113 protein-coding genes, 4 tRNA genes and 1 pseudogene are annotated in these 112,723 nt (G+C 30.9%); 67 read left to right on the plus strand and 51 right to left on the minus strand.

Annotated features, from left to right (window positions below; genetic code table 11):
• Positions 1 to 2 precede the first annotated feature (2 nt).
• A tRNA-Ser gene (locus H277_RS0115145) sits at positions 3 to 87 on the minus strand.
• A 176-nt stretch (positions 88 to 263) separates the two neighbouring features.
• On the opposite strand from H277_RS0115145, the gene H277_RS0115150 reads away from it, so the two are divergent.
• Both H277_RS0115150 and H277_RS0115155 read left to right on the plus strand, forming a co-directional pair.
• Entirely contained in the window at positions 264 to 686 is a 423-nt protein-coding gene (locus tag H277_RS0115150) for a GNAT family N-acetyltransferase (RefSeq protein ID WP_026357640.1), read from the plus strand.
• A 44-nt stretch (positions 687 to 730) separates the two neighbouring features.
• Positions 731 to 1,900: an MFS transporter gene (locus H277_RS0115155; RefSeq protein ID WP_019976464.1), complete on the plus strand. Its 1,170-nt coding sequence runs from the start codon at positions 731 to 733 to the stop codon at positions 1,898 to 1,900.
• Here the strand turns inward: H277_RS0115155 and H277_RS0115160 are convergent.
• Positions 1,887 to 2,273, minus strand: coding sequence for a hypothetical protein (locus H277_RS0115160; RefSeq protein ID WP_019976465.1), 387 nt, complete (start codon positions 2,271 to 2,273; stop codon positions 1,887 to 1,889). The two genes, H277_RS0115155 and H277_RS0115160, sit on opposite strands and share 14 nt — an antisense overlap.
• Positions 2,274 to 2,496: 223 nt before the next feature.
• Between H277_RS0115160 and H277_RS0115170 the strand changes: the two genes are divergently transcribed.
• Positions 2,497 to 3,120 carry a DoxX family membrane protein gene (locus H277_RS0115170; protein WP_019976467.1) on the plus strand — a complete coding sequence of 208 codons (624 nt, stop codon included), beginning with the start codon at positions 2,497 to 2,499 and terminating at the stop codon, positions 3,118 to 3,120.
• A 6-nt stretch (positions 3,121 to 3,126) separates the two neighbouring features.
• Positions 3,127 to 3,456, plus strand: coding sequence for a hypothetical protein (locus H277_RS0115175; protein ID WP_019976468.1), 330 nt, complete (start codon positions 3,127 to 3,129; stop codon positions 3,454 to 3,456).
• 70 nt (positions 3,457 to 3,526) lie between these two features.
• On the opposite strand, the gene lysA is transcribed toward H277_RS0115175, so the two are convergent.
• Both lysA and H277_RS0115185 read right to left on the minus strand, forming a co-directional pair.
• Positions 3,527 to 4,738, minus strand: coding sequence for a diaminopimelate decarboxylase (lysA, locus tag H277_RS0115180; protein ID WP_019976469.1), 1,212 nt, complete (start codon positions 4,736 to 4,738; stop codon positions 3,527 to 3,529).
• A gap of 163 nt (positions 4,739 to 4,901) precedes the next feature.
• The gene (locus H277_RS0115185; protein ID WP_019976470.1) at positions 4,902 to 6,035 is read right to left on the minus strand and encodes an MBL fold metallo-hydrolase; all 1,134 of its coding nucleotides are present in this window, start codon (positions 6,033 to 6,035) and stop codon (positions 4,902 to 4,904) included.
• Between the two features lie 77 nt (positions 6,036 to 6,112).
• On the opposite strand from H277_RS0115185, the gene H277_RS0115190 reads away from it, so the two are divergent.
• Positions 6,113 to 7,033, plus strand: a complete 921-nt coding sequence (locus H277_RS0115190) for a hypothetical protein (protein ID WP_019976471.1) — start codon at positions 6,113 to 6,115, stop codon at positions 7,031 to 7,033.
• A 572-nt stretch (positions 7,034 to 7,605) separates the two neighbouring features.
• Positions 7,606 to 8,238: a Crp/Fnr family transcriptional regulator gene (locus H277_RS0115195; RefSeq protein ID WP_019976472.1), complete on the plus strand. Its 633-nt coding sequence runs from the start codon at positions 7,606 to 7,608 to the stop codon at positions 8,236 to 8,238.
• A gap of 80 nt (positions 8,239 to 8,318) precedes the next feature.
• Here H277_RS0115195 and H277_RS0115200 read toward each other — a convergent pair whose 3' ends face one another.
• From H277_RS0115200 to H277_RS19255, 6 genes are all read right to left on the minus strand, one after another.
• Positions 8,319 to 8,546 carry a YHS domain-containing protein gene (locus H277_RS0115200; RefSeq protein ID WP_019976473.1) on the minus strand — a complete coding sequence of 76 codons (228 nt, stop codon included), beginning with the start codon at positions 8,544 to 8,546 and terminating at the stop codon, positions 8,319 to 8,321.
• Between the two features lie 20 nt (positions 8,547 to 8,566).
• Entirely contained in the window at positions 8,567 to 9,517 is a 951-nt protein-coding gene (locus H277_RS0115205; protein WP_033422754.1) for a hypothetical protein, read from the minus strand.
• 10 nt (positions 9,518 to 9,527) lie between these two features.
• Positions 9,528 to 10,568 carry a cytochrome-c peroxidase gene (locus H277_RS0115210; RefSeq protein WP_033422750.1) on the minus strand — a complete coding sequence of 347 codons (1,041 nt, stop codon included), beginning with the start codon at positions 10,566 to 10,568 and terminating at the stop codon, positions 9,528 to 9,530.
• A 42-nt stretch (positions 10,569 to 10,610) separates the two neighbouring features.
• Positions 10,611 to 11,453, minus strand: a complete 843-nt coding sequence (locus H277_RS0115215) for an MbnP family protein (RefSeq protein ID WP_051094552.1) — start codon at positions 11,451 to 11,453, stop codon at positions 10,611 to 10,613.
• A gap of 83 nt (positions 11,454 to 11,536) precedes the next feature.
• Positions 11,537 to 11,908: a hypothetical protein gene (locus H277_RS19250; protein ID WP_019976477.1), complete on the minus strand. Its 372-nt coding sequence runs from the start codon at positions 11,906 to 11,908 to the stop codon at positions 11,537 to 11,539.
• A gap of 66 nt (positions 11,909 to 11,974) precedes the next feature.
• Positions 11,975 to 12,286, minus strand: coding sequence for a hypothetical protein (locus tag H277_RS19255; protein WP_146810462.1), 312 nt, complete (start codon positions 12,284 to 12,286; stop codon positions 11,975 to 11,977).
• A 560-nt stretch (positions 12,287 to 12,846) separates the two neighbouring features.
• Between H277_RS19255 and H277_RS0115230 the strand changes: the two genes are divergently transcribed.
• Positions 12,847 to 13,224, plus strand: a complete 378-nt coding sequence (locus H277_RS0115230; RefSeq protein WP_019976479.1) for a GreA/GreB family elongation factor — start codon at positions 12,847 to 12,849, stop codon at positions 13,222 to 13,224.
• A 55-nt stretch (positions 13,225 to 13,279) separates the two neighbouring features.
• On the opposite strand, the gene murI is transcribed toward H277_RS0115230, so the two are convergent.
• The 3 genes from murI to H277_RS0115245 form a co-directional block, all read right to left on the minus strand.
• Positions 13,280 to 14,089: a glutamate racemase gene (gene murI / locus H277_RS0115235; protein WP_019976480.1), complete on the minus strand. Its 810-nt coding sequence runs from the start codon at positions 14,087 to 14,089 to the stop codon at positions 13,280 to 13,282.
• Positions 14,090 to 14,249: 160 nt separating this feature from the next.
• Entirely contained in the window at positions 14,250 to 14,810 is a 561-nt protein-coding gene (locus H277_RS0115240) for a DUF4256 domain-containing protein (protein ID WP_019976481.1), read from the minus strand.
• A 203-nt stretch (positions 14,811 to 15,013) separates the two neighbouring features.
• Positions 15,014 to 15,847, minus strand: coding sequence for an AraC family transcriptional regulator (locus H277_RS0115245; RefSeq protein WP_019976482.1), 834 nt, complete (start codon positions 15,845 to 15,847; stop codon positions 15,014 to 15,016).
• Between the two features lie 161 nt (positions 15,848 to 16,008).
• On the opposite strand from H277_RS0115245, the gene H277_RS0115250 reads away from it, so the two are divergent.
• From H277_RS0115250 to H277_RS0115290, 9 genes are all read left to right on the plus strand, one after another.
• Positions 16,009 to 16,551: a GNAT family N-acetyltransferase gene (locus H277_RS0115250; RefSeq protein ID WP_026357645.1), complete on the plus strand. Its 543-nt coding sequence runs from the start codon at positions 16,009 to 16,011 to the stop codon at positions 16,549 to 16,551.
• Between the two features lie 206 nt (positions 16,552 to 16,757).
• Positions 16,758 to 17,330 carry a helix-turn-helix domain-containing protein gene (locus H277_RS0115255; protein ID WP_019976484.1) on the plus strand — a complete coding sequence of 191 codons (573 nt, stop codon included), beginning with the start codon at positions 16,758 to 16,760 and terminating at the stop codon, positions 17,328 to 17,330.
• A 10-nt stretch (positions 17,331 to 17,340) separates the two neighbouring features.
• Positions 17,341 to 18,168, plus strand: a complete 828-nt coding sequence (locus H277_RS0115260; protein ID WP_019976485.1) for a DUF3347 domain-containing protein — start codon at positions 17,341 to 17,343, stop codon at positions 18,166 to 18,168.
• Positions 18,169 to 18,182: 14 nt separating this feature from the next.
• Positions 18,183 to 18,611: a hypothetical protein gene (locus H277_RS0115265; RefSeq protein WP_026357647.1), complete on the plus strand. Its 429-nt coding sequence runs from the start codon at positions 18,183 to 18,185 to the stop codon at positions 18,609 to 18,611.
• A 9-nt stretch (positions 18,612 to 18,620) separates the two neighbouring features.
• Entirely contained in the window at positions 18,621 to 20,858 is a 2,238-nt protein-coding gene (locus H277_RS0115270) for a multicopper oxidase domain-containing protein (RefSeq protein ID WP_033422752.1), read from the plus strand.
• Positions 20,859 to 21,106: 248 nt separating this feature from the next.
• Positions 21,107 to 23,878: a TonB-dependent receptor gene (locus tag H277_RS0115275; protein ID WP_019976488.1), complete on the plus strand. Its 2,772-nt coding sequence runs from the start codon at positions 21,107 to 21,109 to the stop codon at positions 23,876 to 23,878.
• Positions 23,879 to 23,904: 26 nt separating this feature from the next.
• Complete coding sequence (locus H277_RS0115280; protein ID WP_019976489.1) at positions 23,905 to 25,131, plus strand: DUF4876 domain-containing protein; 1,227 nt, start codon at positions 23,905 to 23,907, stop codon at positions 25,129 to 25,131.
• 13 nt (positions 25,132 to 25,144) lie between these two features.
• A complete protein-coding gene (locus H277_RS0115285; protein ID WP_019976490.1) occupies positions 25,145 to 26,674 on the plus strand; it encodes a DUF6850 family outer membrane beta-barrel protein in 1,530 nt (509 codons plus the stop codon).
• A 4-nt stretch (positions 26,675 to 26,678) separates the two neighbouring features.
• Positions 26,679 to 27,830, plus strand: a complete 1,152-nt coding sequence (locus tag H277_RS0115290; RefSeq protein ID WP_026357650.1) for a cytochrome-c peroxidase — start codon at positions 26,679 to 26,681, stop codon at positions 27,828 to 27,830.
• Positions 27,831 to 27,935: 105 nt separating this feature from the next.
• Here H277_RS0115290 and H277_RS0115295 read toward each other — a convergent pair whose 3' ends face one another.
• From H277_RS0115295 to H277_RS0115305, 3 genes are read right to left on the minus strand one after another with little or no spacing between them, the layout of a single operon-like run.
• Entirely contained in the window at positions 27,936 to 28,514 is a 579-nt protein-coding gene (locus H277_RS0115295; RefSeq protein ID WP_033422755.1) for a TlpA family protein disulfide reductase, read from the minus strand.
• Positions 28,515 to 28,516: 2 nt separating this feature from the next.
• Entirely contained in the window at positions 28,517 to 29,491 is a 975-nt protein-coding gene (locus H277_RS0115300) for a TQO small subunit DoxD (protein WP_146810463.1), read from the minus strand.
• A gap of 51 nt (positions 29,492 to 29,542) precedes the next feature.
• Positions 29,543 to 29,905, minus strand: a complete 363-nt coding sequence (locus H277_RS0115305; protein ID WP_019976494.1) for a hypothetical protein — start codon at positions 29,903 to 29,905, stop codon at positions 29,543 to 29,545.
• Positions 29,906 to 29,990: 85 nt separating this feature from the next.
• Between H277_RS0115305 and H277_RS0115310 the strand changes: the two genes are divergently transcribed.
• The 9 genes from H277_RS0115310 (at position 29,991) to H277_RS0115350 (ending at position 41,285) form a co-directional block, all read left to right on the plus strand.
• Positions 29,991 to 30,995 (plus strand): FecCD family ABC transporter permease, encoded by a 1,005-nt coding sequence (locus tag H277_RS0115310; RefSeq protein ID WP_019976495.1) that lies wholly within the window; start codon positions 29,991 to 29,993, stop codon positions 30,993 to 30,995.
• The gene (locus H277_RS19260) at positions 30,992 to 31,981 is read left to right on the plus strand and encodes an ABC transporter ATP-binding protein (RefSeq protein ID WP_019976496.1); all 990 of its coding nucleotides are present in this window, start codon (positions 30,992 to 30,994) and stop codon (positions 31,979 to 31,981) included. The genes H277_RS0115310 and H277_RS19260 overlap by 4 nt, the downstream gene beginning before the upstream one ends.
• Positions 31,950 to 32,639 (plus strand): SDR family NAD(P)-dependent oxidoreductase, encoded by a 690-nt coding sequence (locus tag H277_RS0115320; protein ID WP_019976497.1) that lies wholly within the window; start codon positions 31,950 to 31,952, stop codon positions 32,637 to 32,639. The genes H277_RS19260 and H277_RS0115320 overlap by 32 nt, the downstream gene beginning before the upstream one ends.
• A 115-nt stretch (positions 32,640 to 32,754) precedes the next feature.
• Entirely contained in the window at positions 32,755 to 33,444 is a 690-nt protein-coding gene (locus H277_RS0115325; RefSeq protein ID WP_019976498.1) for a response regulator transcription factor, read from the plus strand.
• On the plus strand, positions 33,428 to 34,789 hold the full coding sequence (locus H277_RS0115330) for an ATP-binding protein (RefSeq protein ID WP_019976499.1): 1,362 nt from the start codon (positions 33,428 to 33,430) through the stop codon (positions 34,787 to 34,789). The genes H277_RS0115325 and H277_RS0115330 overlap by 17 nt, the downstream gene beginning before the upstream one ends.
• Positions 34,790 to 35,030: 241 nt before the next feature.
• Entirely contained in the window at positions 35,031 to 35,729 is a 699-nt protein-coding gene (locus H277_RS0115335) for an MgtC/SapB family protein (protein WP_019976500.1), read from the plus strand.
• A gap of 30 nt (positions 35,730 to 35,759) precedes the next feature.
• A complete protein-coding gene (locus tag H277_RS0115340; RefSeq protein ID WP_026357652.1) occupies positions 35,760 to 36,890 on the plus strand; it encodes an efflux RND transporter periplasmic adaptor subunit in 1,131 nt (376 codons plus the stop codon).
• Between the two features lie 17 nt (positions 36,891 to 36,907).
• Positions 36,908 to 40,009 (plus strand): efflux RND transporter permease subunit, encoded by a 3,102-nt coding sequence (locus tag H277_RS0115345; RefSeq protein WP_019976502.1) that lies wholly within the window; start codon positions 36,908 to 36,910, stop codon positions 40,007 to 40,009.
• A gap of 7 nt (positions 40,010 to 40,016) precedes the next feature.
• Entirely contained in the window at positions 40,017 to 41,285 is a 1,269-nt protein-coding gene (locus tag H277_RS0115350; protein WP_026357653.1) for a TolC family protein, read from the plus strand.
• 185 nt (positions 41,286 to 41,470) lie between these two features.
• On the opposite strand, the gene H277_RS0115355 is transcribed toward H277_RS0115350, so the two are convergent.
• The 9 genes from H277_RS0115355 to aroB form a co-directional block, all read right to left on the minus strand.
• Positions 41,471 to 42,193 (minus strand): hypothetical protein, encoded by a 723-nt coding sequence (locus tag H277_RS0115355; RefSeq protein ID WP_019976504.1) that lies wholly within the window; start codon positions 42,191 to 42,193, stop codon positions 41,471 to 41,473.
• Positions 42,190 to 42,957 (minus strand): DUF4097 family beta strand repeat-containing protein, encoded by a 768-nt coding sequence (locus H277_RS0115360; protein ID WP_026357654.1) that lies wholly within the window; start codon positions 42,955 to 42,957, stop codon positions 42,190 to 42,192. The genes H277_RS0115355 and H277_RS0115360 overlap by 4 nt, the downstream gene beginning before the upstream one ends.
• Before the next feature lie 2 nt (positions 42,958 to 42,959).
• Positions 42,960 to 43,799: a HEAT repeat domain-containing protein gene (locus H277_RS0115365; RefSeq protein ID WP_019976506.1), complete on the minus strand. Its 840-nt coding sequence runs from the start codon at positions 43,797 to 43,799 to the stop codon at positions 42,960 to 42,962.
• Positions 43,796 to 44,359: an RNA polymerase sigma factor gene (locus H277_RS19265; protein WP_019976507.1), complete on the minus strand. Its 564-nt coding sequence runs from the start codon at positions 44,357 to 44,359 to the stop codon at positions 43,796 to 43,798. The genes H277_RS0115365 and H277_RS19265 overlap by 4 nt, the downstream gene beginning before the upstream one ends.
• A gap of 68 nt (positions 44,360 to 44,427) precedes the next feature.
• Positions 44,428 to 45,840: a serine hydrolase domain-containing protein gene (locus tag H277_RS0115375; protein WP_019976508.1), complete on the minus strand. Its 1,413-nt coding sequence runs from the start codon at positions 45,838 to 45,840 to the stop codon at positions 44,428 to 44,430.
• Between the two features lie 141 nt (positions 45,841 to 45,981).
• Positions 45,982 to 47,313 carry an MATE family efflux transporter gene (locus H277_RS0115380; RefSeq protein WP_019976509.1) on the minus strand — a complete coding sequence of 444 codons (1,332 nt, stop codon included), beginning with the start codon at positions 47,311 to 47,313 and terminating at the stop codon, positions 45,982 to 45,984.
• Between the two features lie 9 nt (positions 47,314 to 47,322).
• Positions 47,323 to 47,709, minus strand: coding sequence for a hypothetical protein (locus H277_RS0115385; RefSeq protein ID WP_026357655.1), 387 nt, complete (start codon positions 47,707 to 47,709; stop codon positions 47,323 to 47,325).
• A 74-nt stretch (positions 47,710 to 47,783) separates the two neighbouring features.
• The gene (msrB, locus tag H277_RS0115390; RefSeq protein ID WP_019976511.1) at positions 47,784 to 48,320 is read right to left on the minus strand and encodes a peptide-methionine (R)-S-oxide reductase MsrB; all 537 of its coding nucleotides are present in this window, start codon (positions 48,318 to 48,320) and stop codon (positions 47,784 to 47,786) included.
• On the minus strand, positions 48,308 to 49,360 hold the full coding sequence (gene aroB, locus H277_RS0115395; RefSeq protein WP_019976512.1) for a 3-dehydroquinate synthase: 1,053 nt from the start codon (positions 49,358 to 49,360) through the stop codon (positions 48,308 to 48,310). The genes msrB and aroB overlap by 13 nt, the downstream gene beginning before the upstream one ends.
• 160 nt (positions 49,361 to 49,520) lie before the next feature.
• Between aroB and H277_RS0115400 the strand changes: the two genes are divergently transcribed.
• The 7 genes from H277_RS0115400 (at position 49,521) to H277_RS0115430 (ending at position 57,395) form a co-directional block, all read left to right on the plus strand.
• Complete coding sequence (locus H277_RS0115400) at positions 49,521 to 50,669, plus strand: GlmU family protein (protein WP_019976513.1); 1,149 nt, start codon at positions 49,521 to 49,523, stop codon at positions 50,667 to 50,669.
• A 132-nt stretch (positions 50,670 to 50,801) separates the two neighbouring features.
• Positions 50,802 to 51,839, plus strand: coding sequence for a PLP-dependent cysteine synthase family protein (locus H277_RS0115405; protein WP_019976514.1), 1,038 nt, complete (start codon positions 50,802 to 50,804; stop codon positions 51,837 to 51,839).
• 92 nt (positions 51,840 to 51,931) lie between these two features.
• Positions 51,932 to 53,191, plus strand: coding sequence for an aminotransferase class I/II-fold pyridoxal phosphate-dependent enzyme (locus H277_RS0115410; RefSeq protein WP_019976515.1), 1,260 nt, complete (start codon positions 51,932 to 51,934; stop codon positions 53,189 to 53,191).
• A 163-nt stretch (positions 53,192 to 53,354) separates the two neighbouring features.
• Positions 53,355 to 54,425: a 3-phosphoserine/phosphohydroxythreonine transaminase gene (gene serC / locus H277_RS0115415; protein WP_019976516.1), complete on the plus strand. Its 1,071-nt coding sequence runs from the start codon at positions 53,355 to 53,357 to the stop codon at positions 54,423 to 54,425.
• Positions 54,426 to 54,497: 72 nt separating this feature from the next.
• Positions 54,498 to 55,448, plus strand: a complete 951-nt coding sequence (locus H277_RS0115420; RefSeq protein WP_019976517.1) for a D-2-hydroxyacid dehydrogenase — start codon at positions 54,498 to 54,500, stop codon at positions 55,446 to 55,448.
• Between the two features lie 33 nt (positions 55,449 to 55,481).
• Positions 55,482 to 56,729: a DUF1015 domain-containing protein gene (locus H277_RS0115425; RefSeq protein WP_019976518.1), complete on the plus strand. Its 1,248-nt coding sequence runs from the start codon at positions 55,482 to 55,484 to the stop codon at positions 56,727 to 56,729.
• Positions 56,730 to 56,735: 6 nt separating this feature from the next.
• Entirely contained in the window at positions 56,736 to 57,395 is a 660-nt protein-coding gene (locus tag H277_RS0115430; RefSeq protein ID WP_019976519.1) for a YggS family pyridoxal phosphate-dependent enzyme, read from the plus strand.
• A gap of 79 nt (positions 57,396 to 57,474) precedes the next feature.
• Here the strand turns inward: H277_RS0115430 and H277_RS0115435 are convergent, their stop codons facing one another.
• Positions 57,475 to 58,413: a pyridoxal-phosphate dependent enzyme gene (locus tag H277_RS0115435; RefSeq protein ID WP_019976520.1), complete on the minus strand. Its 939-nt coding sequence runs from the start codon at positions 58,411 to 58,413 to the stop codon at positions 57,475 to 57,477.
• Positions 58,413 to 58,790, minus strand: a complete 378-nt coding sequence (locus H277_RS0115440) for a RidA family protein (RefSeq protein WP_019976521.1) — start codon at positions 58,788 to 58,790, stop codon at positions 58,413 to 58,415. Before H277_RS0115440 ends, H277_RS0115435 begins: the two co-directional genes overlap by 1 nt.
• 103 nt (positions 58,791 to 58,893) lie before the next feature.
• On the opposite strand from H277_RS0115440, the gene H277_RS0115445 reads away from it, so the two are divergent.
• Entirely contained in the window at positions 58,894 to 59,391 is a 498-nt protein-coding gene (locus H277_RS0115445) for a MarR family winged helix-turn-helix transcriptional regulator (RefSeq protein WP_019976522.1), read from the plus strand.
• Between the two features lie 118 nt (positions 59,392 to 59,509).
• On the opposite strand, the gene H277_RS0115450 is transcribed toward H277_RS0115445, so the two are convergent.
• The 9 genes from H277_RS0115450 to H277_RS0115490 form a co-directional block, all read right to left on the minus strand.
• Positions 59,510 to 60,157 carry a hypothetical protein gene (locus H277_RS0115450; protein WP_146810467.1) on the minus strand — a complete coding sequence of 216 codons (648 nt, stop codon included), beginning with the start codon at positions 60,155 to 60,157 and terminating at the stop codon, positions 59,510 to 59,512.
• Between the two features lie 11 nt (positions 60,158 to 60,168).
• Positions 60,169 to 61,941, minus strand: a complete 1,773-nt coding sequence (locus H277_RS0115455) for a hypothetical protein (RefSeq protein ID WP_019976524.1) — start codon at positions 61,939 to 61,941, stop codon at positions 60,169 to 60,171.
• 155 nt (positions 61,942 to 62,096) lie between these two features.
• On the minus strand, positions 62,097 to 64,481 hold the full coding sequence (locus H277_RS0115460; RefSeq protein ID WP_019976525.1) for an outer membrane beta-barrel family protein: 2,385 nt from the start codon (positions 64,479 to 64,481) through the stop codon (positions 62,097 to 62,099).
• 219 nt (positions 64,482 to 64,700) lie between these two features.
• Positions 64,701 to 65,417, minus strand: coding sequence for an iron-sulfur cluster repair di-iron protein (gene ric / locus H277_RS0115465; protein WP_019976526.1), 717 nt, complete (start codon positions 65,415 to 65,417; stop codon positions 64,701 to 64,703).
• Positions 65,418 to 65,495: 78 nt separating this feature from the next.
• The gene (locus H277_RS0115470; protein WP_019976527.1) at positions 65,496 to 65,906 is read right to left on the minus strand and encodes a c-type cytochrome; all 411 of its coding nucleotides are present in this window, start codon (positions 65,904 to 65,906) and stop codon (positions 65,496 to 65,498) included.
• Positions 65,907 to 65,936: 30 nt separating this feature from the next.
• On the minus strand, positions 65,937 to 66,710 hold the full coding sequence (locus H277_RS0115475) for a class I SAM-dependent methyltransferase (RefSeq protein WP_019976528.1): 774 nt from the start codon (positions 66,708 to 66,710) through the stop codon (positions 65,937 to 65,939).
• Positions 66,691 to 67,143 carry a hypothetical protein gene (locus H277_RS0115480; RefSeq protein WP_244874903.1) on the minus strand — a complete coding sequence of 151 codons (453 nt, stop codon included), beginning with the start codon at positions 67,141 to 67,143 and terminating at the stop codon, positions 66,691 to 66,693. The genes H277_RS0115475 and H277_RS0115480 overlap by 20 nt, the downstream gene beginning before the upstream one ends.
• A 58-nt stretch (positions 67,144 to 67,201) precedes the next feature.
• Positions 67,202 to 67,642, minus strand: a complete 441-nt coding sequence (locus H277_RS0115485) for an RrF2 family transcriptional regulator (RefSeq protein WP_019976530.1) — start codon at positions 67,640 to 67,642, stop codon at positions 67,202 to 67,204.
• Positions 67,643 to 67,730: 88 nt separating this feature from the next.
• Entirely contained in the window at positions 67,731 to 68,186 is a 456-nt protein-coding gene (locus tag H277_RS0115490; protein WP_019976531.1) for a hemerythrin domain-containing protein, read from the minus strand.
• A gap of 225 nt (positions 68,187 to 68,411) precedes the next feature.
• Here H277_RS0115490 and H277_RS0115495 point away from each other — a divergent pair, with 225 nt between their 5' ends.
• The 8 genes from H277_RS0115495 to H277_RS0115530 all read left to right on the plus strand — a co-directional run bounded on the left by H277_RS0115495 (position 68,412) and on the right by H277_RS0115530 (position 75,585).
• Positions 68,412 to 69,449, plus strand: coding sequence for an o-succinylbenzoate synthase (locus H277_RS0115495; RefSeq protein WP_019976532.1), 1,038 nt, complete (start codon positions 68,412 to 68,414; stop codon positions 69,447 to 69,449).
• Positions 69,446 to 70,060: a DUF1684 domain-containing protein gene (locus tag H277_RS0115500; protein WP_019976533.1), complete on the plus strand. Its 615-nt coding sequence runs from the start codon at positions 69,446 to 69,448 to the stop codon at positions 70,058 to 70,060. Before H277_RS0115495 ends, H277_RS0115500 begins: the two co-directional genes overlap by 4 nt.
• A 1-nt stretch (position 70,061) precedes the next feature.
• Entirely contained in the window at positions 70,062 to 71,084 is a 1,023-nt protein-coding gene (locus H277_RS0115505) for an AMP-binding protein (protein WP_019976534.1), read from the plus strand.
• A gap of 142 nt (positions 71,085 to 71,226) precedes the next feature.
• Positions 71,227 to 72,360, plus strand: coding sequence for a DUF4932 domain-containing protein (locus H277_RS0115510; RefSeq protein ID WP_019976535.1), 1,134 nt, complete (start codon positions 71,227 to 71,229; stop codon positions 72,358 to 72,360).
• A 13-nt stretch (positions 72,361 to 72,373) separates the two neighbouring features.
• Positions 72,374 to 73,537 carry a sensor histidine kinase gene (locus H277_RS0115515; protein WP_019976536.1) on the plus strand — a complete coding sequence of 388 codons (1,164 nt, stop codon included), beginning with the start codon at positions 72,374 to 72,376 and terminating at the stop codon, positions 73,535 to 73,537.
• Positions 73,538 to 73,539: 2 nt separating this feature from the next.
• Entirely contained in the window at positions 73,540 to 74,238 is a 699-nt protein-coding gene (locus H277_RS0115520; RefSeq protein ID WP_019976537.1) for a LytR/AlgR family response regulator transcription factor, read from the plus strand.
• A 62-nt stretch (positions 74,239 to 74,300) separates the two neighbouring features.
• Positions 74,301 to 75,173 (plus strand): tetratricopeptide repeat protein, encoded by an 873-nt coding sequence (locus H277_RS0115525; protein ID WP_019976538.1) that lies wholly within the window; start codon positions 74,301 to 74,303, stop codon positions 75,171 to 75,173.
• Positions 75,174 to 75,204: 31 nt separating this feature from the next.
• Positions 75,205 to 75,585, plus strand: coding sequence for a hypothetical protein (locus H277_RS0115530; RefSeq protein WP_019976539.1), 381 nt, complete (start codon positions 75,205 to 75,207; stop codon positions 75,583 to 75,585).
• A gap of 55 nt (positions 75,586 to 75,640) precedes the next feature.
• Here H277_RS0115530 and H277_RS19270 read toward each other — a convergent pair whose 3' ends face one another.
• Both H277_RS19270 and H277_RS19275 read right to left on the minus strand, forming a co-directional pair.
• A complete protein-coding gene (locus H277_RS19270; RefSeq protein WP_019976540.1) occupies positions 75,641 to 75,979 on the minus strand; it encodes a hypothetical protein in 339 nt (112 codons plus the stop codon).
• A gap of 107 nt (positions 75,980 to 76,086) precedes the next feature.
• Complete coding sequence (locus H277_RS19275; RefSeq protein WP_019976541.1) at positions 76,087 to 76,842, minus strand: tetratricopeptide repeat protein; 756 nt, start codon at positions 76,840 to 76,842, stop codon at positions 76,087 to 76,089.
• A 78-nt stretch (positions 76,843 to 76,920) separates the two neighbouring features.
• Here H277_RS19275 and mce point away from each other — a divergent pair, with 78 nt between their 5' ends.
• From mce to H277_RS0115590, 10 genes are all read left to right on the plus strand, one after another.
• Complete coding sequence (mce, locus tag H277_RS0115545) at positions 76,921 to 77,319, plus strand: methylmalonyl-CoA epimerase (protein ID WP_019976542.1); 399 nt, start codon at positions 76,921 to 76,923, stop codon at positions 77,317 to 77,319.
• 89 nt (positions 77,320 to 77,408) lie between these two features.
• Positions 77,409 to 77,482 (plus strand) — tRNA-Ile (locus H277_RS0115550).
• Between the two features lie 171 nt (positions 77,483 to 77,653).
• On the plus strand, positions 77,654 to 78,388 hold the full coding sequence (locus H277_RS0115555) for a hypothetical protein (RefSeq protein ID WP_019976543.1): 735 nt from the start codon (positions 77,654 to 77,656) through the stop codon (positions 78,386 to 78,388).
• 108 nt (positions 78,389 to 78,496) lie between these two features.
• Entirely contained in the window at positions 78,497 to 78,796 is a 300-nt protein-coding gene (locus H277_RS0115560; RefSeq protein WP_019976544.1) for a hypothetical protein, read from the plus strand.
• A gap of 139 nt (positions 78,797 to 78,935) precedes the next feature.
• The gene (locus H277_RS19845) at positions 78,936 to 80,684 is read left to right on the plus strand and encodes an outer membrane protein assembly factor BamB family protein (protein ID WP_019976545.1); all 1,749 of its coding nucleotides are present in this window, start codon (positions 78,936 to 78,938) and stop codon (positions 80,682 to 80,684) included.
• 136 nt (positions 80,685 to 80,820) lie between these two features.
• A complete protein-coding gene (locus H277_RS0115570; protein ID WP_185150063.1) occupies positions 80,821 to 82,713 on the plus strand; it encodes a DUF4365 domain-containing protein in 1,893 nt (630 codons plus the stop codon).
• A gap of 130 nt (positions 82,714 to 82,843) precedes the next feature.
• Positions 82,844 to 84,061 carry a hypothetical protein gene (locus tag H277_RS0115575; protein ID WP_019976547.1) on the plus strand — a complete coding sequence of 406 codons (1,218 nt, stop codon included), beginning with the start codon at positions 82,844 to 82,846 and terminating at the stop codon, positions 84,059 to 84,061.
• Positions 84,062 to 84,067: 6 nt separating this feature from the next.
• Positions 84,068 to 85,159, plus strand: coding sequence for a hypothetical protein (locus H277_RS0115580; RefSeq protein ID WP_019976548.1), 1,092 nt, complete (start codon positions 84,068 to 84,070; stop codon positions 85,157 to 85,159).
• Positions 85,160 to 85,175: 16 nt separating this feature from the next.
• Complete coding sequence (locus H277_RS0115585; RefSeq protein ID WP_146810469.1) at positions 85,176 to 86,975, plus strand: metallophosphoesterase; 1,800 nt, start codon at positions 85,176 to 85,178, stop codon at positions 86,973 to 86,975.
• Between the two features lie 2 nt (positions 86,976 to 86,977).
• Entirely contained in the window at positions 86,978 to 88,060 is a 1,083-nt protein-coding gene (locus tag H277_RS0115590; RefSeq protein WP_019976550.1) for an RES domain-containing protein, read from the plus strand.
• A gap of 89 nt (positions 88,061 to 88,149) precedes the next feature.
• Here the strand turns inward: H277_RS0115590 and H277_RS19505 are convergent, their stop codons facing one another.
• A complete protein-coding gene (locus H277_RS19505) occupies positions 88,150 to 88,722 on the minus strand; it encodes a tyrosine-type recombinase/integrase (RefSeq protein ID WP_307723995.1) in 573 nt (190 codons plus the stop codon).
• Positions 88,723 to 88,862: 140 nt separating this feature from the next.
• On the opposite strand from H277_RS19505, the gene H277_RS0115600 reads away from it, so the two are divergent.
• From H277_RS0115600 to H277_RS20230, 6 genes are all read left to right on the plus strand, one after another.
• Positions 88,863 to 89,852, plus strand: a complete 990-nt coding sequence (locus tag H277_RS0115600) for a helix-turn-helix transcriptional regulator (RefSeq protein WP_019976552.1) — start codon at positions 88,863 to 88,865, stop codon at positions 89,850 to 89,852.
• 349 nt (positions 89,853 to 90,201) lie between these two features.
• A complete protein-coding gene (locus tag H277_RS19290; RefSeq protein ID WP_019976553.1) occupies positions 90,202 to 91,482 on the plus strand; it encodes a reverse transcriptase family protein in 1,281 nt (426 codons plus the stop codon).
• A gap of 37 nt (positions 91,483 to 91,519) precedes the next feature.
• Positions 91,520 to 92,710, plus strand: a complete 1,191-nt coding sequence (locus H277_RS0115610) for a hypothetical protein (protein WP_146810471.1) — start codon at positions 91,520 to 91,522, stop codon at positions 92,708 to 92,710.
• 3 nt (positions 92,711 to 92,713) lie between these two features.
• Positions 92,714 to 93,910 (plus strand): hypothetical protein, encoded by a 1,197-nt coding sequence (locus tag H277_RS0115615; protein WP_019976555.1) that lies wholly within the window; start codon positions 92,714 to 92,716, stop codon positions 93,908 to 93,910.
• The gene (locus H277_RS0115620) at positions 93,907 to 95,007 is read left to right on the plus strand and encodes a response regulator (RefSeq protein WP_019976556.1); all 1,101 of its coding nucleotides are present in this window, start codon (positions 93,907 to 93,909) and stop codon (positions 95,005 to 95,007) included. The genes H277_RS0115615 and H277_RS0115620 overlap by 4 nt, the downstream gene beginning before the upstream one ends.
• Before the next feature lie 505 nt (positions 95,008 to 95,512).
• Positions 95,513 to 95,677, plus strand: coding sequence for a hypothetical protein (locus H277_RS20230; protein WP_019976557.1), 165 nt, complete (start codon positions 95,513 to 95,515; stop codon positions 95,675 to 95,677).
• Positions 95,678 to 95,821: 144 nt separating this feature from the next.
• Here H277_RS20230 and H277_RS0115630 read toward each other — a convergent pair whose 3' ends face one another.
• From H277_RS0115630 to H277_RS20065, 3 genes are all read right to left on the minus strand, one after another.
• Entirely contained in the window at positions 95,822 to 97,084 is a 1,263-nt protein-coding gene (locus tag H277_RS0115630; protein WP_019976558.1) for a type II toxin-antitoxin system HipA family toxin, read from the minus strand.
• Between the two features lie 2 nt (positions 97,085 to 97,086).
• A complete protein-coding gene (locus H277_RS0115635) occupies positions 97,087 to 97,353 on the minus strand; it encodes a helix-turn-helix transcriptional regulator (protein ID WP_019976559.1) in 267 nt (88 codons plus the stop codon).
• An 87-nt stretch (positions 97,354 to 97,440) separates the two neighbouring features.
• Positions 97,441 to 97,605 carry a hypothetical protein gene (locus H277_RS20065; protein WP_185093395.1) on the minus strand — a complete coding sequence of 55 codons (165 nt, stop codon included), beginning with the start codon at positions 97,603 to 97,605 and terminating at the stop codon, positions 97,441 to 97,443.
• A 499-nt stretch (positions 97,606 to 98,104) separates the two neighbouring features.
• On the opposite strand from H277_RS20065, the gene H277_RS0115645 reads away from it, so the two are divergent.
• From H277_RS0115645 to bioA, 5 genes are read left to right on the plus strand one after another with little or no spacing between them, the layout of a single operon-like run.
• Positions 98,105 to 98,722, plus strand: a complete 618-nt coding sequence (locus tag H277_RS0115645; RefSeq protein WP_026357661.1) for a hypothetical protein — start codon at positions 98,105 to 98,107, stop codon at positions 98,720 to 98,722.
• The gene (locus tag H277_RS0115650; protein WP_019976562.1) at positions 98,706 to 99,815 is read left to right on the plus strand and encodes an aminotransferase class I/II-fold pyridoxal phosphate-dependent enzyme; all 1,110 of its coding nucleotides are present in this window, start codon (positions 98,706 to 98,708) and stop codon (positions 99,813 to 99,815) included. The genes H277_RS0115645 and H277_RS0115650 overlap by 17 nt, the downstream gene beginning before the upstream one ends.
• Positions 99,808 to 100,428, plus strand: a complete 621-nt coding sequence (bioD, locus tag H277_RS0115655; protein ID WP_019976563.1) for a dethiobiotin synthase — start codon at positions 99,808 to 99,810, stop codon at positions 100,426 to 100,428. The genes H277_RS0115650 and bioD overlap by 8 nt, the downstream gene beginning before the upstream one ends.
• Before the next feature lie 16 nt (positions 100,429 to 100,444).
• A complete protein-coding gene (bioB, locus tag H277_RS0115660) occupies positions 100,445 to 101,440 on the plus strand; it encodes a biotin synthase BioB (RefSeq protein ID WP_026357662.1) in 996 nt (331 codons plus the stop codon).
• Positions 101,428 to 102,696 carry an adenosylmethionine--8-amino-7-oxononanoate transaminase gene (gene bioA / locus H277_RS0115665; RefSeq protein WP_019976565.1) on the plus strand — a complete coding sequence of 423 codons (1,269 nt, stop codon included), beginning with the start codon at positions 101,428 to 101,430 and terminating at the stop codon, positions 102,694 to 102,696. The genes bioB and bioA overlap by 13 nt, the downstream gene beginning before the upstream one ends.
• Positions 102,697 to 102,704: 8 nt before the next feature.
• Here bioA and H277_RS0115670 read toward each other — a convergent pair whose 3' ends face one another.
• Positions 102,705 to 103,382 carry a LytR/AlgR family response regulator transcription factor gene (locus H277_RS0115670; protein WP_019976566.1) on the minus strand — a complete coding sequence of 226 codons (678 nt, stop codon included), beginning with the start codon at positions 103,380 to 103,382 and terminating at the stop codon, positions 102,705 to 102,707.
• Positions 103,369 to 104,436 carry a sensor histidine kinase gene (locus H277_RS0115675; protein WP_019976567.1) on the minus strand — a complete coding sequence of 356 codons (1,068 nt, stop codon included), beginning with the start codon at positions 104,434 to 104,436 and terminating at the stop codon, positions 103,369 to 103,371. Before H277_RS0115675 ends, H277_RS0115670 begins: the two co-directional genes overlap by 14 nt.
• A 144-nt stretch (positions 104,437 to 104,580) precedes the next feature.
• Between H277_RS0115675 and H277_RS0115680 the strand changes: the two genes are divergently transcribed.
• Positions 104,581 to 105,405, plus strand: coding sequence for a DUF5694 domain-containing protein (locus tag H277_RS0115680; protein ID WP_019976568.1), 825 nt, complete (start codon positions 104,581 to 104,583; stop codon positions 105,403 to 105,405).
• Between the two features lie 208 nt (positions 105,406 to 105,613).
• On the opposite strand, the pseudogene rplI reads toward H277_RS0115680, so the two are convergent.
• From rplI to rpsF, 3 genes and pseudogenes are all read right to left on the minus strand, one after another.
• Positions 105,614 to 106,111: pseudogene (gene rplI, locus H277_RS0115685) on the minus strand (50S ribosomal protein L9); the annotation flags it as partial.
• Positions 106,112 to 106,133: 22 nt separating this feature from the next.
• Positions 106,134 to 106,436 carry a 30S ribosomal protein S18 gene (gene rpsR / locus H277_RS0115690; protein ID WP_019976570.1) on the minus strand — a complete coding sequence of 101 codons (303 nt, stop codon included), beginning with the start codon at positions 106,434 to 106,436 and terminating at the stop codon, positions 106,134 to 106,136.
• Between the two features lie 6 nt (positions 106,437 to 106,442).
• Positions 106,443 to 106,790 carry a 30S ribosomal protein S6 gene (rpsF, locus tag H277_RS0115695; protein WP_019976571.1) on the minus strand — a complete coding sequence of 116 codons (348 nt, stop codon included), beginning with the start codon at positions 106,788 to 106,790 and terminating at the stop codon, positions 106,443 to 106,445.
• Positions 106,791 to 107,127: 337 nt separating this feature from the next.
• Between rpsF and H277_RS0115700 the strand changes: the two genes are divergently transcribed.
• Positions 107,128 to 108,432 carry an aminopeptidase P family protein gene (locus H277_RS0115700; protein ID WP_033422764.1) on the plus strand — a complete coding sequence of 435 codons (1,305 nt, stop codon included), beginning with the start codon at positions 107,128 to 107,130 and terminating at the stop codon, positions 108,430 to 108,432.
• A 72-nt stretch (positions 108,433 to 108,504) separates the two neighbouring features.
• Here the strand turns inward: H277_RS0115700 and pncB are convergent, their stop codons facing one another.
• Together pncB and H277_RS0115710 are read right to left on the minus strand one after the other, a co-directional pair.
• Positions 108,505 to 109,707 carry a nicotinate phosphoribosyltransferase gene (pncB, locus tag H277_RS0115705; protein WP_019976573.1) on the minus strand — a complete coding sequence of 401 codons (1,203 nt, stop codon included), beginning with the start codon at positions 109,705 to 109,707 and terminating at the stop codon, positions 108,505 to 108,507.
• 94 nt (positions 109,708 to 109,801) lie between these two features.
• Entirely contained in the window at positions 109,802 to 110,575 is a 774-nt protein-coding gene (locus tag H277_RS0115710) for a hypothetical protein (RefSeq protein WP_019976574.1), read from the minus strand.
• Positions 110,576 to 110,642: 67 nt separating this feature from the next.
• Between H277_RS0115710 and H277_RS0115715 the strand changes: the two genes are divergently transcribed.
• On the plus strand, positions 110,643 to 111,047 hold the full coding sequence (locus H277_RS0115715; protein ID WP_019976575.1) for an RNA-binding S4 domain-containing protein: 405 nt from the start codon (positions 110,643 to 110,645) through the stop codon (positions 111,045 to 111,047).
• Between the two features lies 1 nt (position 111,048).
• Here the strand turns inward: H277_RS0115715 and H277_RS0115720 are convergent, their stop codons facing one another.
• A complete protein-coding gene (locus tag H277_RS0115720; RefSeq protein ID WP_019976576.1) occupies positions 111,049 to 111,570 on the minus strand; it encodes a shikimate kinase in 522 nt (173 codons plus the stop codon).
• 2 nt (positions 111,571 to 111,572) lie between these two features.
• Positions 111,573 to 112,178 (minus strand): hypothetical protein, encoded by a 606-nt coding sequence (locus H277_RS0115725; protein ID WP_019976577.1) that lies wholly within the window; start codon positions 112,176 to 112,178, stop codon positions 111,573 to 111,575.
• 296 nt (positions 112,179 to 112,474) lie between these two features.
• On the opposite strand from H277_RS0115725, the gene H277_RS0115730 reads away from it, so the two are divergent.
• Positions 112,475 to 112,547 (plus strand) — tRNA-Lys (locus H277_RS0115730).
• Between the two features lie 95 nt (positions 112,548 to 112,642).
• A tRNA-Lys gene (locus H277_RS0115735) sits at positions 112,643 to 112,715 on the plus strand.
• Positions 112,716 to 112,723 lie beyond the last annotated feature (8 nt).

Consider the following 112,723-nt stretch of genomic DNA (forward strand, 5'->3'; position numbering starts at 1 on the left):
AGCGGAGAGTGAGGGATTCGAACCCCCGGAGGTGTGACCCTCAACAGTTTTCAAGACTGCCGCATTCGACCACTCTGCCAACTCTCCAATAACGCTGTATATTGCGGTATTGCGAGTGCAAATATAGAACGCTTTTTTATTTTTCCAAACTCTGAAAACAATTATTTTGAAAATATTTTTTAACAAAATGATTATCAGTATAGTATTTTTTATTATTTTTTTAAATGAGGTAGCTTTATCTTTGTTGTAATATATATTTAATGATGATTAGAAGGATAGAAGAGAAAGATTTCATGCAATTGAAAGAAATTTGGGAAAGTGCAGTACTCAATACACATGATTTTTTAACAAAAGAAGATTTTGAATTTTATAAAATAAACTTACCTAATTATTTCCCTCACGTATTATTATATGGATTTGAAAACGAGGATAAATTAGTTGGATTTGTTGGGGTAGCAGAACAAAATCTGGAGATGCTATTTATTCATAATGATTTTCGTAGAAAAGGAATAGGAAGAACGTTGTTAAATTTTTCTATAGATAAGTTAGAAGTGAAATCTGTGGATGTGAATGAGCAAAATAAACAAGCTGTTGATTTTTATTTGAACCAGGGTTTTAAAATAATTTCTCGTTCAGAAAAGGACAGTGAAGGAAAAGACTATCCGATTTTGCATTTAAGTTTATAATGTGAGATTAGCGCCTTAAATTTGCCAATCATTACATTTTAGCCATGCATACAGCTACAGAACTATCATCATCTCAAAAAAAACGTATTCGTTTAGCGGTTTCGTTATTCTTCTTTTCACAGGGCTTAGCATTCTCTTCTTGGGCGAGTAGGATACCTACTATTAAATCAGATTTAGGAATTTCAGAAGGACAATTAGGAACATTATTGTTGTTAATGCCAATAGGACAGTTATGTACAATGGCACTTTCAGGAAAACTGGTTGCTAAATTTGGAAGTAAAAATGTTTTGAAGATTGTTGTTTTGATTTATCCTTTCATTCTTTGTTGTATTGGTTTAGCTCAGAACTTTTATCAATTGGGAGCTGTATTGTTCTTATTTGGGGTGGTCGGAAATATGTGTAATATTTCAGTGAATACGCAAGGGGTTGAAGTGGAAAAAATATACGGTAAATCAATTATGTCATCTTTTCATGGAGCATGGAGTATTGCAGGTTTTACAGGCGCTTTGATTGGTTTATTGATGATGAATTTACAAGTGAACACATTGTATCATTTTGTAATTATTTATGGATTAATTGTATTGAATTGGTTAATCAATAAGAATTATTTGGTAAATTCTTCACCAGCTCTAACAAAAGAAAAGAAATCTATTTTCTCGAAACCGGATACGGTTTTAGTTCAATTAGGAATTATAGGTTTTTTGAGTATGGCAACAGAAGGAGCAATGTTTGATTGGAGCGGAGTTTATTTTCAGGATATTGTAAAAGCACCTCAGAATCTGGTAGTTGTGGGCTATGCTTCTTTTATGATTATGATGGCCACAGGACGATTTGTAGGCGATTATTTTATCAGTAAATTTGGAAAACAACGAATCATGCAAATGAGTGGGATATTTATGTTTTCTGGTCTCATGCTTTCTGTGTTTTTACCTCAATTTATTGTGTGTACACTTGCTTTTATGATGGTGGGTTTAGGTGTAGCATGTAATGTTCCGATGGTTTATAGCGTTGCAGGAAAAAATAAAAATGTAAATCCGGGGGTTGCTTTAGCTATGGTTTCGAGTATTTCGTTTTTAGGATTTTTAATGGGCCCTCCTTTGATTGGGTACATTGCGGAAGTATTTGACTTGAGATATTCTTATGCGTTATTCGCTTGTTTTGGATTGATTATGGTTTTTATGGTAGGAAGAATGAAAATCTTTAAGGGTGAGTAAGTTTGGAGGCAACGTATTGCTTAATCAAATAAGGTTTATGTACTTTTAAATAAAAAAGGATTCCAATAAAATAGCAGCCAACATCAACAATATCGGCAGTGTATTTTGACGAAAATTTTGGCATAATAAATTCTAACAAAACACTTAAAACGAATGCCGTGATGACTAAATATGTTGTTGGATAAATGTATAATTGATTGTTGTATTTTACTTTTGAAATGAGAAAGCTCCCAAAGTGAGTCATGGCAGGAACAGCAAAAATATCTGTTAAGTAATGATTTAGATAGTCAATTTCGATGGAATAAATTCGAGTAAGTTTGATGAAAAGCCAACTCAGCAGGTAAAAACAAAAATAAGTGTCAAATAGTTTCATAATTATACCACTAAGAGAATAATTAATAGACAGAAAGCACCAAGAATCATCAGAAATAAAAAGAAAGCATCATCTATTAACTTTTGTGTGCGACTTCGTTTATCTTTATTTTCCTCCATTTTCACAAAAAATTTGAACAAAAATAGAAGTATTAGTTAAATAAAACCGAGACTTAAATCATTTTAAATCAACTTATTTATTATATTAGAATTTTATTAACTAAATGAATAAGTTTTTTAATTCTAAATTATTCGATTTTATTGTAATCTCTGCAAGATTCCTTTCATGTATTACATTTCTAAGCTATGGTTGGGGAAAATTGAATGGCGGACAATTTGGATTGAATTCTGACGAATTAAATACTCCAATAAAAGACTTGTCTTTATTTAAGATTGATTGGTATTTATTTGATCATCAGCCTTTCAAGTTTTTTATAGGGGGGGCACAAATCCTATGTTCTTTCTTATTATTGTTTAATCGTACAGTTATTATTGGAGCATTATTTTTTCTAGTTATTATTAGTAATATCATAATCATTGATGAGACGATAATGCCAGAGACTTTAAAACTTGCATTTAGATACAGATTACTTTTTTATATATTTTTATGTTTATTGATATTGTATCATCATAGAAATAGATTTTTACCTGCATTGAATATTCTAAAAGCGAAATATCAACCTATATTTAAACACAAAATTTGGATTTATTTATTAATTCCCATTGGAGCAATTTGTTTAGAATTATTTATACCTTGTGTTAAAATTATATATTTTTTAATAACTGATTTTCAGGGAACAGTTGAAGCGCTTAGTGATTTTTCAAAAAAAATATTAAGTAATATGTAAAATGTTATGAAAATAATTTTATTGTTTTTGTGTTCTACTTTTCTTCTTGCTCAAGTTGAAGTTCAAAATGATGAGTTAAAGAATAAGTTGATGATGAATTTTAATCAACAATCTGGTTATTTTGATTTTAAGTATAAACAAGATTTATCGTTAGCAAAAAATAACGAGCTAATGAAAGTTGATTTGACGAATTATACGGCTCAGGCAGAGATTCCATCTTTGAATAAACAAGAAGAACGTATTCCGTACGAATATGACCCGTTAAAATCGAATGGACAAAATTTCGTACAAAGTGTCATTCATGAATTATTTTTAAGTAAACCGATAAGGCTATAATAAAGAAAAGCTCAATCTTAAAGACTGAGCTTTTTACTACCTATAAAATACTATATAAAAAATTCTGAGCTTAGAACTTGATATCTTCTGTTGTGGCAATTAAATCTTGAATGGTTTCACGACGGCGGATCAAATAGTCTTTGTCGTCTATTAACAAAACTTCTGCAGGTCTGAAACGAGAGTTGTAATTAGAAGCCATAGAAAAACAATAGGCACCGGCATTGTGAAAACATAAAACATCACCTTCGCTGATTTCATTTATTTTACGATTCGAACCAAATGTGTCTGTCTCACAAATGTATCCAACAACTGTGTAGTAACGGCTACGTCCTTCCGGATTCGAAATATTTTCAATTTCATGATGAGCGCTATAAAACATTGGGCGAATTAAATGATTGAAACCTGTATCAATTCCGGCAAATACGGTAGACGTTGTTTGTTTTACGACGTTTACAGAAGCTAAGAACATTCCGGCTTCAGAAACCATATATTTTCCGGGTTCAAACATTAAGGTTAAAGGTTTTCCATAAGCCTTTTCAAATTCGTTGAAGCGCTCAGATAAACGTTCTCCTAAATAGTCGATATCTGTTTCATCTGCACCTGGATAATATGGAACTTTGAACCCTGATCCAAAATCGATGTAAGATAAATTTTTAAATTCTGCCGCAACCTCGAATAAAATTTCAGCTCCTTGTAAGAAAACGTCAATATCCAAAATATCAGAACCTGTATGCATATGAACACCATCCAAGTGCAATCCTGTATTTTTAACAACACGTTTGATATGGGGCAATTGATGAATAGAAATTCCAAATTTAGAATCAATATGTCCTACCGAAATATTTGCATTTCCACCAGCCATTATATGTGGGTTGATGCGAACACAAACCGGATATTTAGGAAAATCTTGCCCAAATGTCTCTAAAACAGAAAGATTATCAATGTTAATACGAACACCCAATTCTATTGCTCTTTTTATTTCTGCGTACGAAACTCCATTTGGTGTATAAATAATTTCTTTTGGTTTGAAACCAGCCATTAATCCTAATTCTACCTCTTGAATAGAAACAGTATCCAATCCTGAACCAAGTGACTTGAAATACTTTAATATGTTAAGATTCGTATTTGCCTTGCATGCATAATTTAACTTTAAACGTTTGACTGTAGAAAATGCAGTTGTCATCTTTTCATATTGCGATTTTATTTTATTCGCATCATAGACATATAAAGGTGCACCATATTTTTGCACCAGTTCCAATAGACGTTCTCTATTTAGTTCCATTTTCTTTTAATTTTTTGTTTAAAGTTAAATTTCAGTTGGCAAAAATACGGAATACAAATGGTATTCTGAAGAAAATTCAAAACAAACTTATTATAAATCATTATTTTAGAATATTATTAAAAAATATAGAGTGTATTTTGAATATTATTCAAGAATAAGCCTTTTAATCTTTCCACCATTCTTTGAAGTTGAACACCGAATCATTCAAATTAACAGGTTCTCCAATCATTGGTGTTAAAATATTGAAATGATTCCGTTTACCATTCTCTATAATTTTTTCCAAAGGTTCATCCCAGGCATGCTTTGCTAAAGCAAATTTAGCAGCATGGACTGGAATTATATGTTTCGCTTTCAGATCCCTGATAATTGCAGGTAGATCTGTTGGTAATGCATGGATATATTTCCAAGCATCGTTGTATTGACCATTTTCAAGAATTGCATAATCAAAGGGACCATATTGCGCTCCGATTTCTTTGAAATGTGTATCGTAACCACTATCACCACCTAAAAATATTTTTTGTTTAGATGTTTCTAAAACATAAGACGTCCAAAGTGTAGTGTTTCGTTTGAACTTTCTACCGGAGAAATGACGAGCCGGAGTAAAAGTAATTTTTAAATTATTCTTTAATTCTACACTTGTATTCCATTCTTCCTCAATAATTTGTTTCGGTGTATATCCCCATTTTTCAAAATGAGCACCAACCCCCAATGGCAAAATAACTTTATCCACTTTTGGATGTAATGTTTTTACCGTTTCATAATCCAAGTGATCATAATGATCATGTGAAATAATCAAATAATCAATTTTTGGAAAATCTTTAGAATGATAGGTGTTAGCTCCTTTAAAAGCTTTATTGAAAATAGGAAGAGGCGAGCCATGTTGGCTGAATACCGGATCAATTAAGAAATTAACTCCATCAATCTGGATATAATAAGAGGAATGTCCCAACCAAATAAAAACATTGTCAGATTTCTCTATTGATTTGATATCAGTTTGAATATGTGGAATAGAATCTTTCGGATTTAGTTTCGGGTCTTTTTTACCAAATAAAAATGACAACATTTCTTTTTTCATATCATAACCTTCTGCCAAAGCTGGAGTGTGATGTATATTATGAAATTGTCCATTTTTGTAATGTTTCGATTGTTTCATTCGTTCCAACCGTTCTCCGGTAGGCTCTGCACCGAAAGTATTCATTTGTAGAACAGCAAAAGTTATTATTCCAATAATAACAATCAGACTTAAAAGGAAGTAAAGCATGCGTTTAAAAACTTTTCGTTTATTGTTTTTTTTCATTCAGAATCAAAATTAACTAAAAATGTGTTTGTTTTGAGAGAGAATTTTGTTTTAAATTGCTGAAAACCTATATAAAAATGCTTAGAGGACTGACCAATCTAAAAATGTATTATTTAATTCTATTTTTTTTGATGCTAGCAAGTTGTTATACACCAAAAGAAAAAATTGAAGGTGATAAATACCCCGAAATAAAATCATTTGATCAGGTTTTTGAAAAACAAAAAATCCTAAACTTAAATTCAGACAAGTTGGAAATGTTTTATCAAATAGGAGATTATAATTTTATTAATTATCAAATTGCGAATGAAAGATATAAGTTGTCAATTCTTAAAAATGGTGAAGAAATAATGAGATTAGACTATTCTACACCATTTTTAGCCACTGATATTATAGACAATAAATTAATTGGGCTCGCGAATGAAAAAGTTATTTCTATGGATTTAAATAATTTGAAAAATCAAAACAACTTTTCGATTATAAAAAGTAGAGAAAATGACTCCTTGTTTAATGATTCTATTGCCAAAAAAATAAAAACCATTTACTATACGGATACGATTGTGAGTCATACAAATGCAGATCTTATGAAGGGAGATCGGATGCAATGGTATTTTTTGGTAAAAGATAGTTTGTCAAATAAATTTTACATAGAACGAAACATGTTTAGAGACTCAATCTATTTTAATCCAAATAATTTTGAGTGGATAAAGCAAACTTCAGAAAATATATATGGGAATTATGCGTCTTATGAAAACAATAATTTTACACCATATGATAAGGCTGTAGTTGATAATAAGTGGTGTTCTTCCGGGAATCATTTTGTTGGCAGCTTTGGCTATTGTCCGGTTTTTATAAAGTATTATACAACGAGTTTCAATAAGAGAAATTATAAATTCAAAAATGATGAACGCGATGAAACTCCATTGCAATTCATGAATTTTGATGACGGATTGTATATCCTTTATGATAAAAATCTTTACTTTTTTCCAACTCAAAAATAACCGTTGTGTAACAATTGTAACGTTCAGCGTGTATTAATTTTATCAACTTTGTAAAAAAGAAAAAATAATCAAATTTATTTTAGAGCCTTGATCTTGTTATATTAGAGGCTATATAATCGCAATAGGTATGCTTTTGTTGATTTTAAAATCCCAGAGATGGAATTTGTTATTTTTATCAGACCATCAAATTCCGGTAATTAAGGAGGTCACCCTTTCAAAATAGTATTTAATGGAGTTTGAAAGTGCAGAAAAAACTATTTACAAATAGAAATTTTTTAAATGGTTAATTTCTATTGTTCAACATGTACGGATTTATAGGCTTTTGCGATTGGTTTGTTTAGAATACAAGTAATAAATAAAAGATAGTGATGATCAGAAAATTGTGATTCAACCCAAAACAAAATTTAATTAGAGGAATACTTCTGGGTTTAAGTAGATATTGGTAGGAGCATATCTAGGTTCGTTATTTGTTTTATAAAGAGTATTATTTTTCCTGCACTAATTGCAATTTTAGGACGATTAATCGGTACCTTTATATACGAAAAAATTAGAAATAAAATCCCATATTAATCATGATAAAAGAGAAAATAAAAGCAACTTATCCGGATCAATTTGAAGAAGAATTATTAAATGAAATTGATGAGTTAGGTTCTTTGATTGAATTTAAAGCAAATGATGTGATGATTGATTTGAATCAATTCATCAAAGGAATGCCAATTCTTTTGAGTGGTGCAATTAAAATTATGCGCGAAGATTTTGATGAAGGTGAATTGTTGTTATATTTTCTTGAAAAAGGAGATACCTGTGCGATGACGATGTCGTGCTGTTTGGGAGATAAACAAAGTAAAATTCGTGCCGTTGCAGAAACAGACGGAGAATTGGTGATGATTCCTGTTGTAAAAATGGACGAATGGTTAGCAAGATATGCTTCCTGGCGACGGTTTATTTTTGATAGTTATCACAACCGTTTGGATGAAATGTTAGTTGCTATAGACAATTTAGCTTTTAATAACATGAATGAACGGCTGAAGAAGTATCTTTTGGATGTTGCGAGTATCAATAAAGGAAAAGTTGTGATGAAAACACATCAGGAAATTGCTTATGAATTGAATACTTCCCGTGTAGTGATTTCTCGCCTTTTGAAAGCGTTGGAAAAAGAAGGTTTTCTTCAACTGAACCGAAATGAAATTACGATTCATTCTTAACAATTGTTGCAAAAAGATAAAAGGAACCTAAAGAGGTTCCTTTTTTAGTTCATATATGTTTTGAAAAATCTTCTTAAAAATTACTTTTTCGTTCTATACTTTTTCGGATTTTTTTTAAATTCTGTTTTGCAGTTACTGCTACAGAAACCGTAAATCTTCTTCTGGTAAACGGCAGTGTCTTTTAGAAACTGAGCTGTATTCATACCACAAACAGGATCTTTTTCATTAACGACTTTTACCTTTGATTTTTGTTGAGCAAATGTTGTCAATGAAATGATTATCATGATTAAGGAGATTATTTTTTTCATTGTTGTTGATTTTTTTAGTTTTAAAATAAGCTATAATTTACGAAAAATCCAATTCGGTTTTTCACTTCAATTTCACCGGAGTTCAAATTCGAATGCAGAGGTTGAAAATATTCTACACCAAAATTAAATCGTTTGGCAGCGGCTTCCAATCCGATTTTAGCAAATTGGGCATCACCTTTTGATTTTGGAATTGCTTCTCCAAACTGTTCATTTTCGAAGTAAAGTTCGTTTTGAAAACCAACTTTTCCAACCAATTTGAATTCATTGTTTATAAAAAGTTGCTGCAATTGAATCAATTGGTTCCATTGATCCCCAAACTTATATTTCTTTTTATTCTCTCCTTTCAGATTATAGTCTGTGACCACTTGTAAGGCCGTATTTTTATAAGCCAATTGATAATTTAGAGCAAATTGTGTGTCCCAGCTTCCTGTTCCTAGCTGAAAACTTGGATTGGTGGTTTCAGCATTTGTTTGATCAAATTTAGCGATAGGAATTTTTAAACCAACTGCCGCGCTTAATCCATGTTTAAATTTATTTGTATCTTGAGTAGGTTTGACAAGCTTGACAACACCCATTACATTTAAATCTCCAATTCCCGAAATAGAAGTTGAGTTTTTGCCATCTTTTTGATGGAAATGATACGGAATGCTGGCATTGACGTCTATTCTGTTATGTACAGGGATTCTTGCCCACAATTGAATTGTATTGAATTGCTGCTTTTGTGTTCTTTTATTGGAAAAAGCATCTTCTTTTGCTTTATAATATTGATGCAGATAGCGAACACCAATAAAGTTCGAGTTTAAAAGATTTTCAATTCCATTAGAAGCAGATGTAGCTGAACAGCCACAAGCATCGCAGTCTAATTCTACTTCCTGAAAATAAGGAGAGCTAATAGAATCGTGATCAGTATGTGCCAAAAGTAGAATGGGACTAAAAAATAGGACTAAAAATAATGTTTGATATAATTTCATTAGAATAGATTTAAAACTCTGCATAAGCAGGGTTATGAATAAATGTATAATCGGTCAGTGTTTTCAGAAAAGCTATAATGGCCTTTTTTTCTTGATCGGTCATAGGAATTCCTCTTTGTCCATTTTGTTTCAAGAGAGGATCCAGTCGTTTATCATTTTGTACATTGTCCGAATAAAAATTCAAGACAGCTTCTAAACTGTAGAAGCGTCCATCATGCATATAAGGTTTAGTCATCTCAATATTTCGTAAACTAGGAACCCGAAATTTCATGAAATCAGCTGAATCCAGGGTCACACGATATAGCCCACCATCTTTGTATTGCTTGTCGTAATACATTCCGGTATTTCGAAAAGATTCGTCAGTAAAAAGTGCTCCCTGATGACAGCTAGAACATTTTTGCTGGAAAAGTTGCATTCCTGTTTTTTCAAGTGTAGTCAAATCAGCTTCTTTTCGAACATATTGATCGTACTTGGCATCTTTTGAAACGACAGAAGCCATAAATTGTCCCAATGCACTGAGGATCCGATTGGCATTAATCGATTCGTCACCGAATGCATTTTTAAACATTTTTCGATAATTAGAATCGCCTGAAAGTTTTTTGATGATTTCAGGAAAGGTGGTGTCCATTTCCTCTTCTGCTGTAATAGGCGAAATAGGCTGTTGAGCTAAATCGTGTATCACGCCATCCCACATATATCGATTTAAGAAAGCCAGATTTTGAATCGGAGGTGCATTTCGAATTCCTATTCTGTCCTCAATTCCATGACTCACAGTATGGCCATGATGCGTAAAAGCATTTTCCTGAATGTGACAAAACGCACACGAAATGGTATTGTTACGGGACAATCGGCCTTCGTAAAACAGTTTTCTACCTAGCTCTACTCCATTTTTTGTAAGCGGATATTTTTCGGTATCAAATGTCATTTTCGGAAAGTAAGAGGGTATGTCTAATTGATAAGGTTCATCAATGATTTTTCCATAATCAATCTCATCATCATTGCAACTTGACAAGATGAATAAACTGAATAGAATGAGTATGATTTTGTTCATTTTGCATGGAATTAAGCGGTGTTTGGATAAACACCGCTAAGATTAGTTTATGGTTTCATTATTATGTACATGATCGACACGAAACATTTTTTGCATATTGTCTGTTACCAATTGAGCAAAACCTGAAGATCCCATTACATTGTTGGTCGACTTATCCAGTGTTAATTTATTGACTCCGCTTAAATAAGTGTTCAAGTTTGCCATGATATGAATTGAAGGTTTGATTTTAGAAGTAACTCGTGCAGATGTTGGTAAATCAAGGGTAACTTCTCTGTAAAGATCCGGTACTTCGTTTTTACTGATATCTCCCATATTACCTGTATGAGTCAAGAAAAAATTATCGGTTGTATTTGTTACATAGAAACCTTCAAGTTTTATAAAAACATAACCGGCAGCCCATGACCAGGTTAATCCACTTCTTTTCGCCTTTTCCCAAAATGTAGCTTGTCCGGTATGGCCTAATAAATAGGCTTTTTGCGATACACCAATCCCAAACCTCACTTTGGTATATTTATTTTGAGGAATATTTTCCAAATCTAAGTAGACAACATTGGCTACTGCAGAATCCTGATCAACAACAAAAGCTCCTTTATCAGGATCGTTTTTGTGATAATCAAATTCATTTCCTTTTTCGTCTATTAGTGTAATGTTAGAAATAATATATTTTAACGTTGTGAATTTATGCTTTTGTCCGTTTGATGAGGTCTGAGTGGTTTGGTCTAATACAATACCTCCCAAATTATCGAATCCATTCTCAAATTTTAACTGAATTTTTCCTGGTTCAGAAGTATTGATTTCTGAAAAGTCGTCATCATTGTTACATGAAGTAAGTAAAGTGAACAGTGCAATAAATGAGAAATTGATAAAATATTTAATTGTTTTCATTGTGATAAATTGTTTAATTTTTTTGAATAAAAATGCTGTTGAAAAACATTCATTGTTTTTCAATACAAGTACTGTCGTTAAGATTAAACAATTGGAGGTTTCAATTGTTTGAAGACCCAATTGATGGAATAGGTCGAATGCCAAAAGAATCTATGTTTGATTTGTACAGTAAAATCCAGGATAAATGGTATGCTAAAACATTCGAAATACAGACAATTTTCTGCAAACCGGATATTTTTTATTAAAAGCTGATGAGATTGTTGTTCAGTTTCTTTTAATTGTTTAGATAAATAACATTTTCCATTACATTGCATTTCAGGACGTTCTTTATTGATACAGTATTCATCAACGATTCTCTCTTGTGTACTGATAAACACAGTAAAAGGAATCAATGAGCGAAAACCAATTAAAAGCACGAACAATGCAATCAACAAACAATTGATACTTTTGAGCATTCGTATATAGAATGTCAAATCGATTATATGTTAGTGATACATGATAGTTTGATAAAAAAGAATTGTTTATCCGATTGGAGGTTGTAGTTGTTGTTTCAACTGATATTGAGGATTGAGGTTTAACTGGAATGTAGAAACCTTTTTAATAAATGATAAAAATACAGGTTCATTAATTTCAAGAGAAGATTGATAAATGAAGTAATCAATTGAACGCAGTGTAATAGGAATTTGATCGTTTCGATTGTCGTCCACCGTTTTTGAAACTTGTTCTGTTAAATAGCAGAAACCATTACACATCAATTCAGGACGCTCTAGATTGATACAATATTCATTTGAAATCCGATCATAATTTACCAAATAGTCGACTACCGGTAGCAAAGGTCTACATGTAATTAGTACGACGGTTAATATGAATAGGAAAGATTTCAAGTCTTGAAAATTTTTTATAAAATTAAAACGTTTCAGTCAATTTGAAAATGAAGATTGTCAGTTTTGTGAATTATTTATATTGAAAAAAGAGAACGAAATATTTCAATTCGTTGTTTAATTTCTATATGAAACGTTTTGAGTAAAAATCTTCAAGGGATATATTTTTTATAAACAGAAAGATGTTGTAGCTTTGATTCATCATTTTTAACATGAATTATGGCAAATTATATCGACATATACAGAAGAAACAACCAATCGTGGTTGCTTTTGTCGTTAGCCTATTTACATGATGATACTTTCTTAAGAAGCTCGAAAGAGTTTATCAAGTAGTCCCTGTTACGATCCAAGACAGGGAACCTCCGTTTTATTTCAATTATCAATTATTTTCAACTTTCTGGAAGGAGATTTGTATCAAATTGTAGCGTTTTAAACTTCGCTATCATTTGATATTTGGGTCTTTAAAAATCTATTCCAGAAAATAGTATACAACAAACGAAGAGTTTATCAGAATGACAACAACTATAATTTTAACAACCGGTTTATACGATTTAATTAAAGATCATTTAAGAAGAAAAAAAGTAACGATAGAACAAGAAGAAATTTTAACAAAAGAATTGAGGCATGCCGAACAAATTCTTCGCCGTGATTTAGCAGATGATATTGTGACAGTTGGTAAAAAGGTAACGATTAAAGAATTGAATTCGAACCAGGAATATCAATTGAATTTTGTAAGTCCGGAAAAAGCTAAACCTAAAAAGAACCGCCATTCTATTTTAATGGACGAAGGTTTAGCGACAATTGGCTATAAAAAAGGTGATGTTATAGAATGGCCGACGAAAGAAGGTGCAAAAAAATATGAAATTTTGAAGGTAGAAACTGTCGCTTAGCTTCTGAAAACAGATAAAAACCGGGGAATTTCCCCGGTTTTTATCTGTTTTTATATTACAAACTTATATGTGAAGCTGTAATCTGTTTTCCATAAAATATAGTTGTGTTGGCTTCGAAATTCTTGGCATCATCTGTTGTGTAAAATATTAAGGTACCGTTTTTCGAACATTGTGTTTCCACTTCGGGATGACGTTCTAAATAATGAATTAATTTATTTGCGACTAATTCACCTTGAGAAAGGATGGTTACATAATCCGGAACATATTCTTTTATCACAGGTAATAATAACGGATAATGTGTACAAGCTAATACAATTGTATCAATTTCAGAAGATTGAGAAAATAACCGTTGAATATCTTTCTCAATAATATCGTGTGCTGCTTTGCTGTCAATCTCGTTATTTTCGACCAAAGGAACCCAAAGCGGACAAGGATGTTGAAAAACCTCTATAGCAGGATGAAATTTATTGATTTCAATTTTATATGATTCAGACAAAACAGTTCCCTGTGTGGCTAAGATTCCTACTTTACCATTGACAGTGTATTCGTTGATTGATTCTGTGGTAGGACGAATGACTCCTAAAACTTTTTTACCTTCAGGTAAATCATGTTGCTGTATGCTTCTCAAGGCTTTTGCAGAAGCTGTATTACAAGCAAGAATGACCAAATTGCATCCTAAGTCGAATAATTTGAAAACACATTCTTTTGTGTATTCATATACCGTTTCGAACGAACGAATGCCGTACGGAACACGTGCATTGTCACCTAAATAAATATAATCGTATTTCGGAAGTTGCTTCTGAATTTCTTTGAAAACGGTTAACCCTCCATAACCAGAGTCAAAAACACCAATTGGTCCTTGCATTTTTTGTGTTCTTATTTGTTGGCAAAATTACGAAATGTATTGGAAGTACATTTAAAATTACGCATTCAGAAAATCATTTTTTGACAGTTTTAAGAAATTTAAACAATATGAAAAATGATTGATTCAATGGTAAAAATAACAATTGTATATTTTCATACAATTAAACTTTCAAAATTCCTCTAAAACCTCGTGAAGCATAGTATGATTGTGCACCGTTGTGGTAAATAAAAACTGTTCCATAGCGATAATCGCCAAAAATGGCTCCGCCTAATTGTCGGATACTTTCAGAAGTTTTTAACCAACTTGATGTTTTTTGATCCACAATTTCTATACTTTGTAACAAGCGATATTCTTCTTCATTTAACAATTCAATTTTCATACTTTTAGCTACATCAACAGTATTGTCTTTAGGTTGATGTTCCTTACGTGAAGTTTGCCCATCGTAATCATAAGCCAAACTTCTACGACCTTTCGGACTTTCGGCAGCGCAATCTACAAAATAGTAACCATCTGATTTTGATTCATAAAAAATTACATCAGGTTCACCTTCTGAGAGTTCCATTTCATTCAACGACCATATTTTTTCAGGCTGATGAATTAACCTTTCTTCTATTTTTTGCCAATCAAGTCCCGGATGCCGGTGCATATTTTTCTCAAAACGCTGTTTTAAAATGGCTAAACAGTTTTGTTGTTCAGTGGAAGATAATTTATTTTTTTGCATGAGTTTTTATACTATTTGATGAAAATTGTTATCTCTAATTTAATTAAATTTTTAGAAAATAAATATCTCTCATTATAATTGGAATAATAAAAATGATAGAAACTGGTGACAATATGGAGTTTTATATTTAAGAAAGAGTAACCGATGTAATAGGATTCTGACAGTAATTATATTACAAATAGTGGAATAGATTCAATGTTGGATTAACGTTTCTCATTTTTTCTAAATTCTAAAGGATTCATTTTGGTTTCTCTTTTAAAAAATCGTCCCATATACGATGGATCTGAAAAATGAAGTTTTATTGCAATTTCATTTATAGTAGTATCAGTATAAATCAAGAGGTTTTTAATTTCTAAAATGACTTGTCTGTTAATTAATTCTTTTGGGCTGTAGTTCAAAAATTTATGACAAATCTGAGCTAAATAATAAGGTGTGATATGCAATGTGTCTGCATAAAAAGAAACATCTCTTCTGCTTTTAGCATTTTTACCAATTAAATCCCAAAAATCCCAGCACAGTTGTTCTTGTCGGCTGTATAATTTATTTCCGGCTAGTGTATTAAGATTTATTTTTTCGGATAACAATAAAAAAATATTTTGAAAATGGTTGCAAAGTATCCGTTCTGTATAGATAGAAGATTCTTTCATGATGGATATGACAGAATCCAACCAATGGTTGAAAAAAGAAGAGTTCCCGAAGTTTAAACGTACTATTGGAGAATAATGCAGATGAGTAAAAAGGTCGTTGGATAAAACATACGCAATACTACTCGCAAGATGTTTTTCTATAAAAAAACAATGTATTTGTATGTCCTCACTAAAATTTTTAAATAGTAAAATATTGTCCTCACTTAAAACGACAAAATCATTTTTTTTCAAATGCTCTTCTTTAAAATCTAACTGAATTTTAGCAGAACCTTTTTCTATATAAAATATAGAAAGGTAAGCTAATTTTATAGGATAGTTTTGTAATAGGTGACGACTATTTTGTTCATAAACATACCCAAAATCAAAAGAGATGTAGCGTTCTAATTTCAACTAATAATTTTAATAAATACATAAAATTACTTTTTTTGGTTGGATAAATGATGATTTAGTTTCTAAAATGACATATTCTTCTAAAATAATCATACAATCTTTTATACGATTCGATTCTAATTTTGTCTTGTTATAACTTATAGACAAGAAAAATGGATAAAATGAAATTAGAAACAGAACGATTAATCTTACGTTCATGGAACGTATCAGATGCAGAAAATTTATTTCAATATGCAAAAGACGAAAGAGTAGGACCTGTAGCAGGTTGGCCGCCTCATAAAAGTATTGAAGAAAGTAAAGAAATTATAGAAACTGTATTTTCCTATCCGGAGATTTATGCTGTTACGTTAAAGGAGACAGGTGAAGCAATAGGGTGTATAGGTTTGCTAATAGGAGAAAACAGCAATTTTGATCTGCCGGAAAATGAAGGCGAAGTTGCCTATTGGGTCGGTGTCCCGCATTGGGGAAAAGGATATATACCGGAAGCGTTAAATGAATTGATAAAACATGCGTTTGTAAATCTCGAATTAACAGATTTATGGTGCGGTTTTTATGAAGAGAATATCAAATCGTTACGGGCACAATCAAAATGCGGGTTTACTTTTTCTCATAAAACAGAGAATAAATTTGACAGGTATTTTAAAGATGAAAGAATTGAAGTGATAACAAGATTGCGTTATCAAGATTGGAAAAAGAATCAATAATTGTAAACTTACTTCTTAACGAGAAGTAAGTTTTTTTTATGGAGTAAGTTTTATTTAACAGAATAAAAAGAAATCAATTCATTTTTTGGTAAATTATATATATTATCACGTAAATTATATAAACTTTTATACCAATTATACACGAAATTTGTATAAAATTAATTTCTGTAGGAAAAGATATTAAATGACTTAATCTCAAAAATAAAATGGAAAATATTTCAAAATTATTTATTAAAAATATGGTTTGTCATCGCTGTAAAGTGGTTGTAGGTCGAATTTTGAAGATGAATAACATCGAAGCAAATCATATCGAATTAGGAGAAGTTGAGTTGAAAAATCCAATCGATTCGAAGCAGTTAGAAATGGTTAGAAATGAATTGGAAGAGGTTGGTTTCGAGCTGATTGATGATAAGCGTAGTAAGTTAATTGAACAAATAAAGACATTAATTATCCAATTGGTTCACCAGGAAAATAATGAACTGAAGGTGAATTTATCCGATTATTTAAGTGAGCAAACGAAATTGGATTATAAATACATTTCGAATCTTTTTTCGGAAATGGAAGCACAAACAATTGAAAAATATTTTATCCAGCAAAAAATAGAAAAGGTAAAAGAGTTGATGATTTATGATGAGTTATCATTGAGTGAAATTGCTTTTCAATTGAATTATTCGAGTGTGGCACATCTTAGTGCACAATTCAAAAAAGTAACAGGTTTGACGCCTTCTGTTTTCAAACAATTGAGCAAACATACGCGTAGGGCTATTGATAAAATTTAAATTTTAAGTCATGAAAAAATACAGTCTTTTATTTATCGGAAGTTTTCTTGCATTTTCGGTAAATGCACAGTTTAAGAACCAGGAAACACAACAATTTCTGATCAAAGGAAATTGCAGTAATGCCAAAGAATTGATTGAAAAAGCAGGGAATCAATCTAAAATATCCAAAGTTGATTATAATGCTGCGACACAAACAGCGTCAATTTCGTACAATAAAACAAAAACTAACTCGAGTGAAATTTTAAAAAAAATCGCTTTAGCAGGATTTGATAATTCAGAATATATGGCACCTGATGAGGCTTATGCTAAATTAACAAAGGACTGTCAATATAAACGTGATAAAAAAATGACAATGAATCATCAAGAAATGGATCATTCGAATCATAATCATCAAGTAGAATCTGCTCAAAATAAGAATCAATTGTCTCAAGTTTTCGATACTTATTTCTTGTTGAAAGACGCATTTGTAAAAGCGAATGAAAGTGAAATTTCAAAACAAATTGCAACATTCTCGAGAACTGTTTCTGCTGTGGAAATGGGAAAATTATCGCAAGAATCTCATCTTGTTTGGATGGAAGTCCTGAAGGATTTAGAAACAACTTCGAACCAATTGATACAAGAAAAAAATATCGACAAGCAGCGCGGAATATTTGCAAAATTAACTGAACCCATATACAAATTAGCGAAAAAATCAGCTTTGGGATATCCCGTTTATTATCAAAATTGTCCGATGTTTAATGGAGGTTCAAACTGGTTGAGTAAAGAAGAGACGATTAAAAATCCATTTTACGGAAATATAATGCTGACATGTGGAAGTACAGTTGAACAATTGAAATAAGAAATTGAATGAAAATGAAGAAATTAAAAATAGTACTAAGTGTTTCGATTTTGAGTGTTTTTGTTTTAACATCTTGTCAAAATAAAGAGGAATCAAAAGAAGTTACTCATGCAGAGCATGCAACTGAAAAGAGTCAAGAACCACAAGTTTTGGCTTATAATGTTGGGGATAAAGTACCCAATAATCAGGTTTGTATGGTGAATAATGCATACATGGGAAAAGACCAATTTGAAGTTCCTTATGATGGTAAAACATACTATGGGTGTTGTAATATGTGTGTGGAACGAATTCCAAATGACGAAACTGCCCGAAAAGCAACAGACCCTTTCACAGGAAAACAGATAGACAAGGCGAATGCGTATATCGTGTTGAAAGATCAGATAGGAAATGTTGATTATTTTGAAAATGAAGATAATTACAAAAAGTTCAGTCAACTAAAATAATCATTGGATATGAGAAAATTACTTTGCCTACTTTTTGTTTCTTCGGTTATTATTTTGCAAGCTCAGAAACGCGTTGAATATGATTTGTATGTCCGTGATACAATTGTTAATTTTTCAGGAAAAGAAAAAAGAGCGATTGCAGTAAACGGGCAAATTCCGATGCCTACGCTAGAGTTTACAGAAGGAGATAATGCTGTAATTAGAGTACATAATGAGTTGAAAGAGGAAACGTCATTGCATTGGCATGGTGTATGGTTGCCGAATAAGGAAGATGGTGTACCCATGTTAACGCAAATGGGCATTAAACCTGGAGAAACGTATACTTATTCTTTTCCGATTATTCAAAATGGAACACATTGGTATCACAGCCATTCAGGATATCAGGAACAAATCGGGATGTATGGATCGATGATTTTAAAGAAACGAGAAAACGACCCCACTTTTCGAAAAGGAATTGATGATTTACCAACGATTCCGGTAATGTTAAGTGAATGGACAGATCTTAATCCAAAAAATATTCAACGAATGTTGCATAATGCAAACGATTGGGCCGGAATAAAAAAAGGTTCAACGCAAAGTTATGCTGAAGCAATTAGAGAAGGTCATTTCAAAACAAAGTTAACCAACGAATGGAAGCGAATGTTGGCAATGGATGTGAGTGACGTTTACTACGAGAAATTTCTGATAAATGCTGAAAATGAAAGTCAGTTAAAGCAATTTAAAGCCGGCGATAAAGTTCGTTTACGAATTTCAAACGGAGGAGCATCTACGTATTTCTGGCTGCGTTATGCAGGAGGAAAAATTACGGTTGTTGCAAACGACGGAAACGATGTAGAACCATTGGAGGTTGACAGGTTGATAATTGGTGTTTCTGAAACATATGATGTTGTGGTAACAGTTCCGGAAGGAGGATTGTCATACGAATTTCAGGCGACTTCTGAGGATAGAACAGGTTCGGCTTCGTTATTCATCGGAGAAGGAAAGAAACAATTGATGGAGCCACTTCCTAAATTGAAATATTTCGAAGGAATGAAAATGATGAACGACATGATGAACATGGATGGAACGATGAATGAAATGGGAATGAAAATGAGTTTGCAGCAGATGGATATGAATACGGTTATGTATCCTGAAATTACGGGAGAGGCAAAGAAGAAATCCAAAAAATCTCCAAAGCAATCATCAGAAATGACCGAAATGGATCATTCTACACATGGAAATTCGTCTTCAACGATTACGACTTTAAATTATGGAATGTTAAAAGCTCCGGAAAATACAGAACTTCCGAAAGATGCTCCGGTTAGAGAATTGCGATTTGAATTAACGGGAAATATGAACCGTTATGTATGGAGTATGGACAATAAAGTATTTTCTGAAACAGATAAAATTCCGGTTAAAAAGGGTGAAATTTTACGCATTACCTTGTATAATAATTCGATGATGCGCCATCCAATGCATTTACATGGCTTCGATTTTCGTGTCATCAATAAAAATGGGGAATATTCACCATTAAAAAATGTATTGGACATTATGCCAATGGAGACAAATGTAATCGAATTTGAAGCAAACACAGAAGGAGACTGGTTCTTCCATTGTCACATTTTATACCATATGATGGCAGGAATGAACCGTGTTTTTGAGGTAGGAGATTACAAAAATCCGAATTTACCGAATAAAAAACACGCCTATAAAATGTTGCAAATGGAAAGTAATATGAAACATATGATGGCTGAAAATGATTTTGCTACAAATGGTTTGGATGGGACATTTATGGTACAAGATGCACGTTGGGCACTAACTTCGGAATGGAGTATTGGCTATAAACCTGAACATGGGTATGAGGTTGAAACACATTTGGGAAGATTCTTAGATAGAAATCAATGGTTTCAGGTTTTTGTTGGATTTGATTGGAATCAACACACAAAATTGGCAGAACATGGAAATATAGAGAAAAATATTTTTGGACAGCAAACGGATCGAAACAAAGGTTTATTCAGTGCGGGATTTGTGTATAAATTACCCATGTTGATTGATTTCCAGGCCGAAGTATATCATACAGGAAAATTTAGATTGCAGTTTATGCGAGAAGATATTCCAATTTCTAAACGAGTTCGGGCAGGTTTTATGTGGAATACAGATAAAGAATATATGGGGGAATTGAGTTATATCCTCAATAGAAATATGCATATCCGGACACATTATGACAGTGATATGGGATTTGGTGTAGGACTGAGACTAGTTTATTAATAACAAAGAATAAGGGAATGATAGATTGTATGTAAAACAACGTTCAACTATATTACAAATGTCGAGGTTGACTTAATTTTTAAGTCAATCTCGATTTTTTTATGAAAGAAAGTTTATAATTGGTTTATTTTGTGCGACTTAATATTTTTATAAAATATGATTTATATCTTATTTATATAGATTTAGTCTAAATAAATTATTATTTTATTTAGAATTATTCTACATTTGCCATCTTCAAAAATAGGTGGATGTCGTTTTATTTTATAAAAAATAAATTATTAGTGGTTGTATTTGGTTGTTTATCAGCTGGTTTGTGTGCGCAGGAAACAGATAAACAATTGACAATTCATGTAATGGATACAGATAGTATTTCTTTACAACAAGTAACTATTTTATTGGACAATAAAAAAATAATCACGACTGATGAAAAGGGGTATGCAAAAGTTAATTTGCCGGAAGGGAAGTACACTTTGCAGCTTTCACATGCAGCCTATGAAAATAAAGAGATTCCTGTAGATCTTTCCAAAGATCTTTTTTTAACACCAGTACTTGTTTCCAATAATATAGCGTTACAAGAAGTGGTTTTTACAGCAAAAGAAGACAAAGGACTAACTTCAAAATCTGTTATAACGAGAAAAGCAATGGAGCATTTGCAGCCATCTAGTTTTTCTGATTTGATGGAATTATTACCTGGAGGATTGGCTAAAACGCCAAACCTGACTTTGAGAAATAGAGCGTTAATAAGGGAAAGTGGTGGAGTACCGACTAATTATGGCTCTTCTTCATTAGGAATTCAATTTATGGTAGATGATAATATTCTCAATACCAATTCGGATATGCAACGTTCGTTAAATGAAGGGCATATGTCTTATGCAGATAAAGATCGTACCAATATTTCTACAGGTATTGACATGAGAAGTATTTCTACCAATGATATTGAAAAAGTTGAAATAATAAGGGGAATACCTTCTGCAGAATATGGTGATTTAACAACCGGATTAATAAAAATAGAACGAAAAATAGGACAATCTCCTTTACAAGCTAGGTTAAAAGTAGATGGCTATAGTAAACAATATTATATTGGAAAAGGTTTTAAGGTAAAAGATAATTGGAGTGTGATGACTTCTTTTGATTTGATGAATGCAAAATCAGATCCAAGTGATGAAACTCAAAATTATCAACGTATATCGGCTTCTGTTCGTTCAGATGTAAAATTAAAACTGTTTGATTATCCACTAAGATGGAAGACCAATCTTGATTTTTGGGGAAACTTAGATAATGTAAAATTGGATCCGGATAATGCAAATGCAGCAACAGATTCGTATAAATCCTATAGAAGAAGAATAAGTATTGCAAATAATTTTGTTTACACTTTGCCAAAAAGTTTTTTCTTCCAAGATGTAACATTCAATACTTCTTTGCAACAAGGGTTAGATCGAATAGAACAAACCCAGTTTATACAATATTCAGGTCCTCGGGCACTGTCAATCTCAACACAAGAAGGTGAAAATGTTGGTATTTATGCCAAACCAAGTTTTATTGCAAATTATATGACTGATGGTAAACCATTGGACATGAATGCGAGATTTCGTGCAAGTGGAAAACGCGCTTTGTTTGGAATAATGCAACATACCTACGAATTTGGAGGGGATTGGCGATACAGTAAGAATAATGGTAAAGGAGATGTATATGATGTCACCCAACCACCAAGCCCAAGTATGTCCACTCGTCCAAGAGCATTCAAAGATATTCCGGCAACACAAAATTTAGCACTTTTTCTAGGAGATAGAATTGATTATAAGTTAGATCAACATAAGTTTACGTTATACGGAGGTTTGAGGGTTAGTAAATTACTTGGTGTAGATCGTTCTTACGCAATAAGTGACCAAGTGTTTGTAGAACCACGTATTAATCTTCAATACGGATTACCGCAATTTATGATTGCCGGGAAACCTCTTCAAATAGATGTTACGATGGGATATGGACAATTTTATAAACAACCAACAACGTATTATTTGTATCCTAATCGACAATTTAAAGATTATGTACAATTGAATTATTATCATAACGATGAGCAATATCGTTATGTTAACTACATGACATATGTACAAGATTTGGAAAATAAAGAATTGACAGCAGTTAAAAATATCAAGAAAGAAATTCGAGTAGATTTTAGTTATAACCATCATAATTTCTTTGTCTCATATTACAATGAAACGATTCGAAATGGTTTTAGATCAACGAAGGATTATATTGTTAATTCATACAAACGATATGATGCGACAAAAGTTGATATCAATAATTGGACACCTAATGGACCAGATTTATCCAATGTACCTTACTCTGTTGTGAGAGAGCATTCTGCTTTTGCACAGACAGAAAATGGTTCTGTGACAGATAAACAAGGAATAGAATTTCAGTACAGTACCCCTCGGTTTAAAGGGATTAATACACGTTTTACATTGAGTGGTGCTTGGTTTGAAACAAAATATTACAACGATTATCCAATTTATGAGAAACCTGATGTTTCCATTGGAGGAGTAATAGGTTCGTTCCCTTATGTAGGAATTTATGAAAATGATGACAGTTATAAAAATTCCAACCTTAACTATAACTTGATGATGGATACGTATGTTCCGAGTTTAGATTTAACTTTTTCGGCATCAATACAAGGGTCAATTTTTACGCATCAAATTCGTAAAAAAATAATTGATACTCCAATAGCCTATATTGATTTAGACGGACAAAGTCATCCATTTTTGGATGCAGATAGATCAGATCTTTATAAACAATGGTTAATTAGAAGTGTAGCAAAATCGAATCCTTTGTCTCGTAAAGCCAGCTATGATATAAATGTTAATTTCAAAGTGACAAAAAGTATTTACAAAGATTTGAGAGCTTCTATGTTTGTGACACGTATTTATAGTTACGATCATCCATACTATTTTAACAATATTAAGGTTGACACAGCACAAAAATTAGCGCCCTATTTTGGAATGGAAATCAATTATAATTTTTAAAAATAAATGAATCAAATTAATATAACATGAAAAAAAGATTTTTAATACTAAGCATCTTAGCTCTATCCTCTACTTATACGTTCGTCTCTTGTTCTAATGACGATAATTTTGGAACAGAAGTAGTTCAGAATAGTACATTGACAATTTCTTTTAAAGGAGATAACATCAAAACATTTAAGAAATTAGAAATTGAAGTACTTGAATTAAACACAGGTGCAAAAACAACAAAAACTGTTGAAGATGCAAATGCGTATACATTGGAACTTCCTCAAGGATCATATAAACTGACAGTAAACGGAACAGTTGTTACAACGGCGAATGAAGAAGTGAAAATAGGAGGATCTGCTGCAGTAGATGTGAAGAGCGCTGCAGAAAATGTAACAATTTCATTGTTCATTAAACAGTTTAATGAAGATTTTATCATTGAAGAGGCATTCTATACAGGTGTTAAAACGCCTGAAGGAAAGCCTTATAATTCAGGTCGTTATTTCAAAATTACAAATAATACAGATAAAGTATTGTATGCAGATAAATTGATTTTAGCCCAGTCAGAGTTTGTTTCTCAAGTAAATAATAATGTAACGCCTTATCACCCGAATACAGCATTTGCAGTAAAAGGAGTAATGGTTTTACCAGGAAACGGAACTGATTATCCTGTGCAACCGGGTGACTTTTTTGTCATTGCAGATAATGCAATTAATCATAACGCCATTACAAGTACAGCATTTGATTTAAGTGCAGCTAATTTTGAGTTCCCTTCAGAAAATCCTGCATTGGGACAAGTAGATAATCCTGCTGTACCTAATGTTTCTGTTATATATTCTCAGATGAACTTTAATATGTTTTTCTTGCATAGTAGTGGGGTAGAATCTTATGCTCTTGCCCGTTTTCCGGAAGGGGAAACATCTACGACTTTCTTAGAAAAATACAAATACGATTACCAATATGTAAATTCAGCAGGTAATATTACAAAGAAAAGTACATACGAGATTCCAAATACGTGGATTGTAGACGGAATGAATAATAGTGTACCAGATCGTTTTGCTCAATTATTATTAGGAGCTTCTATTGACGCAGGTTGGACAGGTGTTGGTGAATTCTGGAATGACGCAAGTCGTTTAGGAAAATCGGTTCGTAGACATATTTTAGGTAAAATGGAAAACGGAAAAAACGTGTACAAAGACACCAATAATTCTACTGTCGATTTTATCAAAAATGCTGAACCAAGTTTAAAAAACGGAATTGTTCACTAATCAAAATCAATTAATGTTGAAAACGCGGAATATCTATCAGATTTTATTGATTATGCTTTGCTTGTGTCAGATTTCAAAAGCACAAGATAGTGTGTCATTTTTTCAAGACTTTAAGAATCAATACAATACTGAAAGAGGGTTTAAACAACAATATTACTATAATCCGGCGAATATGCTGGATTATAGTTTTTCTTCTTTTTCAGAATTACGTTTAGACTATTTCGAGCAAAAAGATAAAATTTATCGCCAACAAAAAGGTTCCGGAGAACAAGGAATAGGAGTTTCTACACGTTCTTTCCAGAAGCTAAACGATCGAAAAGTTCTTTGGGGATCCGCATCTTATCAAAATTTAAAACAAAATAAGATAAAATGGAATGAAAACTTAGATTATGATCGAGTTGCACCTTATATTTCTTCAGATTCAGTTGGTGGAGATATAGAGATAGAGCGTTATAACTTTTTGGGTGGTTACGGACAAAAATTTAATCAGTTTTCGATTGGGGCTCAACTAAGTTATCAGGCTCAATTAGGTTCTCGTGCTCGTGACCCGAGGTTAAATAATACGACCTCAGAATTAGGAATAAAAATAGGAGCCGGGTACAATTTTTATAGAAATTTATCTGTTGATGTTTTTGTAGAAGGAAACAAGTACCAACAGAATAGTACGGTTCGTTTTGTGAATAGTTTAGGGCAGCCCCTGGTGTATCAAATGACAGGTTTAGGAATTTACAATAGTTTCTTTACAGGAGGAGCATCTGTTCAAAGTTCCGTTCATGAAGAATATAGTTATAAAACAGGACTGAAATTAGGAGATAAAACAGGAAGAAATTTTTATGTTTTAGCAAATATAGGTCAATCTAATATGGAAAGAAATTTTAGGGGAACCCTGAATCGTTATCTTGTCATTTCTGATTTAGATAGAAATTATATGGAAGTAGAAGCTGCCAAATTTTTTCAATTAAATGATCACCGTTTGGGGGTAAAAGCAAATTTTTTGTCTACTAAAACAAAAGGAACTGAATTTGGCTATAGTAATAATGAAAAATTGACATCACTAATTTATAAACGCCTATCTTATAAAAAAGAGGACGAAATAACAGGTTTATCGTTATACTATGCTGTGAATAAAGAAAATTTTAGTTTATCATTTGCTCCGTATTATAATTATCAAAAAACAACAGAACAACGAATTTTACCCTATAGTGGTCAAAAATTTGAATACAACACGATGGGAGTAACGATAGATTATACGCATAAAATAGCAAAAAATCAAATCGTATCCTTTCATCCGTTTTTTGATTATAAGTCTGTTGTCTCTGCAAAAAATGTACTGAGTACAAATGCAGTAAATGCGATAAACAATTGGATCATTGAAGATTTTAATTATCTATCAAGTGATATCACAACAATTGGTGCTAACTTGCGCTACGATTTAAAATTGGAAAAATTACCTGCATTTTTTGTAAGTGGAAGTTTTATTCAATCAAAAATTCAATCAAAAAATAATAATTATTCCTCTGTTTCATTAGGAATAACGTTCTAAAAAAATGAAGTTTAAAATAGTACTATCAACCTTAGTTTTAAGTCTTTTTTTCTTGGTAAGTTTTGCCCCTGCGGTAAAAAATGATCTCAATTATTTGCAGGATCCAACGATACAAGATATTATTAATAGTTATAAAAATAACATTAGTCTTTGGCCAAAACCAGTTATAGATAAAGGAGTAGAGTGGAAAGAGTTTAGTTCTATCAAACGAGATACAGCATATTTTACAACACATGCTCAACCAGAAGTGATCTTGGGGAAGATGTTATTCTTTGATCCTAAACTGTCCGGTTCAAATCAAATCTCTTGTAGTTCTTGTCACGATCCGGAAATGGGATGGACTGACCGAAGAAAAGTTTCTTTAGGAAATAATCATTTAGAAGGAACACGTAACACCCAATCTTTATTCAATATTGCAGAAAGAACTTCTTTTTTCTGGGATGGACGAGCACTGACATTAGAGGACCAAGCAAATGGACCACTTTCTGCTTTTCATGAAATGGATATGGATGTAACGAAATTGCCGGAAAAATTAAAACAATACAAAGGGTATTTAAAATTGTTTAAAGATGCTTTCGGAGATGAAAAAATAACGAATACCCGAATCAATCATGCATTGGCAGTTTTTCAGAAATCGATAAAAAGCCAGCCAAGCCGTTTTGATCGTTTTATAGATGGTGATTATAAATCTTTGACGGATCAGGAAATTTACGGCATGCATTTGTTTCGTACAAAAGCGCGTTGTATGAATTGTCACAATGGAACATATTTAACAGATGAATCTTTTCATAATATCGGCTTAACCTATTATAAAAGAAAATATGAAGACCTGGGACGTTATGAGTTTACGAAAAAGGCAGATGATGTGGGGAAATTTAAAACGCCATCCTTACGAGATTTATTGAATACAAGACCTTGGATGCACAATGGTTTTTTCGATGATTTGGATGGATTGATCAATCTGTATAACAGTGGAATGCATATGATAGACCCTACACCGGAAGAAAAAGCAAAAGATCCGCTTTATCCTTATACAGACCCATTGTTACAACCACTAAATCTTACACAAGAGGAGAAGACAGCTTTGAAATCTTTTCTTGAATCGATGAATGGGACAAAATATAAAATGGACCGTCCTAAATTTCCAACAGAATAAAATATAATGAAAATAAAATTGTTATAAATTTTATAACTATAACCAGAAATCCCGTTGAATGATCTCATTCAACGGGATTTTTTAATTGATCTATAATCAAAATTTTTAGTTCATTGTTTTCAATTCATTTAAGAAATCAACAATGTCCTGACCTGAATAATCTGCCATGCCCATTGTCGTATGCGCAATATTGCCTTTCTTATCTAAAATAACAGTTGTTGGTAAGGAACCATTGAAAAATTCTGTCGGAATAGAAGAATTGGGATAAACCACTGGCAACGACAGTTTTTTACGCTCCATAAATTTGGCAACTTTATCTCTTTTTCCCTCGACTTCAACAGTTAAGATAACGATTTCCTCATCATCTTTTACTTTGTCATAAAGTTGTTGAATTGAAGGCATTTCTGCAATACAAGGAGGACACCAGGTTGCCCAAAAATTCATAAAGACCACCTTGCCTTTCAAATCTTCTATATTCACTGATCTTCCATCTGCATAAACCATTTCAAAAGTATAATTTGCTTCTGATTTAGATTGAATAACTGGTTCTACTTTTTCTAATTTAGGTTGAAATAAACCTAATTTCATTAAACCCTGTTGCATCATGGCTTTTGCTTCCGGTACAAAAAGTAAGACCAAAGCCAATGCACCTACGATTATTGTTGAATAATTTCTTTTTAACATTGTTATAAATTTGTTATTGTTTGTTCCCATTGTAATCCGCTTATGTCAGTTAAAACTACTTTGTGAATTTTGTTTTCTATGTGAAAATTTAAATTAGCTTTTGCACCCAAAGGTAATACCAAACTATGTTTATGTGGTGCAACTTTTGCTACATAATAATTTGAAATCTGCTGATGATCTAAATTAGCCAGCGCTTTCATGTCAAGAGATTTTATGATTTCATTTTGGTGATCATGAAAATCAATTTGAATTAAAAAAGAACCATATACATCAGCACCTTCTATTCGCATGACATCAAATGAAACCTTATTTTGTTGTTGTGTAAGATTCGAAATTTCTACTTGAGGTTTTACAGATTTATTATGCAAAGTGCCATAAACACCGCCATGAAATACTTGATTGGTAAATAGGGTAACGAATAAAATGAAAAAACTAAACCCCAAAAAATAAGGTGAAAATTTTTTATATGATGTTATATTCCACTCGTTTTCTTGTTGAATGTACTGGTTTTTATGGAAAAAATAATCCAATGATATTTTTCCTGACCCTGCTTGAAACAAACTGAAACCTCCGGCTAAACCTAATACACCAATTTGCCATTCGTCTAAACATGTTGTACCAATCCAACCTGAACCAAGTAGAATTCCCATTGCTAAGAAAAAAACAGCAATACTCATGAGACGGGTTTTATAACCGAGTATTAAAAGGAGTCCTACAATTCCTTCAACAAGTGTGAAAATCCACATGTTCCAAAATAAAGCTTCGGGATTTTCTACTAAATATTGAATAAGAGGTTTGATGAAAAGAGCATTTGGTAAAAAATGATTGAATTTTTCACCAATATAACCGGCTGCTTCAGGATCCAGTTTATTTTCTAAAATTAAACGCCTCCAGAAAGCTGAAAAGTAAGTCCAACCAATGACCAAACGTAATGCCAAGACAGCATTACCCATTGAGAGAACAGATTTATTTTGCATAAATAATTGTATAAGTTATTGAATAATTGTAATCGGAATAATTGTAAATAATTATGACGACAAGGAATATTTCAATTGCTTATATAAAAGATAGAATGGAATTTTTGATGATTGAATTTCAATTGAATTTGAATCTTCTTCGATCAAAGAAGAGCGAGCAAATGGAATGAATTGAAATGATGTTTGAGGTAAATCAAAATTCGAAAAATTAAGTTGTTTCGTTGATTTTTTAATTGTTTCAAACTTAACAACAGTACATGGGTTTGATTTATTTTGAATTGTTTTGGACGGAGAAGTTTTCGTTTGCTGAACATTCTCTACGTCCAAAATAGTATGAATAGAAGCTTTGATGCTACACGGTGTGAGTAGCACAAAAATTGAAGAAATAATTAAAACAAAACTTCTAACATTCATGGAACGAAACTAATCATAAATTCTCAATAAAAACCAATCTGCAATTAAACTTTAAGAAATTATTAGATTTTCTATCTTTGTCTTAATGAAAGAAAAACCACTATTTTTTATACTGATCATTCTGACACTTCTCCTTTTTATTTTAAGTTTAAGTGTCGGCAAAGTTTCAATTTCTTTCACTGAAATTTTTAAGGTATTTTCAGGAAACTCAGATGAAATGCTCCATAATCTTGTGCTTAACTTTCGTTTACCAAAGTCGTTAACAGCTCTTTTGGTTGGAATTTCATTGCCAATTTCTGGCTTTTTGATGCAGGAATTATTCAAGAATCCATTGGCAGAACCTTCTGTTTTAGGAATTACATCGATGGCAAGTTTAGGCGTTGCCATTGTGATTTTTCTTTTCTCCATGATTGGTTTGGATGAATTTCTGAATAATCCTTGGATTACCATTGTAGCTTCTTTTATGGGCGCAATCATCGCTTTATTTTTGGTAATTTCACTCTCCTTTCGTGTCAAATCTTCTGCTTCTCTAGTCATTATTGGCTTTATGATAGCGGGATTAGCCGGTGCATTAATCGGAATGATGCAGTATTTTGCTCCTTCTGATAAAATCAAAGCATATTTGGTTTGGGGATTTGGATCTATAAGCGGATTGTCTTGGGAACAATTGAGCATTTTTGCATTGTTTGTTTTGGGAGGGATTATCGTTTCATTATTTACGTTGCGTGGAATTACAGCTCTATTATTGGGAGAAAAATATGCTCAATCCTTAGGAATAAATATCAAAAGATTACGATTTATAATTCTGGTTTCAACAGCTTTGTTAACCGCTTCAGCAACGGCTTTTGCAGGGCCGATTAGTTTTATCGGATTAGCTGTACCACATATTTGCAGAACTTTATTGAAAACAGGAGACATGAAAGTTCTTTATCGATGGATTTTTATTTCAGGTATCTTTTTTATGCTGTTATTTTCTATTTTGACAGAAGTTTTTCCGTTTGGAACTTTACCAATTAACATCATTACAGCTTTGTTTGGAGCTCCGATTGTCATTAGTATTTTGTTGAACAATAAAAATGAAGTACGATGAAAAATACTGTTTTGAAATTAGAAAATGTTTCGGTTGGATATGGTTCTAAAACAATCGTTTCGTCTATAAATGCAACAATTAATTCGAATGAATTAATAGCAATTTTAGGAAAAAACGGAGCTGGGAAATCAACATTGATTAATTCAATTCTAGGTTTTCAAAAAGTATTAAATGGAGAAATTTACGTTGAAAACGACGCGCTTAAAAAGTTATCTTCCCAAGAAATAGCGCAACAAATTGCGGTTGTTTTGCCGCGTTTGTCTATTGTTCCAAAAATTAAAGTGACTGAATTGGTTGCAATGGGACGTCTGCCTTATCACAATGTCTTGAAAAAGATGTCCAAAGAGGAACAATATCTAATAGAGGAGGTTTTGGAATTGGTTGGCATTACAGATTTATCTTACCAGTTTGCAAATGAAATAAGTGAAGGACAGTTGCAGTTAGTGATGATTGCCCGTGCTTTATGCCAAGATGCGAAATTGGTAGTTTTAGATGAACCGACGTCTAATTTGGATTTAGCCAATCAATATAAGATTTTCAATTTATTGAATGAACTGAAGTCGAAAACAGAGAAATCGTTTTTAATGATTACACATGAAGTCGATTTTGCATTAGAAAGAGCAGATAAAATTTGGTGGATTGAGGATGGGAAATTTTATGAAAATATACCGGAGGAACTAGCTTTTGAACATCGGATTATTCAAAAATTATCCAATCAAAATTTGATATATGATCAAAAAAACAACCGTTTTTCGACGCGGAAAGACTTTTCGAAATCAATCGGTGTTCGAGGTGATTCTGAATTGGCTTTTTGGGTAAAAAATGCGTTGATTCGTAATGGGATTTCTGTTGAAAATAATGCTGAAAATCATATTGAAATCACAGAAAATAACATCATCTTTGAAGGAATAAAGTTTGAATCGATAGATCAAATTGTAAATTTTGTGCAACAGTATGAAAAATATAATCGTAACAGGAGCGAGTAGAGGAATAGGTTTTGAATTGGCAAAACAACATTTAGAATTAGGAAACCGAGTGTTGACAATTTCTCGAAATGTGGATAAATTGAAAGAATTGGAAGCTTTTGCAAACGAAAATCAATACCAATTTATTGGAATTGACTTGACGAATTTTGATGAAATTTCAAAAGTCTTAGAAGCTGTAACATCTTGGAAAAAAGTAGATATTCTATACAATAATGCCGGAATTTGTATTAATAAACCGTTTGAAGAAATACAGCAGGAGGATTTGTTAACTTCATGGCAGGTAAATTTTATGGCACCATACCGATTGATACAATTATTGATGCCTAAATTTGATACTTCTTCTCATGTGGTTAATATCTCGACGATGGGAGCAGTACAAGGTTCGGTAAAATTTCCGGGTTTATCGGTTTATTCATCCTCGAAATCAGCAACTGTAAACTTGACGGAGTTGTTGGCTGAGGAATTGAAAGATCATGGACCACGAATTAATGCAGTAGCTTTGGGAGCTGTTCAAACAGAAATGTTAGAAGAAGCTTTTCCCGGGTATATTGCACCTCTTGAACCGGATGAAATGGCAGAATATTTAGTCGATTTTGGGTTGAACGGATGGAAATATTTTAATGGAAAAATTCAACAGGCTTCTATTTCAACCCCATAAATAAGTAGAAGAAATTAAATCATCAATAAAAAACAGTGTTAAGACATGTCTTAACACTGTTTTTTATTGATGATTGCTTAAGTTATACTATAACTAAAAAACCTATTTTTGTAGTATGCATATTTTAGTTGTAGAAGATGATCAAAGAATGTCTGAACTAATTCAACGGGGATTAGAAGAGGCAGGATTCGAAGTAACTGTAGTTTATGATGGAGAAATGGCTCTTAAACTTGCGCTTCGTACAGCATATGATTTGATTGTATCAGATATTATCTTACCAAAATTAGATGGGTTAGATTTCTGTCAGGAAATCAAAAAGTATAAACCTTTTTTACCCGTTATCATGTTAACTGCCTTAGGTACTACGGATGATAAAGTAGAAGGATTTGATGCCGGGGCAGATGATTATATGGTGAAACCATTTGAAATGAGGGAGCTTATAGCGAGAATTGGTGTTTTATCCAAAAGAAATTTCAATCATACATCGAAACTGTTTTTATTGAAATATGATACATTAGAAATGAATCTTCACACGAAGATTGTTAAACGGGAAGAAAAAGAAATCGATTTGACTCCCAAAGAGTTTCGATTATTGCAATATATGTTGGAAAATAATGAACGTGTTTTACCGAGAAGTGAAATTGCAGAAAAAGTTTGGGACACTCATTTTGATACAGGGACTAATTTTATCGACGTATACATCAATTATTTGAGAAATAAAATTGATAAACAATTTGAAACAAAGTTGATTCATACAAAATCAGGACAAGGATTTATATTGAAAAAAGATGAAAATAAGAGTTAGGTTAACAATTCTATTTACATTACTTACAGCTGCAATTTTATTCCTTTTTGCATTTGTTATTTATTATTCTGCAAAAAAAGACAGGGAAAAAGAATTTTTTGAATTGTTGAAGAAAGAAGCAGTTACAAAGTCTAATCTTTTTCTAAAAGCTAAAGTTTCTTCAACTGTTTTACATAGTATTTATCGAAACAACAGGCAAACAATCAATGAAGTAGAAGTTGCGATTTATCATGATCATCAATTGCTTTATCATGATGCAGTTGAAATAGATTTTGTAAAAGAGACAGATGAATTATTTGCTCAAATTCAGAAAAAAGGAAATGTTTTTTTTTATCAGGATAAATGGCAGGTGATAGGAATGAACTATAAAGTTGATGGGACGAACTATATTGTGACAGCTGCAGCTTTGGACGAATATGGATACAGTAAATTAGATAATTTATTTCGAAACATTGTGTTCATTTATACCATCTCTTTGTTATTGATTGTAGTATCGGCTTTTTTTTTCACCAATAAAGCAATTAATCCTGTTAAAGAGATTATCAACAAAGCGAAAAAAATTTCTGCTTCAAATCTCGATCTGAGAATTGAAGCAAAATCAGAAGGAGACGAATTAGCAGAATTAACGTCTACGATAAATCAGATGTTACAACGCCTGGAAAATTCCTTTGAATCACAAAAAAGTTTTGTTTCAAACATTGCGCATGAACTTCGTACACCATTAGCTGCAATTGTAACGGAACTTGAAATGGCTCTGCATAAAACGCATTCTTCCGAAGAATATCAAGAGTTAATACAAAATGCGTTGAATGATACAAAAAGAATTGTTCGTCTGTCAAATAGTTTGTTTGATATGGCAAAAGCAAGTTATGATCCCTTAGAAATAAAATTTAAAAAGACGCGAACAGATGAAATACTTTTAGATGCTGTAAGTCAAATTCAAAAACATAACGGAAAGTACAAAGTAAATTTAAGTTTTATTCGAATACCTGAAGAAGAAAATGAAACTGTCGTGAATGGAAACGAATATTTATTGAAGGTTGCTTTTGTGAATTTAATTGAAAATGCATGTAAATATTCGAACGATCAAAGTTGTATTGTTGAAATAGATTTTGATGAGAACGAAGTCAAAATTAAGTTTATTAACAAAGGAGAAGGAATTCGTCAGGAAGAAATGAAATCGATTTTTGAACCTTTCTTTAGAGGGCGTCAATACAAAAGTGTTGAAGGACAAGGAATAGGCCTTCCTTTAACAAAGAAAATTCTCGATTTACATCAAGGAAATATAAAGGTTCGTTCAGAAAAAAATAAAGAAACTATTTTTGAAATAGCATTGAAGAAATAACAACAAATATATTAATCAATTGAAAATAAAAACCTGCATCAATGCAGGTTTTTTCGTTCTAATAAAATTCTAATATTTTTCTAAAAGGTTTCTAACAAGGAGAAATTTCAATGTATTGTAGCTTTGCCCCAGAAAAAATCGAAATGGAAATAGATTCCCAATTAGTTGAATAACAAACCCAAGATTCATTTGCTTCTTTTAAAGTAATAGAACCTCGGTTTGTTTTTAAAAGAAGAATAAAATGAATACAATGAATTTTGCAATGCAGCTTAGTCTAGCTTTTTTACTGGGGGCTGCAATAGGATTAGAGCGTGAATACCGTCAAAAGAGCGCAGGTTTAAGAACAAATGCTTTGGTTAGTGTCGGTTCTGCAGCGTTTATTTTAATGTCCTATTCAATCGGAGGTGATGCCACAGGACGTATAGCGTCTTATGTTGTTAGCGGAATAGGCTTTTTAGGAGCGGGTGTTATTATGAAAGATGGAGTGAGCGTAAGAGGTTTGAATACAGCAGCCACAATCTGGTGTTCAGCAGCAGTAGGTTCATTTGCAGGCTGTGGACTTTCATTACAAGCTGTTGTGCTTACTTCTGCTGTTATGTTCGCACATTTATTATTACGACCTGTAAGTCATCATATCTACCGCTATTCATTTAAAAATAAACAGCATAAAAATACGGATTATTTATTGGTTATTAAGTGTAAAAATGATGTTGAAAATCATTTGAGAGTACTCTTGATGCGTTCTATAGAGAATAATGATCATCTTATGATGAAATCGCTTTCAAGTGATGATGATTTACGAAATAATTCTGTCATGATTTCTGCTGAAATATCCACTCTTTTTCAACAGGATAGTCTTTTAGAAAAAATTGCAAGTCGATTAACGATTGAAAAGGATGTTCAAAAAATTCGATGGGAAATTATAGGAAAAGAGGATTAAAAAACTTTAAAAACAAGACAGAAACCCCTTATGAAAACAATAAGATTGTGCCATCCTTTATTACTCTTAACAGGAACTGTTCTGCTTTTGATGAATAATTGTAAAAGTAATGTTGACCAAACAAAAATTGCGGATTATCAGCTATTAAATGATGAGATAGAATTGACAGAAAATTCTGTGATAGAATCAAACTTAAAATGCAGGACAATAGAATTTCAATACCTAGAATCAGAATTGAAAACAACAGGAATCGTTAAAATAATTCCGGACAGATTTGCTCAAATTGCATCCCCTTTTCCCGGGCGGGTAATAAAATCTTTCGTGAAATTAGGTGAATTTATTCGAAAAGGAACTCCTGTCTTTGAGCTGAAATCTTCAGACTATTTTTCTGCACAGCAAGACTATTTTTCCGCACAACAAGAATTAAAACAAGCAACGGTTAATTTGAACCGACAAAAAGAGTTGTATGCTCATAATGTAGGAATAAAAAGAGAACTGGAAGAAGCCGAAACAGTTTATAAATTAAAGAAAATAACACTTGATCAAATGGCTGCATCATTACAGGTTTTTAATTCGTCACTTCAAACAAAAATAGGAGAATCTCTAATTGTTCGATCACCTATTTCGGGTACAGTCGTAAACAATGATTTGATTGTAGGGCAGTATCTTAAAGAAGATCATGAAGCTTTAGTCGCTGTAGCAGAATTGTCGAAGGTGTGGGTCTCAGCACAAATAAAAGAAAATGAAGTAGGATTTCTAACGAATTTGAAAAATATGCGTTTTACAGTTGATGCTTTATCTGGAAAAGTATTCAATGGAAAAATAATAAACATTGGACAATTATTAAACGAAGAAACCAGAAGTATTGATGTCTTGATTGAAGCGGAGAATTTAGAATCGGTACTAAAACCAGGGATGTATGTCAATGTAGTACTGAGTGATGTAGGAAAACAGGAGATCTTACTCCCTAAAAAAGCTGTTTTCCAAGAACATCAAAATCAGTATGTTTTTGTAAAAACAGGTAAAAGAAGATACCGAAAAACGAAAATGAGAGGAATTACAATTTCCCAAGATAGTCAGTTTATTCGCGTTACTGAAGGTTTAAAAGCAGGAGAGGAAGTTGTAGTTGAAGGAGGAATATTTTTAATGGGTGTTAAATAAGAAATGAAAGAAGAGTGATGAATAGACTAATAGAAATAGCAATTGCTAAAAAATGGTTGGTTGTAGCTATGTTCTCGTTGGCGGCACTTTTTGGCTACTATTCTTGGAAACAACTGGCAATAGAAGCTTATCCGGATATTGCAGATGTCACGTCACAAGTTGTTACGCAGGTTCCCGGATTGGCTGCAGAGGAAATAGAACAACAAATTACAATTCCGATAGAACGTGTTTTAAATGGTTTACCTGGAATGCATGTTATGCGAAGTAAAAGTACATTTGGTTTATCTATAATTACAATTGTTTTTAAGGATGGTGTAGAAGATTACTGGGCTCGTATGAGAATTCAGGAAAGATTGAATGAAATTGAATTGCCCTACGGGGCTGAACCTGGGTTAGATCCGTTAACCTCACCTGTTGGAGAGGTTTATCGTTATATTATTGAAAGTGAATCGAAAGATTTAAGAGAATTAACAGACTTACAACGTTTCGTTATTGTACCAAGAATCAACCAAGTTCCAGGGGTAGCTGAAGTAACAAATTTTGGAGGAATAACAACTCAATATCAAATAGAAATTAATCCACATAAATTGGTTCAATACAATTTATCATTAAATGATGTTGTCACTACGATAGAAGAAAATAATATTAATGCAGGAGGAAGTACATTGCCTCAAGGGGATATAGGTTATGTAATTAGAGGAATAGGTTTAGTAAAAGATTTAGAAGACTTTGGTAAAATTGTCATCAAATCGGAAAAAGGCGTACCTGTTTTATTAACAGATATAGGCGAATTAAAATATGGGAATTTAGAGCGAAAAGGTATTTTAGGTTATACGGATAAAACAAGAAATCACAGCGATGGAATCGAAGGTATTGTACTTTTGCTGAAAGGAGAGGATCCTTCTACAGTATTAAAAGAAATTCACAACGCCGTAGATGAATTGAATCATGAGTTATTGCCAAAAGATGTAAAAATTCATGCTTTTTTAGACCGAACAGATTTAGTAGAGACTACGCTTAACACTGTTTCCCATACATTGATTGAAGGAGTTTGTTTGGTGGTCATTGTATTGATTGTTTTTTTAGGTAGTTGGAGAGGTGCTCTTTTAATTGCGATCACAATTCCAATTTCATTATTAATTGCATTTATTTTAATGCATTTTACCGCCGTTCCGGCTAATCTGTTATCATTAGGTGCGATAGACTTCGGAATTATTGTCGACGGGGCTATCGTAATGATGGAAACAATCTTGAAGAAAAGAGAAGAAAAACAAGGAGAAAAGCTGGAAGAAAAAAGTGTTTCAACAGTTGCAAAACAAGTTGCCAAACCAATATTTTTTGCCACTATAATTATTATAACAGCCTATCTACCATTATTTGCTTTTGAAAGAGTCGAACGAAAACTTTTTACTCCAATGGCTTTTACCGTTGGTTATGCATTGTTTGGAGCTTTACTGGTCGCGTTGTTGTTAATTCCAGGGTTAGCTTTTGTTGTGTACAAGAAACCAAGAAAAATTTATCATAATAAATGGTTAGAAAAATTAACCAAAAACTATTCAATTGCCATTGAAAAAATTGTCGCTAAACCAATAAAAGTCATTTTGCCTATTGTGTTGGTTCTTGTCAGTACAATAATGTTATCTATAACAGTAGGAAAAGATTTTTTGCCAACCTTAGACGAGGGTTCTATTTGGTTGCAGGTAGAATTACCATCTGGGTTATCCGTTGAAAAATCCAAAGAGATGAGTGATTCTTTGAGAAAAAATACCATCAAATATGATGAGGTAACTTATGTCATGGTACAAGCAGGTAGAAATGATGACGGAACAGATCCATGGACGGCATCTCATTTTGAAGTTTCAATAGGATTAAAACCTTATAAAGAATGGTCTAGAGGAAAAACTAAAAATGATTTGATTCGTGAATTAGAAACTGAGTATGCAAAGATGCCTGGCTTTACAGTTGGTTTTTCTCAACCAATGATAGATGGAGTGATGGATAAAATAGCAGGAGCACACAGTGAGTTAGCAGTTAAAGTGTATGGAAAAGATTTTACTCAAACAAGGCAAATAGCTGAAGATGTCATGAAAGAATTGAAAAAGATAAAAGGGGCAGTTGATGTGTCAATTGACCAAGAACCTCCTTTACCCCAGCTCCAAATTCATGCTAATCGGGATAAAATTGCCCAATATGGATTGAATGTTTCTGATGTTTCTGAATTGATTGAAATTGCAATTGGAGGAAAAGCTGTGTCCCAAATATTTGTTGATGATAGAGTATATGATCTTACTTGCCGATACAAGGAAGATAGTCGAGATACACCAGAAAAGATAGGTCAATTAAGTTTGACCAATGTAGACGGGATAAAAATTCCACTAGCTCAAGTTGCCGATATAAAACTTAACACAGGAGAAAGTACAATCACGCGCGAAATGAATAAGCGTCATTTGACCATAAAATTGAATTTACGCGATCGAGACTTAAGTTCTTTTTTAAAAGAAGCAGAAACAAAAATAGAACAGAATATAAATTTTGATCATAATCTGTATCATATTAAATGGAGTGGGCAATTCGAGAATCAAAATCGGGCGTATGACAGACTTTCATTTATTATACCAATTGCAATTTTAGCCATGTTTATGCTTTTATACGCAGCATTTGGAAAATTAAGACAAGCTCTTCTGCTAATCGGAATTATTCCATTAGCCGTATTTGGAGGAATGTTGGCTTTAAATGTAAGAGGAATGACATTGAATGTCTCATCTGCAGTAGGATTTATTGCATTATTTGGTGTTGCAATACAGAATGGAGTAATTATGATTTCTCATATTAATTTCTTGAAGAAGAAAGAAAGTTCACTTTCAAGAGCTGTGATAGAAGGAGCAAAAGATCGCTTCAGGCCTGTGTTGATGACAGCCACTGTAGCCATTTTAGGTTTACTGCCGGCTTCATTAGCAACAGGAATAGGTTCAGATGTTCAACGACCACTGGCAACAGTGATAGTATATGGATTATTGTTTTCAACGATTATAACACTTTTTGCTCTGCCGGCTTTGTATTATATGGTAGAAAAAAAATGGGGAAAAGAAACGACAAAAAGTTTGAGTGGTGAAAAATAAGGATAAAATGAAAAAGTATTGGCTATTACTGGTATGGAGTTTATTCATTGTTGATACTCCATCATTTGCTCAGGGAGATGATAAATTGGATTACAGAAAATTTATAGAAGCTGTTCAAATAAATAATCTTGCTTATGCTGCAGAACGTTTTAATATAGAGATAGCTGAAGCAGAGGTTTTGAGTGCCAAAGCATTTATAGATCCTGAAGTAGAGTTTAGTTATTTTGATAACGGACAGAACAAAAGACAAATGGGAACCGGATATTCAGGAGAGTTAGGATGGACGCTAGAATTAGGAGGAAAAAGGAAAGCTCGAATTAATTTAACTAAAAGTGAAGTAGAGCTGACCAAGTTAATTCTTCTTGATTATTTCAAAAATCTGAAAGCAGATGCGACAGCTAGTTTTATCCAGACAATTTATCAAAGAGAAATACTAAACGTAAAAAAGAATTCTTATGAGATGATGGATCAACTTGCAAATTCAGATGAAATCAGGTACCGGTTAGGTGAAATTTCGGAAACAGATGCAAGACAAAGTCGATTGGAAGCCCAATTTCTAAAAAATGAAATTATACAAGCAGAAGCAGATTTTATAGCGTCTAAAATCCGACTATTACTTTTTATGGGAATCAATCAACAGACAGATTTGTTTTCGACAACTGGTAACCTAAAGAGTTTTGAACGAGATTTTAATTTGATGGATTTAATTGAAAAAGCATTGAATCATCGGACCGATTTATTGGCTCTTCTACAACGTAAAGATGTCAATCAGCGTGTTGTGGAGCTAGCTAAGGCAAATCGAGCCGTTGACTTAGGACTATCATTGGGTGTAGAGTATTCAACAGCCATTCGAAATGTACAGGCTGAAACTCCTCAATTTACTCAAATTAAAGGTGGAGTTAGTATTCCGTTGAAATTTTCGAATAGATTGAATAATGAATTGAAGATTGCACAAATAAAGTTGAAACAAAATGAATTGGAATATCAACAGGTTGAATTGGAAATTAAAACTCAAGTAAAGGAAGCATATAAATTGTATGAAAGCTATAAAAAACAATTGAGCCAATTTGACTCCGGATTGCTGGAAAATGCTCAATTGATATTAGAAGCCAAAAAATATAGTTATAAAAGGGGAAATTCTTCTTTATTAGAAGTTTTAAATGCTCAACGTACGTACAACGAAGTTCAAAATCAGTACTTGGAAACACTTTTTAAATGCGCTTCTAGCTTGATCGATTTAGAACGAGTCGCAGGAATTTGGGATATAGCATTTTAAAATAATTTAAATCATTGAAAGAGTAGAAGATTATTTTTTTGGATAGCAACTTTGAAATAATTTAATCCACTATGTCAATAAAAAATCCAACCCTTAATAAGAGTCGGATTTTTTTTATTTCAAACGCTTCGATAATGATTATTTACTATTTAGTTCAATAGAGAAGGGGATTTAGAACGTTAAATTTATTTTCTTAAATATACATTTCCATATTTTGAAGAAAATTCTTGTAATACACCATTTCCAATTGAGGATGTAATAATGGTATGAAAATCATCTTTTTTAACTGTTTCTATGGGTAAAGTAAGATTTGTATAGAATTTTCCATAAAAATTTTCAACATTTATTTTTCCTATTTCCTTTTCATTTATTTTTGCATCCACGCTTCCGTAAGTAGATTTTGCTACGATTTGTCCATTAAACTGATTTATTTCAACTGTTCCATATTTTGCTTCAATTTGAGTTTTTATATGTTTCGGAACTTTTATTTCAAGTACGATATCAACTGATGCAGAATACTGTATTGTTTGGAAATTTACGTTATATTTCTTCGTGTACAAATTCAATTCTTCTTTCGATTTGAATGCAATTTTTTCATCTCCATTTATTGCAATAATGCGCTGAGGTAAATCGCTGTAATTCTCGATTTTTCCTTCAATAATTTTTCCGGATTCGTTAGAATTTTCTGTAAGAACGAAAGAAGCGTTTTGTGCTCCGTCTGAAATATTTACTTTTCCGGAAATTTCAATAGTAGGTTGATCCCAAGTTGTAATTTTAACTAATTGTGGATAATCAAATTTCAAAATAAGATTTTCCTTGTCCCGAATGGAAAAAGTCTTTTTATAATTATTTTGAGCACAAAGTGCAACTGAGAATAAAAAGAGAAAGATGTTTAGTTGTGTTTTCATAAGGCTCTTAAATAAATTGTTTCATAATCTGATCTAAAACTGAAATTATTCCCTCCGTTGTTCAACGTTGCAGTTAGCTGATCGTTGTATCTTATCATATCCGAATTGGTTTCCATTTTTAAAGGTAATTTTGGATCAACTAAAATTTCACCATATTTTGTTGTGATTTTTAAATTTGCATTAACATTCTTCGGAATACTCACATCTACTTTTCCATAAATAGAAACAATAGATAACGGACTTTTTATTCTTTCGCCAAACTTAGCTGTTATATTACCATAAATACTATGAATGGTAGCAGGTCCCGTTACATTTTCAAATACTAAATCGTTGTAGTTTGCTGAAACTTCGATCTCATTTTCAATATTTTTAAATGTAATTTTATCTCCAAATTGTGATTCATGATCAAATTTTATAACGACTTCTTTTGGAACAAGAATTTTAATATCCGGAGGACTAATTCTTTGAAGTTGATTCACTTCAATTACGCCATTTTTTTCAATAATATTAATTCCTAAGCCAGTGTTGTCTTCCAGACCCATTGCATTAATTGCTCGCAGTCCTTTTGCACGTTCATCTGTTTCATGTCGTTCTTTGCTGTAAGAGAAGATAATTTCTTTTCCGTCGTACCCCTCTATTTTAGCCTTACCTAAATTAATTTGAAGTTTACCTTTACTTATCGGAAGTTTGTAAGTTAGTTGCTCTTGTCCGTATAGTGATATTGTAAATATGGACATCATCGTTAATAATACTTTTTTTATCATAATTATTCGGTTTTTATTGTTTGATTTCTTTTTTTTAATAATACTGCATAAGCTTCATCTTTTACAAATGGTTGAGTTTTAGGATTAAGGATTATTTCGTGCAGTTTAGAAATTAATTCTTGATTAGGTTGTTTGTTCAGATGAGAAATAATACCAATCAATTCCATCTGAACCATCGGATTATCTTGCTCAAGGAACAGGGAGGTCATTTCTTGTTCAACAGATGACTCAGACAATTTTGAAGTTAGAACTTCAATTGCGTTTAATCTCACAATTGTATTTTCATCATGTAAAGCCCTCTCTTTTAAGATGTAAATTTCTTGTTCACTTAAAGTCCCTGCTTCTCCAAGTTTAGCAATCGCATTGATTCGGTTACTTGTAGAATTTTGATCTTCCAAAAGTTGAATGATCTCACGGTCTTGATGATCAATTTTTGAAGTGTTATTTTCCTGAATCTGATGAGGCGTTGTTGTGATAACTTTTTCCTCATTTTTAACTAAAATAACGTCTTGCTTTTTCGCTACTTTACCTTCTGTTGCAATAACTTCTTTTTTTTCTTCTTTCTTTTCTTGGCGAGAAGACTTTTTTGAATTGTTGACAACGATAGGTTTAGTACTGATTGCTGGATTATTTTGGGTAAAATAAACTGCGGTTCCAATCAAAATAATTGTACTGGCAGCTATACCCCAATATTTTACGTTCCATTTTTTTCGAATTGGAATTGTTGCTGGTTGCGGTGAAGGAATTGTTGTACGAATTTTATTCCATAGTTCATCACTTGGCTCTTTGTTATCGAAAAGCTCACGATGTTTATCCACATATTTTTTTAATTCATCACTCATGATAAAGTTGTTTGTTGCATTAGTTCTGAAATCTTCTTTTTTGCACGATGATATTTGCTTCTTACAGTTGTATGGCTTATTCCTAACAGATTTGCAATTTCTTCATGCGGGATATTCTCGAATAAATAAAGGTTGACAATTGTTCGTGTTTCGATAGGTAAGCTGTCTATTGCTAATAATATTTCATCTACTTTATTGTCCCAGTTTTGTTTTTCATTCAATTGTTCTTCGCTTTCATCCATAATTGAAACACTTTCGATATCGGAAAAATAAATCTTCTTTTTTCTTAACAGGGAAATCGATTTATTAATGGCGACTCTATTCAACCAAGCTCCAATATTTTCAATGTTTTTTAATTTCTGCAAATCAGAAAAAACCGAGATAAAGATCTCTTGTGTCAAATCTTCTGCTTCTGAAAGATTGGTAATTAATCGAAAGATTGTGTTAAAAACTGATTTTGAAAATCGATGATAAAACTGAGAATAGCCCAGTTCTGAACCTGATATGCACAGGTTCAGTAATGCTTGGTCGCTAAATTTTGTTTTATCTACGTTTAACATAAATTGGTACAGTTATCATATACAGTTTAAATATAAATTTATTCATGGTATATGGATTGTTTATTGTGTTATTTTCTGATTCCTCCTCCTATATTTTGTCCATTTTGTGTCATTTCCATCTTCATTGTTCCGTCATCGTTTTCTATGAAAGTGATTACCCCATCTGCACCACCATGTCTTATCGCCTGAAATGTATATGTTGATGTCGGAAAAAAACGCATGTCCCAATCTGTTTCGTCTGTATTGTAAACCAGATGATTGTCTAAATAGGTGATAATATGTTTTTCGGATGGATTTTTAAAATCAATGTATTCGCCTGTAAATTTTTTAATATCTTCTTTAGGTAAATTTATCTTTTTTACAAATTCATTCGTAGATGGTGTATGATCTAAAATTTCCTGAATTGTAGTATAAGGATATACGCCGTTTTCAAAATTATTCAAAACAATGATTGTTCTGTCATTTTTTGAATTATAGTGCATAAATGTTATATAACCATCCCAACTTCCGGTATGCCCATAACTCATATTATCTCCACTTTTTCTAACATCAAATCCGAATCCGTATTTTACGTCTTTTTTATCTTCTGTCTTTGAGATATTCATGACCTCATTCAATTCTTCCTGACTTAATAAAGTATTTTTTTGAAGGGCGTTCATCCATTTATATAAATCTTCAACGGTTGAATTTACTTTTGCATTGCCTACGATTCCGTCCATATAGTAGGACATCATATTCCCGATTTTTGCATCGTCTTCAGTTGCTTTTTCAAAAGAATTTTTTATCCAGAAGTATCCATATGCATAGTTTTTAATCTTTTTAGGGTTCAACCTTCTGTTGTAAATAAAAGTACTGTTCATTTTAAGCGGTTCAAAAATTTTATCAGATAAATACGTATTAACATCTTGTTTGCTCACTCTTTCTATTATTGTGGCTAAGAACGCATAATTTGTATTGCTGTATTTATGTTTCGAATTGGGTAAAAATTCCAATGTTTCTTTTTTCTTTGCGTAATAGTCGATAAGATCTTCATTTGTCGCAATTCTTTCATTTTTCCAATTTTCTCTGAACTCACCCAAGAATTCTGGTATTCCACTTGTGTGTCTCAATAAATCATATAGTGTAACCCCTTTGAAATTAGATAACTCGGGGAGATAAAGGGAGATATCATCGGTGTAATTTATTTTATTTTCCCTATGTAATAATGCTATTCCAGCCCCAATAAACTGTTTGCTGCAAGAAGCTAATTCAAATACTGTAGCAGGATTATTTTTTTCCTTTGTGATGACATTCGAAAAACCTTTGCTTCCTTTATATATGACTTTTCCTTTGTCAGCAATTAGCACACTTCCATTAAACTGGTTTTGATCAGCAAGAGCACTGAAAAGAGAGTCTAATCTTTTTTCAGTATTTTGCTTTTGTGCTAAAGTGAATACAGACAGTAATAGAGTGAATGAAAAAATAATTTTCTGAAACTTCATATGTGTTTAATTTTAATTCCTTACTGTGTTTAAAACCCAAGGAATTACCCTTTCTTATAGAATAGACGCAAGAAGTAAAAGGATGTTGCATCATTTTTATAAAAAAATTAAAAAATGATAGAAGAAGTTGTTGTTTTGAGTTTATTCGGCTGTAACTCGTTTTCTAAAAATATACATTAAAGGAAAACTACGTAGTAACATCCAGATGCCGAACGCAATCCAAATTCCATAAATGTTCAATTCGAAAAAATCTGTTAAGAAGATGGTTGGTAAGAAACCAAAAAATGTAGCTATTATCAAATTGTTTCGTAACAATTTTGCATCACCCATTCCCTTGAAAAAACCATCAAAAATATAAGCAAGTGTGTTGATCGGTTGCATCAATAAAACCATCCAAAATACAGAATTGAAAATTTTCTGGACATTTGCATCTTGATTAAAAATGGTGCCAATCTGATTGTAAAAAGTAAAACAAACTGCAATTAAAACGAAAGCGATTAAAACAGAGTATTTAGAAATGTCTTTACTTAACAACCATAGTTTAGTGTAATTTCGTTCGCCTTGTAATCGTCCTGCCATTGCATTACCGGCACCGGCATATCCATCAATAAAAAAAGAAAAGAATAACCAAATATTCATCAAAATGCTTTGTGCAGCGATGTAATCTTTTCCATAATCGGTGGCATAAGAATTAGCAAGGAAAAAAGCAACATTTAATGAAGCTGTACGTAAGATGAAGTTAAAACTTAAATTGATGTATTTCTTAAAAAGAGGATGAATCTCATTGCCGGGATGTAAGCCAAAAGGAGTTTTGGTAAAATAATAATAAAATGCCATAACAACCATAATCAATTGAGCAATTAAACTTGCATAAGCCGCTCCTTTGATATGAAAAGCAGGAATAAATCCATCGATTCCAAAAATCAAAATATAATCCAAAAAAACATGAATGAAGGCAGCTGTCAGGCTACATTTCATGGCCCATATTGTATTTTGTATTCCTCTAAAAGCACCAAAAAGAGTCAATGAGATGAGTGTGAGAGGAAAGCCAAAAGCTCTAATTTTGTAATAATCTATTGAAAATTGGAGCACCAAATCTTTTGCGTTGTAGAGTTCGAAGAGGTTCTTGGCGAAGAAATAGGTAGGAATAAAAATAATGATACTCAAAAAAATATTGAAGTACAAGGCTTGGGGAACTAAAGTTTTTAAATGTTCTACTTTATTTGCTCCAAAGCTTTGTGAAACCAATGATGAAATTGAAGTTTTGGTTTGCGCGACAATCCAAATAATTCCGGCTAAAAAAGATCCAACCAGCCCTGTGGCAGCAAGAGCTTCTACCGAATATTCTTTTACATTCCCAACCATTGCGATGTCGGTTAATGTGATTAACGATTCAGCTATTCCGGAAAATATAGCTGGAATCGCCAATTGATTAATTTGTTTGAATGTAATTCTATCCGAAATTGAATTCATTTCGCTACCTTATTTCTTTACCCGCTTGTAGATAGGTTTGTTTTTGATAATTTGATTTAACATGAACAAAGTAATTCCGACTAATGTGAAATAACCTAAAAGTGGTAAACCTGGAATGTGGTAATCGTTGTATTTGAACATAAAGATACAGATCAAATAACCTGCAAAAATCATGTAATAGAAAACTTTTTTTAAAGAACCATAAGTGAATTTTCCACGGATGAATTCAATTAAATTCAAAAGAATTAAGAAAAAATAAAGACCAAAAAAGATATAACGCAAAGGATTTATCGGGCGGTCTGTCATTCTTACATTGATCATGAGGTTGTAGTTGTAAATTCCGTTATAAATCAACAGCAATAAAATAAGAACGATTAATATACGAAGTGTTTTCATAAATGATTTAGTGGTAAAATAGTTAGAATAACATTATTTAATAGTAAAAAAGCTGTCGAAACAGCTTTAGAGAATTATTTTTGAGGTTTAAAATCCAATGATAATGAATTGACACAATAACGCAAACCTGTTTCTGTAGGGCCATCATCAAAAACATGTCCCAGATGACTTCCGCAATTTCCACACAAAATTTCAGTTCTTGTCATTCCGTGCGAAGTATCAATACGTTCTATGATTTGACCTTTTTCTATTTCTTTATCAAAACTCGGCCAGCCACAATGTCCATCAAATTTTGAACCAGATGAAAATAATTCTTCATCACAAGCGGCACATGTATAGACTCCGTTTTCGAAGTGCATGTTAAACTTTCCTGTGAAAGGGCGCTCTGTTCCAGCTTCTCTTAATACATAATATTCCTCTGAAGAAAGTTCTTTTTTCCATTCTTCTTCCGATTTGTTTACTTTAAATTGAGGTTTCTCATTCATTGCAATTGTAGTTGAAGATTCAATTTTTTTTCCTTCATCTTTTTTGTGTTGAGATGTACAAGAAGCAATTAAGCTGAATAACATCGCAGTGACGAAAAAAGAGTGGTATTTTTTTAAGCAATCCATTTATTGTATTTTTCAAAAGCTTGTCTGATTTCATCTTCAGTACAAACGACATCGTAACGACAATTTCCAATTTTATTAATCAAACTGAAGTTGATAGAGTTATTTTGATTTTTCTTGTCGTGTTTCATCCATTCCATTAAGTTAGGGAAAATTTTCATGTCAATTGTATTTAAAGCATACATTGAAGAAAAACTTTCGCAAACTTCTTCTAAATCTATTTTAGAAATTAATTCCTGATCGTAACTAAGGAATGTTTCAATAATCATTCCGATTACGATTGCTTCTCCATGTAAAAGAGGAAAATCAGTTTCCAATGACTCGCTTTCTATGGCATGACCAATCGTATGACCGAAATTTAAAATTTTTCGTTCACCTTTTTCGTATGGATCACTCTCTACAACATTTTCTTTAAGATGGATAGAATCCATAATAAATGGAGCTAAAGATTTGGCATCATGTGAAGGCAATTGAACCAGGTTATCCCAATGATCACGGTTTTTAATTAAACCATGTTTTAACATTTCGGCCAATCCGGATTTTACCTGGCGTTGTTCTAATGTTAATAGAAATTTTGGGTCAATCAACACCATTTCAGGTTGATTAAATGTTCCGACCATGTTTTTCATTCCTTCTAGATCAATCCCATTTTTACCTCCGGCAGAAGCATCAACCATTGATAAAAGGGTTGTTGGAATATTGATAAATTTGATTCCACGCTTGAATGTAGAAGCCATAAAACCTCCCATGTCCGTTAAAACACCACCACCAACATTAATAACCAATGAATGACGATCAGCACCCAATTCACTCAAAGCTAACCAAAGATTTGTTACTGTGTCAATGTTTTTATTTTCTTCTCCTGCGTCAATTTCAAGGATTTCATAAGCAGAAATATTGTCCAAATCGGCTAATAAAATTGGTAAACAATGCACATGAGTGTTTTCATCTACCAAGAAAAAGATAGAAGAAAAAGTGTTTTTTGCAAGGTAATCGTCTAATATATATGCGATTGAACCAAAATGGATCGGAGCTGATTTCAAAATGAAAATGTTTTTTTAAAATGTGCCTAAAATTACGGCGACCTTTTTACATCAACCAAATAAATTGAATGATTTATTTTAGGCATGTTATTGGATAAAACTAGATTGATTGTATAGGCTAATAGAGAATTATTTTTAAATTTGCACAAATTCTTAATTAATGAATATAATTCTTTTTGATGGGGAAGAGTGGGAAAATCTTTTGCCTCTTACGTTTACAAAACCAGTAGCGTCATTACGAATGGGAGTTTTAAGTTTTGCAGAACGTTGGGAAAAAATTCTAAATACAACCATATCTTATCAGACCCAATCTTATTTAGAAGAAAAATTTTCAACCAACTATCAATCAGAAAATATATTCATCAATCCTTCATTTTTTCCAACCACAGAATTAATCCACTATATAAAAGAATTAGAATTAAATCAATCCATTCTTTTTAATGACCGGCTTGTAGCTGTTAAAACGACTGAGGAATCTCCACATATAACATCAGAAATATTAAGTCTTGATAAGATAATTCATATCAAAAACTCTTGGGATTTATTTACCTATAATTTTCAAGCGATTGAATTTGATTTTGAAATTTTGACAAAAGGAAGAGCTTCACAACCTATTTCTGAAACAAATAACGTTTTGCATCCGGAAAAAATATTTATTGAAGAAGGAGCCAAAGTTGAATTTTCTATTTTGAATGCATCAGAAGGACCAATCTACATTGGCAAAGAGGCTGAAATTATGGAAGGTTGTATGATTCGTGGAGGATTGGCTTTGTGTGAACATGGTAAAATTAACATGGGAGCAAAAATTTACCCAGGTTGTACAGTTGGGCCATATTGTAAAGTTGGAGGAGAATTAAATAATGCTATCCTAATGGCATATTCTAATAAAGGGCACGATGGTTTCTTAGGAAATGCTGTACTAGGAGAATGGTGTAATTTGGGAGCTGATACAAATAATTCTAATCTGAAAAATAATTATGCAGAAGTAAAACTATGGAATTACAAAGAAAAACGATTTGTAAAGACCGGTTTACAATTTTGTGGCTTGATTATGGGAGATTATGCTAAATCAGCAATAAATACGCAGTTTAATACTGGTACGGTTGTTGGTGTTTGTGCCAACGTTTTTCAATCAGGTTTTCCACCAAATATGATTAAACATTATAGTTGGGGAGGACAATCAGATGCTCCTGTATTTAGTTTTGAGCGGGCATGTGAAGCAGCAGAAAAAATGATGGAGAGAAGAAAAGTAGAGTTTACTCCTACTGATAAGAAGATTTTAGAACATATTTTTAATTTAAATAACTAACTAATTTAATAAAGAGTAATACTAAGAATTAAAGGGAAAAATTGCAATATGATTAATTTTACGTGTTAATCTTTTAACAATTAATTAAAAAATCCTTAATTTTGCTTTTTGTTAGAAAAGAATATTTGTGAAATGACTGGTAAATATAAAAACGTTTTAGAGTTAATTGGAGATACTCCATTAGTTCAATTAAACAGAATTAACCAAGACATTCCAGGCGAAGTTTATGCAAAGTTAGAATGTTACAATCCTGGACATTCAACAAAAGACAGAATAGCTTTACATATTATAGAAGAGGCTGAAAGAAAAGGTCTATTAAAACCTGGTGCTACGATTGTAGAGACAACTTCAGGTAACACTGGATTTGCTGTAGCTATGGTTGCTATCGTAAAAGGGTACAAATGTATCTTAGCGGTATCGGATAAAACAAAAGCAGAAAAAATTTCATTTTTGAAAGCAATGGGCGCGAAAGTATTTTTATGCCCTGCAAATGTACCTGCTGATGATCCTAGATCATATTACGAGGTGGCAAAACGTATTGCTGCTGAAACGCCAAATTCTCTTTATATAAATCAATATTTTAATCAAGGGAATACAGAAGCTCACTATTTAACAACAGGTCCTGAAATCTGGAAACAAACCGAAGGTAAGATTACTCACCTGATTGGTTGTACAGGAACAGGGGGAACTTTGACAGGTAGTGCTCGTTATATAAAAGAACAACATCCGGATGTGAAAATTATCGGAGTTGATGCATATGGTTCTATTTTAAAAGGTTATCACGAAACCGGTAAAGTAGATCAAAATGAAATTTATCCGTATAGAATTGAAGGAATGGGGAAAAATTTAGTTCCCGGAGCTTTAGATTTTGATATGGTAGATAAATTTATAAAAGTTACGGACGAAGAAGCTGCATATTGCACAAGAGAAATTGCTTTGAAAGAAGGAATTATGGCAGGTTATACTTCAGGTGCAGCAACGAAAGCTTATAAACAGTTAGCAGAAGAAGGTGAATTTGATGAGAATTCATTCGTTGTTATTTTGTATCCGGATCATGGATCTCGCTATATGACAAAAGTATTTAGTGATGATTGGATGGCAGAAGAAGGATTTACAAATAGCAGGCTCAATGGTTTAGAAGCTCGTGCTACTGTAGAGCGAATAAAATAATACGTATATTTGTAAAAATTAAATAATAAAGTAGGTTGTGTTTGTTCACTTTCTACTTTTTTTCAATTAATAAAAAATTAAACTAGAATAAAATGGACATTTTTGAACGTTTAAAACAAAACCCTGGACCATTAGGTCAATTTGCTGATTATGGTGAAGGATATTATGTTTTTCCTCAGTTAAAAGGAGAAATTGGACCGGTAATGGAATTCCAAGGTAAAAAAGTAATTACGTGGTCAATCAATAATTACTTAGGTTTAGCTAATCACCCGGAAGTTCGTAAAACTGATGCTGATGCAGCTGCAGAATATGGAATGGCTTACCCAATGGGAGCTCGTGCAATGTCTGGACAAACAGATTATCATGCACAATTAGAGCAGGAATTGGCTGATTTTGTTCAAAAAGAGTCTGCTTATTTGATGAATTTCGGATACCAGGGAATGGTATCTACAATTGATGCCTTAGTATCTAAAAACGATGTAATTGTTTATGATGCCGAATGTCATGCTTGTATCGTTGACGGTGTTCGTTTACACTTTGGTAAGCGTTTTATTTACCAACACAACAACATCGAAAGTTTCGAAAAAACAATTGCCCGTGCGCGTAAATTAGCTGACAAACAAGGAGGCGGAATTTTAGTGATTACAGAAGGTGTTTTCGGAATGACTGGTAAACAAGGTATTTTGAAGGAAATTGCTGCTTTCAAAGATGAATATAAATTCCGTTTATTAGTAGATGATGCTCATGGTTTTGGTACATTAGGTAAAACTGGAGCCGGAGCTGGAGAAGAGCAGGGATGCCAAGATAAAATTGATATTTACTTCTCTACTTTTGCGAAGTCTATGGCTGGTTTCGGAGCTTTTATTGCAGGAAATAAAGACATTATTCGTATTCTAAAATATAACTTACGTTCTCAAATTTTTGCAAAATCATTGACAATGCCAATGGTGATCGGTGGTTTAAAGCGTCTTGAATTATTACGTTCTCAACCGGAACTAAAAAATAAGTTATGGCACAACGTAGAAAAAATTCAAAAAGGATTAGAAGAAAGAGGATTTGATATCGGAGGCTCTAATACTTGTGTTACACCAATCGTATTAAACGGTTCTCCTATTGAAGCAACTGTATTAGCGAAAGAAATGCGTGAAGAGTATGGAATATTTGTTTCTGTTGTGGTTTATCCGGTAATTCCAAAAGGAATGATTATTTTCCGTATTATTCCAACTGCAGCTCACGAGGATGAACATATCGAATATACTTTAAATTCGTTTGCGGAAATTCGTAGTAAATTAGAAGATGGTTACTACAAGAGAAAAGCAGAAGAATTGAATGTAGATTTCGTTCAATACTAAATCACAATTAAATTAGAAGATATAAAAACCCTAAACTTTTTCAGTTTAGGGTTTTTTGTTTGTATTCTGTTCAAAAGTAAAGCACGTTATCACGAATTACACCATTTGATTTACTATATTTGTTTACAATTAAAAACACACAAACACACAACAATTTTAATTTATGAAAATTCACAATTTTAGTGCAGGACCATGCATTTTACCACAAGTCGTTTTCGACAAAATGGCACAAGCTTGTTTAGATTTCAACAATTCGGGAACATCTATCCTTGAAATTTCTCATCGTAGAAAGGATGCTGTAGAAGTAATGGATACTGCAAGAGCATTGGTAAAAGAATTGATGAATGTTCCGGAAACACATGATGTAGTATTCATGCAAGGAGGAGCATCGTTGCAGTTTCCTACTGTTGCTTATAACTTATTAAGAGAAGGAGGAAAAGCTGCTTATACACAAACAGGAAAATGGGCAGAGAATGCAATAAAAGAAGCGAAACGTTTTGGAGAAATAGAAGTTATCGCTTCTTCTAAAGATAAAAACTATAATTATATTCCAAAAGGATATCCAATTCCTGCAGATGTAGATTATTTCCATTGTACCTCAAATAATACGATTTTTGGAACACAAATGAAAGAATTCCCAACTTCATCAGTTCCTTTGGTATGTGATATGTCTTCAGATATTTTATCACGTGATATCGATGTATCAAAATTTGGTGTAATTTATGCCGGAGCTCAAAAGAATATGGGGCCTGCCGGTTCTGCAGTTGCAATTGTTCAAAAAGATTTATTGGGAAAAACAGGACGTAATATTCCTGACTATCTAAATTATGATGTCCACATCAAAAAAGAATCTTCTTTCAATACCTGGCCAGTCATTGCGATATATGGTGTTATGCTGAACTTACAATGGCTGAAAGAACAAGGTGGAGTAGAAGAGATTTCAAAAATTAATACAGCTAAGGCAGATGCAATGTATCATGAGATTGATCGTAATGGATTGTTTACAGGAACTGCTGCAACAGAAGATCGTTCTCAAATGAACGCTACGTTTGTATTGAATAATGAAATTTTAAAAGCTGATTTTGATGCGATGTTGAAAGAAGCCGGAGTTGTTTCTTTAGCAGGACACCGTGATGTAGGTGGTTATCGTGCATCTATGTACAATGCCTTACCATTAGAATCTGTAGAGGTTCTGATAGAAGTAATGAAACAATTTGAACAACAATTTGGATAAATCTTTTTGTATTAAGTAGTATCTACAATAATGACTTAATACATTTTACAATTTACATTTTACAATAAAACAATGAAAATATTAGCGAACGACGGAATTTCTAAAGCAGGACAAGACGCTTTAGAAGCAAAAGGTTTCGAAGTAATAACTGCTCATGTAGCACAAGAACAATTAGAAAATTATATTAATAACAATGGAATTGAAGTACTTTTAGTGCGCTCTGCAACAAAAGTTCGTCAACCATTAATTGATGCGACAAACCTGAAAATTATTGGTCGTGGAGGTGTTGGTATGGATAACATTGATGTTGATTATGCACGTAACAAAGGAATCCAGGTTATCAACACACCTGCTTCTTCTTCTCAATCTGTAGCAGAATTTGTAATGGCACATTTATTCTCTATCGTTCGACATTTGCATAATGCCAATCGTACGATGCCATTAGAAGGAGATTCTAATTTCAATGGATTGAAAAAAGTGTATGCAAAAGCCATCGAATTGAGAGGGAAAACAATGGGTATTATTGGTTTTGGTCGAATTGGGATAGAAGTCATTCGGGAAGCAATTGGCTTGGGAATGAATATTTTAGTTTATGATAAATTCCCGGCGACACATGATATCGAATTAGAATTTTTTGATGGGCAGAAAGTGAACTTTACAATTACTTCTGTCGATTTTGATGAAGTGATTACAAAAGCAGATTTTATTTCATTACATGTTCCTGCACAAAATGGATATATTTTAGGCGAAAAAGAATTTGCAAAAATGAAAGATGGCGTAATTGTAATCAATACAGCGCGAGGTGGAGTCGTAGACGAAAAAGCATTGGTTGATGCAATAGAAGCCGGAAAAGTGGCAGGAGCTGCTTTAGATGTATTTGAAAATGAACCAACGCCTGAAATGGGATTATTAATGAACGAAGCTTTGTCTTTGTCTCCCCATATTGCAGGTTCTACGAATGAAGCTCAGGATAGAATAGGGACAGAATTGGCAGCACAAATCGTAGAGATTTACGGAAAATAATTTTGGTTTTTATTCCATTTAAATTTACTTGAAATGCCACAATTTAAACCATTCAAAGGAATTCGTCCGACAGAAGAAACTTCTCAAGAGTTTGTGACCCTTGCCGTGAATCAATATTCGAAAGAAGAGGTAGATTATTATATCAATACAAGAGAAAATTCTTTCTTGCATATTATTTTACCAACGTGGGACGAATCGATCACGGATTCGAAAGACAGATTTAGAAAAGTTCGCCAGAATTTGGAAGAATTTATTGAAAAGAAGATCTTGATTCAGGATAAATCATCATTCTATATCTACCAGGTTATCCAGTCTGATGGTCGAGAAACAAAAGGTCTTTTGGGACTTGTAAGTATAGAAGATTATCGGAATAACAAAATTAAAAAACACGAAGAGACATTGGAACGCCGTGTCGAATTGTTTGCTGAATATTTAAAAGAATCTCATTTTCATGCTGAACCTGTTTTGTTGACCTATCCACCTGCTCAAAGGGTAGATTTGTTGATAGATACAGAGATGAAACGTAAACCGATCCTGAAAATAGAAGAAGCTAACGGAACGCAACATTTATTGTGGAGAGTTGACAATCGATTAAACTTGAAACAACTGAAAGATTCCATCGAAAAATTAGACGAATTGTATATCGCAGATGGACATCATCGAATGGAAAGTTCGGAACGTTATACAAAATATGCAACAGAATCTTCTAAAGAGAAGGTATACGGAAATGAAGCGTTTAATTATACTTTGGCGCTACTGGTTTCGAATAAAGAATTGATGATAAATGATTATAATCGTTTGATTCAAGATTTGAATGGCTTATCACCGGAAGAGTTTATTCAGCGTTTGGAAGCGTATTTTGAAATTATTCCGAAAAAAGAGGAGCTAACTGTTCCCACGAAAAAACATCATTTGGTAATGTATTTAGATGGTCAGTTTTATAGCCTTTATGTTAAGAATAATCTGCTTCATACAGAAGGTTTAAGTGAATTGGATACCTATATTTTTGAAGAAACTGTTTTGAAACCAATTTTAAATATTCAAGATTCTAAAAAAGATAAACGTGTTCATTACGAATGCGGAACGCGTGATAAAGCAGGAATAGAAGCATTGAAGAATAAAGTGGATCATCACGATTATGTGGCCGCATTTGCTTTCTATCCTGTCGATGTAAAGGATTTACAATTGATCTCAGATTTAGGGCTTAAAATGCCTCCTAAAAGTACGTATATCGAACCAAAACCATTGAGTGGTTTTGCCGTATTTGATTTGAAAGAATAAAATAAAATGAGTATTCAAGATAATTTAAAAACAATTGAACCGACAATCCCTGCTCATGTAACACTTGTTGCGGTTTCTAAAACAAAACCAGTTGAAGATGTACAGGAAGCTTATGAAGCAGGAATCAGAGATTTTGGTGAAAATAAAATACAAGAAATGTGCGATAAATACGAAGTTCTTCCAAAAGATATTCGTTGGCACATGATTGGACATGTACAGACCAATAAAGTAAAGTACATGGCTCCTTTTGTACATTTGATTCACGGAGTTGATAGTCTGAAATTATTAAAAGAAATTGATAAGCAAGCACAAAAAAATAATCGGGTAATTGATGTGTTATTGCAGCAATTTATTGCAGATGAAGAAACTAAATTTGGATTAGATGACAAAGAAATACGCCAAATAATGCAGGAAGAAATTCAAAGTTTGCCTCATATTAGAGTTGTAGGTTTGATGGGAATGGCAACATTCACGGATGATGAAAATCAAATCAGAAACGAGTTTAAAACGCTAAAATCTAATTTTGAATATTTGAAAAATAATTTCGAAAATATTTCGATTTTATCAATTGGAATGTCCGGTGATTATCAAATAGCAATAGAAGAAGGGAGTACAATGGTTCGTATTGGAAGCTCCATTTTTGGATATCGTAACTATTCGATTTAAAAGAAATCTCACAAAATAATAAAGCCCCTAAAACGTAAACTTTAGGGGCTTGTTTTTTTTATTTTTCAGATGAGGTTTTCTAAAAAGGCAATGTGTCTAAATTGACATTTCCACCAGAAATAATTATCCCGATATTTGTATTTTTATAACGTTCTTTCTCTTTAATAAGAGCTGCAAAAGCAACAGCTGAAGAAGATTCACAAATAATTTTTAATCGTTCCCAAATTAATTTCATCGCAGCAATTATTTCTTCTTCTGTAACGCGGATTATTTTTTCTACACCTTTTTGTATAATAGGAAAATTAATATCACCCAATGTTGTTTTTAATCCGTCTGCAATCGTATTTGTGGTAACATTTGATTCAATTTGACCACTTAACAAAGAACGAAAAGCATCATCAGCTTCAAAGGGTTCACCTCCGATTACTTTACAATTTGTTCCAAAATGTTCGGCAGCGATTGCCGTTCCGGCAATAAGACCTCCACCTCCTACAGGAGCGAAGATATACTCTAAATCCGGTTGAGTTTCTAATAATTCTTTTGCTGCTGTACCTTGACCGAAAATAACATGTAGATCATTCGAAGGGTGAATAAAAGTCGCTCCTTTTTGCTCTTGAATTTCTTTTGCTGCTTTTTCTCGGGCTGCTAATGTCGATTTACATTCGATAATTTTTCCATTATATGCTTTTACTGCCTCTTTTTTGACTTGAGGTGCGCTATCAGGCATCACAATAAAAGCATCAATTCCTTGACTTTTGGCAGCAAGAGCCAGAGCTTGAGCAAAATTTCCGGAAGAATGTGTAACGACTCCTTTTTGTTTTTGCTCCTCAGAAAGTAACATGACAGCATTAGTAGCGCCCCTCATTTTGAAAGCACCCATTTTTTGGAAGTTTTCACACTTAAAAAATAAATTCGCTCCAACCATTTCATTTAGTAAAGTAGAGGTTAAAATAGGTGTATTGTGAATAAAAGGTTTTATACGCTTTTGCGTTTCAATCATTATTTTTTTGTACATCATTAGGGTTTTAAGATTGCAGTTACTTCAATTTCGATCAATGCACCATAATGTAATTCATTCGTAGGAATAATACATCTTACCGGTTGATGCGTCCCAAAAAACTTACTGTAAACAGTGTTTACTTCATCCCAAAGCTTAATAGAAGGAATGTAAATACGACCCTGGAGAACATTATTTTTATCACTTCCGGCTTCGTGCAAAATAGACGCTATATTTTTTAAAACCAAAATGGTTTGTTCCGAAATTGTTCTGGGAATCGTCTTGGTTTGCGGATCAATAGGCAATTGCCCCGATAGATACAAAATACCGTTGTGTTCAATGCATTGGGAATAATGGCCATTTGGAGCCAACATGTTTTCAGTCTGAATGATTCTCATTTTTTTGATTTTTAAAATATATCTTGATATAAAGATATATAACAAAAGTACAACTTATCTTGATATCAAGATAAGTTGTACTTTTGTTTTTTTAGTAAGTGTAATGGAAAAAGAGAATGATTTAATTGATGCATTAGTAGCAGAATGGAATGTTGAACGTCCTGATTTGGATGTGGAAGCGATGCAGATTGTTGGACGGATTATGAGATTGGGAAAAATATTTGAGAATAGAGCGAGTCATGTTTTAAAGGAGAATGAAATTTATTATACTGATTTAGATGTTTTGGCAACGCTTAGACGTACCGGTTTTCCTTATCAATTATCTCCGAAACAATTGATGAAATCTGTTGTGCTTACTTCCGGAGCAATGACGGCACTTTTAAACCGTCTCACAAAATTAGAATTGATTTACCGTGCACCTGATGAAAATGACGGACGAATAAGTTTGGCAGGTCTTACAGAAAAAGGCAGAGAAGTTATAGATAAAGCAATTGAGAAAAGATTTGATGAAGCAAAAGATTCAATTGAAATTTTGAATAAGAAAGAACAGGAAGATTTGGCCATTTTATTAAAACGGTTATTGGTGAATTTGGATAAATAATGAATTTTTTATTTTTGAAACTGTTGTGTTTTTTAAATTAACAAAAAACACAACAGTTTATTAATAGAACTTTTTAAAGAAGTATTTAAATTAAATTTATAATCAGGATACTTTTTATTTAATGAAATTTATTTTCATAATCTTCTAGAGAAACCATAGAATCTACTCTATCAAATTTTAATTCATCTGTTCTTTTAGTTAAATCTATTTTATTTTTGAATTGTTCTATTTTGTTTGAACCAAAGTGAAAAATAATATATGTTAATGAATCTTTTTTATAATTATCATCCGATGAAACTCCTGCAACTAAATATTTTTGATTAAACGAAAATAATCGAATAGGTTTTATATTTATCTTAATTTTACCTTCTTCATTAAAATTTATATCATCAATATTTCGTTCATCTATTATTTCAGCTCCATAATTAGGTGTATCTACCCAATTAATGGAATAAGGATATGGTAAAGGATAACGATACCAATCTCTAAATCCTCTATTTGTATAAAAAGAGAGTGGTATCTCGCGATGGAGAAAGTCTGGAGTATAATTTTTCAATAATTCTATTTGTTTAGTATTCTTAGGATTTTCAGGTTCAAAATTTAATGTAAGAAGAAAAGAAATAAATGTAACAAATCCAAAGATTAGTAAATAAATTAAACTATTATTTCTAACTATCTTTTTGTCCCAACTAATCATAATTCTAAAAAAGAAAATGAAACACGTAAGAATTAAAATACAAGTTGTGGTTATTAATATTTTGTACATAATCTATTTATTTATGGAGTATACGTTTCTGCCCATTTAAAAGTTTCTGCTATTGTACCTCCTAAGTGAATTCCTTGTCCTCTTTCTTTATTAGGAATAATGAATGTACCTTGAACACCTCTTGTTGCTGAGTTCCATCCTGTAATATTTTTTATATTGAAATTTATAGAATAGGAATTTTGTATTGAATTCCAATTAATGTTTGTATTATATGAACCTAGAGTAAATTCCATATAGTTAGGATTAGATATAAAGTTAGATAAAGCTTGAGTATTAAAATGCCAGAAGAAGCTCTCGTTCCCATTACTAATTCCTCCTTTAATTTTATTATGTACTTCTGTTCTTGCTTGAGAAACAGAACCATTTCCATTATTATGATTCTTAATTCCTTCTATTATTGATGTTCCTTTTACTACGTTTGAGGATATTCCAAAATTTAATACAAATTCTCTTGATGCATTATTATTATTATTATTATTAACTAATTCAAATAACCATATCATGATTATATCTCGCCATGACATTGTTTCTGTATTCATATTTATATTTCCATTATTTTTAACTACATCCCTAAAAGGATCAATAACTAACAGATTCCATGAGTTAATCTTATTTTGTTCAGTTGATTTACTCGCTGCCCAATATAGAGTATGCATTAAACTAAAGATTTTTGCAGTAGCATTATATGATACTGAAGATAGATACTTTTTTAATTCATTTAAAAAATAGATGTACAAAGGGTTTTCATGTAGAGTATTTAGCGCCTGATTTTCATAAGCTGTTTCAAAAGCTATAAATAAACCTGTTATAGTCGATTTAGTGGTGTAATCTATATCGTTTCTTTTCATTATTTTGTTTGCAGTATCTACAGTTAAAGGATTAGACATAACATATTCCTTTTCTAGATAATCAAAATCTATATTAAGAATCCATAATAAGTCATTAAATATATAATTTGAATTATTCATTAGATACTCAATTGCCCAAACAGAAAACATTAAAGCATCCTCATGATAACCTTCATTATTTAAGTAGTTATAAATACTATTTCTTGTAGAAGAGTTTTCAGTTTTGCTTAACCATACTAATTGCTGTTGAGTAAGCATATTAAGAAATGTATTAAATGAAGGAGCTCCATCTCCATCAGAAGGTTGATCTCCTCCAGGGGTAGGACTTGTTGGAGTCCCTCCGCTTCCGCCTCCGCTTCCGCCTCCGCCTCCGCCTCCGCTTCCGCTTCCGCAATCAGTTTCTTCTAAATACCATCCCCATTCACAAGTTCCAGAGCTACAACCGCTTACAGGTACCATTACAACTTTGTAGCATACTACACTTCTTGATAGAAAATTAGAATCAATAATATCTAATATGGCTTTAGAAGAGCTTTTATTTATGAAATCTACACCATTAGGGTAATGAACAAGATAATTGATAGTCTTATTTTTTTCTTTTCTTATAACAAGGTTTCTAAACCCTTCAATATTATTTCGTTCTTTAATACCAAATGTATAAGTTGTTAAGTTCTCAGTGGAAATTTTGGTTATAGCAGTTGTGTCTATTTCCCAATCTAATGAATCAGGAAAGGATGATTTAGAATTGGGAAAATACTTTTCAATATTTTTAAAGGTTAAATTATTTTTTTCGGTGTCTATAAATTCCTTAAAAGAAATTTTTTTGGACTCCCAATTAGACTTTTCATTAAAATCTTTATCTATAAAGTCTTCAGTAGAGCAAGAGGAAATTATATTTATAAAACATAAAATTAAAAGATAAAATAATTTTTTCATAAAACAGTTTTGTGGTTAAAATAAAGATAATCAATAATTTATTAAAAATAATATTGAGATTACAATTTTTGTTATTTATAAAAAAGATAAAATGAATTCAACTAAAAAACCCCCGAACAATTCATGTTCAGGGGATTTAAATTCAGGAATAAATTCTAACCTTTTCCTCCGCTTTGCTCTTGGTTAGATTTTGATCGTTCGATATTGAATTGTTTTCCGAAATTATAGGTAATTCCGAAACGAAACATTCTATATGCCGTATATTCTTTTGTGTTTTTTATATCATTTGAAATTGAGGAATAACTTGGATTTTTATTTTCAAATAGATTACTTACATTTAATGAAACTTGTAATTTTTTATCAAAAATCATGGCACGAAGTCCTATGTTATGTCGCATGAAATCTCCGGTTGTTTGTAAATTTTCGTAACTTTTAGTGTAATAATTGAAAGAATAATTAGCAAACAATGTTTTCTTTTTATTCAAATCCAAATTATTCGTTAATCTAAACTCTCCGTTTATACCATCTACGTCTTTCATTTCTGGAATTTCACTGGTTGTTTTACGATAAAAAATATCTGCAGTTGCATTTAGTTTCCACCATTTTGTGGGTTTTATATTTAAGTTTTCACTTACTCCAAGACTATAAGATTTTCCAATGTTGTACGGTTTCGTAGTGTTTATCTTAGTTTCAGGATTATAAATGTTGATCTGTTCAAAAATATCATTTGCATTTCGGTAATAAATACTTGTCACTGATAAATCTTTATAAGCATATTCCAGCTCAAAATTGTTCGAGTTAGAAGGTGTTAAATTAGGATTACCGACAGAAATATTGTAATCATTTTCTTTTGTTTCAAATGGGTTTAAATACCAAATGAAAGGACGATCCACACGACGGCTATAATTTAAAGTAAACGAATGATTTTCGGTTGCTTGATACATTAAGTAAGCTGTAGGGTATAAACCGTCAAACTTTTTAGAATACTCAAAATTTTCTTTTTTAATTAATCCTTTTACTTCTGCATGCTCATAACGCAAACCGGCTTTTGCTGTCCATTTCTCTGCAAATTGTTTTTCGATAGAATAATACAAAGCATAGATGTTTTCGTTGTATTGAAATCCATCGGTATAAGTTGTTTCATTTGCGTTGGTTTTAGAATAACGCTCATTTTCTGCTTCATCTTTTGCCCAACGTAAACGTGTACCATAATTCATTTTCCATGAATCGATAGGATGTTCCATGTCTAAACTAGCATTATAACGATTGGATTTTTGGTCGGCATTAGAAATATTGTTTTGGTATTTACTAGCTATTTCTTCCCAAGAACTGTTGTACTCTTTACTTATTATTTTGGACTCTTCTGAGAAAGGATTATTAGAGTAATCAAAATCAAACGTTAATTTTTTTCCATCTGTATCAAATTTCTTGATGATATGATAATTTAATCCAAGGTAGCTCCAGTCCCAATTAGATCCATTGCGATCCATTGTGATGTATCGATAAGGTTGGTCTTGATTAATTTTGAAAATATTTGTCGTTGAAAAATTATCGTATTCACCATCTCCTTTTGCTAAATCAAGATTAAAACCTGTGATAAGTTTATTATTTATCTGGTAATCGATACCTATTTTTCCTCCGATATAGACGTTTTTATTTTTATTAACTCCGTTGTTTCTCCATGTTTCATCAGGATAATAAGTTTTCTCGTTTGACTTGTTGTACCAACGTCCTGATCCGTTGTAAACGTTTGCCGTTACAGTCCATTTATCTTTTCTAAAATTGATGTTTCCGTTCAAATTGTATCCTGGATATTTTTGTTGATTATAAGTTGAAGATAAAGAGCCATTCAAGCTTTCTCCTTTTGCACTTTTCAGAACAATATTGATTATTCCACTGTTTCCGGAAGCATCATATTTTGCAGGAGGATTTGTAATAATTTCAATCTTTTCGATGTCTTCTGCCCGAATAGTTTTTAAATAATTAGCCAATTGATCACTGCTCATTTGCATTAATCGATCATCAATCATAACTGTAACTGATCCTTTTCCAATGATGGATATAGCGTCAGAATTTTCATCAACTTTAATACGGGGAGCTAGTTTTAATGCATCTAAAGCATTTCCTCCTTTTGCACCTTCGGCCTGATCAACATTAAAAACAAGACGATCAACTTTCTTTTCAATTAATTTTTTTTGCCCGGTGACAACTGCTTCATTTAATGAAACTTCTGTTTCTTTTTTGGGAACAATAATAACCCCGATTTCTTGGTGGTCTTGAATAATGATTTGTTGTGAATGTAAAAGGATTCCGGCTTCTTCAACTTTTAAAATGTACGTTCCGTTCTCCAAATTTGAAGAGAAAAGTCCGTTTTCGTCAGTTGAGATTTCATCTACAATTTTATCTCCTTGAGAGATGACAACATCTGCTAAAGCGACCGGTTGTTGATTGATATATTGGATAGCTCCTTTTATTTCTTGCTGTGCATAGGCTTGAATTGCAGCTACACAAAGAATTAAAGGAAGTAAATATTTTTTCATTTTTTAGGGTTATTTACAAATATGACGCGTGGTTTCTCAAAAAGTTACATGTAGAAATGTGAAATTATTCTTAAATTAAATTGCTAGGACCTAAGTAATTTAATTTTTTATCATAAAAAAATCCCGATGACAGCATCATCAGGACTTGAATTAATCCACTAAAAATTATAGATGAGGATTATAACAGAAAATCAAAATAATATTTCTTTTGTGTTTATTCTATTTGAATTCTTTTTCTAATTCGATTGATTTTGGAAAAAGAATGTTGTTCTCGATATGGATATGTGTATGCAGATCATTTTCGAAGTCTTGCAGCATGGCAAAAGCTACACGATAAGTATTGCAAGCATCAGCAGGAGGAGTATAATTGTTGGTCAATTCTGAAATTTTTTCCAAACGATCGCCTTCAACCGTATGTTCATGTTCCATCATATGTACCGGGTTTTCAACTGTTCCAAAAGCAGGCGTTTCTAATTCAGCTCCTTTTCGTTTTGCATTGGTCATCTTTTTAATGAAAGGAAAAAGAATAAGCTCCTCTTTTTTTAAATGGGCGCTTAGTTCTTTTGCTGTCTCATTGAAAAGTCTGCTGATTTCATAAAGTTCAGGGTGTCTTTCGCCATGTACTTTACAAAGCTTATCTAAAAATGCCAATAGGATAGGTGTTTTTTCTTCTACATAGAAATGGTGCTTTTTCTCCACATATTCTGCTAAAAGATCCAAAGGCCACGATTTAAAATCTATATTGCTTTCAGTTTGAGCAGGTAAATTTTCCAATTCCTGGTAAATTTTTTCAGCATCCAATAATTTGTTTTCGCATGCTTCTTCTATTGTTCTTCCTCCGCGGCAACAAAAATCGATGCCATGTTTTTTAAAGATTGCAGCAGTTCTAAAATCTTCTGCAACCATTTCGCCAATTAAATCAGTTTTTGTGTTCATATTAAAATACTTTTATCTCTTTTATTAGTTTAAATTTTTTTGAAATTCTCCTTTCAAACAGAGAAGTGGTCAATCTTTTTATTTTTTTAATGATAAGATATAATCTACCATTTGGCTAGCTTCATCTTTACTGATCGTAGGATGAGAAGTCATTGGAACATCTCCCCAGTTTCCTTTTCCTCCTTCGATAATTTTTGAAGCAAGTACATCACGATCTGCTGTTGTATATTTCCCTGCGACATCATGGTATGAAGGGCCTATTAATTTAGAATTAACAGCATGGCATGATAAACAGTCTGCTTTTTCAACCAATCCTTTTCCTTTTTCAGCATTTGTTAACTCAGTTGGTTTTGTAGCTTCAACAGGTTTTCCTATATCTACAGTCGAGTAATCGATTTCTGGCTCTGCTGTTTTGGAATTTTCTGTTTTGTGACATGAATAGGATGACAGGCTAACAAGAACTGTCATGATTAACGTTAACTTTTTCATCTCTTTGTTTTTTACTATTCTCAATTGAGGCTATTTTTTAGCAATTAAAACGATTGCGCATAAATATTTTTCATATTTTTTGAATACTTCTTTCATTCGAATTATGCGTTCTCTGATTTCAGGTTGGGTTGCAATGTTTTTTATGATGTGAACAAATCCACGGATCCCTTCATCGTCTATGATTCTGAAAGGTTCTAACAAATGCATTTGAGCAATTTCTACGGCAATAAGGCTAAATCCTTTCTCTTTTAATAAATTTTTCCATTCTTCAACAGTTAAGGGACGTGCGTTGACTTTCATTGTTTCGGCTAATTCCTTTTGAATATTTTTTTTAATCTGATCTGGAATGTGATCAGGTCTCAATGCCAATTCATGTATAGCATACAGCCCTTCTTTTTTCAAGATGCGGTGAGCTTCTCGGATGATTTCTTTTTTACGATGATCAGCATGCATAGTCAACATTGCTTCTCCATATACTTTTGTCTGACTGTTGTCTTCTAATTCAGTATGAGCTGCATGACCTAATTTGAAGAGAACTTTTTTATGATTGAATTTCTCATTCAAATCTTTCACAATTTTTTCTTCCAAATCTATACCGATATAGGATGCCGGATTTTTTTGGAGTGTAATGTTAGCCGTATAGCCCAGCCCCGGAGCAAATTCAACGATTTGATCTGCTGAATTGATGTCTAAAAGCTGAATCATTTTATCGGTCATTTGTTTTCCTCCCGGACGCAATACTTTTTTTCCGACTTTGGCCAAGACCCAATGTCCTGACATTTTTTCAATAGAATGTTTGCTCATCTTTTTTTGTAATTAATGTGATACAAAAAACAATTAGTATCAGCAGTTTGAAAATTTCTGCATAAATAAAATAGTCATGTAATGGAGAGGGAGGTACACCTTTTCCTGTAATCAATATAGCTGCTCTTGTGTCTAGCACGGGCAATAACCAGAACTTCTCGAGAGATAAGACAATTGTCAAAAGAATCGCACTCACGATTGTTGATTTATTCATTTTCTTTCGGTTTACAAATAAGAGTAACAGCACGAAGAACAATAGAATTAATTGGATATTTGTTGAGACAGCAAAAGTAAGTCGACCTAATTCCAATGCGATTGGTAATGTCATTCCTGTTACTTGAAACTTTAGCGGCGTTTCAACAAAGCTTATGCTGATGAAAATTCCCATCCATAAGAATAGGAGCGCAAATAATAATGGATGTTTTATTCTCATTTTGATCTATTTTTAATTCGTATAAAAAGACCTTTTTATCTTTTATTGCAGTAAATTTTTACACGATATTTAGTTTTAGAAAAACGTTTTTGTTTGCTAGTCTATCAACCAACATTCTGATGGTAGTTGATTCTAATAATTGTTTCAAATTATTGCGTATTTCTTTAAACTGATCATGCAACGGGCATGGATTTTTTTCTGAGCATTGTTTTAAGCCTAAGGCACATCCATTAAAAATTTTATCACCGTCAAACTGTTTGACAATCAATGCTAATGAATGATCTAAATGGGCTTCACTCAAATGAAAACCTCCGGTAGGTCCTTTTGTTGATTGTAACAGATTTTTTCGTGTCATTTCCTGTAAAATCTTTCCTATAAAATACTCAGGAGAGTCAATTCCTTTGGCAACATCTTTTATACCAACTCTATTCCCTTCTTTTGTCTTCTGAGCAATATAAATTAATGCCCTAATTGCATATTCGCAAGTTTTTGATAGCATGTCGTATTTTTTATACAGTACAAATATACATGAATATTTAATAAAAGAGTAAAAAGTATTTTATTAATTCTTAAATTATTTTTTTACTCTATTTCCAAAATTCATCGATGTAGTTATCATCTACATTTTGATGTACATGATTCAGTTGTTTTCCTATCTGCTCTAATTCGGATTCGTTTAATTTTTCTTGAAGAGAAGGAAACCAAGAACGTTCTTCGAAACGAATATGATTTTTCAGATAAAGTGCAAAATCTTCCAGTAATTTTTTTTCAGGCTGGTGAATGATCATTTTGACCATCTCTTTTAAAGCAGTATGTTCGGTCTTGATTTGATTGTTATATTCGTCGTTCGAATAAGGAAAGAGAATCTGCTCTTCCTGTTCGAAATGTTCGTCAAGATGGTTTTTCCAAAAATAATCCACATAATCAGCTATTCGTTTTAACTCCACCTTCTTGTTTAATCCTTGTTCTATTTTCCAGCTGCAAAGCAACCCGAAATGGTGATCTTTGGATAAGAGGACAATATGTTCATTTCTTTTCATCATGTTATAATTAAGGTTTTTATAGTATTAAAGATAAGATAAATTTAGAATAAAAGAGATAAAAGTATTTTATTGTGATTGTATTTTTTTTCAATAGATTATTTCAGTTGGAGAGATAAATTTTTAATTTTGATCAGCGTTTTAGACGTTTTCTGTTTTTAATAAGTTCTGCCTGTTATTTATATAAAACAACTTTCCAGGCTAATCATATTTGACTAAATTTGAGAAATGAAAGCAAGTTTTGAACCTTATATATTGAAATTTAAGAACCCAAGTGGTACTTCACGTGGCGTTTTAACAGAGAAATTGACTTATCTTTTTAAAATAGAAGAAGATGGAAAAGAGTATGTTGGTGAATGCGGATTGTTTAAAGGATTGAGTTTTGACGACAGACCGGATTATGAAGAAAAATTACAATGGGTTTGTGATCATATTGAATTGGGAGTGGATGAACTTTGGAATCAATTGCGCGAATGGCCATCGATCCAATTTGGTGTTGAACAGGTTTTTCAAAGCGTTTCTGCAAATCGATACAACGATAAATACACGGATAAATTAAATCCGGATTTATACGAATCAGCTTTTTCTACAGGAGACAAAGGAATACAGACAAACGGTTTGATTTGGATGGGATCTGTTGATTTTATGCGTGAACAAATCAAAGAAAAATTAGGAATAGGTTTTAAGTGTATCAAATTGAAAATTGGAGTTGATTGGGAAAATGAACATCACATTTTGCAACAATTACGTACTGAATTTTCTGCCGAGCAATTAGAATTGCGTGTTGATGCAAACGGAGGATTTACATTTGAAGAAGCGAAAGTTGTTTTACAGCAATTAGCTGATTTACAAATTCATTCAATCGAACAGCCTATCAAAGCAGGACAAATAGAGTTGATGACAACATTATGTGCTTCGACACCAACACCAATTGCTTTGGATGAAGAACTTATTGGAGTTGTTCACCAAGAAGATAAATTCAAATTAATAGAAAAAATAAAACCTCAGTATATTATTTTGAAACCAAGTTTAGTAGGAGGAATTAGAGGATCTTTAGAATGGATAAATGCAGCAGATACGTATGAAATTCCTTTTTGGATAACATCTGCTTTAGAAAGTAATATCGGATTGAATGCTATTGCACAATGGACAGCTATTTTATATCCGGAAATGCCGCAAGGACTTGGAACTGGAGGATTATTTACCAATAACTTTCCAAGTAGATTAGAATTAAGAGGAGAATATTTATTTAGAAATAAACAATGATCAATAAATTATTTATCACAGCGATAGCAAGTGTTGTTTTAATGAGTTGTCAAACAACAAAGAAAACAACAGGTATTGAAGCAATTCAAAAATATCAGACAGAATTAGCTGCATCGTATACCAATCCTGAAACAACGCCTTTGGTTGACGAAGAAAAAACGAATTTTAAAGGAATTACTTTTTTTCCAATTAGTGAAAAGTATATAGTCAAAGCAAGATTTACACCAATTCAAAACGGAAAAGTAATTCCATTTCCAACTTCAGCAAAGAAAATTAAACATTACAAAGAATACGGTACAGTTACATTTAAGTTGGATGATGTTGAACAAACACTAACGGTTTATCAATCTTATCCGATTATGGAGAAATATGCGGATAGCCTGTTTTTACCTTTTATGGACGAAACAAACGGCGTGACATCTTATGGAGGAGGTCGTTATTTGGATTTGAGTACAAAAGATTTAGGGAATAAATCGAATGAGATTATTTTAGATTTTAACCAGGTTTACAATCCCTATTGCGCGTACAGTAAACATTACAATTGCCCGATTCCTCCGGCAAATAATGTATTGGATGTAGAAATTAATGCGGGCGTAAGTTATCATAAATAGAATGTTATTTTTAGATTTTTCCAAATTCGATTTTCAGGTAGATACGATTCAACCGATCAATGATTTTGAACAAACGGTCAAAAAATTTCTGGTTGAGTGGTTCTCCGATTCAACAACAATGATAGCACATACTTCCGGTTCAACAGGAGAACCGAAAGAGATTGTATTGACAAAAGAGAATATGCGTAAAAGTGCAAATATGACGGGTAAATATTTGCATCTAAAACAAGGAGATTCAGCTTTGTTAGCAATGCCTGTGACGTATATTGCAGGAAAATTGATGTTGATTCGTGCTGTAGAAATTGGATTGAAATTGATTTGTATAGAGCCCACTTCTCGCATTTCTTTGGCTGAAATCAACAATGGAATTCATCAACAGTTAGAGACAATTGATTTTGTTGCATTAACACCAATGCAGGTAGAAAATTCGTTGAATTTTGTTTCAAAATGCAAGAAATTAATTATTGGTGGAGCACCGCTTTCTGATCAGGTAAAACAACATTTATCTCTTTTTGACAATGAAGTTTATGAAACTTATGCAATGACAGAAACGATAACGCATATTGCTTTTAAACAGGTTAAGAATGCTAAATTTCCAAATGTTGAAAATGTTTTTGAAGCATTTGAAGAAGTTAAAATTTCGCAGGATGATCGAGGTTGTTTGGTGATTGATACACCATATGATGGCTTAAGAGTCGTTACAAATGATATTGTTGAGGTTTTGGATCATCGTAAATTCAATTGGATTGGACGGGCTGATAATGTAATCAATTCCGGTGGAATAAAGTTATTTCCGGAGCAAATAGAAGATAAACTGAAGCCGTTTATTGGTTCAGATTTTTATGTTACATCAAAACCGGATGAGTTGTTAGGACAAAAATTAATTTTAGTCGTGGAAGGAGAGAAGAGAACCTTTGATTTTTCTTCTATCGATTTAACCAAATACCAATTACCGAAAGAAATTCTTTTTCTGCCCAGCTTTCCCAGAACAGAAAGTGGAAAAATAAAAAGACAGAAATTTTAGAAGATAAAAAAATCATCAAGTAATTGATGATTTTTTGTTTATCGGAAAAAATTAAACTTCTGCCCGATAAAAAATACACTTCATCGAAAATAATTTTAATTGTTTTTAGCGGAGCTTAGATTTGACTTCAAATATATAGTGTATGAAAAAAATAGGTTTAATTTTTATGTTTTTGTTATCTTTTCAGCTTGTTTTCTCACAAGAAAAAGAAGTTAATTTTGAGGCAGATTATATCAAAACAAATCAAGGAAACACAACAATTGAAATCAATGAAATGCAGGAATTGGTTTATTTGATTCTTGCTTTAACCGAAACGGCAAATAATCCCAATATAATTAACCAAACAACTTCGTATTATCAGGAAGTAGCAGCAAATTTCAAAACATTTTCTTCCCATGGAATTGTCAAAGCTTTTGACGAAGAACTGAAAACAAATATTGTTAATTTTATTCTACTACCGGCAAATGCTTATGGATTTAAATTCGAAGGTGAAAAAATAGTACGAACGAATGTGTATATTTTTCCCGCAAAAGGAATTGGGAAATTTGAAGTAAAAGAGAATCCGATTTTGAACTATATAGACCAATTGGAAGATTTTTCGAAGAAAACAAAATTTAGAGCGTTTTATCAAGCACATAAAACATATTATGATTCTTTGAAAACGGAATATAAAAATTTTGCGGATATAGAAAAACAAAGAAGTTGGTTAGAACAAAAATTTGACACGACTATTCATAGTTACCGTGTACTAACGTCTCCGTTAATGGGAGCCATAAATGCTACACATACTTTTGAAGACAATGAGTTCAAAGAAATTTTACTTTTTTTACCAACCATTCGGTCTGATAAAGATTGGTCAGAATTGTATAAAAAAGCCATGAATACACGCATTATTTTTACGGAAATCGATCACAATTATGTTGGCCCTGTAAGTGAGAAAAATACTGAAAAAATCAATTCAATCTTTGATCATCGTCAGATTTGGGTGGATGCAAATAATAAGGGAACGGGGCATTATCCAAATCCTATAAAGATTTTTGATGAATATTTGACTTGGGGATTGTATGTGTTGTACGCATATGATACATTTGGAAATGAAAGTGAAGTTTTTGAACAAACCATCCGGAATGTAAATGAGGTGATGGTGAATAAAAGAGGTTTTATCAAGTTCAAAGCGTTCAATGAATTTTTATTACAGCTTTATCAAAACAACAAAGAAAAAAAGATCGAAATGTTATACCCACAATTATTGGACTGGTCGTCAAAGCAACTGTAATTTAGAATAATTTATGACACAAAAAGAAACGTCAAAAGGTTATTTTTATACCAAAATAGAGCACTTCGATTTTGATAAATTTTATTCAAAAAAGATGCGTTTCAGCCTGCATTTTTTGATGTGGGGAGGATTTGGAATCTTATTGATGCTGACATATCAGCTGGCGTATAAATTGACTTTTTTTGAAGCATTGATGATGACGCTTCGAATGACAAGCGTCAATATGAGTGTTTTTTATGTGTTCTTTTATCTTATTTTTCCAAAATTCACGTATTTAAATCGGTTCAATTCCATTTTACTGCTGTTAATGAGCGGTATTATTTGTGGTATTTTATGGCTCTTTGTCACATATCTGTTTTCAAAAATATATGTTTTTTTGGGAATTGATATTGCGAATGGTGAGTTGAAAGGTGCAATTTCTATGAGTGCCAATCAAACACTGAAAGAAGCTATTTCTCCCAAACGATTGATTGCTCAAGCCATGATTATTTTTGCAAATTTATCCCCTTTTTTCTTCTTTAAACTATTGTTCGAAATCTTTAGAGTTTACAACAAAGTTTTAAAAATTCAGAAACAAAAGGCGAGCTTAGAAATTGAAAATATCAACATTGAAAAAGATTTTTTGAAAGCGCAATTGAATCCGCATTTCTTGTTCAATACCCTGAATAATTTATATGGATTAACCATAAAAAAAGAGGATTCGGCTCCGGAAATGATTCTGAATCTTTCGGAAATAATGAGCTATACTTTGTATGAATCGAACACGACAAAAGTTCCTTTGTCAAAGGAATTAGCATTCATACAAAATTATTTTCAGCTTGAGAAAATGCGCTATTCGAATGAGAATAGAATTACTTTAGAGATATCGAATTTTAATCATTCCAATTTAATGATAGCGCCATTGTTAACGTTTACATTTATAGAAAATGCATTCAAATATGGATTAAAAAATAAAGCGAATTGTTTTTTACACTTAAAAATTGAAATAAAAGAAAAAGAGTTTAGATTTCATCTTCAGAATGACAAAATGGTAGGAGAAGAAAATAAAAATGTTGGCGGTATCGGAACTGAAAATGCCAGAAAACGTTTGCAGCTTTTGTATCCCTCAAAACACCGGTTAACAATTCATAATTGTGCGGATACATTCGAAGTGAAATTAAGTATAGATTTGGATTAAATATGAAGAAATTAAGCTGTATTATTCTTGATGACGAACCGCTTGGAAGAGAAATTATTGAGCACTTTTCTTCAAAAATTTCGTTCCTGGATGTTAAAAAATCGTTTGAAGATCCGATTGAAGCAATGTTATTTTTGCAAGAACATACGATCGATTTATTAATAACAGATATCAATATGCCGCAAATAAATGGAATTGAATTGGTGCAGTCTCTTCGTCATCCGCCCGCTATTATTTTTGTTACGGCGCACCGCGATTTTGCATTGGATGGATTTGATTCCGGGGCCATTGATTATTTGGTAAAGCCTGTTCGTTTTGAACGATTTTTAACAGCAGTGAATCGGGTAAAAGAACGTCAGAAAGAAGTTTATGACACTGAAACTGTCGTTCGAGATTTTATATTTGTCAAAGCAAATGGAAAATTAGAGAAAATTATTTTTGCCGAAATCATTTACATCGAAGCACAAGGAGATTACCTGAAGATTGTGACAAAAAATGAATATTTTGTCACATTGTCTACGATGAAATCATTTGAAGAACATCTGGTTATTCCTGAATTTCTGCGAGTTCAGCGTTCCTTTATCGTCAATGTTTCGGCCATACGATCTTTTTCGGGTCATACAATCGAATTAGACAACGGTAAATCGATTTCTATTTCTGTTTCGAAAAAAGATGAGCTATTCAAAATTTTAGGTGTTTAGAAAAGGAACTTTGTCAACTACCAAAAAAATCTTAATTTTAGCGCTACTAAAAAACGTATGCTGTGGATTACAATCGATTTTTTAATGACATTTTTTTCTTGATTCTTGATGATGAAATGGATGAAAATCAATATCCTATCTGGAAAAGTTTTTCGTTTATTCACAATCCTATTCAGCAATTAATCAAGGCTCAAGATTTATTAAATCAATTGTTACATGAATTTCCGAAAGATAAAAAAGCACTTTTTTTGAAGGGAGTTGTTCAGCGAAATTTAAATTTTAATGAAGAATCTATTTTATATCTTTTAGAAGCTAAAAAGGAAGATTATTATCTGTATGCAGCGAACTTTTACATTGCTGAATATTACATGCACAAATTAAAATTTGAAGAAGCCCAGAAATACTTAAAAGAAATTGAAATTATTTATCCGGCCAACCAGCGTTTTCTTTTTTTATCTGTTTTGGTAAATTTGGAACTTTTTAATTTTGAAGAAGCTAAACGTTATCTGAATGCATTGTACCAGTTAGTTGAAGATAAAAAGGTATTGGAGTTGTTGGGTAAAAATCTTCAAATTACAGAAGAAATTGTATTGAAAACTACGAATAGGTTAGTGTTGAAGAATTTTAAATTGAGAAGTTTGAACTACAATCTTCAGCTCAAAACGAATTTGATTTCATTCTATAAGAATTTTGCGGATATCGGAGTGAATTTTAATGGAATCAATTGTTTTATCATGGCACTTACTTTAAAACAAATTACATTGTATCCGACTTTTCATAACCTTGAAATCTATAATGTACAAACTGTTTTAGATTTTATTGATGTAGACAAAAAAAGTGTACAAATGCGTTTGGATGACATCGATTTTGAACATGATTTTGTCAGAAGTTATCATGAGTACCTGGAAGTAGAAATTTTACTGAAAGAAGATTAAAAAAATATTTATTTTTGCCAAAATTTAGAGGATGGAGTTTGTTCAAAATAAAGAGGAAATTTTTGATAATGTAGAATTGTTTCTGGAAGGTTTGGAAATGGGAACTGAATTAGAAAAAACGAAAACAATTCAATTAATTAAAAAATCAAAAACATTTTTAGTGATTGATACTGATGAAGTACTGGTTTTTGCGCCAAGCACATTTATCGGGTATAAAGAGAATAAGATTGAAAATTTTTTCGGACAGTTAGCAGAACATGAAACAAATGCAGTTTTGACGAAATTGTTAGGTTCGACACCAAAAATTGATAAAACATTAGATGAACAATTTCTGGATTTTTGTGACGAATTAGAAATTAACCGCAACGATGTGGGGCTTTCCCGAGATTATTGGATTGTAAAAGATATATAAATCAAAAAAGACCTTTTCAAACGATTTGAAAAGGTCTTTTTGTCTGATAAAAATATTAACGAATTAAATTTCTTTCGGGTTTACAAATAGGCTTTATACCAGCCAAAGCGCTGTTTATCTCACACTGTAACAAACCACTTCCACCGCCATAATGATGAATTTGGTGAATTGAAGGAAAATTGGCACTTATCCATTCTTCTACTTTTTCAAGCTCCGAAGCACCAATTCCACTACTATATAAAACAATTTCGACTTTATTCGTTGACATATACCATTTCAGTTCTTCTTGTCTACATGTACAAAATGCTTTCCATTTTTCATTTTTGTTAATTACACGTTCCAGTGTCTCAACAATTTCCTTATTTTTTCCAAAGACAGCCAGCTGTACTTGCATACCTACTTAATTTATATGACAAAATAACAACACAATTGGTGGATTGACATTGATTTACGTCAAGAAAAGTAGAAGATAAAAAAAACCGTTTCAAAAGAAACGGTTTGTTATGAATTATGATTTTCTAATTGTGCTAATCTTTCAGCAGCTAAGTAAAACTCCGGGTTCAACTGTAACGCTTTTTTGTATTCTTCTATCGCTTCCTCTTGTTTGTCTAATTTTTCAAGAATAGCGCCTTTGTTATAATACGACAGGAAATGATTTGGATTTAATTCAATGGATTGATTAAAATCTTCTAAAGCATTTTCTAAATCATTTAATACAAAATAAGTGTTTCCTCTGTTGTAATAAGACAAGAAATGTGGTTTCATCTCAATTACTTTCGAATAATCCCCAATCGCTTTATCAAACTCTTGTAACTGATCGTAACAAAATGCACGGTTGTGGTAACAAGATTCGTATTCCGGATTAATTTCTAACGCTTTGTTGAAACAAGCAATTGCCTCGTCATATTTGTTTAAGTTCATCAAAACGTATCCTTTTTGGTGATAAGCCACAAAACTATTCGGATCGATCTCGATTACTTTATCAAAATTTTCAGCAGCTTTTGTCGGATTATATTGATTGAAATTCGCCATTCCTCTATAAAAATAGAAATTTGGATTCTTTTCATCTAATTCAATTGCTTTATCAAAATCCTTGATGGCATCTGTATTTTGTTTCATGTAATATTGGCTCAATCCACGACCGAAATATGAATTTGCCACTTCTATTTGACGCTTAATCGATAATGTAAAATAATCAATCGCTTTTCTATACTGACCTTTGCGGAGATATTGACTCCCATCTTCATAAAAACTCATAGTTCAATATTACAACAAACTCTTGAAATTTTAAATAAAAAAAAATAGAAAAGTTTATCTTTACGAAAAACATCACACATGAAAATAGAGCACATTGGTATTGCTGTAAAAGATTTGGGAATATCAAACGAATTATTTGAAAAATTATTAGGAAAAGCACCATATAAGGAAGAAGAAGTAGCATCGGAAGGAGTACGGACTTCTTTCTTTGAAATAGGAGAATCGAAGATCGAATTAGTGGGTTCTAAAAAAAATGACAGTGCAATTGAAAAATATTTAGAAAAAAATAGAGAAGGAATTCATCATATCGCATTTGCAGTTGATAACATCGAGTTCGAAATAGAGCGTCTTAAAAATCAGGGATTTACTTTTATTAATGATGTTCCGAAATTAGGAGCTGATCGCAAACGTATCGTGTTTTTGCACCCAAAAACGACCAATGGCGTGCTAGTAGAGCTTTGTGAAGATGTAAAATAATTTTGTTATTTAAAAAATATGCGTTAATATTGCACTCGAATTAAGCAACAAACTGCTTTCAAAAGTAGCTTCAAAAAGGCTTAAATTCCGGTCCTATAACTCAGTTGGTTAGAGTAGCTGACTCATAATCAGCAAGTCCTTGGTTCGAGCCCAAGTGGGACCACTTTATTGGAAATCAGGCGTTTACATTTATGTAAGCGTCTTTTTTTTGACTTCATTTTAATCTATAAGTACAACATTGGTACAACAAATTATCTGATTCAAAGATAGTTATAATTTTCATTTGATTGCATTTTTAGTATATTTATAGAAATAATTATAAACTAATCTAAAAATGATCTTAGGGATAATTGATAAATATTTCACTGTAGCAGAAGATTTATATAGAATAAGAATATTGTCTAAGAATAATATTGAACGATTTTTAATGTTGATTTATTTTCCTTTAATTATATCATCTTTAATACTTACACAAACAAATCTATCTTCATTACTAATTTTAACTTTAGTAATATCTTCATTAGTTTTAGTTGTTCCAGCAATATATTATATAACCTTCTTTGTATATATTAATTTTAAGCGTAATATAAAAAAAAATCAATTTGAAGAAGGAGTTGATAATTTATCTACTGCAATTAGTATTGACTTTAAGCCTTTTAAAACTAATGATATTGATAATACATTTATTTTTAAATTATTTGACAGAAATGCTACCTTCTATAAACCTAAAAAAATTAAAAGCAAAAAAGTAATCGACAAATTAAGAGTTTTTTATAATGAAAAATCAAATGATTATTTTGAGAAATATGATAATGAGTTTGATTATTTTATTGACTTAATATTTAAAAACAAATCTTTAACTCTTAATGAACGTATAAAGTTAGATTCAGAACTTAAAGGAAGTTCAATCAAATTATTATTGAAAGAATTAAAACAAATAACTGGAATTTATCAGTCAGAATTAGCCAAGCTATTTTATATTGAAACAAAATCTGATGGATTTAAAAATATTAATATAAAATCTATAAATTCTGCTTATTCTCAGCTAGATATAGATGAAAAAAGTTAATTGATTTTTTAATTTTAGATATTAATTTTTAATAATATGGATTAATTTATCACTTTCATTCGCTTTCATAACTAATAATTTCGGCGTAATAATTCAAACAAATTTATTATGTCAGAAATTAAATTACTACAAGAGCTTCATGAGATGAAGACTCTTATTAAACAAAACTACATTAATGATAAACCGATTCTTACCGCAAAAGAGTTAGAATTTTACTTAGGCTTCTCATATTCAATAATCTCAAAGCTAATATCTTGTAAATTAATACCTTACAGTAAGCCAACTAATGGTGCTCTTTTCTTTTCTAAAGATAAAATTCATGAATGGATAGATAAGTATTCTATTCAGTCTGAAGATGACGCAGAGAAGCTATATCAATCGTATAACAAAAAAAGAAAAAGCAAGTAAGCCGATACTTGCTAAAATCTAAAAAATTATGTTATATGGACTTGGATTTAGAAAATCATTTAAAAGTAATAAAAATTAGTACGAAGTTATATAGTTTGTTACATCATATTATATTTTTATAATGCTGAATATATAAATTATGGATAGAGATTGGAGAGACTTTAAAATATTAAAAGGAGGAATAGAAGGTGCGAGATCATCATTTGAAAAAGCATGTGAAAGTTTAGTTCGTAATATGCACATTAATAAAAATGTGCAAAGTGTAAAAGTTAAATTAGGTGATGGTGGTATAGATATATATGTTGGAGAATTAGGATTGGAACCTATAGTAGTTTATCAATGTAAATTCTTTTTAGAAGAATTCGGAGATGCTCAGAAAGCCCAAATTAGAAGCTCGTTCTTAACAGCTATTAAATCAAGTAACTATGAGCTTAAAAATTGGATTTTATGTATTCCAAATACACTTGATTTATCTGAAACTAGTTGGTGGTCTAAATGGAAAGCAAAACAAATCTATATCTATAAAAAAAATTCTCAATTCATAAGTTTAATCAATGGAAATGAATTGATTGATTTAATGAAGTCTTATAATATTTATGATACTATTTTTGAAATAGAACAACGAAATTTGACAAGAGAAATTCATAAGTATGTTACTCAATTTGTTGAGTCGTTTAATCCTATAAAAAATGGTTTGCCAATTATTAAATGGAGTACATATATAGGAAAACAAAAAAGGAAAAATACTCCCTTAGTTTTAGGGAATTATATTTATGTTGGTAGTGCAGGAAATCATTGGAATAAATCAGATGATAATGATGGTATTTATTGTTTAGATATTAATTCAGGAGAAATTGTCTGGTTTTTTAAAACAAATTCTGACGTAAATGAAATTTCTTATTTTGATGGATTAATTGTAGGTGGATGTGATGATGGCTCTGTCTATTGTTTATCTTCAAAATCAGGTAAATATAAATGGAAACAAAGTTTTACATCTTCTGTAATGTCAAAGATTTACAAATTTGTAGATTATGAAGAAGAAAGTTTAATAATATGTTGTTATGATGGAAGTATTGTTTTAGTTAATATTAATAATGGTGATATATTATCATTTAATAAAATTGAAGGACATATAATGTCCGATGTTATTTTAGAAAAAATAGATCATCAATATATTTTATATATTCCAACTATAGAAGGAATATTTTATGAACTTTCTATTTCACATAATATGATTTCAGTAATACATAGTATTCAAATCAATTATCCAAAAACTATTAATCAAGAACCTGTATTTATATCAGGATTATATTCATCACCATTAATAATTGAAGGGAAAATTTATTTAGGTTTTGTAAGAGAAACTTATTACGATTATCCCGCGATAATTTGTTTAGATCAAAGAACTAAAGATATTATTTGGTATGCTAATGATGTCAATAAATTAGGAGAAAATTTTGGGAATATAAGGACTAATTTAATTTTTGATGGTAAACATATAGTTTTTACTCATCCTTATTCTAATGAAATAATAGGTCTTAATCCTCAAAATGGGCATGTGGAATGGATTACTCCAATTGGAAGAAATATGTTCCAACAATGGGCATCACCTATTCAATCAGAAAGTTCTTATTATTTATCAAGACATGATGGATATCTTTATAAAATTGATAAAATTACTAAAAAAAGAAAATGGGGAATGTATCTTGGAGATGAAGAGGATTCTGGTGTTGTTTTCGATAGTAATCAATCACTAAGTAATGAAAATGAAACAAGAGCTTGGGAATTATTTAAAGGGTATTCTCTTATTTCTACACCAACTATAAGTAATGATATGATAATTGTAGGAAGTGATCAAGGTATTATTTATTGTATTGAAAAAATATAATTTATATACGTTTCCATATTTTATTTTCTTTTAAATATAATGTCAAAATAATAAGTTATTCATAAACATTTTTGTATTTGATTAAAGTTGGATGTTAATTTTTATATTAGTAGAAATATTATTTTACTATTATAATATGGTGCAAAGAAGTAGAACACATATTTTAGAAGACCTTTCAATAAGATATTTTGATAATATTATTCCTGAAAATTGGGTTATTAGGGATAAATCTAAAGATTATGGAATCGATCGTGAGGTTGAAATATTTGATGTTGAAGGTCATCCAACAGGACTTATCTTTTATGTTCAATTGAAAGCAACTGAAAGTAAAACTGATTATAATATTAAAAATGTTAGTTTTGATGATTATAAAATTGAACAATTTAGATCTTATGCAATACCAGTTATAATTGTCAGATACTCTCATTCAGAAAATAAAGCATATTATACTTGGGCAAATGATAATTCATCACTTAAATTAAATAGCAATAAAGTCATTGTAAAATTTACAGAAAATAGAATTTTAGACTTGATTACTATTTTTAATATTGAAAGTTATTTAATTAGATTTTATCGAATTAAAAATGGATTTATAAATTATCCTCTTAATATTTTAATCAAGGATAGTGAATTCAGTAAAATAAAATCTACAAGAGTTAAATTTTATTTTAAAAAAATTATAAATAATTATTCTCAATATTTTAAAATAGAAAGAGATATAAATAAATCCTGTTTACAATTAGTAGTTGATGAATCAAAAATTTATTTATCACTTTCGGATGTTTATTTTTCGAGTTTTTCTTATGAGTTTCAAGCTTTAATTGAAGAAAATGAAGAGTATTATTCTGATATTCTTTTAGCGTGTTTATCAATTGTATTATTTCAAATAAATAAGAATGAATTGGCTTATAATTTATTTAAGGATAATAATCTTATTGAAGTTATAAAATTAAACGAACAATTCTTAATTCATTTTCTACCCCATTTAGTTACATATGATAAAATTGAAGAAGTTTTTAAAGTTTTGGATTTCATATTTGATATTGATAAAGATAATACTATCCAGAATTTAGTTTTAACACTTGTGATGATTGATGAAAAAATTGTTCAATACAAAAGTGAATATGTAATTGAATTTATACATAAACAATTAAACTATTCAATAAAAATAAATTATGCAATAGGGATAGGATTAGCTTATTATAATCTTGGTAACATTAATAGAAATTTGGGTAATTTTAAAAATTCTATTGATTATTACCTATTAGCTAGAAAATACAATCCTGATTATAAAAATAAAGGTTACTATTACTTTGAAATAGCAGGATTACTTTTTCAATTAGAAAAATATAGATTTAGTTCAATATTTTATGATAAATCAATGGTGATAGGTGTAGAAAACAAAATTGTAAAAGCACTACAAGGTGATTCATTAATTTATCAAGGATATTATGAAAAAGGATTAACATTGATTGATGAATACTTAAAAGAATCTAAAAATGAAATGTTAAATAATGATGAATGGATATTAAAATTTTCAGTCTTTAAAACATTATTAATTAATGATTATCCCAAATTTCAAGAACGAGATACTAATAAAGCAGGAGAATTTATCAAACTAAAGCAGTATGAACAAGCAATAGAGTATGATCTCTTATCTGCAGAAGCTTGGTTTAATATAGGAATTATTGAGAATAATAAGGATAACATAAATGAAAGAACGTTAGCATTTTTAATGGCTTCTCTATTAGATTCGGGATATATAGAATCGTGGATTAATGCAACTATTTCTTGTGTAATGAGTGATGATTTATTAGAATTAATTCCTAATATAATAAAGACTGCTTACAATTATCATAATGAAGTTTATATTGATAAACTTTATGAATATTTGAATGATAATTTCAATGAAGTACCAAATCAATTATTTAATATAATAGAGGAAATCATTTTGGAGGTTCGAAAAAATGGAACTATGATAAGAATATTAGATGACGACGTGGGGTACAGATCAATTAGATATAATTGATTTTTTATATCTTAAATCCTATAATATAAATAATATATTATAGGATTTAACAATTTTTATATAGACTTAAATAAGTAATTGTTACTATTATAGTTTGTATATATTTGTTTAAGTTTAAATTACTATCGTTATGCATAATTCTATACCTATAATAAAGGATGGTTTAAAATTTACGCCTTTATATTTTTATAATACTTTTTTAAAAGAATTAGCTGATTATTATAGAAATAATAAAGGTGAAATAATTGAATTTGTATTATTTGAAAAAGGAGATAAAGATATTTATAATGCAATTTATTCCATTGATCCAATTTCTATACCATTATTATTAAGTATAATAGAGCAACTAAGTAAATTTCATAAGTCTCCCTTAAAATTACATTTGCATAATAATCATGCAACTTCATCTGTTCTAGAATTTCTTTTTAAAATAAATTTTTTTAAAATAATTGGACCAATTCAGTCGCCAAATTTTATAAGTAGTAATATTTTAGAATATGATGAAGAATATTTAGGTTGGTTTAAAGGCAAAGATCCTCGAAAAGATCATATGATTAGATTATATGATAAAAAACAATTTCCAGAAATAGACTTCGAAACCACTCCTGATATTGAATTAAGGGATCAAGTAAATTCCCTAACATCATATAAAGTTATTGAGCACTTTAGTAATTTACTTCAAGATTCTCATGTAAATCAGAACAAATACATAACAATATTGGCAGAATTGATAACTAATGGGGTTATACATTCTAAATCGACTACTTATGCAATGATGTTTAGTGATAAATATCAAACTAAATTTTCAATATCTGATAATGGTATTGGTTTATTTAAGTCTTTGCAAAATAAGCAAGAAAATTTACCTTACTATTATAATGGTGAAGAATTAAAAGATGCGATTAACAAAGATGAGCATAAATTTAATTCGATCTATTTAGATAATCTCTTAAATATTTTCGAAGTTTTATTCTACTCTTCATTAAAAGAAAGACGTGGATTATTCGATCTCATGGTAAATGTTGTAGTCAATGGAAATGGATACTTTAGATTACATACAGAATATTCTCAGATTATTATTTCTAATAGGATTTTTAATTTTATCAATTCAATAAGTGAAATTCGAGAACAAATTTTTGATTACCATCAAATTTTTGAATTAGATAATGAAGAGGAATATAAAAGACTATTAGTAATTCAAAAATTAAAAGATAATATGAAATATGAATTTATTCAATTCATTACTAATACTCTTAATTATTATTCGAATGAAACAAGATATTCATCTATTCGATTTTTTCCTGTAAAATTTAAAGGAGTACACATTGAAGTCGAAATACCAAAATAATAAATCATGATAATTTCAAAGTTAGAACATTCAGACTTCATTTATTATGATTTACATAGTGAAGAAGTATACAGCAATTATATAAATAATACAAATGCAGGAATTTATGCAGATCGATTAACTTCAAATACATTAGATAGAATTATTAAACAATTAGATGGTGACCATAATTCAAAAAATATCGTTTTTGATTTTAAAAACATTAACGCTGTACAACCTACTTTAAATTCAAATTTTAATGAATTATTAATTGAAGGATATAAAATCATATTTCTAAATATTACAAAAAAAAATGTTGAAGACATAGGATATAAGAAAATAGATAATGTAAATAATATTAAAAAGAAATTATCAATATTTGATATATATAAATCATCATCAATTGAAGTTGATGGCTTTGAATATTTTTATTTACATAAAGATAATGTATTAGATATTGTTCATAGTAATCTTGAAATTTTTGATGAAATATTTAATAACAAATTCCAAGAGGAACTAAAAAAATGTAGGGAAGATTATACAGAACCTCATTCTTCGTCATTTGTGTATTTATCATCATACTTTAATATTCGTAAGCTAATTTCACATAATAAAGGTTTTGCATTTTATAGCATATATAAATTGGCAATAAGAATTATGTATGAATCTAGACAATCAGCTGGGAAAACATTTCTATCAAATTGTAATATTGAAGAGTTTAATAAACCTATTCTTGTTTGTCAAAGTTTAACAAGTTCTTATATAGTATCTATATTGGCAAATATGTTAAATTTCGATGTATTAATATTAGACAAAATTGGACCAATAAATAAAATATATAATACTTTAAATAAGAATATTATAGAGGATAAAGATTATATCATTGTTTCAGACTTGGTTTGTTTAGGAACTGAAATAAAAATTGCAAAAAATATCATTCAATTTTTGGGAGGAAATTACTTAGGAAATGTATCTCTAATAAAAACTGAAACTTTAGAAAGTAAACATATATATAAAGAAAATGCAACATTAGCTATTTTTTCAATTGACAAAACCAACAATAAAGAACTTGATTATTATATATCAACCAACCTTGAGTCCAAACAACTAAATGATTAATCAATATCTAATTACTATGAATGATTTAATAATACATATTTCAGATTTACACGTAGCTATACAAAATGATAATTTAGGTAATAGAATTAATAATAATACTTTTTTAACTGTTGGAGAAAATAATTATAACAGTACTTATATAGATTCTCTAACAGAAAAAATTAAGGAATATAATTCTTTAAATAAAAATTTATACCTAATAATCACAGGTGATATAACGGACATAGGTGAAAAAAAAGAGTTTGATGAAGCTCACGATATAATCAAAATAATTATTGATGATTTAGATATAACGCCAGATCACATTTTGATTATACCTGGTGATCATGATTGTCACAGAAGAAGCATTGTGCAGTATACCTCTGATAATGAATGTACTAATATTGATTCGAATGAGTTTTTGGACTCTATATTTGAGGAGAAATTTAAAAATTTCAATAAGTTTTTTTTAAAAATAAAAGGTCGAGAAATAGATAAAAATATAATTATTGATAATTTTATTGTAGGAGATATTTTGTTTTTGGCATTAAATTCAAATTACATTGTTAACCAGAAGGGTGGACATGGATTCTTTATAGTAGATAAATTAGACAAAGAATTAAAAGATTTTGTTGATAATAATCCAAATAAAGAAATCGTATTATGTTTTCATCATAATATTGAGGGGGCACATGAAGACACACGTTTTGGGCAATGGGACCCTGTTAATAAGAAACAAATCGTAGCATTATTTCAAAAACACGGAATTAAACTTATACTTAATGGTAATGAACATACTAAAAATTCGAAAAGAGTTAGTGGTTATGATGATATTATTGTAAGTGATTCTGGTGCATTCAGTTCAAAAAATCATAATGCAAGTTTTAAAATTTATGATATAGTTGATGATCAATACGAATTATCACTTAGTAATATCTTTTTTAAATTAATGAAAGATAATACAACAAGTGAACCAGATCATGGTACATGGAATTTACTTAGGTACGAAGATAATAAGAACAATGAATTAGAGAAATTTATATTAAAAACAAAAAATATTAGAGAAATTCAAAGACCAATAGAAGAAATTCCAGAAGAAATTCCAGAAGAAATTCCAGAAGAAATTCCAGATGTTGAATCTGAAAAAATAATTTATACTAATGAAGATTTTCAACAGAAAATCTATTCAATTATAAAAGAAAAATCCTTATTTCAACATGGGCATTTTCATTGGAGTGAGTCTTCTCGTGCACACAATTGGATAAACGTTTCTAGAATGCTAGAAGACAATAAAGATCTTCAAATGATCAATGATACTATAATTGATTTAATTGAACAACATAACTCAGAAAAAGAAGCACATCTAATGATTGGATTAGGTTATGAAGGGAATATGATTGCTAGTAAAGCATCAATGAAATATGATTTTCCTTATACATATTTCCCATATTCGTATCGATCAAATGATCATAATCAATTTGAAAATAAACTAGATTTTGATAATAGTGAGAGCAAATATAAAAATGTTATCATTATAACAGATGTTGTTAATGGCGCAAATACTATAAAGAAGTTTGTGCAAGAACGTGAAAAAGAGTTTTTTGATAATGTAGAAAAAATTATTTTAGTTTCACTTTTTTATACAGGAGATAAAGAACTTAATTATGATATTTTAAATGGTGATACTTTTAAAAATATAGAGTTTTATTCTGTTAAGCATCTAAAAGTAGAAAAATGTCCTTATCAAGATCATAATTACAAAGATGAATGCATTATTTTGAAGGATAAACTTAATTGCGTTCATAAATTTTATAATGACAAATTAGTTTCTAAATAACGATGAATTTCAGAGAACTTTTAAAAGACGATATATTCAAATTACCTTTAATACAAAAAGAAAAAGTCACCTTTAAGGTGTTTATTTTTAAAATATTAAAAGAATTTGAAGACAAAGTAAATTTGTTAGATGATGAACTTATTGATCCTAATAAAAATATAAAAACAAGCTTTGTAAAAAAAACATTAAAAGATAATATTAAAAATTTAAATCAATCTATATTAGAATATCTAAATGGGAATCCGCACAAGGCTTATGAATATTTAGAAAAAACATTAAAGGGAAATTTTAAAGACCTTACAGAAATATTCAAAAATAAAAATTACGTTCTTGATGAAAGTTTTTTTAGAATAAGAACTAATGATACTAATTATCCTTATTCGATTGATCAAATGTTACATATACCATTTGAACATCGAGGAAAAGTGTCTACACAGCGATATAGCATTCCTGGGTTTCCAAGTTTATATTTAGGTAAAACAATTTATATATGTTGGGAAGAATTAAGAAGACCTTCAATAGATAAAATTCAAATTATTCGTCTAAAAAATATTAATACTCTAAAAATTTTAGATTTAACGCCACCAATTAAGGATTGTAGTGATATTGACGAATTATATAAATTTTTAATGACATTCCCCTTGATTATGTGTTGTAGTGTTAAAGTAAAGAATGATCATGACACATTCAAACCAGAGTATATTATTCCTCAACTATTATTACAATGGATTAGGAATAATTCTGAGTTTGATGGTATACAATATAAATCAACTCATATTACTACAAATTCTTTTATAGAAAACTCAGAATTAACAAATATAGTTTTGCCTGTTAAATCAAATAGTAATAAAGGTTTATGCAAAAAGTTAATTAATAAATTTGAATCTACAGAAGTTGTTTCTTGGAGTTTATATCAATTTGCAACTGGAGGGCAAAATTTTATGTATAATAGTAATGAATTCGATAAGATTAACAAACGTATACCAAATTTAGAATTAATAAATGGAGTACAACTTCCATATTCATATTCTACATTAGGTAATTTAGAATATTATTTAGAAAATTTAAAAACAAAAAGTATATGATTATGACCCTTCGTTTATTTCTAATTTAAGGGGTTATAGTTATATCAAATTATCAAAAGCTTCATCAATTTCATGATCTTTAAAATCTTCTAAGTATGACTCAGTAGTTTTGATTGATTGATTGATTGATTGATTGATTGATTGATTGATTGATGTCCAAGAGCTTGTTTTATTTTAGAAACTTGAACACCATTTCTCAAAGATAATGTAGCAAAAGTATGTCTTGCAGTATAGAAATTTATTTTTGTGTTGATTTTTAGTTCTTCAAATATTAGCTTTAACTGTTTGTTATAATAACTTCTAACACTATGTTTTCGATTAAATAACTCTTCTTCATTATAATCAAGAATATCTTTTTTTAGTATTGGAAAAATGTAATCAGTAGGATATGGTCGATATTCCTTGTAGAATTTCAATATTTCGTTTGTAATATCATTTTCTGGAATTTTTACACGAATGTTTCTACCTGTTTTATTTCTTTTGTAAGAAAATTTACTATATTCTATTTCATCCCATCTTAATTCGGCTAAATCAGTAAAATTCATCCCTCTTGCATAAAAACTAAATAGATATAAATATCGTGCATTAGTTGCTGAAGGAATTTTTTTAATATCAAAATCTATTAAATTTTGTAACTGTTCTTTTGTTAATGCTTTTTTTATTTAATAATGGTGATAGTTAATGATTTATCATTTTTACTACATTTTAAAATCACTATTTTTTACCATTGTTTTGATACCCGTTTGATACCCATTTTATATATTTGCTAATTATTACTATTGTTTTATTGTAAAATCTATAGATGTCAGAAACTAAGAATGCTTTTTTAAGATATCAAATACTAGATGATTGTTTTTCAAACTTTTATCGTAAATATTTTTTAGAAGATCTCATAACAATTTGTTCTAAAAAACTTTCAGATTATTACGGTTCCGATATTTCTATATCGAAAAGAACCATTCAATATGATATAGATTTTATGAAAGGTTCTGGAGGTAATTTTGCACCAATTGAAAAACTTAAGGAAGGTCGTAAATCATATTATAGATATTCAGATCCATCTTACTCTTTTATGAAAAAAGATTTAGATGCAAATGAATCAGCAGTTTTAAAAGATGCATTAATTACAATGTCTCGAATAAAAGGTTTACCTGGATTTGACTGGTTAAGTAAAATGCAGGTTCAGTTAGAGACAGCATTGGATATTGATACAAGTAAAGAGAAAATTATCAGTTTTGAAGGGAATGACTATTTAAAGGGAATCGAATATCTTCAGCAATTATATCGATATATAATCAACAAAGAGGTATTAGAAGTCTTGTACCATCCTTTTACTCTAGAAAATCCAATTGTAATTAATATTTTGCCATATTATTTAAAGGAATACAACAACAGATGGTTTTTATTAGGTATGAATCATAATGAAAATTATATTCAAACATTAGCATTAGATCGTATTGTTTCAGTTGAAAGCACTAATTTTGATTATATAGAGAGTACGATTGATTTCGAAATTTATTTTAATGAGATTGTAGGAGTTACAAATTTTCAAGATAAACAAGTGGAGAAAATTAAAATTGAATTAGTTAATGATATTATCCCTTATCTTGAAACTAAACCGTTGCATAAAGACCAGTGGATTGAAGGTAACTTTTTAGAGCTGAATATTAAATCAAATTACGAATTAGAAAGTTTAATCCTTTCTTTTGGAGAAAAAATGAAAGTACTCGAGCCTGAATCGTTAAGATTAAAATTGAAGGAGAGAATTAAAAAAATGAATAATTTTTATTAGATGCAATTAGATTGCATCATAAGCTTATAAGTTTGCATCAATAAAACAAAACAGTTCTTTGGAATACCTGACATAAATATTGAATTTTGATTACTGGTTTAATTTAAATTAAACAACGATCGGTAATCACCCTCTATAAGAGGGGCAATGTGATAGTATAACTATTGATATATTTATATTATTTTAACATTATTATTTATGAATGATCCTCTATAAACCTTCTTCATTTTACGATTGTTATCGTTTCAATAAATAAGCTTTATAATTAATCATTCTGTTATCAATTATTTGTAATTGTTCACATAAAGAATAGACAGGTATTCTATCGAATTTTAGCTAACTTAAGAAGATGAAAAATAAGATTACAGCTTTACAAATTTCTGAAATTAAGGCAGATTTTTTAAAAATAGAAAGTTTAGATGATTTATGTAATGTATTAAATCTAATAAATGAATTAACTCAATTTAAAAATAAGATTGAGATTAACCAACTAGTCAAACTTTCAAATCCTTCATTAGCAAAAAATAGATATAAAGAATTTACAATTAAGAAAAAATCTGGAACAAATCGTACAATCAACGCACCGATTAGAGAATTGAATACAATCTTAAAATCATTAAATAATTTATTTAATTTAATATATAATCCTCATACAAATGCATTTGGATTTGTGACAGGTAAATCAATTGTAGATAATGCTAAAATTCATACTAATAAAAAGTATGTATACAATATTGATTTGAAAGACTTCTTTCATTCTTTTGATAGAAATCGAGTGAAAATGGGGATTTGGTATCAATTATTTGGAGGTGATAAATCTAAAGAGAAAATTTCTTTCATATTAGCTTGTTTAACAACTCATCCATTAATGATTGATGGGGTAAGTGGAATTGTATTACCTCAAGGTAGTCCAACTTCTCCTTTTTTAACAAATTTGCTTTGTTATAAATTAGATCGTCAATTAAAAGGTTTAGCTAAAAGATTTAGATTAATGTATTCACGATATGCGGATGATATTACCTTTTCATCAAATTATGATGTCTATTCAAATCCAACTTTTACGTTAGAACTAAATCGAATCATTACAACTCAAAATTTAGTAATTAATCCTACTAAAACACGTTTACAAGGAAATGGTTACCGTAAAGAGGTAACTGGTGTTATAGTAAACGAACAAATTAATGTTTCTCAAAATTATATTAAACAATTAAGGATGTGGATTTATTACATTGAGAAATATGGGATAGAAAAGGCTACAGAAATCTTTAAAAAAGATTATGCGAAGGAGAAAGGTCATATAAAAAGCATGCAAGCTTCGATGCAAAATGTAATCGAAGGGAAATTACTATACTTGGAAATGGTTCGTGGGAAAGATGATAAAAAGTTTTTGACTTTAAAAAGGCGTTTCTATAAGTCGATAGGTAAAGTATCTAAAATTGATAAAGTTTTAATTGCTTGGGATGAGAAGGGGATTTCTAAAGCAATGGATATTTATTATAACTATAATAGAATTTCTTTAGCTGCTTTTTTAGATAATGATGCAACAAATGTAATTCTTGATGAATTAAGGTTTGAAGCAAAGGATTCGAATAATAATAGAAAGAAATCAAATATAATTTTTACTTTATAAAATGGACAGTAGGAAATATGAATTCTTTCAAAAATTATTGAATGACAAAAGACTTAATTCTTTCCAAAGAGATCGAGTATTAACTTTTGTTCAAAAAGAGATCGACAAGGATTCTTCGAAACTCAAAACTATTGAAGAAAGATTAATTAATCTCGAAAATATATCTAAAAATAAAAAGAATATAGAAGAGTCAATAGTAAATAATATTGAAACTGAAGATGTTTTTGATATAAAATATCTTTCTCCAGTTAATACATATAAATTTCTTTTAAATTATAATCAAAATCCAATTTTAAAATCAACCTGTCACGATATAGATAGTAATGAATTAGAAAATATTAGAAACTATTGTGGAGGGAAAGAATATTCATTTAAGAATCATTTAGATAAAGTTGTAAAAGAATATTCAAATTTTGAAAATCAATTTGCTCCACCCTATTTAAAAGCGTTGATAAGAGGTTATTTAACTGGACTTGATTTTAATGGTAATATCATAGAAAATGGTTGGAGTTCACAGAATATAAAATTTAATTGGTCTGATAAAGAGTTATTAGATTGGTCTGAGAATAATTTAAGTGTACCACCTCATTTAAGTGATAGTCTCGCAAGCCAAAAACGTTGTTTAGGGTTCGAGTTTGAAAATGCAATTCCAATTTATAATTCAGAAGAATATTTATATACATTTAAAGATTTAGTTCTTTTCTTCAAAAAACTATTTCACGTTCGCGCAGATAACTCTTTATTTATTTTAATCAAAGAAATAAATAAAAATTTTGAAGGACAAATTGAATTCATAATCAATAAAGAGTCATTTCCAGAATTTATTGAATTTTTTGTGGATGTCGATAAATTTTTACAAGCTTACTCTAAAATTTTAGAAATTATTTTAGAGGTTAATCAAAATATTGATACCAAACCCATTGTAGAGCTTTCATTAGAAGAGCAAAACCATAAAATTGCATTCGGTATTTTGCATAGAGATTCTATTTATAAAAAAAGTCTAATCAATACAAAACAAAGATTAGGAGATAAGTATAAGAATTTAATTATTAATCAAATCAATGGAAATTGTAATTTAATTCTTGAAGCTGATTTTGAATTAAATAAATCTTATAGATTAGGTATTTGGAATAAAAAGAATCTATGGGAAAAGACTTTTCCAGAAGAGGAAATCTTAGATAGTGAAGTTGGAGGAGTAAAACATATTTTAGAAATTATAAAATCATAATAAATGATCTATTTAATTGATGATAAAAAATTAAGGCAAGAAAAAGACTATAATTGGAATACTGAACGTTTTAGTCAATATGCTGATGTTATTTCAACAATATATACTGTAAACGAATTAACAATTAATAGCAGAGATGTTTTTAAAGAAGGGAATATTATTTTATATCATGAATCTTTTTTAGATGCTACTGATTTAAAAGATGAAGCAATTGAAAGAAGACAACATATTGAATCCTTAGCTCAAACTAAAAACTATTCTGTCGTTTTTTTCAGCGGTTCTAAAAATTCGAGAGATATAAGGGGAAATATTGCTAATGTTCCTGTATCAACTTTGTATAGTAATCTTCAGATTTTTTTAGAGAAATACAGAAATAATGATCAAAATCTCTATTATATACTATTTGGTGAAAATTATATTAATGAACAAAAATTACAATTAAAATTAAAAGACGCTATTAATCTATCAAACTCTTTTGAGCCATTAATGATTGATTCTTCCTATTTACATATTAGACCATTTACAGATAATATAAAAAAAATATTTTCTATGGCAAAAGAAGTTGTAGTTTTTGAAGATGTTGTGGATGACGATTTTTCATCTATGATAAAAACAAAGTTAAATTCAGAACATTATAAATCTATTTATTTGTCAATAAGTCTTGGTCAAACTCTTTCAGATTTCAATGGTTTAAGATTAGCAACACATATTCGATGTACAACTTCAATTAATCAATTAATACCTATCTATATATATAGTTTTGTGGATTTGAGTTATGTATTAGGTAATGAATATATAAATATACTAAAGACTAAAAATGTATTTTTTGTTGATTATACATCTGCATGGTTTAAAAATTCATTAGAACAAAAGATTGAACCAATTTCATTAGACGAACTTCATTCGGAAATGGATAAACTTAAACTTAATGTTCCTAAAGATTATTATGATAATCATTCGATTGCAAATGAGTGGGGGATTTATCAACTTGCAAGAAATGCAAATATCCCAATAGAAGATGTAGTAGGATTTGATCACAAAAAATTAGAAACGGTTTATTTTAAATGGTTAATCGTAAAAAATAATTTATTAATACCTATTGCTGAAGATGTTAAAGTTGAGCAAAAAAAATATGCTGATCAGCTCTCAGGGTTAAAAGTTAAAGGAAAAATTGATCTTTCAAAATTCTCAAAAAAATGAAAATTTTATTAATTGACGATTTATCAGATAAAGGCTGGAAAAGCATACTAGAATTAGCAGTTACAAAAGAAAAAGGATCAATTGATTCTGCCTCTACTATTGAGGATGCGTATCTAAAATTAAATAATAAGTATGATTTAATTTTTTTGGATATGAGACTTTCAGAAGAAGATCATAAAGTAAAAAACGTTGAAGATTATTCAGGTTTTACTTTATTAAAGCATATAAAAAAAGAATTCGCATCCATTAATTTTTCTACTCCTATAATTTTATTCACAGCTTCAACTAAGATTTGGAATATTGATAAATTTAAAGAATATGGTGTGGATAGTTTTTATATAAAAGAGCATCCAGATCACATTTATTCAAAAGATTTTTCAAAAGAAAATTTAAAAAATCTGCAAAAGTCATTTATAAAATTGATGGAGACGAATAAAAGGAGATATTTAATTTGGAGTAAATGTATAGAAATTATCGACCTTTTAGATACTCATAAATATTTTAAAATTGAAGATAAAAGATTACAAAATGTTAAGCAGAGAATTTTAGATAAATTAAAATTAGGATACGGGTTATTATTTTCTAATCAAAATTATATGGAGAAGAAAATTTTTCAATATGATAAAGAATCTATTTCGTTTATTATATATTTTTCAATACTTGAAGAAATTTCAAAAGCTTATACTGATATTAGTTTTACATGGGATCAGAGATATAGAAGATCAACTAATTGGAAATTCAAAAATGGTGAATATTTTATAGAATATATAGAGAATGATATATGTAAAGTTAATTTTAAAAATAAAAGTGAATCAATTGATTTTGAGACATCAGAGTTCATTTATTTTGAAAATAGATTAATTCCTTTGAGTGATCAAATTTATAGTTTAATTTATGCATATACGAAAGAAAAAGATTATTATTTAATTTCTGATTTTAAAAAATTAAATGAATTTCGCAATAAAAGTGATTATACCCATAGTGATGTACAGTGTATTTTTACCTTAAACTTAATAACGAATATAAAAACTAATAATTCTTTTCAAAAAATTTTTGAAATGCTTGAATTTATAAATTCTATACTAAAACTTAACTAAAATAGCATACTTAATTAAATATTCATTTAATCAACTTGCGAAAAGAATTGATGTAGAAAATTTGAAAATAATAATAAACACATTCAGTTAGTTAATGAGATACGAGAATGGTTTAGGAAGAATGACTAGACTGTCGATAAGTATGAAAATGGGATATTAAATGATAGAATATTAACGGATGCCTTTAATTCATATTTTCCTGAGAAATACGGAATAGATAAAATTTACATTTCTTCTGGAGGTAGTGAACACCAATATCATTGGTATAAATAACTTTCAACTTCTAGTGTGAAGTTAGAACAACAGTTTGATTATGATAATTTTTTAGATAAAACCATGTAGAATTTAGCAAGATATGATTTCTTAGCTAACAAAAATGAAATTATAGAAAGGATTGAATCAAATATCATAAGTGGTTATTTAAAAGATGTATCTCTAAATTTTTTGTAAAATTATGGAATTGATAATTTGAAATTATTCTGGGAAAAAACATCATAAACTAAAAATGGAAGCTTTTTACTTATTATCTGAATATATAAAGTGGGATTATAAATTAAAAGAAAAAGATTTTGATGCAATTTTACATATGTTAGTTTTTCTTGCCTTAGGTTTTATAATAAATAAGTTTAATAAAAAGAAAACTGAGATACTCAATCAAATGAATAAATAACATATACCAAATTTGTATTTAATCAAAAAATATTGAACATCTAGACTGGCTTGACAGTGTCTATTTAAAACAGGCTAATTTTTTCTGTTTTAGGATATTCGATAATCTCATGAATGAACTGTATATAGTTTCCTCCATATTTAATTAAAACATCAAAAACTCAGATTCAATTTTATCTACCACTTTTTCAGGAATATTTTGTTCTTGACATAGGATTCTGAATTGATTGGTTGCTTCTACAACTTCATCAATAATTCCATTAGCATCTTTAATCGTAAATAAATCAGCTATTTTCATTAAATCAGCTCGATTAATTTCAGTTCGTTTTCCATTGATAGACATCGCTCTTGAAATTCTTAGATAGTTTTTTAAAGCATCTAACGGATAGGTTAAATCATAAGCGGGAGCTAAATTCCAACGATCTTTTTCAATATCATAAATGAATGAGAAATTCTTTAAGTGGTCATCTATATTAGAAAAAATAAGATTAAAAATCATTCGTTTAAATAATTGTTGAATGTTTTTATGAGAAAGTTTTAAATCAAAAGCTAATTTAAAAAGATTTTCATAAGAGGAGTTTTCAGGTTTTTTAAAATCCCAACCTGTCATTCCAGAAGCTGTCAAAATATGCTGTTTTTGTCCATTTTGACGATCAAAACGCAATGTAGCAAAATGTTTATCCTCAATTAACTTTGATGACATCATTTCAATACCAATGGAAATTGCAATTTGATAATAAATATATTCGATTTTTTCTTTTGAATAGCCTTGATCTTCGTCTACCGAAAGCTTGATTAAATAATGATTATATTCATCAGAAGTTTCTAAATCACCAGGAATAAGATGTCCTGTAGATTTATTTTCTGAAACTAAAATCTTAGGTCGTGCACCACCAGCTGAAGTTCCAATCTTAAAGATATTCAGTAAAGCAATATCACTTAATCCTTTTTCTTCGGTTGAAGTTTTTAAATCCAATACTTTTTTAACTACTTCTGTGATTTCGTCGACATTAATTGTTTGATTGGCTCTAATTTCTTTCGCAGGCGAAAATTCTATCGCACCCATACCTCTTTTTCCAACATACGTCAGTTGTTTTAAAGGAGTAATGGCACTCATTTCTTTTTGAGTTGCTTCAAGCCATTCTTTAAAAACAATATTTCCAAAAAAATCAGGTAAAGAATCAGCAATCATCGGAGGTAAACCACGAAACGTTTCTCCTTCAAATTCAGAAAACACTTGAACATTAGGTGTTCTACGAATGACGTAAGGAAATATTTTTTTGTAGCTGTTACTTTCCAAAAATTCAGGATTGTATTGGAATGAAGATTTTCTTTGGTTTTCGTCATAACCAATTTTACCAATTTCAATTCCTTGAAAATTGATTGAAATGATTTGATTCTTTGCCATAATTAATACATGGATTGATTATTATCTAAATTTTCAATTTTATCTGAAACAAATTGATTGATCGATTTCATTTCGTCAAAATACTGTAACACTTTCAAAAGAGTTTCGAGTGTAGGATTCTCACCACTTTCAAGTTTAGCAATTGTTAAACGAGAAAGCGCTAGTTCATCGGCTAATTCTTGTTGTGTTAAATGTTCTGCTTTTCGCATCTTTTTACACCATTCGCCAATTGAATTTTTTACATCTTTTATTGTTGTGAAATCTAACATAAATGTATATTATAATAATCAAATATACAAAATATAAACTTAATGTATATTTTAGTGAACATTATTTACCAAATGGTAAACTTAATTTTACAACTCTATCATCAATTCTTTTATAAAACCATTATCCTTTTCATCAATGTATCCATGCGGATTACAGATCATTTCAGTATCACCAATCTTGTATCTACAAGGTGTATGAATATGTCCATGAATCCAATACATTGGTTGATATTCTATAATAAAATCTTCCAAATTTGAAGCGTAAGCAGAAGTAATTGGATCTGAAATTCCAAATGTATATACCTAACTGACTTGATCAATAGACACCTTTTATTATAAGATAAAATTTGAAGCAATAGAATTTTAAAATATTTTTTTATAAGTAACGTATTTATAAAAAATCCGGTATCTTGCCAGTTACTTTTTTGTCCTTAATTAGTTCCAATTAAATCTACTCGAGCAACGGCTAGTGTTCATTGGATTTTCTGAAAAATCCACCAAATGAAACGGTAAATACATCAGTAAATAAATATAAGTTTTTACAATTTACAATTGAAAAAGGAAGATATTTTTATTTTTTATACAGAACTTCATAAGCTTAATTTCATATTTAAATAGAATAGACTACGTCTCTTTTTACGCTTTAAACTCTTTTTATTTTTTATGTTTGATTTATCCGGACTATTTAAAATATAAAAACTGGTATATTTTAATGTTCGGACGTGCAGATAGCTTTGCACAAAGAAATAAAATGGAACAAGTACTGAGAATAATAGTTTCTAAACCTGAAATTCATGTTAAATGGTTGAATACACTTTCTTTCATGGAAAATGCGGGAGCCAGAAAAATATCAGCATGCGAACATAAAACTCATGTTGATATCATACAGTTGAAACATGCTGCAGAGGAACATCGCCATGCGTATTATCTAAAGAAACAAATTCAGAAACTCTTGCCCCATACATGCGAAAATTACGAATCTCATTCTCTTTTAGCTGCAAATGCGACAAGGTATTACTTGCATAAACTGGATATTAATGTATGTAGACTTTTAAAAGAAAAGTTGAGTTTATCGGGAGAAGAGTTAAAATATGCAGCTTATCTTTTTGTAACCTATGCAATAGAGGTGAGAGCGGATGCTTTATATCCTCAATATCAGAAAATTTTGACACTGAATCAACAAAAAGTGATGGTAAAGTCAATTATTGTAGAAGAGGAAGGACATCTCGAAGAAATGATAACTCAATTAAAAGATTTTCATCCACACTGGAAAAAGTATGCATCAGAAGTTATGATTTTAGAAGAGCTGCTTTTTAAAGAATGGATTACAGCTATCGGGAAAGAAGTGTTAGATGAATCAAATTCTTAATTTTTTACAATTATCCTTACAAGAAAGAGAAGAAAAAGGGGTAAAAAGAACATTGCGAACTTCTCCTAAGACAGTTGATTTTTTTAGTAATGATTATTTAGGTTTTGCCAGAAACAAGGTTTTACATCAGAGAATATTAGAAGAGTATAATTCTCAACCGGAATTACTTTTTGGTTCAACAGGCGCACGTTTGATCAGTGGCAATACAACTTATATGAGGGAAATAGAACAGTTTATAGCGGAAGAGCATCAAACAGAGGCTGCTTTACTTTTTTCATCCGGCTATACCGCTAATTTGGCTTTATTTTCAGCCTTGTTAAAAAGAAATGATGTTGTTTTGGTGGACGAAAATATTCACCGATCTATCCATGATGGTTGTAGGTTGTCTTTTGCGAAGAAAATAAAATTTAGGCACAATGATTTACAGCATTTAGAATTACTTCTTCAAAAAGTAGGTGGCCGATGTTTTATTGCTGTTGAAAGTTTGTATTCGATGGACGGAGATTTAGCTCCTTTAACCGACATGTGTGGTTTAGCTAAAAAATATGGAGCAGCCTTGCTCGTTGATGAAGCACATGCGTTTGGTGTTTTTGGGTATGGGTTGGTTCATAAACTTGGTCTTCAAAATGAGGTGTTTGCTACTGTCATTACATATGGAAAATCGATGGGAATGAACGGAGCTGTCATTTTATCCAATCAGCTTGTAATCGACTATTTAGTAAATTATGCGTCACCGTTTATTTATACAACTGCCATGCCGCATTTTCATGTGTCGGGGCTAAGAATAGGATACGAATTTTTTAAAGAGAATGATCATTTTACAAATAAATTACAAGAAAACCTTGTTTATTTTCATTCGAAAGGAATTGTAAGTACTGCTCATAAGCAAAGTCCTGTACAAATTTTAAAATTTCAGACAACTGCTCAATTAAGGGCAATCAGAGAAAGGTTAGAGGAAGCTAATCTTCACACATTTGCTGTTTTTCCTCCGACAGTTAGGGAAGGAGAGGAACGGCTGAGAGTTTGTATTCATGCTTTTAATACAAAAAATGAAATAGCACAATTAACTGAAATAATTAGAAAAAATGAATAAAAAATTGTTTGTAACAGGAATAGGAACGGGAATCGGAAAAACAATCGTTTCGGCAATTCTGACTGAAGCTTTACAAGCTGATTATTGGAAGCCGGTACAGTCGGGTGATTTAGATCGTTCCGATAGTGAATTAGTGAAATCACTAACATCCGAGAATATAATTATTCATCAGGAAAGGTATCAATTGCAATTGGCTGCTTCACCTCATCAATCGGCAAAAAAAGAAAATATAGAAATTAAGTTAACCGATTTTTCATTGCCTGTAACATCTAATCATTTGATTGTAGAAGGAGCAGGAGGACTTTTTGTACCTCTAAATGAAAAAGAGTTTATGCTTGATGTTATTCAGCATTTGAACCTTCCTGTTGTTGCCGTGTCAACGAATTATTTAGGGTGCATTAACCATACATTATTGTCTATAGAAGCACTGAAAAACAGAGGGATTTTAATTGATCTTTTTGTCTTCAACGGTGAATTTGATGAAGATACTCATCAAATTATTTTAAAACATCTGCCAGAAGATATAGAAAAAATATACCTCCCAAAAATAGATCTTTTAACGAAAGAAAATCTACAAAAAATTGCAGTTACAATACGCAAAAAATATATTTAATAAAGAGCTAAAAACGATGAGAAATACAAAAATAATTCGTCATGATTGGACGAAAAAAGAAATAGAAGAAATATACAATCAACCTTTGCTAGAATTGGTTTACCAAGCAGCAGCTCTTCACAGAGAGTGGCATAATGCAGGAGAAATACAAGTGTGTACATTGTTATCCGTAAAAACAGGAGGTTGTCCCGAGGATTGCTCTTATTGTGGACAAGCTGCTCGTTATCATACAGATATAAAAGTTCAGTCCTTATTGCCAACAGAAACAGTAATTGCCCATGCGAAAAAAGCAAAGGAAACCGGTTCTTCGCGCTTTTGTATGGCTGCTGCCTGGAGAGAAGTGAGGAACAACAGAGATTTTGATCGGATCATAGAGATGGTGAAAGGAGTAAATGATTTAGGCTTAGAAGTATGCTGTACATTGGGGATGTTGACAGAAGAACAGGCTGTTCGCTTGGAAGAAGCAGGTTTGCATGCGTATAATCACAATTTGGATACTTCGGAAGAATATTATGATGAAATTATTTCAACACGAAAATTTGATAACCGGATAAATACCATTCAAAATGTTCGTAAGGCAGGAATAACAGTTTGTTCAGGAGGAATTATTGGATTAGGAGAAACACATAAAGATCGAATTTCGATGCTGTTAACTTTGGCTACAATGGAGAAGCATCCGGAATCTGTTCCGGTAAATGCATTGGCCCGTGTAAAAGGAACTCCGTTGGAAAACAATCCGAAAGTAGATATTTGGGACATGGTACGCATGATTGCAACGGCACGAATTGTAATGCCTTCATCAGTCGTTCGTTTAAGTGCCGGTCGTATAGAAATGACAGAAGTAGAACAGGCATGGTGTTTTATGGCAGGAGCAAATTCTATTTTTACGGGAGAACGTGAAACATTATTGGTAACTCCAAACCCAGGTGTAACTGAAGATATGCAGATGTTTCAAAATTTAGGGTTAGTTCCAATGATAAAAAAAGAAAAAGTAAGTTCATGTACACATTAAAAGAACGCGATTATTTGGTCAACTGGCACCCTTATACGCAAATGAAAAAAGCAGACGATATCGTACCTATCGTTAGAGGAGAAGGGGCATATATTTTTGATGAAAATAATAAGAAATACATAGATGCCGTATCGTCTTGGTGGGTAACTTTACATGGACATGCTCATCCCTATATTGCGAAGAAAGTTTATGAACAGTTGAATACTTTAGAACAAGTAATCTTTGCCGGGTTTACACATCGTCCTGCTGTAGAACTTTCAGAACGGTTATTAGCTCTTCTTCCTTTTAACCAACAAAAAGTTTTTTACAGCGACAACGGTTCTACTGCAATTGAAGTAGGATTGAAAATGTGTATGCAGTTTCATTACAATAACCAGGAAAATCGTCAAAAAATTTTGGCATTTAAAAATGCGTATCATGGAGACACCTTTGGCGCGATGTCTGTCAGTGGACGTGGAATTTGGACTCAGCCATTCAATGAACGATTATTTGAAGTTATTTTTATTGAGACACCTACTGAAGAAAATATAGAGTCGATTAAAAAACAAATCGCCGAATTAGCAGATGAGGTCGCGTGTTTTATCTACGAACCTTTGGTGCAAGGAGCTGCCGGAATGTTAATGTACGAAGCAGCTTATTTAGATGAATTAATGAATTTTTGTCGAAAAAAAAGAATACTATTGATTCAGGATGAAGTTTTTGTAGGGTTTGGTCGGACTGGAAAAATATTTGCAGCGAATCATTTGTCTGAAGTACCAGATGTGATGTGTTTTTCAAAAGGTTTAACAGGAGGAACAATGCCTTTGGGTGTGACAACATGTTCAGATTTAATTTATAATGCATTTTACTCAAAAGATTATACCAAGACTTTGTACCATGGACATTCTTTTACAGCAAGCCCGTTAGCATGTACAGCTGCGTTAGCAAGTCTTGAGTTATTACTGGAAGAGGCTACACAAGAAAAAATAGTAAATATTGTAACCCAACATGAAGTTTTTAGAGAGCAACTTAAAACACATCCAAAAGTAAAAGTCGTTAGGCAATGTGGGACAATTTTAGCATTAGAATGGAAAACAGAAGAAGAAACCTCATATTTCAGTGATATGCACAAAAAATTATATCCTTATTTTTTAGATCATGGTATTTTACTTCGCCCTTTAGGTAATATTATCTATTTGGTCCCGCCATATTGTATCTCAACAGTTGATCTGAATTATATTTATAAGACAATTCTAAAAGCATTAGACGAGTTATAAAAATGCTTTTAGAAAATTTCTTTGATCTCTTTTCGATATGTTTCACCTATAGGTAACATCTTCTGATTGAGATAAACTGAATTTCCATCAACGGATGTTAAATAATCAAGATTGATAAGATAGGAACGATGAATTCTTTTGAAATTTTCAGGTAATTTCGTTTCGAAAGATTTCATGGTTTCTAAAATCAATATTTTTTCAGTTTTGGTATGAATTCGGATATAATCTTTTAAACCTTCAATATAAATTAAATCAGAAAAATTAATCTTAATTTGTCTACCGTCAGCTTTTACAAAGAGATAGTTGGACTGGTTTTTTGTCTGTGTCTGAAAAAACTCTACATATTTTTTGACAGAAGCATCAAAACGTATTTTTGTAATTGGCTTCAGTAAATAATCAACAACATGAAAATTAAAACTTTCTAAAGCATAATCCTGATAAGCTGTTGTCACGATAAATCGTTGAGAATCGTTGAGAATTTTCATCAACTGAATACCTGTTAACTCGGGCATTTGGATGTCTGTAAAGATTAAATCGACTTTCTGATTTTTAAGAAAATCAATCGCTTCAAAAACTTCTGTTGTCGCGAATAAGAGATTAAGGTGTTCGTTTTCTGTTGCATATTTTTTTAATAAGTCGACAGCAAGCGGTTCATCATCAATGATAATACAATTAATTTTCGCCATTAAAAGGAATTTTTAAGTAAATATGAAATGTTTCTGAATTGTTGTGGATTTCGAATTTATAATGATTTCCGAAATAATGATTCAACCTCCTTTTTAAGTTCGTTAATCCAATTCCGGAAGTATCATCTTTTTGATACTGATTAATTTTATTGGAAACGGAAATTTCCAAAAAAGAAGAATCGGTCTTTAAATTTATTCTAATCGGATGCTCTTTCTCCTTTACGACACCATGCTTTATCGCATTTTCGATCAAAGGAGAAATGATATAAGGATGAATAAGTTTCTTCGGATTTTCGAGATTAAAATCTTTTTCAACATAAAACTTTTCTCCATAGCGAATTTGCTCCAAGTCTAAATATTGATTGATGTAATCTATTTCTCGTTCTATTTCTATTTTATTTTTATTGGTTTCATACGTTGTAAAACGCATAATAGAACTTAAATTTTCAATAGCTTTCAATGAGTGAGTAGAGTTGACACTTACCAAACTGTAAATATTATTTAAGGTATTAAACAAAAAATGAGGATTGATTTGAGCTTTTAGAAAGTTGATTTCGGCTTCATTCTTTTCTTTTTCAATCTGGTTATTTTGCTGTAAAGTTTTAATTAAATGAATCGTTATCCATATAAACAACGAAGTATAAACAATAAAAGATCCATAATGGAAATTGTCATAAATATAAAAACTGATTGTAGTTCCTTCAAAATAATTGACCTTATTGAATAGCAAATTCGTCATGAATTGTTCTATAAAATAGCGGATCAAAATAAAGGTAGCGAATGAGAAAAAAAGTGCAATTAAAATTGATTTCCAATGAATTGTTTTTAAAGCTTTAGGTGCAATAAAAAAATAAATAATAAAAATGCTAAAAAGCTGCACTATGTACATGGTGAAAACAAAAAGTTCGGATTTTCCAAAAAATGACTTCCCTATACTTATATTCATTAATCCTCCACTTACATAGTCGAATATGATATAAGAAATCCAATAAAGAAGCAGAATGATGACCTCTTTCTTTTTTGAAAATATTAGGATTGCTTTTTTATTTTCCATTTCTTGTTTTTGTTTGATGTAAAATTAATTGCTTTTTGAGAGATAACATATTCGATTCGTCGATTAATCAAATGGGTTTGTCGAGAATTCAATATTTCTTTTTGTTGAATAATGGAGATTTGAATCAAAATTAAAAATAACTCAATGAAAAATTTATTTATTGCAATTGCAGCATTAATCGGAACAGCTAATTTATCAGCTCAAACAAACTATCAATTTCAAACAAAATTTGATGATGCTGTACCGGTACTCAATGTCGGAACATTTCACATGGGATACACGCCAGATGCGAATACAACTGAATTTGATGAAAATAATAAGGAGAACGTTCGACAAATACATGAAATTGCAAAGCAGATTGCAGCGTTCAAACCTACAATTATTTTGGTAGAACAAAATCCTTCTCGAAATAAAATGTTGAATCAAATTTATCAAGAGTATCTTCTAAATCCAAAAATGAGTTTCGAAAATCCAACTGAAGTACAATTATTAGCTTACGAAGTGGGGCGACTAAGTGGAACAAAGAAAATTTATGGAATCAACCACCAGGAAGATTATATGTATATGCTTGGTGATTTGTTGAAAGAACAAGACGATTCAGTGTCAATTAATAGATATATAGAATTGCTTAGAGCGAATGAGTTGAAGAATGGAATGAAGAAAGCAGATGTAAAAATAAAAGAAATGTTACAGTTTTATAATCACCCGGATTTTTTGGATTTTGCAATCGGGATGAATGCAGATATGTTAACAACCGTTTCGTTCAGAAAATATCCGCTAGGAGCAGAGCAGGCAGCAAAATATTATCATAGAAATTTAGCGATGTTCTCAAATATGAACAATGTGCCAATTACAAAAGATGATCGTATTTTTGTACTGATGGGAGCAACGCATACAGCTTTCTTTAAAGATTTCTTAAGACGTTCACCCAAATTTAAAGAAGTCAATAGTTTGGATTACTTAAAATAGAGATAAAAAAAACCTCGCAATTTGCGAGGTTTTTTTTATGATATAGAATAATTGATTATTCTTCTGTAGATGGAGTTTCTTCTGTAGCAACTTCTTCAGATACTTCCTCTTTTTTCGCTTTCTTATCGTTAGCGTAAATAGGGTTATCAAAGTTAAAGAAAGAACCTTCTTCTGTATTCGCTTTAGAAGCTTTTTCAGCGTCTAATTTAGCCAATTCTGCTCTAGTTTTAGCAGCTTCTTCAGCAGCTTTGATAGATGCAGCATCTGGTACAATTTCAAATCCGAAATCTACTTCAACCTCTCTGTGGAAACGTACTTTTGCTTCGTATTTTCCTAAACGTTTGATAGTATTTCCAGGGATTTTGATGTTTTTCTTCTCAATTTCAACACCAGCTTTTACTAAAGCTTCAGCTAAATCAGCGTTGTTTACAGATCCAAATAATTTGTCTCCTGTACCAACTTTAGCTTCTAATTTAATTACTAAACCATCTAATTTCTCAGATTTTGTTTTAGCATCAGCAATTAAAGATGCTTCTTCAGCTTTACGAGCTTCTAAAACTTCGTTTAATTCTTTCACGTTTTTCGGTGTAGCAACTGATACTAATCCACGAGGGATTAAAAAGTTACGTGCGTATCCAGGTTTTACTGAAACAACTTCAAATTCAAAACCTAAACCTTCTACATCTTGTCTTAAAATTACGTTCATGATATTTTAATTTTAGGTTTTATTATTTTAATTGATCTCCAATAAATGGCATTAATGCTAAGTGACGAGCTCTTTTGATCGCTTTAGAAACTTTTCTTTGGTATTTTAAAGAAGTTCCTGTGTAACGACGAGGTAAAATTTTACCTTGCTCATTCACGAATTGAATTAAGAAATCAGCGTCTTTATAGTCAACGTACTTGATTCCAAATTTTTTGAAACGACAATATTTTGAATTTGATTGTGTTTCGATATCTAAAGGAGATAAATAACGGATTTCTGATTCGCTACCTCCTGCTGCTTTTTTTGCTAAATCGTCGATTGCCATAGCTTTTTACTTGTTAGAGTTAGACTTTAATTTTGTTCTACGTTTTTCAGCCCAGTCCATACCGTGCTTGTCTAATTTCACAGTTAAGAAACGGATTACACGCTCATCACGTTTGTAAGCTACTTCTAATTGAGAAACTAATTCGTTGTTGTCTGTTTTAAACTCTACTAAGTGGTAGAATCCATTTCTTTTGTTTTGAATTGGGTATGCTAATTTTTTTAATCCCCAGTTCTCTTTTGCTACGATTTCTCCTCCGTTAGCAGTAACAAAGTCATTGAATTTATTAACTGCTTCCTCTACCTGAGAATCAGATAGAACGGGAGTCAAAATGAAAACAGTTTCGTAATGTGTCATTTTTAACTTCTTTTAAGTTATTATTATACTAAAATTCGAGGTGCAAATATAGTGAGAATAATTTTAATTATACAAATGAATAATTATTGAATTATTATTACTTCGTTAATTGTTGATATTTATAGCATTATCATATTAACGTTAAAAAAAAGTTGAGTTTTGGTAAAAAAAAATTTGCATTTAAAAAAAAGTAGCTTACATTTGTCAACATAAAAGGCTAATGGCTTTTTCATAGGTTTAGGTTGGTTAAGGTTAAAACCCTCGTTTCTGCGAGGGTTTTCCTTTTTTTTCTAAAAACATCTTCTTAAATTTGGTCATATATTTAATGCAAAATTTTATGACTACAAAATACAATCCTATTCCAAACGAGTTGTTTGTAAAGAATAGAGCAAAATTTGTAAAAGCAATGAAACCTCGTTCTCTTGCTATTTTCAACTCAAACGATATTTACCCCATTTCTTCTGATTCTACTTTACCATTTGCACAGCACCGTGATATTTTTTATTTATCAGGAGTCGATCAAGAAGAATCTGTTTTATTGATTTTTCCTGATGCTTATGATCCAAAATATAAAGAAGTATTATTTGTTCGCGAAACGAATGATCATATTGCAGTTTGGGAAGGGGAGAAATTGTCTAAATCACAAGCAACAGAGGTTTCAGGAATCAAGACGGTACTTTGGTTACAGGATTTACCAAATGTATTGCGTAAATTGATGGTGGAAGCGGAAAATGTTTATGTCAATAAAAATGAACATTATCGTGTAACAGAAGCGCCACAGGTAGAAACAAGAGAAGACCGTTTTGTAAAACAATTAAAAATTGATTACCCTGGGCATACTTATTTACGTTCAAACCCAATTTTACAGCGTTTACGTTCAGTAAAAGAACCGGAAGAAATTCAGTTAATTCAACATGCGTGTGATATTACAGAAAAAGGTTTTCGCCGCATTTTAAATTTTGTGAAACCTGGGGTTTGGGAATACGAAATTGAAGCTGAATTGGTGCACGAATTTATTCGAAATCGCTCAAAAGGATTTGCTTATACGCCAATTATTGCATCAGGAAACAATGCAAATGTGTTGCATTATATTCAAAACAATCAAGAATGTAAAGATGGAGATTTGATTTTGTTCGATGTGGCAGCTGAATATGCCAATTATTCTTCTGATATGTCGCGTACAATTCCTGTAAATGGTAAATATACCGCGCGTCAGCGTGAAATATATGATGCTGTTTTACGTTGTAAAAAAGAAGCAGAAAATTTATTGGTTCCTGGAAATAATTGGTACAAGTACCATGAAGAGATGGGAAAAATCTATACGTCTGAATTATTAGGTCTAGGTTTGATTGATAAAGCTGATGTTCAAAACGAAGATCCAAACTGGCCGGCGTATAAAAAATACATGATGCATGGTACATCTCATCATATGGGGTTAGATACACATGATTATGGTTTATTGACGGATGATTTTGTTGCCGGAATGGTTTTTACAAATGAACCGGGATTTTATCTCCCTGCAGAAGGTTTTGGAATTCGTTTAGAAGATGATTATGTGATTCAAAAAGAAGGGAAACCTTTTAATTTGATGCAGAATATTCCATTGGAAGCGGAAGAAATTGAAAATTTAATGAATAAATAATCATTGAAGAATTATCACGATAATAAAAAAGGAGCTCATTTTGAGTTCCTTTTTTATTATTTTGAATTTTTATTAATCGTTATTGGGAGCATCATGAGATGGAATATCATCCAAATCTAACATTTCTTTTGTAAGTGCAATCATACGAGGTGTTCCGGTATGTTTATTCTTTTCATCTGAAAGTTTTACCACTCCGGTCCATTTTATATCTATTGAAGAAATTTCAGTTAATTTCATGACGATATTCATTGGACGAAGATTTGTATCATTTGTTAAATCAGTTCCGATTCCAAAAGATAATCCAATTCTTCCTTTAAACGCTTTTGTGATCATTTCCACTTTTTCAGAATTTAATCCATCTGAAAAAATAATGGTTTTGAATAACGGATTGATCCCCATTTTTTCATAATGAGCAATTGTTTTTTCTCCAAATTCAATCGGATCTCCGGAATCATGACGAACACCGTCAAATAGTTTCGATAATTTTTTATCAAATTGACCGAAGAAAACATCAGATGTATAGGTGTCAGTCAAGGCGATTCCCAAATCGCCATAATATACTTTTACCCAACGATCTAAACTCATTGAATTAGCGATTTTAAAACCGTAACGAGCACCATGAAACATAAACCATTCGTGTGCATGTGTACCAATAGGTTTTACACCATATTGATGTGCGAAATGTACATTTGAAGTTCCTACAAAACTTTTCCCTCTATGATTTGTAAGCTCTTTCATAACGGTGTCATGAACTTCATAGCTGTGACGACGACGAGTTCCAAATTCAGCAACTGTTACGCCGAGGCGGTTGTATAAATCAACTTTATCGCTTGTACGCTTCGTGATTTCTTCGTTCGAAATACGCTGCGCATTGGTTAGTTTATAGAATAGTTCACTTATTAAACATAAAATAGGAACTTCCCAGAGAATTGTACGATACCAATATCCTTCAACATGGACTTCGACATTTGTTCCGTTTTGTGTGATTTTAACTTCCGAAGGATCATAACGATACCCTTGTAAAAAATCTAAATAGGCCGGACTTAGGTACGGACAATTTGTGGCGAAGAAATTCTTTTCATCTTTTGTAAGTGAAAGGGAAGCCATTGCATTGATCTCCTTTTGTAATTCTTCTGCAAAACCTTCAGGAAATTCATGTTGTCCACGATTGATAAATTGATAACGGGCCATAACATCCGGGTACAATTTAGTTACACCAAACTGCATGGTGAATTTATAGAAATCGTTATCGATAATAGATTTGATTATACTCATTTATAGGTTTAATTCTAATTTATATGAAGATTAAATATAAAAAAAAACCATCAATGAAGATGGTTTTTTTGTGATTATCTTGTTGTAAAAACAATTATTTTTTAACTCTTTCCTCTATTTTAGGTAACTCGAAATTAAAGATATAAGAAATATCTCTATATGCTGGGAATTGGTCAGAAATACCAGAGTTAGCTCCTCCATAAACTCTATTTCTTCCATACGCTAAGCGTGATGGTAAGATAATAACACCTTGAAAGTTATACAGATCAGTTACAGAGCGTTCAGTTTCTTTAAAATGTTTTAAACCTTCAGCAAAATTTTTTAATTCTACATGTTCTCTTTTTACACCATTCTTAGTTTCTGTTTCTGTAGGAATATAATAATAATAACTAGGATCTTGAATAGCAGATCCGTCTCCAGAATTTATAGAATTCCAATTTGGTAAATTAATTGAGTTAATTGAACCATATTTTCTTTTATAATCAGAACTACTTGTTCCTCTAAAAGATTTAACTTCTATATTTAGAGATATTTTAGAGTTGTCATTAGAAACAATAGTTTTTCCGGTTCCTTTATGATGAGGATTTTCGGCATACCAAATTCCTATATTATCTTGTTTAGCAATTGCTTTTAAAGCTGGGTATGCATCATCTTCATTTCCTTTAATCGTATCAAACTTAGTTAGTTTTCCATTTTTAGGATTGAAGTAAAAATCTTCTAGATATTGTTGAATAGCTTCGTCATCTAAAGCATTACGCTCTTCAACGGGAATTTTAGTTTCTTTATCAACTCCATTGTCATCATCATTATTACATCCTACTAAAACAGCAGAACAAGCAATTAAAGTAACGAAGAATTTCTTTATCATGTTATTTCGATTTATATTGCGAATTTAGAAAAAATATTAGTTTATCCTAGTAAATATTAAGTTTTAAATGAGATTAGATAAATTCCTTTGGAGTGTAAGATACTATAAAACGAGATCGTTAGCTGCAGATGCAGTGAAAAAAAACCGAGTAAAAGTAAATGGAGATGTGGCAAAAGCTTCTCGCGAAATTGTTCCCGGAGACGCGATAGAGGTTCGAAAAGATCAAATCAACTTATCGTTTAAAGTGTTGCAAATTCCAAAGAATCGAATTGGAGCAAAATTATTGACCCTGCATATTGTTGATACAACTCCAAAACAAGAATATGAAGTATTGGAACTTCGTAAACTTTCGCAAGATTATTATCGAGAAAAGGGAGAAGGTAGACCAACGAAAAAGGATCGTCGCGATTTGGATGATTACCTGGAAGAGGAAGCGGAAGATGTTATCATAAAAGGAGAAGATTTAGATTAATCTAAATCTTCTCCTTTTTTAAATGATTCATAATTTCGTCCAGAATTTCTAATGTACTTTGGTTCGAAATGTTGATTGTATATTTTGCTTTTTCGTAAAATTGATTGCGTTCAAACAAATGTTTTGCGATGAACTCTGTCATTTCTTCGTTAGAAAGATGAGCTATCAAAGGTCTATTTTCTTTTTTGTTTTCAAGTCGTTTGACCAGTTGAGGAAGTTGAACACGCATGAATATTGAGATAGAATTCTTAGCAATTTCATCCATGTTATCGTAATAAACAGGAGTTCCACCACCTAAAGAAAGCACAATATTAGTGGTTGTTAAAACTTCTTTTAACGCTTCTCTTTCCTTTTTTCGAAAACCTAATTCACCTTCTTTTTCAAAAATATCACTGATTGTAGCTTGATATTTTTGTTCGATGAATTCATCAAGATCAATGAATTCAAATCCAAGTGCTTTGGCTACGTCTTTTCCGGTAGTTGATTTTCCACTACCCATATAGCCGACTAAAGAAATTATCATACTTAATCTACGGGTAAGTCTTCTGAATAAAATATAGTTAACCTTGCATAGCCATCAAATGTATCGATTTGATAAGAATATGTATTTTCTAATCGTCTCGCATCGTAACGTTCTACATTATAAGTTACATTGTAATCTTCGTTTGTTACAATAGAATTTGAATGATGGTACTTAGACTTTGGGGCATCCTTTTTTATTTCAGCTCGGTACTGGTTCAAAAATTTAATAGGAAAAGAATACGTTAACTTATACACAATTTCCTGAGAAATCTGAATAGCTGTAATCTTATTCAAAAACATTGTTCCTTGATCATTGTTTTTTAACTTCAAAGAATCAACACGGCTTGTGTTTTGTATGTATAAATTTTTGCCTAGTTTAGAAACTTTAAAACAGCGATCATTCAATTTTTGATGAATAATTTGAGGCTGTTCTTTTATCAGACTTTTTAGCTCCTTTAATGTAAAGTTGGCTAAATGAGCATCTTTTGTTTCTTGATTACAATTGTTTGCATATTCAGAATCCGGAACATCGGCCTCCGGATTATCGGATTTTTTACATGAGACTACCGAAAACAAAACAATAATAATATAGATAATATTTTTCTTCATTCTAAAATTTCAATCTTAAATGGTTTGCTGAAAAAAGATCAGCGAAATATAGATCTAGATTTGTTGGTTGACAAATATAGCATATAAATCATTTATCAAATATATAAAATGATGTTTCCATCACTTATTTTTTAGATTTATTGGATTATGATGGTACTTTTCAAAAAAAACTTCATTTATCTCAAAATTTAAGTTCTTAAAACCGAAATGCTTAATTAATAAATTAGAAAAAACTTGATAAAAGGTTTGTTAAATTAGTATTAAACATCCTATATTTGCACTCGATTTAAGAAACCGACCTGGTAGCTCAGTTGGTAGAGCACAACACTTTTAATGTTGGGGTCCTGGGTTCGAGCCCCAGCCAGGTCACTTAGTCAAAACGTTCTTTATTTAGAGAAAATAAAAAACATATTTCGTTTTGTAAACTCAGATATAATCGTATATTTGCAGTCCGAAAAAACGGAGACCTGGTAGCTCAGTTGGTAGAGCACAACACTTTTAATGTTGGGGTCCTGGGTTCGAGCCCCAGCCAGGTCACATACTTC

The sequence above is a fragment of the Empedobacter brevis NBRC 14943 = ATCC 43319 genome (assembly GCF_000382425.1).
GTDB lineage: Bacteria > Bacteroidota > Bacteroidia > Flavobacteriales > Weeksellaceae > Empedobacter > Empedobacter brevis.

What these genes read in the sequence shown, in the direction of transcription:
- H277_RS0115150 (WP_026357640.1), top strand. Translation starts at nt 264, where the DNA reads ATGATTAGAAGGATAGAAGAGAAAGATTTCATGCAATTGAAAGAAATT.
- H277_RS0115155 (WP_019976464.1), top strand. Translation starts at nt 731, where the DNA reads ATGCATACAGCTACAGAACTATCATCATCTCAAAAAAAACGTATTCGT.
- H277_RS0115160 (WP_019976465.1), bottom strand. Translation starts at nt 2,273, where the DNA reads ATGAAACTATTTGACACTTATTTTTGTTTTTACCTGCTGAGTTGGCTT.
- H277_RS0115170 (WP_019976467.1), top strand. Translation starts at nt 2,497, where the DNA reads ATGAATAAGTTTTTTAATTCTAAATTATTCGATTTTATTGTAATCTCT.
- H277_RS0115175 (WP_019976468.1), top strand. Translation starts at nt 3,127, where the DNA reads ATGAAAATAATTTTATTGTTTTTGTGTTCTACTTTTCTTCTTGCTCAA.
- lysA (WP_019976469.1), bottom strand. Translation starts at nt 4,738, where the DNA reads ATGGAACTAAATAGAGAACGTCTATTGGAACTGGTGCAAAAATATGGT.
- H277_RS0115185 (WP_019976470.1), bottom strand. Translation starts at nt 6,035, where the DNA reads ATGAAAAAAAACAATAAACGAAAAGTTTTTAAACGCATGCTTTACTTC.
- H277_RS0115190 (WP_019976471.1), top strand. Translation starts at nt 6,113, where the DNA reads ATGCTTAGAGGACTGACCAATCTAAAAATGTATTATTTAATTCTATTT.
- H277_RS0115195 (WP_019976472.1), top strand. Translation starts at nt 7,606, where the DNA reads ATGATAAAAGAGAAAATAAAAGCAACTTATCCGGATCAATTTGAAGAA.
- H277_RS0115200 (WP_019976473.1), bottom strand. Translation starts at nt 8,546, where the DNA reads ATGAAAAAAATAATCTCCTTAATCATGATAATCATTTCATTGACAACA.
- H277_RS0115205 (WP_033422754.1), bottom strand. Translation starts at nt 9,517, where the DNA reads ATGAAATTATATCAAACATTATTTTTAGTCCTATTTTTTAGTCCCATT.
- H277_RS0115210 (WP_033422750.1), bottom strand. Translation starts at nt 10,568, where the DNA reads ATGAACAAAATCATACTCATTCTATTCAGTTTATTCATCTTGTCAAGT.
- H277_RS0115215 (WP_051094552.1), bottom strand. Translation starts at nt 11,453, where the DNA reads ATGAAAACAATTAAATATTTTATCAATTTCTCATTTATTGCACTGTTC.
- H277_RS19250 (WP_019976477.1), bottom strand. Translation starts at nt 11,908, where the DNA reads ATGCTCAAAAGTATCAATTGTTTGTTGATTGCATTGTTCGTGCTTTTA.
- H277_RS0115230 (WP_019976479.1), top strand. Translation starts at nt 12,847, where the DNA reads ATGACAACAACTATAATTTTAACAACCGGTTTATACGATTTAATTAAA.
- murI (WP_019976480.1), bottom strand. Translation starts at nt 14,089, where the DNA reads ATGCAAGGACCAATTGGTGTTTTTGACTCTGGTTATGGAGGGTTAACC.
- H277_RS0115240 (WP_019976481.1), bottom strand. Translation starts at nt 14,810, where the DNA reads ATGCAAAAAAATAAATTATCTTCCACTGAACAACAAAACTGTTTAGCC.
- H277_RS0115250 (WP_026357645.1), top strand. Translation starts at nt 16,009, where the DNA reads ATGAAATTAGAAACAGAACGATTAATCTTACGTTCATGGAACGTATCA.
- H277_RS0115255 (WP_019976484.1), top strand. Translation starts at nt 16,758, where the DNA reads ATGGAAAATATTTCAAAATTATTTATTAAAAATATGGTTTGTCATCGC.
- H277_RS0115260 (WP_019976485.1), top strand. Translation starts at nt 17,341, where the DNA reads ATGAAAAAATACAGTCTTTTATTTATCGGAAGTTTTCTTGCATTTTCG.
- H277_RS0115265 (WP_026357647.1), top strand. Translation starts at nt 18,183, where the DNA reads ATGAAGAAATTAAAAATAGTACTAAGTGTTTCGATTTTGAGTGTTTTT.
- H277_RS0115270 (WP_033422752.1), top strand. Translation starts at nt 18,621, where the DNA reads ATGAGAAAATTACTTTGCCTACTTTTTGTTTCTTCGGTTATTATTTTG.
- H277_RS0115275 (WP_019976488.1), top strand. Translation starts at nt 21,107, where the DNA reads ATGTCGTTTTATTTTATAAAAAATAAATTATTAGTGGTTGTATTTGGT.
- H277_RS0115280 (WP_019976489.1), top strand. Translation starts at nt 23,905, where the DNA reads ATGAAAAAAAGATTTTTAATACTAAGCATCTTAGCTCTATCCTCTACT.
- H277_RS0115285 (WP_019976490.1), top strand. Translation starts at nt 25,145, where the DNA reads ATGTTGAAAACGCGGAATATCTATCAGATTTTATTGATTATGCTTTGC.
- H277_RS0115290 (WP_026357650.1), top strand. Translation starts at nt 26,679, where the DNA reads ATGAAGTTTAAAATAGTACTATCAACCTTAGTTTTAAGTCTTTTTTTC.
- H277_RS0115295 (WP_033422755.1), bottom strand. Translation starts at nt 28,514, where the DNA reads ATGTTAAAAAGAAATTATTCAACAATAATCGTAGGTGCATTGGCTTTG.
- H277_RS0115300 (WP_146810463.1), bottom strand. Translation starts at nt 29,491, where the DNA reads ATGCAAAATAAATCTGTTCTCTCAATGGGTAATGCTGTCTTGGCATTA.
- H277_RS0115305 (WP_019976494.1), bottom strand. Translation starts at nt 29,905, where the DNA reads ATGAATGTTAGAAGTTTTGTTTTAATTATTTCTTCAATTTTTGTGCTA.
- H277_RS0115310 (WP_019976495.1), top strand. Translation starts at nt 29,991, where the DNA reads ATGAAAGAAAAACCACTATTTTTTATACTGATCATTCTGACACTTCTC.
- H277_RS19260 (WP_019976496.1), top strand. Translation starts at nt 30,992, where the DNA reads ATGAAAAATACTGTTTTGAAATTAGAAAATGTTTCGGTTGGATATGGT.
- H277_RS0115320 (WP_019976497.1), top strand. Translation starts at nt 31,950, where the DNA reads ATGAAAAATATAATCGTAACAGGAGCGAGTAGAGGAATAGGTTTTGAA.
- H277_RS0115325 (WP_019976498.1), top strand. Translation starts at nt 32,755, where the DNA reads ATGCATATTTTAGTTGTAGAAGATGATCAAAGAATGTCTGAACTAATT.
- H277_RS0115330 (WP_019976499.1), top strand. Translation starts at nt 33,428, where the DNA reads ATGAAAATAAGAGTTAGGTTAACAATTCTATTTACATTACTTACAGCT.
- H277_RS0115335 (WP_019976500.1), top strand. Translation starts at nt 35,031, where the DNA reads ATGAATACAATGAATTTTGCAATGCAGCTTAGTCTAGCTTTTTTACTG.
- H277_RS0115340 (WP_026357652.1), top strand. Translation starts at nt 35,760, where the DNA reads ATGAAAACAATAAGATTGTGCCATCCTTTATTACTCTTAACAGGAACT.
- H277_RS0115345 (WP_019976502.1), top strand. Translation starts at nt 36,908, where the DNA reads ATGAATAGACTAATAGAAATAGCAATTGCTAAAAAATGGTTGGTTGTA.
- H277_RS0115350 (WP_026357653.1), top strand. Translation starts at nt 40,017, where the DNA reads ATGAAAAAGTATTGGCTATTACTGGTATGGAGTTTATTCATTGTTGAT.
- H277_RS0115355 (WP_019976504.1), bottom strand. Translation starts at nt 42,193, where the DNA reads ATGAAAACACAACTAAACATCTTTCTCTTTTTATTCTCAGTTGCACTT.
- H277_RS0115360 (WP_026357654.1), bottom strand. Translation starts at nt 42,957, where the DNA reads ATGATAAAAAAAGTATTATTAACGATGATGTCCATATTTACAATATCA.
- H277_RS0115365 (WP_019976506.1), bottom strand. Translation starts at nt 43,799, where the DNA reads ATGAGTGATGAATTAAAAAAATATGTGGATAAACATCGTGAGCTTTTC.
- H277_RS19265 (WP_019976507.1), bottom strand. Translation starts at nt 44,359, where the DNA reads ATGTTAAACGTAGATAAAACAAAATTTAGCGACCAAGCATTACTGAAC.
- H277_RS0115375 (WP_019976508.1), bottom strand. Translation starts at nt 45,840, where the DNA reads ATGAAGTTTCAGAAAATTATTTTTTCATTCACTCTATTACTGTCTGTA.
- H277_RS0115380 (WP_019976509.1), bottom strand. Translation starts at nt 47,313, where the DNA reads ATGAATTCAATTTCGGATAGAATTACATTCAAACAAATTAATCAATTG.
- H277_RS0115385 (WP_026357655.1), bottom strand. Translation starts at nt 47,709, where the DNA reads ATGAAAACACTTCGTATATTAATCGTTCTTATTTTATTGCTGTTGATT.
- msrB (WP_019976511.1), bottom strand. Translation starts at nt 48,320, where the DNA reads ATGGATTGCTTAAAAAAATACCACTCTTTTTTCGTCACTGCGATGTTA.
- H277_RS0115400 (WP_019976513.1), top strand. Translation starts at nt 49,521, where the DNA reads ATGAATATAATTCTTTTTGATGGGGAAGAGTGGGAAAATCTTTTGCCT.
- H277_RS0115405 (WP_019976514.1), top strand. Translation starts at nt 50,802, where the DNA reads ATGACTGGTAAATATAAAAACGTTTTAGAGTTAATTGGAGATACTCCA.
- H277_RS0115410 (WP_019976515.1), top strand. Translation starts at nt 51,932, where the DNA reads ATGGACATTTTTGAACGTTTAAAACAAAACCCTGGACCATTAGGTCAA.
- serC (WP_019976516.1), top strand. Translation starts at nt 53,355, where the DNA reads ATGAAAATTCACAATTTTAGTGCAGGACCATGCATTTTACCACAAGTC.
- H277_RS0115420 (WP_019976517.1), top strand. Translation starts at nt 54,498, where the DNA reads ATGAAAATATTAGCGAACGACGGAATTTCTAAAGCAGGACAAGACGCT.
- H277_RS0115425 (WP_019976518.1), top strand. Translation starts at nt 55,482, where the DNA reads ATGCCACAATTTAAACCATTCAAAGGAATTCGTCCGACAGAAGAAACT.
- H277_RS0115430 (WP_019976519.1), top strand. Translation starts at nt 56,736, where the DNA reads ATGAGTATTCAAGATAATTTAAAAACAATTGAACCGACAATCCCTGCT.
- H277_RS0115435 (WP_019976520.1), bottom strand. Translation starts at nt 58,413, where the DNA reads ATGATGTACAAAAAAATAATGATTGAAACGCAAAAGCGTATAAAACCT.
- H277_RS0115440 (WP_019976521.1), bottom strand. Translation starts at nt 58,790, where the DNA reads ATGAGAATCATTCAGACTGAAAACATGTTGGCTCCAAATGGCCATTAT.
- H277_RS0115445 (WP_019976522.1), top strand. Translation starts at nt 58,894, where the DNA reads ATGGAAAAAGAGAATGATTTAATTGATGCATTAGTAGCAGAATGGAAT.
- H277_RS0115450 (WP_146810467.1), bottom strand. Translation starts at nt 60,157, where the DNA reads ATGTACAAAATATTAATAACCACAACTTGTATTTTAATTCTTACGTGT.
- H277_RS0115455 (WP_019976524.1), bottom strand. Translation starts at nt 61,941, where the DNA reads ATGAAAAAATTATTTTATCTTTTAATTTTATGTTTTATAAATATAATT.
- H277_RS0115460 (WP_019976525.1), bottom strand. Translation starts at nt 64,481, where the DNA reads ATGAAAAAATATTTACTTCCTTTAATTCTTTGTGTAGCTGCAATTCAA.
- ric (WP_019976526.1), bottom strand. Translation starts at nt 65,417, where the DNA reads ATGAACACAAAAACTGATTTAATTGGCGAAATGGTTGCAGAAGATTTT.
- H277_RS0115470 (WP_019976527.1), bottom strand. Translation starts at nt 65,906, where the DNA reads ATGAAAAAGTTAACGTTAATCATGACAGTTCTTGTTAGCCTGTCATCC.
- H277_RS0115475 (WP_019976528.1), bottom strand. Translation starts at nt 66,710, where the DNA reads ATGAGCAAACATTCTATTGAAAAAATGTCAGGACATTGGGTCTTGGCC.
- H277_RS0115480 (WP_244874903.1), bottom strand. Translation starts at nt 67,143, where the DNA reads ATGAGAATAAAACATCCATTATTATTTGCGCTCCTATTCTTATGGATG.
- H277_RS0115485 (WP_019976530.1), bottom strand. Translation starts at nt 67,642, where the DNA reads ATGCTATCAAAAACTTGCGAATATGCAATTAGGGCATTAATTTATATT.
- H277_RS0115490 (WP_019976531.1), bottom strand. Translation starts at nt 68,186, where the DNA reads ATGATGAAAAGAAATGAACATATTGTCCTCTTATCCAAAGATCACCAT.
- H277_RS0115495 (WP_019976532.1), top strand. Translation starts at nt 68,412, where the DNA reads ATGAAAGCAAGTTTTGAACCTTATATATTGAAATTTAAGAACCCAAGT.
- H277_RS0115500 (WP_019976533.1), top strand. Translation starts at nt 69,446, where the DNA reads ATGATCAATAAATTATTTATCACAGCGATAGCAAGTGTTGTTTTAATG.
- H277_RS0115505 (WP_019976534.1), top strand. Translation starts at nt 70,062, where the DNA reads ATGTTATTTTTAGATTTTTCCAAATTCGATTTTCAGGTAGATACGATT.
- H277_RS0115510 (WP_019976535.1), top strand. Translation starts at nt 71,227, where the DNA reads ATGAAAAAAATAGGTTTAATTTTTATGTTTTTGTTATCTTTTCAGCTT.
- H277_RS0115515 (WP_019976536.1), top strand. Translation starts at nt 72,374, where the DNA reads ATGACACAAAAAGAAACGTCAAAAGGTTATTTTTATACCAAAATAGAG.
- H277_RS0115520 (WP_019976537.1), top strand. Translation starts at nt 73,540, where the DNA reads ATGAAGAAATTAAGCTGTATTATTCTTGATGACGAACCGCTTGGAAGA.
- H277_RS0115530 (WP_019976539.1), top strand. Translation starts at nt 75,205, where the DNA reads ATGGAGTTTGTTCAAAATAAAGAGGAAATTTTTGATAATGTAGAATTG.
- H277_RS19270 (WP_019976540.1), bottom strand. Translation starts at nt 75,979, where the DNA reads ATGCAAGTACAGCTGGCTGTCTTTGGAAAAAATAAGGAAATTGTTGAG.
- H277_RS19275 (WP_019976541.1), bottom strand. Translation starts at nt 76,842, where the DNA reads ATGAGTTTTTATGAAGATGGGAGTCAATATCTCCGCAAAGGTCAGTAT.
- mce (WP_019976542.1), top strand. Translation starts at nt 76,921, where the DNA reads ATGAAAATAGAGCACATTGGTATTGCTGTAAAAGATTTGGGAATATCA.
- H277_RS0115555 (WP_019976543.1), top strand. Translation starts at nt 77,654, where the DNA reads ATGATCTTAGGGATAATTGATAAATATTTCACTGTAGCAGAAGATTTA.
- H277_RS0115560 (WP_019976544.1), top strand. Translation starts at nt 78,497, where the DNA reads ATGTCAGAAATTAAATTACTACAAGAGCTTCATGAGATGAAGACTCTT.
- H277_RS19845 (WP_019976545.1), top strand. Translation starts at nt 78,936, where the DNA reads ATGGATAGAGATTGGAGAGACTTTAAAATATTAAAAGGAGGAATAGAA.
- H277_RS0115570 (WP_185150063.1), top strand. Translation starts at nt 80,821, where the DNA reads ATGGTGCAAAGAAGTAGAACACATATTTTAGAAGACCTTTCAATAAGA.
- H277_RS0115575 (WP_019976547.1), top strand. Translation starts at nt 82,844, where the DNA reads ATGCATAATTCTATACCTATAATAAAGGATGGTTTAAAATTTACGCCT.
- H277_RS0115580 (WP_019976548.1), top strand. Translation starts at nt 84,068, where the DNA reads ATGATAATTTCAAAGTTAGAACATTCAGACTTCATTTATTATGATTTA.
- H277_RS0115585 (WP_146810469.1), top strand. Translation starts at nt 85,176, where the DNA reads ATGAATGATTTAATAATACATATTTCAGATTTACACGTAGCTATACAA.
- H277_RS0115590 (WP_019976550.1), top strand. Translation starts at nt 86,978, where the DNA reads ATGAATTTCAGAGAACTTTTAAAAGACGATATATTCAAATTACCTTTA.
- H277_RS0115600 (WP_019976552.1), top strand. Translation starts at nt 88,863, where the DNA reads ATGTCAGAAACTAAGAATGCTTTTTTAAGATATCAAATACTAGATGAT.
- H277_RS19290 (WP_019976553.1), top strand. Translation starts at nt 90,202, where the DNA reads ATGAAAAATAAGATTACAGCTTTACAAATTTCTGAAATTAAGGCAGAT.
- H277_RS0115615 (WP_019976555.1), top strand. Translation starts at nt 92,714, where the DNA reads ATGATCTATTTAATTGATGATAAAAAATTAAGGCAAGAAAAAGACTAT.
- H277_RS0115620 (WP_019976556.1), top strand. Translation starts at nt 93,907, where the DNA reads ATGAAAATTTTATTAATTGACGATTTATCAGATAAAGGCTGGAAAAGC.
- H277_RS20230 (WP_019976557.1), top strand. Translation starts at nt 95,513, where the DNA reads ATGGAAGCTTTTTACTTATTATCTGAATATATAAAGTGGGATTATAAA.
- H277_RS0115630 (WP_019976558.1), bottom strand. Translation starts at nt 97,084, where the DNA reads ATGGCAAAGAATCAAATCATTTCAATCAATTTTCAAGGAATTGAAATT.
- H277_RS0115635 (WP_019976559.1), bottom strand. Translation starts at nt 97,353, where the DNA reads ATGTTAGATTTCACAACAATAAAAGATGTAAAAAATTCAATTGGCGAA.
- H277_RS0115645 (WP_026357661.1), top strand. Translation starts at nt 98,105, where the DNA reads ATGGAACAAGTACTGAGAATAATAGTTTCTAAACCTGAAATTCATGTT.
- H277_RS0115650 (WP_019976562.1), top strand. Translation starts at nt 98,706, where the DNA reads ATGAATCAAATTCTTAATTTTTTACAATTATCCTTACAAGAAAGAGAA.
- bioD (WP_019976563.1), top strand. Translation starts at nt 99,808, where the DNA reads ATGAATAAAAAATTGTTTGTAACAGGAATAGGAACGGGAATCGGAAAA.
- bioB (WP_026357662.1), top strand. Translation starts at nt 100,445, where the DNA reads ATGAGAAATACAAAAATAATTCGTCATGATTGGACGAAAAAAGAAATA.
- bioA (WP_019976565.1), top strand. Translation starts at nt 101,428, where the DNA reads ATGTACACATTAAAAGAACGCGATTATTTGGTCAACTGGCACCCTTAT.
- H277_RS0115670 (WP_019976566.1), bottom strand. Translation starts at nt 103,382, where the DNA reads ATGGCGAAAATTAATTGTATTATCATTGATGATGAACCGCTTGCTGTC.
- H277_RS0115675 (WP_019976567.1), bottom strand. Translation starts at nt 104,436, where the DNA reads ATGGAAAATAAAAAAGCAATCCTAATATTTTCAAAAAAGAAAGAGGTC.
- H277_RS0115680 (WP_019976568.1), top strand. Translation starts at nt 104,581, where the DNA reads ATGAAAAATTTATTTATTGCAATTGCAGCATTAATCGGAACAGCTAAT.
- rpsR (WP_019976570.1), bottom strand. Translation starts at nt 106,436, where the DNA reads ATGGCAATCGACGATTTAGCAAAAAAAGCAGCAGGAGGTAGCGAATCA.
- rpsF (WP_019976571.1), bottom strand. Translation starts at nt 106,790, where the DNA reads ATGACACATTACGAAACTGTTTTCATTTTGACTCCCGTTCTATCTGAT.
- H277_RS0115700 (WP_033422764.1), top strand. Translation starts at nt 107,128, where the DNA reads ATGACTACAAAATACAATCCTATTCCAAACGAGTTGTTTGTAAAGAAT.
- pncB (WP_019976573.1), bottom strand. Translation starts at nt 109,707, where the DNA reads ATGAGTATAATCAAATCTATTATCGATAACGATTTCTATAAATTCACC.
- H277_RS0115710 (WP_019976574.1), bottom strand. Translation starts at nt 110,575, where the DNA reads ATGATAAAGAAATTCTTCGTTACTTTAATTGCTTGTTCTGCTGTTTTA.
- H277_RS0115715 (WP_019976575.1), top strand. Translation starts at nt 110,643, where the DNA reads ATGAGATTAGATAAATTCCTTTGGAGTGTAAGATACTATAAAACGAGA.
- H277_RS0115720 (WP_019976576.1), bottom strand. Translation starts at nt 111,570, where the DNA reads ATGATAATTTCTTTAGTCGGCTATATGGGTAGTGGAAAATCAACTACC.
- H277_RS0115725 (WP_019976577.1), bottom strand. Translation starts at nt 112,178, where the DNA reads ATGAAGAAAAATATTATCTATATTATTATTGTTTTGTTTTCGGTAGTC.